96 protein-coding genes (2 of these 96 cut by a window edge) are annotated in these 115,343 nt (G+C 56.7%); 44 read left to right on the forward strand and 52 right to left on the reverse strand.

The genetic code is table 11. The features are described 5' to 3' along the window. Both BLT38_RS11995 and BLT38_RS12000 read left to right on the forward strand, forming a co-directional pair. Nucleotides 1-1,512: the 3' portion of a M56 family metallopeptidase gene (locus BLT38_RS11995; protein WP_083345386.1), read on the forward strand. It extends 501 nt beyond the left edge of the window; 1,512 of the gene's 2,013 nt are visible here — the last part of the coding sequence; the start codon falls outside the window, past its left edge; the stop codon is at nucleotides 1,510-1,512. A 134-nt stretch (nucleotides 1,513-1,646) separates the two neighbouring features. Next, nucleotides 1,647-2,429, forward strand: a complete 783-nt coding sequence (locus tag BLT38_RS12000; protein ID WP_083345387.1) for a hypothetical protein — start codon at nucleotides 1,647-1,649, stop codon at nucleotides 2,427-2,429. 423 nt (nucleotides 2,430-2,852) lie between these two features. Here BLT38_RS12000 and BLT38_RS12005 read toward each other — a convergent pair whose 3' ends face one another. Continuing rightward, nucleotides 2,853-3,551, reverse strand: a complete 699-nt coding sequence (locus tag BLT38_RS12005; RefSeq protein ID WP_083345388.1) for a response regulator transcription factor — start codon at nucleotides 3,549-3,551, stop codon at nucleotides 2,853-2,855. 269 nt (nucleotides 3,552-3,820) lie between these two features. Here BLT38_RS12005 and BLT38_RS12010 point away from each other — a divergent pair, with 269 nt between their 5' ends. Further along, nucleotides 3,821-5,257 carry an outer membrane beta-barrel protein gene (locus BLT38_RS12010; RefSeq protein WP_083345389.1) on the forward strand — a complete coding sequence of 479 codons (1,437 nt, stop codon included), beginning with the start codon at nucleotides 3,821-3,823 and terminating at the stop codon, nucleotides 5,255-5,257. 84 nt (nucleotides 5,258-5,341) lie between these two features. Here the strand turns inward: BLT38_RS12010 and BLT38_RS20690 are convergent, their stop codons facing one another. From BLT38_RS20690 to BLT38_RS12040, 7 genes are all read right to left on the reverse strand, one after another. After that, nucleotides 5,342-5,512: a hypothetical protein gene (locus BLT38_RS20690; protein WP_172838257.1), complete on the reverse strand. Its 171-nt coding sequence runs from the start codon at nucleotides 5,510-5,512 to the stop codon at nucleotides 5,342-5,344. Further along, nucleotides 5,512-5,925 carry a DUF6677 family protein gene (locus BLT38_RS12015; protein ID WP_083345390.1) on the reverse strand — a complete coding sequence of 138 codons (414 nt, stop codon included), beginning with the start codon at nucleotides 5,923-5,925 and terminating at the stop codon, nucleotides 5,512-5,514. The genes BLT38_RS20690 and BLT38_RS12015 overlap by 1 nt, the downstream gene beginning before the upstream one ends. Before the next feature lie 19 nt (nucleotides 5,926-5,944). After that, nucleotides 5,945-7,126, reverse strand: coding sequence for a M24 family metallopeptidase (locus BLT38_RS12020; protein WP_083345391.1), 1,182 nt, complete (start codon nucleotides 7,124-7,126; stop codon nucleotides 5,945-5,947). Between the two features lie 79 nt (nucleotides 7,127-7,205). After that, complete coding sequence (locus tag BLT38_RS12025) at nucleotides 7,206-7,769, reverse strand: DUF2911 domain-containing protein (protein WP_083345392.1); 564 nt, start codon at nucleotides 7,767-7,769, stop codon at nucleotides 7,206-7,208. A 65-nt stretch (nucleotides 7,770-7,834) separates the two neighbouring features. Next, a complete protein-coding gene (bla, locus tag BLT38_RS12030) occupies nucleotides 7,835-8,701 on the reverse strand; it encodes a subclass B3 metallo-beta-lactamase (protein WP_083345393.1) in 867 nt (288 codons plus the stop codon). 46 nt (nucleotides 8,702-8,747) lie between these two features. Beyond that, nucleotides 8,748-9,230, reverse strand: a complete 483-nt coding sequence (locus BLT38_RS12035; RefSeq protein WP_083345394.1) for a hypothetical protein — start codon at nucleotides 9,228-9,230, stop codon at nucleotides 8,748-8,750. A 54-nt stretch (nucleotides 9,231-9,284) separates the two neighbouring features. Next, complete coding sequence (locus BLT38_RS12040; protein WP_083345395.1) at nucleotides 9,285-10,547, reverse strand: FAD-dependent oxidoreductase; 1,263 nt, start codon at nucleotides 10,545-10,547, stop codon at nucleotides 9,285-9,287. A gap of 214 nt (nucleotides 10,548-10,761) precedes the next feature. On the opposite strand from BLT38_RS12040, the gene ychF reads away from it, so the two are divergent. From ychF to BLT38_RS12055, 3 genes are all read left to right on the forward strand, one after another. Beyond that, complete coding sequence (ychF, locus tag BLT38_RS12045) at nucleotides 10,762-11,859, forward strand: redox-regulated ATPase YchF (RefSeq protein ID WP_083345396.1); 1,098 nt, start codon at nucleotides 10,762-10,764, stop codon at nucleotides 11,857-11,859. A 139-nt stretch (nucleotides 11,860-11,998) separates the two neighbouring features. Further along, nucleotides 11,999-13,150 carry a sensor domain-containing diguanylate cyclase gene (locus BLT38_RS12050; protein WP_083345397.1) on the forward strand — a complete coding sequence of 384 codons (1,152 nt, stop codon included), beginning with the start codon at nucleotides 11,999-12,001 and terminating at the stop codon, nucleotides 13,148-13,150. Nucleotides 13,151-13,257: 107 nt separating this feature from the next. Further along, nucleotides 13,258-13,992, forward strand: coding sequence for an EAL domain-containing protein (locus BLT38_RS12055; RefSeq protein ID WP_172838258.1), 735 nt, complete (start codon nucleotides 13,258-13,260; stop codon nucleotides 13,990-13,992). Between the two features lie 54 nt (nucleotides 13,993-14,046). Here the strand turns inward: BLT38_RS12055 and infB are convergent, their stop codons facing one another. The 4 genes from infB to BLT38_RS12075 form a co-directional block, all read right to left on the reverse strand. Beyond that, nucleotides 14,047-17,277 carry a translation initiation factor IF-2 gene (gene infB / locus BLT38_RS12060; RefSeq protein ID WP_083345399.1) on the reverse strand — a complete coding sequence of 1,077 codons (3,231 nt, stop codon included), beginning with the start codon at nucleotides 17,275-17,277 and terminating at the stop codon, nucleotides 14,047-14,049. A 174-nt stretch (nucleotides 17,278-17,451) separates the two neighbouring features. Next, the gene (gene nusA, locus BLT38_RS12065) at nucleotides 17,452-19,143 is read right to left on the reverse strand and encodes a transcription termination factor NusA (RefSeq protein WP_083345400.1); all 1,692 of its coding nucleotides are present in this window, start codon (nucleotides 19,141-19,143) and stop codon (nucleotides 17,452-17,454) included. A gap of 152 nt (nucleotides 19,144-19,295) precedes the next feature. Continuing rightward, nucleotides 19,296-19,901, reverse strand: a complete 606-nt coding sequence (rimP, locus tag BLT38_RS12070; protein ID WP_083345401.1) for a ribosome maturation factor RimP — start codon at nucleotides 19,899-19,901, stop codon at nucleotides 19,296-19,298. Between the two features lie 175 nt (nucleotides 19,902-20,076). Next, nucleotides 20,077-21,750 carry a hypothetical protein gene (locus BLT38_RS12075; RefSeq protein ID WP_083345402.1) on the reverse strand — a complete coding sequence of 558 codons (1,674 nt, stop codon included), beginning with the start codon at nucleotides 21,748-21,750 and terminating at the stop codon, nucleotides 20,077-20,079. Between the two features lie 189 nt (nucleotides 21,751-21,939). Here BLT38_RS12075 and guaB point away from each other — a divergent pair, with 189 nt between their 5' ends. Next, the gene (gene guaB, locus BLT38_RS12080) at nucleotides 21,940-23,457 is read left to right on the forward strand and encodes an IMP dehydrogenase (RefSeq protein WP_083345403.1); all 1,518 of its coding nucleotides are present in this window, start codon (nucleotides 21,940-21,942) and stop codon (nucleotides 23,455-23,457) included. 298 nt (nucleotides 23,458-23,755) lie between these two features. On the opposite strand, the gene BLT38_RS12085 is transcribed toward guaB, so the two are convergent. The 6 genes from BLT38_RS12085 to BLT38_RS12105 form a co-directional block, all read right to left on the reverse strand. Then, complete coding sequence (locus tag BLT38_RS12085; RefSeq protein ID WP_083345404.1) at nucleotides 23,756-24,481, reverse strand: molecular chaperone Hsp31; 726 nt, start codon at nucleotides 24,479-24,481, stop codon at nucleotides 23,756-23,758. 268 nt (nucleotides 24,482-24,749) lie between these two features. Then, the gene (locus BLT38_RS12090) at nucleotides 24,750-25,403 is read right to left on the reverse strand and encodes a 2'-5' RNA ligase family protein (RefSeq protein ID WP_172838259.1); all 654 of its coding nucleotides are present in this window, start codon (nucleotides 25,401-25,403) and stop codon (nucleotides 24,750-24,752) included. A gap of 329 nt (nucleotides 25,404-25,732) precedes the next feature. Further along, on the reverse strand, nucleotides 25,733-27,778 hold the full coding sequence (locus BLT38_RS12095; RefSeq protein ID WP_172838260.1) for a B12-binding domain-containing radical SAM protein: 2,046 nt from the start codon (nucleotides 27,776-27,778) through the stop codon (nucleotides 25,733-25,735). A 25-nt stretch (nucleotides 27,779-27,803) separates the two neighbouring features. Further along, a complete protein-coding gene (locus BLT38_RS20695) occupies nucleotides 27,804-28,184 on the reverse strand; it encodes a hypothetical protein (RefSeq protein ID WP_172838261.1) in 381 nt (126 codons plus the stop codon). Between the two features lie 67 nt (nucleotides 28,185-28,251). Then, nucleotides 28,252-31,113 carry a protein kinase domain-containing protein gene (locus BLT38_RS12100; RefSeq protein WP_083345407.1) on the reverse strand — a complete coding sequence of 954 codons (2,862 nt, stop codon included), beginning with the start codon at nucleotides 31,111-31,113 and terminating at the stop codon, nucleotides 28,252-28,254. Next, a complete protein-coding gene (locus tag BLT38_RS12105; RefSeq protein WP_083345408.1) occupies nucleotides 31,103-31,705 on the reverse strand; it encodes a sigma-70 family RNA polymerase sigma factor in 603 nt (200 codons plus the stop codon). The genes BLT38_RS12100 and BLT38_RS12105 overlap by 11 nt, the downstream gene beginning before the upstream one ends. 172 nt (nucleotides 31,706-31,877) lie before the next feature. Between BLT38_RS12105 and BLT38_RS12110 the strand changes: the two genes are divergently transcribed. The 3 genes from BLT38_RS12110 (at nucleotide 31,878) to BLT38_RS12120 (ending at nucleotide 34,159) form a co-directional block, all read left to right on the forward strand. Next, nucleotides 31,878-32,108 (forward strand): hypothetical protein, encoded by a 231-nt coding sequence (locus tag BLT38_RS12110; protein ID WP_083345409.1) that lies wholly within the window; start codon nucleotides 31,878-31,880, stop codon nucleotides 32,106-32,108. Between the two features lie 126 nt (nucleotides 32,109-32,234). Further along, nucleotides 32,235-33,710: a sigma-54 interaction domain-containing protein gene (locus BLT38_RS12115; RefSeq protein ID WP_083345410.1), complete on the forward strand. Its 1,476-nt coding sequence runs from the start codon at nucleotides 32,235-32,237 to the stop codon at nucleotides 33,708-33,710. A gap of 23 nt (nucleotides 33,711-33,733) precedes the next feature. Then, complete coding sequence (locus BLT38_RS12120) at nucleotides 33,734-34,159, forward strand: hypothetical protein (RefSeq protein WP_083345411.1); 426 nt, start codon at nucleotides 33,734-33,736, stop codon at nucleotides 34,157-34,159. Here the strand turns inward: BLT38_RS12120 and BLT38_RS12125 are convergent. After that, nucleotides 34,152-35,084, reverse strand: a complete 933-nt coding sequence (locus BLT38_RS12125; protein WP_172838262.1) for a LysR family transcriptional regulator — start codon at nucleotides 35,082-35,084, stop codon at nucleotides 34,152-34,154. The two genes, BLT38_RS12120 and BLT38_RS12125, sit on opposite strands and share 8 nt — an antisense overlap. 70 nt (nucleotides 35,085-35,154) lie before the next feature. On the opposite strand from BLT38_RS12125, the gene BLT38_RS12130 reads away from it, so the two are divergent. Next, a complete protein-coding gene (locus BLT38_RS12130; RefSeq protein ID WP_172838263.1) occupies nucleotides 35,155-36,048 on the forward strand; it encodes a DMT family transporter in 894 nt (297 codons plus the stop codon). A 25-nt stretch (nucleotides 36,049-36,073) separates the two neighbouring features. Here the strand turns inward: BLT38_RS12130 and BLT38_RS12135 are convergent, their stop codons facing one another. Continuing rightward, on the reverse strand, nucleotides 36,074-37,012 hold the full coding sequence (locus BLT38_RS12135; protein WP_083345414.1) for a VWA domain-containing protein: 939 nt from the start codon (nucleotides 37,010-37,012) through the stop codon (nucleotides 36,074-36,076). Between the two features lie 84 nt (nucleotides 37,013-37,096). Here BLT38_RS12135 and BLT38_RS12140 point away from each other — a divergent pair, with 84 nt between their 5' ends. Both BLT38_RS12140 and BLT38_RS12145 read left to right on the forward strand, forming a co-directional pair. Continuing rightward, nucleotides 37,097-38,368 (forward strand): EAL and HDOD domain-containing protein, encoded by a 1,272-nt coding sequence (locus BLT38_RS12140; RefSeq protein ID WP_083345415.1) that lies wholly within the window; start codon nucleotides 37,097-37,099, stop codon nucleotides 38,366-38,368. Nucleotides 38,369-38,408: 40 nt separating this feature from the next. Then, the gene (locus BLT38_RS12145) at nucleotides 38,409-39,437 is read left to right on the forward strand and encodes an Atu2307/SP_0267 family LLM class monooxygenase (RefSeq protein WP_083347067.1); all 1,029 of its coding nucleotides are present in this window, start codon (nucleotides 38,409-38,411) and stop codon (nucleotides 39,435-39,437) included. A 3-nt stretch (nucleotides 39,438-39,440) separates the two neighbouring features. Here the strand turns inward: BLT38_RS12145 and BLT38_RS12150 are convergent, their stop codons facing one another. After that, on the reverse strand, nucleotides 39,441-40,568 hold the full coding sequence (locus tag BLT38_RS12150) for an SPL family radical SAM protein (RefSeq protein WP_083345416.1): 1,128 nt from the start codon (nucleotides 40,566-40,568) through the stop codon (nucleotides 39,441-39,443). A gap of 129 nt (nucleotides 40,569-40,697) precedes the next feature. Here BLT38_RS12150 and BLT38_RS12155 point away from each other — a divergent pair, with 129 nt between their 5' ends. Next, nucleotides 40,698-40,967, forward strand: a complete 270-nt coding sequence (locus tag BLT38_RS12155; protein WP_083345417.1) for a hypothetical protein — start codon at nucleotides 40,698-40,700, stop codon at nucleotides 40,965-40,967. Between the two features lie 33 nt (nucleotides 40,968-41,000). Here BLT38_RS12155 and BLT38_RS12160 read toward each other — a convergent pair whose 3' ends face one another. The 3 genes from BLT38_RS12160 to murC all read right to left on the reverse strand — a co-directional run bounded on the left by BLT38_RS12160 (nucleotide 41,001) and on the right by murC (nucleotide 45,131). Further along, a complete protein-coding gene (locus BLT38_RS12160) occupies nucleotides 41,001-41,423 on the reverse strand; it encodes a hypothetical protein (protein ID WP_156785115.1) in 423 nt (140 codons plus the stop codon). Then, nucleotides 41,393-43,651 carry a GH92 family glycosyl hydrolase gene (locus tag BLT38_RS12165; protein WP_083345419.1) on the reverse strand — a complete coding sequence of 753 codons (2,259 nt, stop codon included), beginning with the start codon at nucleotides 43,649-43,651 and terminating at the stop codon, nucleotides 41,393-41,395. Before BLT38_RS12165 ends, BLT38_RS12160 begins: the two co-directional genes overlap by 31 nt. Nucleotides 43,652-43,760: 109 nt before the next feature. Next, nucleotides 43,761-45,131 (reverse strand): UDP-N-acetylmuramate--L-alanine ligase, encoded by a 1,371-nt coding sequence (gene murC / locus BLT38_RS12170; protein WP_083347068.1) that lies wholly within the window; start codon nucleotides 45,129-45,131, stop codon nucleotides 43,761-43,763. Between the two features lie 202 nt (nucleotides 45,132-45,333). Here murC and BLT38_RS12175 point away from each other — a divergent pair, with 202 nt between their 5' ends. Together BLT38_RS12175 and BLT38_RS12180 are read left to right on the forward strand one after the other, a co-directional pair. Beyond that, on the forward strand, nucleotides 45,334-46,485 hold the full coding sequence (locus BLT38_RS12175) for a YXWGXW repeat-containing protein (RefSeq protein ID WP_083345420.1): 1,152 nt from the start codon (nucleotides 45,334-45,336) through the stop codon (nucleotides 46,483-46,485). A gap of 205 nt (nucleotides 46,486-46,690) precedes the next feature. Continuing rightward, nucleotides 46,691-47,701 (forward strand): YXWGXW repeat-containing protein, encoded by a 1,011-nt coding sequence (locus BLT38_RS12180; RefSeq protein ID WP_083345421.1) that lies wholly within the window; start codon nucleotides 46,691-46,693, stop codon nucleotides 47,699-47,701. A 70-nt stretch (nucleotides 47,702-47,771) separates the two neighbouring features. Here BLT38_RS12180 and murG read toward each other — a convergent pair whose 3' ends face one another. The 12 genes from murG to BLT38_RS12240 form a co-directional block, all read right to left on the reverse strand. Next, nucleotides 47,772-48,854: an undecaprenyldiphospho-muramoylpentapeptide beta-N-acetylglucosaminyltransferase gene (gene murG, locus BLT38_RS12185; RefSeq protein ID WP_331711377.1), complete on the reverse strand. Its 1,083-nt coding sequence runs from the start codon at nucleotides 48,852-48,854 to the stop codon at nucleotides 47,772-47,774. A gap of 1 nt (nucleotide 48,855) precedes the next feature. Continuing rightward, on the reverse strand, nucleotides 48,856-49,947 hold the full coding sequence (gene ftsW / locus BLT38_RS12190) for a putative lipid II flippase FtsW (protein WP_083345422.1): 1,092 nt from the start codon (nucleotides 49,945-49,947) through the stop codon (nucleotides 48,856-48,858). 82 nt (nucleotides 49,948-50,029) lie between these two features. Then, nucleotides 50,030-51,388 (reverse strand): UDP-N-acetylmuramoyl-L-alanine--D-glutamate ligase, encoded by a 1,359-nt coding sequence (gene murD, locus BLT38_RS12195; protein ID WP_083345423.1) that lies wholly within the window; start codon nucleotides 51,386-51,388, stop codon nucleotides 50,030-50,032. Between the two features lie 248 nt (nucleotides 51,389-51,636). Beyond that, the gene (gene mraY / locus BLT38_RS12200) at nucleotides 51,637-52,746 is read right to left on the reverse strand and encodes a phospho-N-acetylmuramoyl-pentapeptide-transferase (RefSeq protein ID WP_419865775.1); all 1,110 of its coding nucleotides are present in this window, start codon (nucleotides 52,744-52,746) and stop codon (nucleotides 51,637-51,639) included. A gap of 123 nt (nucleotides 52,747-52,869) precedes the next feature. After that, complete coding sequence (locus BLT38_RS12205) at nucleotides 52,870-54,258, reverse strand: UDP-N-acetylmuramoyl-tripeptide--D-alanyl-D-alanine ligase (RefSeq protein ID WP_083345425.1); 1,389 nt, start codon at nucleotides 54,256-54,258, stop codon at nucleotides 52,870-52,872. Then, entirely contained in the window at nucleotides 54,255-55,751 is a 1,497-nt protein-coding gene (locus BLT38_RS12210) for a UDP-N-acetylmuramoyl-L-alanyl-D-glutamate--2,6-diaminopimelate ligase (RefSeq protein WP_083345426.1), read from the reverse strand. Before BLT38_RS12210 ends, BLT38_RS12205 begins: the two co-directional genes overlap by 4 nt. A 12-nt stretch (nucleotides 55,752-55,763) precedes the next feature. Next, nucleotides 55,764-56,129: a sulfite exporter TauE/SafE family protein gene (locus tag BLT38_RS12215; protein WP_083345427.1), complete on the reverse strand. Its 366-nt coding sequence runs from the start codon at nucleotides 56,127-56,129 to the stop codon at nucleotides 55,764-55,766. Beyond that, complete coding sequence (locus BLT38_RS12220) at nucleotides 56,126-58,444, reverse strand: penicillin-binding transpeptidase domain-containing protein (RefSeq protein WP_083345428.1); 2,319 nt, start codon at nucleotides 58,442-58,444, stop codon at nucleotides 56,126-56,128. Before BLT38_RS12220 ends, BLT38_RS12215 begins: the two co-directional genes overlap by 4 nt. Before the next feature lie 97 nt (nucleotides 58,445-58,541). Next, nucleotides 58,542-59,057, reverse strand: coding sequence for a septum formation initiator family protein (locus BLT38_RS12225; protein WP_083345429.1), 516 nt, complete (start codon nucleotides 59,055-59,057; stop codon nucleotides 58,542-58,544). Nucleotides 59,058-59,356: 299 nt separating this feature from the next. Further along, nucleotides 59,357-60,325, reverse strand: a complete 969-nt coding sequence (gene rsmH, locus BLT38_RS12230; RefSeq protein ID WP_083345430.1) for a 16S rRNA (cytosine(1402)-N(4))-methyltransferase RsmH — start codon at nucleotides 60,323-60,325, stop codon at nucleotides 59,357-59,359. Nucleotides 60,326-60,364: 39 nt separating this feature from the next. Next, nucleotides 60,365-60,805 (reverse strand): division/cell wall cluster transcriptional repressor MraZ, encoded by a 441-nt coding sequence (locus BLT38_RS12235; RefSeq protein ID WP_083345431.1) that lies wholly within the window; start codon nucleotides 60,803-60,805, stop codon nucleotides 60,365-60,367. 447 nt (nucleotides 60,806-61,252) lie between these two features. Continuing rightward, complete coding sequence (locus tag BLT38_RS12240; RefSeq protein WP_231966451.1) at nucleotides 61,253-61,783, reverse strand: DUF2127 domain-containing protein; 531 nt, start codon at nucleotides 61,781-61,783, stop codon at nucleotides 61,253-61,255. 153 nt (nucleotides 61,784-61,936) lie between these two features. On the opposite strand from BLT38_RS12240, the gene BLT38_RS12245 reads away from it, so the two are divergent. After that, on the forward strand, nucleotides 61,937-62,488 hold the full coding sequence (locus tag BLT38_RS12245) for a fasciclin domain-containing protein (protein WP_083345433.1): 552 nt from the start codon (nucleotides 61,937-61,939) through the stop codon (nucleotides 62,486-62,488). Between the two features lie 98 nt (nucleotides 62,489-62,586). Here BLT38_RS12245 and BLT38_RS12250 read toward each other — a convergent pair whose 3' ends face one another. From BLT38_RS12250 to BLT38_RS12260, 3 genes are read right to left on the reverse strand one after another with little or no spacing between them, the layout of a single operon-like run. After that, nucleotides 62,587-63,267 (reverse strand): Fe2+-dependent dioxygenase, encoded by a 681-nt coding sequence (locus BLT38_RS12250; RefSeq protein ID WP_083345434.1) that lies wholly within the window; start codon nucleotides 63,265-63,267, stop codon nucleotides 62,587-62,589. Nucleotides 63,268-63,301: 34 nt separating this feature from the next. Next, a complete protein-coding gene (locus BLT38_RS12255) occupies nucleotides 63,302-63,991 on the reverse strand; it encodes a tetratricopeptide repeat protein (protein WP_231966453.1) in 690 nt (229 codons plus the stop codon). Nucleotides 63,992-63,997: 6 nt separating this feature from the next. Next, complete coding sequence (locus BLT38_RS12260) at nucleotides 63,998-66,703, reverse strand: TonB-dependent receptor (RefSeq protein ID WP_083345435.1); 2,706 nt, start codon at nucleotides 66,701-66,703, stop codon at nucleotides 63,998-64,000. Between the two features lie 302 nt (nucleotides 66,704-67,005). On the opposite strand from BLT38_RS12260, the gene BLT38_RS12265 reads away from it, so the two are divergent. Next, on the forward strand, nucleotides 67,006-67,515 hold the full coding sequence (locus tag BLT38_RS12265) for an SRPBCC family protein (RefSeq protein WP_083345436.1): 510 nt from the start codon (nucleotides 67,006-67,008) through the stop codon (nucleotides 67,513-67,515). Between the two features lie 36 nt (nucleotides 67,516-67,551). Here BLT38_RS12265 and dxs read toward each other — a convergent pair whose 3' ends face one another. Both dxs and BLT38_RS12275 read right to left on the reverse strand, forming a co-directional pair. Further along, the gene (dxs, locus tag BLT38_RS12270; RefSeq protein ID WP_083345437.1) at nucleotides 67,552-69,441 is read right to left on the reverse strand and encodes a 1-deoxy-D-xylulose-5-phosphate synthase; all 1,890 of its coding nucleotides are present in this window, start codon (nucleotides 69,439-69,441) and stop codon (nucleotides 67,552-67,554) included. 81 nt (nucleotides 69,442-69,522) lie between these two features. Next, nucleotides 69,523-71,001, reverse strand: a complete 1,479-nt coding sequence (locus BLT38_RS12275; protein WP_231966454.1) for a dicarboxylate/amino acid:cation symporter — start codon at nucleotides 70,999-71,001, stop codon at nucleotides 69,523-69,525. Between BLT38_RS12275 and BLT38_RS12280 the strand changes: the two genes are divergently transcribed. Together BLT38_RS12280 and BLT38_RS12285 are read left to right on the forward strand one after the other, a co-directional pair. Further along, on the forward strand, nucleotides 71,000-71,533 hold the full coding sequence (locus BLT38_RS12280) for a YybH family protein (RefSeq protein WP_083345438.1): 534 nt from the start codon (nucleotides 71,000-71,002) through the stop codon (nucleotides 71,531-71,533). The two genes, BLT38_RS12275 and BLT38_RS12280, sit on opposite strands and share 2 nt — an antisense overlap. A gap of 9 nt (nucleotides 71,534-71,542) precedes the next feature. Continuing rightward, complete coding sequence (locus BLT38_RS12285) at nucleotides 71,543-73,960, forward strand: PAS domain S-box protein (protein WP_083345439.1); 2,418 nt, start codon at nucleotides 71,543-71,545, stop codon at nucleotides 73,958-73,960. A gap of 21 nt (nucleotides 73,961-73,981) precedes the next feature. Here BLT38_RS12285 and acs read toward each other — a convergent pair whose 3' ends face one another. Further along, on the reverse strand, nucleotides 73,982-75,952 hold the full coding sequence (acs, locus tag BLT38_RS12290) for an acetate--CoA ligase (RefSeq protein ID WP_083347072.1): 1,971 nt from the start codon (nucleotides 75,950-75,952) through the stop codon (nucleotides 73,982-73,984). Nucleotides 75,953-76,040: 88 nt separating this feature from the next. On the opposite strand from acs, the gene BLT38_RS12295 reads away from it, so the two are divergent. Beyond that, entirely contained in the window at nucleotides 76,041-76,238 is a 198-nt protein-coding gene (locus BLT38_RS12295; protein WP_083345440.1) for a hypothetical protein, read from the forward strand. Here BLT38_RS12295 and BLT38_RS12300 read toward each other — a convergent pair whose 3' ends face one another. Beyond that, nucleotides 76,239-76,799 carry a DUF421 domain-containing protein gene (locus BLT38_RS12300; RefSeq protein ID WP_083345441.1) on the reverse strand — a complete coding sequence of 187 codons (561 nt, stop codon included), beginning with the start codon at nucleotides 76,797-76,799 and terminating at the stop codon, nucleotides 76,239-76,241. It lies immediately after the preceding gene. Between the two features lie 29 nt (nucleotides 76,800-76,828). After that, a complete protein-coding gene (galE, locus tag BLT38_RS12305; protein WP_083345442.1) occupies nucleotides 76,829-77,800 on the reverse strand; it encodes a UDP-glucose 4-epimerase GalE in 972 nt (323 codons plus the stop codon). Nucleotides 77,801-78,295: 495 nt separating this feature from the next. On the opposite strand from galE, the gene BLT38_RS21050 reads away from it, so the two are divergent. From BLT38_RS21050 to BLT38_RS12320, 3 genes are all read left to right on the forward strand, one after another. Continuing rightward, nucleotides 78,296-79,312, forward strand: a complete 1,017-nt coding sequence (locus tag BLT38_RS21050; RefSeq protein ID WP_269456817.1) for a TonB family protein — start codon at nucleotides 78,296-78,298, stop codon at nucleotides 79,310-79,312. 102 nt (nucleotides 79,313-79,414) lie between these two features. Then, nucleotides 79,415-81,352 carry a hypothetical protein gene (locus tag BLT38_RS12315; RefSeq protein WP_083345444.1) on the forward strand — a complete coding sequence of 646 codons (1,938 nt, stop codon included), beginning with the start codon at nucleotides 79,415-79,417 and terminating at the stop codon, nucleotides 81,350-81,352. 157 nt (nucleotides 81,353-81,509) lie between these two features. Next, nucleotides 81,510-82,097, forward strand: coding sequence for an outer membrane beta-barrel protein (locus BLT38_RS12320; RefSeq protein ID WP_172838264.1), 588 nt, complete (start codon nucleotides 81,510-81,512; stop codon nucleotides 82,095-82,097). Nucleotides 82,098-82,167: 70 nt separating this feature from the next. Here BLT38_RS12320 and BLT38_RS12325 read toward each other — a convergent pair whose 3' ends face one another. Both BLT38_RS12325 and BLT38_RS12330 read right to left on the reverse strand, forming a co-directional pair. Then, the gene (locus BLT38_RS12325) at nucleotides 82,168-82,770 is read right to left on the reverse strand and encodes an outer membrane protein (protein WP_083345446.1); all 603 of its coding nucleotides are present in this window, start codon (nucleotides 82,768-82,770) and stop codon (nucleotides 82,168-82,170) included. A gap of 152 nt (nucleotides 82,771-82,922) precedes the next feature. After that, a complete protein-coding gene (locus BLT38_RS12330; RefSeq protein ID WP_083345447.1) occupies nucleotides 82,923-83,846 on the reverse strand; it encodes a LysR substrate-binding domain-containing protein in 924 nt (307 codons plus the stop codon). Nucleotides 83,847-83,965: 119 nt separating this feature from the next. On the opposite strand from BLT38_RS12330, the gene BLT38_RS12335 reads away from it, so the two are divergent. The 6 genes from BLT38_RS12335 (at nucleotide 83,966) to ilvB (ending at nucleotide 92,111) form a co-directional block, all read left to right on the forward strand. Further along, nucleotides 83,966-85,132: a 2-isopropylmalate synthase gene (locus BLT38_RS12335; protein ID WP_083345448.1), complete on the forward strand. Its 1,167-nt coding sequence runs from the start codon at nucleotides 83,966-83,968 to the stop codon at nucleotides 85,130-85,132. Between the two features lie 78 nt (nucleotides 85,133-85,210). After that, the gene (leuB, locus tag BLT38_RS12340) at nucleotides 85,211-86,311 is read left to right on the forward strand and encodes a 3-isopropylmalate dehydrogenase (RefSeq protein WP_083345449.1); all 1,101 of its coding nucleotides are present in this window, start codon (nucleotides 85,211-85,213) and stop codon (nucleotides 86,309-86,311) included. A gap of 49 nt (nucleotides 86,312-86,360) precedes the next feature. Further along, a complete protein-coding gene (gene leuC / locus BLT38_RS12345) occupies nucleotides 86,361-87,866 on the forward strand; it encodes a 3-isopropylmalate dehydratase large subunit (protein WP_083345450.1) in 1,506 nt (501 codons plus the stop codon). Further along, nucleotides 87,866-88,498 carry a 3-isopropylmalate dehydratase small subunit gene (leuD, locus tag BLT38_RS12350; RefSeq protein ID WP_083345451.1) on the forward strand — a complete coding sequence of 211 codons (633 nt, stop codon included), beginning with the start codon at nucleotides 87,866-87,868 and terminating at the stop codon, nucleotides 88,496-88,498. The genes leuC and leuD overlap by 1 nt, the downstream gene beginning before the upstream one ends. Nucleotides 88,499-88,516: 18 nt before the next feature. Then, nucleotides 88,517-90,244 (forward strand): dihydroxy-acid dehydratase, encoded by a 1,728-nt coding sequence (gene ilvD, locus BLT38_RS12355; RefSeq protein ID WP_083345452.1) that lies wholly within the window; start codon nucleotides 88,517-88,519, stop codon nucleotides 90,242-90,244. An 88-nt stretch (nucleotides 90,245-90,332) separates the two neighbouring features. Then, nucleotides 90,333-92,111 (forward strand): biosynthetic-type acetolactate synthase large subunit, encoded by a 1,779-nt coding sequence (ilvB, locus tag BLT38_RS12360; RefSeq protein WP_083345453.1) that lies wholly within the window; start codon nucleotides 90,333-90,335, stop codon nucleotides 92,109-92,111. A 10-nt stretch (nucleotides 92,112-92,121) separates the two neighbouring features. Here ilvB and BLT38_RS12365 read toward each other — a convergent pair whose 3' ends face one another. Further along, complete coding sequence (locus BLT38_RS12365; protein WP_231966458.1) at nucleotides 92,122-92,574, reverse strand: transposase; 453 nt, start codon at nucleotides 92,572-92,574, stop codon at nucleotides 92,122-92,124. Between the two features lie 35 nt (nucleotides 92,575-92,609). Here BLT38_RS12365 and BLT38_RS12370 point away from each other — a divergent pair, with 35 nt between their 5' ends. The 5 genes from BLT38_RS12370 (at nucleotide 92,610) to BLT38_RS12390 (ending at nucleotide 96,817) form a co-directional block, all read left to right on the forward strand. Further along, entirely contained in the window at nucleotides 92,610-93,185 is a 576-nt protein-coding gene (locus BLT38_RS12370) for a GNAT family N-acetyltransferase (protein ID WP_083345454.1), read from the forward strand. A 6-nt stretch (nucleotides 93,186-93,191) separates the two neighbouring features. After that, nucleotides 93,192-93,815, forward strand: coding sequence for an acetolactate synthase small subunit (gene ilvN / locus BLT38_RS12375; protein ID WP_047489280.1), 624 nt, complete (start codon nucleotides 93,192-93,194; stop codon nucleotides 93,813-93,815). Nucleotides 93,816-93,903: 88 nt separating this feature from the next. Further along, entirely contained in the window at nucleotides 93,904-94,926 is a 1,023-nt protein-coding gene (ilvC, locus tag BLT38_RS12380) for a ketol-acid reductoisomerase (protein ID WP_083345455.1), read from the forward strand. 151 nt (nucleotides 94,927-95,077) lie between these two features. Beyond that, nucleotides 95,078-95,716, forward strand: coding sequence for an NAD(P)-dependent oxidoreductase (locus BLT38_RS12385; protein ID WP_083345456.1), 639 nt, complete (start codon nucleotides 95,078-95,080; stop codon nucleotides 95,714-95,716). 78 nt (nucleotides 95,717-95,794) lie between these two features. Next, nucleotides 95,795-96,817, forward strand: coding sequence for a zinc-dependent alcohol dehydrogenase family protein (locus BLT38_RS12390; protein WP_083345457.1), 1,023 nt, complete (start codon nucleotides 95,795-95,797; stop codon nucleotides 96,815-96,817). On the opposite strand, the gene BLT38_RS12395 is transcribed toward BLT38_RS12390, so the two are convergent. After that, nucleotides 96,814-98,433, reverse strand: a complete 1,620-nt coding sequence (locus tag BLT38_RS12395; RefSeq protein ID WP_083345458.1) for a DHA2 family efflux MFS transporter permease subunit — start codon at nucleotides 98,431-98,433, stop codon at nucleotides 96,814-96,816. The genes BLT38_RS12390 and BLT38_RS12395 overlap by 4 nt on opposite strands. Before the next feature lie 102 nt (nucleotides 98,434-98,535). Between BLT38_RS12395 and BLT38_RS12400 the strand changes: the two genes are divergently transcribed. The 6 genes from BLT38_RS12400 to BLT38_RS12425 all read left to right on the forward strand — a co-directional run bounded on the left by BLT38_RS12400 (nucleotide 98,536) and on the right by BLT38_RS12425 (nucleotide 104,604). Next, nucleotides 98,536-99,120 (forward strand): TetR/AcrR family transcriptional regulator, encoded by a 585-nt coding sequence (locus BLT38_RS12400; protein ID WP_083345459.1) that lies wholly within the window; start codon nucleotides 98,536-98,538, stop codon nucleotides 99,118-99,120. Between the two features lie 142 nt (nucleotides 99,121-99,262). Then, on the forward strand, nucleotides 99,263-100,774 hold the full coding sequence (locus tag BLT38_RS12405; protein ID WP_083345460.1) for a sensor histidine kinase: 1,512 nt from the start codon (nucleotides 99,263-99,265) through the stop codon (nucleotides 100,772-100,774). A 97-nt stretch (nucleotides 100,775-100,871) separates the two neighbouring features. Continuing rightward, nucleotides 100,872-101,786, forward strand: coding sequence for an alpha/beta hydrolase (locus BLT38_RS12410; protein ID WP_083345461.1), 915 nt, complete (start codon nucleotides 100,872-100,874; stop codon nucleotides 101,784-101,786). Nucleotides 101,787-101,849: 63 nt separating this feature from the next. Next, nucleotides 101,850-102,242: a GntR family transcriptional regulator gene (locus BLT38_RS12415; protein WP_083345462.1), complete on the forward strand. Its 393-nt coding sequence runs from the start codon at nucleotides 101,850-101,852 to the stop codon at nucleotides 102,240-102,242. Next, the gene (locus tag BLT38_RS12420) at nucleotides 102,239-103,150 is read left to right on the forward strand and encodes an ABC transporter ATP-binding protein (protein ID WP_083345463.1); all 912 of its coding nucleotides are present in this window, start codon (nucleotides 102,239-102,241) and stop codon (nucleotides 103,148-103,150) included. Before BLT38_RS12415 ends, BLT38_RS12420 begins: the two co-directional genes overlap by 4 nt. Then, nucleotides 103,147-104,604, forward strand: coding sequence for a hypothetical protein (locus BLT38_RS12425; RefSeq protein ID WP_083345464.1), 1,458 nt, complete (start codon nucleotides 103,147-103,149; stop codon nucleotides 104,602-104,604). The genes BLT38_RS12420 and BLT38_RS12425 overlap by 4 nt, the downstream gene beginning before the upstream one ends. Nucleotides 104,605-104,641: 37 nt before the next feature. On the opposite strand, the gene BLT38_RS12430 is transcribed toward BLT38_RS12425, so the two are convergent. Both BLT38_RS12430 and BLT38_RS12435 read right to left on the reverse strand, forming a co-directional pair. Continuing rightward, on the reverse strand, nucleotides 104,642-105,337 hold the full coding sequence (locus BLT38_RS12430) for a CDGSH iron-sulfur domain-containing protein (protein WP_083345465.1): 696 nt from the start codon (nucleotides 105,335-105,337) through the stop codon (nucleotides 104,642-104,644). Nucleotides 105,338-105,470: 133 nt separating this feature from the next. Further along, entirely contained in the window at nucleotides 105,471-105,755 is a 285-nt protein-coding gene (locus BLT38_RS12435) for a DUF427 domain-containing protein (RefSeq protein WP_047489308.1), read from the reverse strand. A gap of 663 nt (nucleotides 105,756-106,418) precedes the next feature. Here BLT38_RS12435 and BLT38_RS12440 point away from each other — a divergent pair. Next, the gene (locus BLT38_RS12440; RefSeq protein WP_083345466.1) at nucleotides 106,419-108,026 is read left to right on the forward strand and encodes an ankyrin repeat domain-containing protein; all 1,608 of its coding nucleotides are present in this window, start codon (nucleotides 106,419-106,421) and stop codon (nucleotides 108,024-108,026) included. 78 nt (nucleotides 108,027-108,104) lie between these two features. On the opposite strand, the gene topA is transcribed toward BLT38_RS12440, so the two are convergent. Then, entirely contained in the window at nucleotides 108,105-110,942 is a 2,838-nt protein-coding gene (topA, locus tag BLT38_RS12445; protein ID WP_083345467.1) for a type I DNA topoisomerase, read from the reverse strand. A gap of 218 nt (nucleotides 110,943-111,160) precedes the next feature. Further along, nucleotides 111,161-112,264, reverse strand: a complete 1,104-nt coding sequence (gene dprA / locus BLT38_RS12450; protein ID WP_156785294.1) for a DNA-processing protein DprA — start codon at nucleotides 112,262-112,264, stop codon at nucleotides 111,161-111,163. A gap of 228 nt (nucleotides 112,265-112,492) precedes the next feature. Between dprA and BLT38_RS12455 the strand changes: the two genes are divergently transcribed. After that, nucleotides 112,493-112,849, forward strand: coding sequence for a PadR family transcriptional regulator (locus BLT38_RS12455; protein ID WP_083345468.1), 357 nt, complete (start codon nucleotides 112,493-112,495; stop codon nucleotides 112,847-112,849). Nucleotide 112,850: 1 nt separating this feature from the next. Beyond that, nucleotides 112,851-115,343, forward strand: the 5' portion of a protein-coding gene (locus BLT38_RS12460; protein ID WP_083345469.1) for an ABC transporter permease. Its footprint extends 123 nt past the window's final position; 2,493 of the gene's 2,616 nt are visible here — the first part of the coding sequence; the start codon lies at nucleotides 112,851-112,853; the stop codon falls past the right edge of the window.

The following is a 115,343-nucleotide window of genomic DNA, read 5'->3' on the forward strand; positions in this document are numbered from 1 at the left end:
CCACCGGAAATTCAGATCGCGTTTGAGCGATTGAAGCGTCGATATGAGCTAAGCCGTGGCGTTCTACTGCGCATGTCTGATGAAGTGATCTCTCCCATGGTGTTTGGTGTGTGGCGCACCGTTGTTCTTGTGCCGATGAGTGCAGTCGCACAGTTGACTCCTGAGCAGATGGAAGCAGTGTTGGCGCATGAACTGGCCCATGTGCGGCGTTGGGATTACCTGGTCAACCTGATGCAAACGGTGACAGAGTGTCTGTTCTTCTTCCATCCAGCAGTGTGGTGGATTAGCCATCGCGTTAGAGATTTTCGCGAAGTGTGTTGCGACGAAGCAGCAACACAAACCTGCGCAGATCCTGCGATCTATGCAGCAGCTCTGCTGCAGATGGAAGAACAGCGCTTCCGCCAGCCGCAACTGGCGATGGCCCTGAACGGCAATGGTGGAACGCTTTTGCAACGAGTACGACAAGTTATGGGAGAGAAAGCAATGGAGCAAAGACAGATGAGCGGAATTCGAATGATGACGGCAGGCCTGGCGCTGGTTGGACTGTATGCGGTACCTCACGTAGCGCACAGCATGAAGATGGAAATAACACCCAAGCCCGCGGTTGCCCCGTTAGCAGAAGTCGCTCCACGCGTAACCGCACAACCAACACCGGAAGTTGTTATCGCGGTGAAACCGAAGGTTGACGTTGCAACAGTTCAATCGACGAACATTGACATTGCCGATGCAAATCCAGAGCTCAACCCTGCACCTGCTCCACGTGCAGTCAATGAGAGCTCCTCGCAAGAAGTGAAGCAGAACGGCATGCAGTATCTCGACGGCATGAAAGCAGCCGGCTATCCGTTGGATCTCAATAACGATCTCGATGAAATCATCCGTCTTCGGTCAATTGGTGTAACACCCGAATATGCGAGTGCCATGTCGCAGGCTGGCATGGGCAAACCCACACTAAAAGAATTGACCACGCTGAAAGCTGTCGGTGTGACACCGGACTATGTGAAGTCGCTGAAGTCTTCCTCTTCTGCGCCAGCGAACTTTCGCGACGTGATTTCGTTCAAGACTCTCGGTGTAACGCCGGAATATGCACAGCAAATGGAGTCGTTAGGACTTGGTAAACCAACCATGCATGACCTCACCAGCATGAAGGCTGTTGGCGTCACTCCTGAATACGCTGCCGGATTGAAGAGCGCCGGTTTCACACCGAAAGACTTCCATGAACTGGTCAGCATGCGCGCTGTGGGCGTTACTCCGGAATATGCGAGTGCCATGGCTGCTGCGGGCTTCTCCGCGAACTCTTCACATGACCTGGTCAGCATGAAAGCACAGGGCATGACACCGGAGTATGCGAAGTGGCTGAAAGCAAACTTCCCTAACGCAGACCTGCACGCCATGCGCCAGGCAATCACATTCCACATTGACGAAAAATTCGTCGCCGATGCCAAGGCCCATGGCTTCAACGGGACTGACCTGGATAAGTTGACGAAGCTGAAGATGTCGGGCTTGCTGAACTAAAGTTCAGCAGCACCGAGCAAACACCCAAGACATTGCAAACGGTTTGTCGTTGCGGCACAACCGCGGCAACGACGGAGCCATGCCGCTTCCGGCGTGCACGACAGAGCACGCTCTAAGAACAAAGGAGACACCTGATGAAACGTACGTGGATCGCGTTGATAATGATCGCCACTTCAGCACCATGCATTGCGCAAACCATGTCGGGAGTCTGCATGATCTCAGAAGGGCTGCACAAAGATGGAGCGCCGGTAGCCAGAGTCATGCTTTCGGAAAACAATTGTGCAACTGACGGCCGCAACTGCATGGAGATGTCGAATACATCTACAGAGTGGCGTCAATGGACTGGCGTCTCCCCGGAGATACTGCATCGCGACACCTCAACAATAGATGCAAAGCTCGTCGGCGATGCAGGCTCGCTCACTTGTAACGGCGTGGTGCATGATGGCATTCTCTCTGGCCGTTTCGGCTTCGATGCGAATCCTGCCTTCGTTACGGACATGGCTGCACTTGGCTTTGATGGCATTCTCCCGCGTAAACAGTTAAGCATGCTCATGCTGGACATCACTCCCGCCTGGGCGAAGCAGATACAATCGCTCGGCATCACCGAACTCAATACCAACCGACTGCAAGGGCTACGCGCATTGCACGTAGATGCGGACTACATCCACGCGATGGCTGCCGCCGGCTATCCCGAATTGCGTGCGGGCAAATTAACGGAGATGAAAGCCGTCGGGGTCACGCCGGAGAAGGTGCAAGAGGCAAAGTCACTCGGCTTTCAACCTTCAGAGCAAGATCTGATTCAGATGGCTGTATTCAAAATCGATCGGCCCTTCGTGGAGCGTATGCGCGCGCGTGGGCTGACAGACCTCACGCTCAAGAAGCTAATCCAGATCAAGATCTTCAAGCTGGACGACTAGAACCTGAGACCGCCTATAAGGAGCGCACCAATGACACACAAGATGCTGTTTGCGGTACTTCTAAGCCAAGGAGTTTGCTCGCTGGCTGTGGCAGCGCCCGCCGATTCTGTTGCGCACAATGTAAGACCAACGGACCTCGCCGCCAGACCAGAACGGACGCCAATTCAGAATATGCAAGGACTACACCTAATGATTCGCGGTGGAACATCGCAGTGGGCCTTTCAATTTGTGTGTGTCGACGCTCACTGTGAGTTTCGTCACACACACGCATCGCATCATGGGGAAGCACCAGAGCACATTGACTTGTCCGTTCGACTCACATGCTCGACAGGATGCACCAGCCGTCAGAATCCATCGCTCCAGTCAGCTTCCCTCTCCAAGAAAGACGGACATTAATCCATCCATAGATTCTTATCGGTGAGATCACTCTGTTGGAACCACAAACCTATATCCGAAGTAGTTTTCAGTAAGCAGATACCTCGGGTCTGCAGGATCATCTTCAATCTTGCGGCGTAATTGACTTATGTAAGTTCGTAGATACTCTCTCTCATCACCAAACTCTGCCCCCCAAACTTCTACAAGAAGCCTGTGATGTGCAATGGGGTTTCCCGTACTTTTCATAAGGGCCAAGAGCAACTCAAACTCTTTTGGAGTGAGGTGAATCTCTACACCTCTGCGCATCAGCCGATGTGCGAGCGGGTCAATTTTCAGATCGCCAACCTCTATGATCTGGTTTGGATCTTCATCGCTTTGCCGCATCCTGCGAATCCCAGCTCGGATGCGCGCAGCCAACTCAGGCAATAGAAACGGTTTCGTCACATAGTCGTCCGCGCCAGCATCCAGAGCCGATACCTTATCTTCAACGTGATCTCTTACAGTGAGAACGATGATCGGTAGACGAGGATAGGCTGCTCGTATCTTCTTGCATGCAGCAATACCACCCATGCCAGGCATGTTGAGATCCAACAAAACCAATTCCATCTTGTGGTTTCGTAGTTCTGCGAGACCAAGTTCACCGGATTGCGCCTCAAACGTTTCGAAGCCCAATACCCTCAACATGGTTGAGAGGCTATGGCGAAGAGCAGTGTCATCCTCAACGATCAGAATCGTCCCCTGATTCATAACAATTCGCCCCGTCGAAGATGAACACGCATCCTTCCGAAGCCCATGTCGTGCGAAACCCGAAGCTCCATCGCAATTACAGACTACAGATGAGCGCATAAAGAAGTTGTAAGAAACGTTAGTAAGTGTTGCTCGGATAAAAGCGAGTGAAGTAGCGGAAATCTTTACGAAGATCCCGCACAATCCTTATGGGTTCCTGATGGGTCGCCACATAGCATCGCCCATGGTGCACGTGGATATCGCAAGTGCGCGCACCAGGATGGAGAACCATGATCTCGTTTCGTAGCAAAGGCTGCGCACTCTTAACCGGCCTTCTTCTCGCCAGCGCAACCACACTTCATGCACAGACCTCTGAAGCCGCACCAGCAGACGCCCCAGTACAAAACAGTGATCTGACACAGGGTAATTTCTTTCAACGGCTTGGCCACTTTTACGTTCATGACTGGAACGGAACTCTGCCGTCGACACCTACACCGCAGCGCCGAGCTTTGGATGCGCCTCTCGATTCGCCGCCATATCCCAGCAGTGATTGGGGCTATGGAGGATCCAGTGCGATTGGCATTCCAGATGGAAATACTTATCCGTTGATGTCAGCACTCAAGCTACAGAACAGCAGAACAAAAATTTACGGATGGGTTGCTCCAAGCTTTAACTACAGCACCTCGGACAAGAACAGCTTCCCTGTCTCCTACGACGTGTTTCCCAACAGCGTTGTTCTGAATCAGGCTGTCGTGTACATCGAACGTCTTCCTGACACGGTGCAAAACAAGCATTTCGATTGGGGATTTCACGTCACCGGATTCTTCGGCAACGACTACCGCTTCACGACAGCGAAGGATTATCTCAGTCAACAGCTGCTTCAAAAGAATCGTCGTTATGGATTCGATCCAGTGCTTGAATATGCTGACCTCTACTTCCCAGTGAAAGAAGGTCTGAACATCCGCGTCGGACGCTTTCTTTCCGTGCCTGGCATCGAAGCGCAGTTGGCTCCCAATAACTACAACATGACTCACTCACTGCTATACACAATCGATCCGTTTACTGACACCGGCATCCTTGGCTCTCTGAAGTTGTCAAAGCAATGGATGGTGCAGCTTGGGCTCTCTGCCGGACACGATGTCGCTCCCTGGTCCGACGATCGGAAACCCTCAGTCATTGCATGCGTGAATTACTCGACGACTTCCAACCGTAATAACTTCTATGCCTGCGCAAATGGCATCAACGACGGCAAATACGCGTACAACAATCTGCAACATTACGATGCCACCTGGTATCACAAGTTCAACGCGAAGTGGCACATGGCAACGGAAGCCTGGTACATGTACGAACGCGAAGTTCCAAACGTCGCCGGCAATGTGGCCAACCCTGTCCCCACGGAAACGGGAGCCAATGGCGCGTACTGCGCTCCGGGACAGGTCCGCTGCACAGCACCCGAATACGCGATCGTGAACTACATCAATCGCGAAGTTAACCCTCACCTTACGGTTGGTTTCAGGTCTGATCTGTTGAATGACAAGAAGGGACAGCGAACAGGCATTGCAACCAAATACACCGAGAACACGCTGTATGCGACGAAATATTTTGGGACAACGGTCATGCTGCGGCCAGAGATTCGCTTCGACCATTCATGGGATCGTCCGGGATACAACAATGGCACCGCAAGAAACCAGTTCTTTGTCGGTGCCGATCTGATCTATAAGTTCTAGCTGCTTTGCTGATCGCTTCAGCGTCGTCGATACATCAACCCGGCGCCGCTGAGGCAATTGCACAGATAAAGTGACCGAAGCTGACTAGTGCTTCAGGAGGAACATGCCCCAACTCACTAAGATTGCGGCAACCACAAAGCCGCCAAAGCAAAGCGCGCCGAACCGGATCATGTTCTTAGGTTCCGAACGCTGAGTGATTCCGAACACAATCGAAGCAAAGAAGGCATACACCACAAGGGCTGCAAAGTGCGACATTACAAACCCTCCTTGCGGCCGTTCGCCAACGACTGCGCATCAACTGCAGCCATTACATTTAGCAGTCCCGCAACCACGGCAAACTTGCTGCCGTAGTCAGAAACCGTATCCGTCAGCGCCTGGCCGCCAAGGCTGGCCGCATGGGCGATCACATAAAGCAACGGCGACCCCATCTGTCCCACGAAGCCCAGCAAATCCAACACATCGCCATTCGTAGCGGAATAGACCTTGCCGTGCATCATCATGCCCAGGAAGAACATGCTGACGATGGAAACAAACAGCAGCGCCGCGCGGATTGGCTTCTTCACCAGCACATGGCCAAGCCCTGGTACCAGCCAGCCAGCCAGCAACACCAGCGTAGGAGACACTGCACTCTGCCGTACCGGCACATTCGTTGTTTGGGTCACTGCCATTCGTTGTCGATCATATCAGCTAGATTCGAACCAGTTCCCGTTGAATCTTCCCGGTAACAACGGCGCTCCCCGGCTTCGTGATCATGTCGATCTCGCTCCGCACCCCAAAGCACTCCGGACCGGGCGGCAGATAGATGCCCGGCTCCACGGAAAAGCAGGTCATCGGCAGAATCAGGCGCTCGTCATGCGTCTCAAAGTTGTCCAGATGCGCACCTGCGCCGTGTAGTTCTGTACCGATATTGTGCCCGGTACGATGCGTGAACCACTGGCCGAAGCCCGCGTTGACGATCACCTGACGAGCCGCGGCATCCGGTTCCCAACCCGCAATCGGCTTCCCTGCTGCAAATCGCTGCTGAACCAATGCAATGGCTGCATCACGAGCGTCCACAACGGTGCGGAAGACGCGTCCTTCGAGCTCCGTAGGATCGCGGTCCACAACGCCGGTCCACGTAATGTCGTACCAGACCGCCGAAGGATCGTCCTTCAGCTTGCCCCAGATGTCGATCAACACGAACGATCCGCGCTCAATCCGTGATGACTTCCCTGCCACCGGCTCGTAGTGCGAGTCCGCTGCATTCGGTCCGACGCTGACATTTGGCCCGTGTTCCCACACGAGGCCCTCCTTCACCAACTCAGCCTGCAGCCACTCCACCATGGCGAACTCATCCGTGCCTGCACCGCGGACCCGCGAACCCATTTCACGCCAGCCATCTTCGAGAATGCGATCGATCTTTCGCTGTGCGACGTAGTGCGTCTCTACCTGGTGTTCCGTGAGCACCGCCTCGAACCGGCTGACGAGGTTGGCGGAGGACACAATCTCCTTGCCCATGCCGTTGAGCACCTCAATGGTGCCCGCATCCACCATCGCCACATACATCACGGCATTGCGCGGCGAATACTGCATGGCAATGCGCGTCGCGCCCTTGAGCATCTGCTCCAGCGCCGACTCCATCTCCTGCCACGTGGAATACAGCACGCGCTCACCCGGCAGCGTATCCAGCTTGCCTGCCTCAATCCGGTGGTTCAGCTTGCGCGGCTCACCCTTCGCAGGAATGAAGTAGAACCAACGACGCGTGACGTGCATGGACGGATCCAACCCCAGGATGCGGTACGCCAACGGATCGCGCACATGGTGGTCATAGAACAACCATCCATCCACGCCCGCCTGCTTGAGAGCCTCCTGCACCTTCACGACATCCATCACACCACCTCGAACTTCATGCTACGCGCAAAAGCAAAAACGCAGCACCCACGGCGGGTGCTGCGTTCGTTTGCGCTAATTACTTCATAAAGGTAACGGGAACCCACACATCCGTCGTCTCCCACTTCACATGCATCTCCGTACCTTTCGCAGTGGTGTTCCCGAATTCAATGGACATCATCTCCTGCGGCGAAGCCAACGATGCCTTCGTCATGGGAACCTTGCCAAGATCATCCGCCTCGAAGCGATCAGTTCCCCACTGTCCAAGATGCTTGCAAAACACCAACTGCCATTCGCCTTCAGAAGGCAGCGTAACCAGCGTGTATTTTCCTGCAGGAACATGCAGAGAGCCCACCATCAGATCGGTATTCGTTTCGAAGAGCGTGGCCTCATTCGCACCCGTACGCCACCAGGTGGTGTACGGCACCACCTCGCCCATGATCTTTCGTCCGCGCATGCTGGGAGCGCCATAGTCCACCTTTACAGCGGCGCCATTGATGCTGGCCTCCGCCTGCTTCCGTGGGCTCGCGAGTGGAGCGCCCGGCTTCTGGGGAGCCATCTCCATGCCACCCTGCGCCATTGCCGAAAGACTCAAACCACAACACAGCAGTGCAGCGGCAACGACCAGCTTCTTGATCTTCATAGCGAACTCCTTTTGCGCCTCACACGTTATACGAAACGAAGTATCGGAAGACAGCAAACATTATGCTATTTTTCAGACTTTTCCTTTGCGACCTCTGCTTCAAAGGCAGCCTTCTTCTCGTTTACGGCCTGGTGGTAACCAGCGGGATCAATCCAGACTGCATCGCCTTGCTGCGGCCAGCGCGCCATCTTCCCCAAGAGATCGAAATACACACCATGCGCACCAAGAAATATGTCCACGGGAAGTGCGTTCAACGTTGCAAATGTCTTTTGAAAATCCTGTTCAATGCCCGGATACGATGCCGGCTTACCCGGCGTGGAAACCAGTCGTACCGCAGGGTTCCATGACATGCCGCCCACGATCACCACATGCAATGTGCGTCCATTGTCATGCGTATCCATCGTCCAAGTGGTACATCCCTGCGTATGGCCAGCGGTCTTATGCGCAACGATAGTCGTGCCGCCTAGTTGCACCTTGTCCATGTTATGTAGAACACGATCGACATGAACCGGAGGGAAGTGATCCAGCGTGTGGTCATAGTCGGACACGCCTCCATCTTCCATCACCTTCACATCGCCATCCATCACCATCATCTTGGCGCCTGTCTCTTTCAACACCTCGGCAGAACCCGCGGCGTGATCGTAATGTGACTGGCTGCTGAGAAGAATCTTCGTGTCGCTCCATTTGAAGCCCAGCTTTTCAATACTGGCGCGTATCTGCGGGGGCGACGTTACCAGATTCGCATTGATCAGGATGTTGCCTTTGGGTGTCGTGATCAGGTAAGCCGCAAGATCGCGCGATCCGACATAGTACAAATTGCCCGAGATTCGAAACGGCGCAGTGGGCGCAACCCAGTCAGCTTTGTTCTGAGCCATTGCAGGCAGTTGCAGTACGGTCGCAACCAGTACGGAACAGAGAACGCGGAAAGTCATGCGCCAAGATTAACGGCGACCGACGTATCAGTACAAAACAAAATGGTCACGCCCCAGCCACATGACGCTGAAATTGCTGAAGAAGCTGCGTCACCATGGAAGGCCACGGAAGGTCTTGCTGGCCGGTAAGTGTCTCCACCCACACAAGGCCCCTTTCACCCTGGCCGCGCGATGGGTCATAAATATTTAGGCAGGCAACGGCTACATCTCCCGGGCCAAAGTCGATACGCCCGCTGCGATCAATCCATGCCAATTCGAAGACCAGGTCCGGACGTTGCTCCGGAGCAACAAGCTTCTTGCCCAAATCGCCAACCAGCTTCACCATCTGTCTGCGTCCAAAAGAGTCCATGCGTCCTGTATCGACACGGATATTCTTTGACACCGCAAGCAGATGGTGAAACGCATCGCCGTTGCACTGGTAGTAGTCCGTCTTCTCAAGCGTGCAGCCGGGCTCCGGCGCTTTCTGCGCGTAGAGCGGCAACACGATAAAAGCAAACAACGTGGCGATAAGCAGACGGCAGCAGCGCATTCTTGTCCTCACTAAGGCATTAGATGCGCTTTGCTTCTGAATCAACACATCGCCCTAAGCTGTCACCTTCGTGCCGCGCTTCGCGATGATGGGCTCCATGCGACTGTATAGCTCCTGCAAAATCTTCACGCCCGCTTCGGCAGCCGCATGATCCGGTGTTTCATTCGAGTCGTTCCAACCCTCTTCTTCACCACCGATATTCGGCTGCACCACAATTCCATCGCGCCGAGCAAGCAGGTTCAACCCCTTGTATCCGATGCCATAGTTCACGCCTTCCTGCGGAATGAGCCACGCAATCTGGCCACGCACGGGAACAATGCTTTGATCACTCCACAACGCCTTGGAATCATAGCCCGTGCAGCAGAACACAACGCTCTCTTTCAGTGATGCAAATTCATTGGGCGAATGGAACTCGCGCATCTCAAGCCGTCCGCCTGCCAGATAGAACTCCTGCATCAGCAACTTCGCATATCCGGCCACATTGAACGTCAGTGACGAGTTCCGACGCACATACTTGGTGGGGAACGGTGTCGAGCCGGGCGGCATGTCTTTCGATTTTGGCGTGATGTCCGCAATGCTTTGGCTATAGCGCGCGAACTCGTGCACCTGTTTTGTTCTGTCAGCAGGATCAGCCGCGGTATTGGGATCAACAGGACGATTGCGATCACGCGGCGGATCATCCGAGAGCTGATAACGATCGGTCCATTCAATCGGGGATCCGGCTACGCCAAGATAGCTGTTGTACATCGTCCACGAGGTGCGCGCCATGCGCTCCCACAACGCAGCGAAATCGGCAGGCGCATCCGTACTAAGAGCCACGCGTGAATCCGGTGTCCACGAACCGGTGGCACGTACGCTGCGGATGTATGGCGCCGTCTCTTTCGCATAGATCGTTACTTTATAACCCATGCGCTGCGCTGTCAGTGCCGTCGTCAGCCCAAGCGCTCCTGCGCCGATTACAGCGCATTCCTTCACGCCCGGCGCAGCTTCCATAGCCTTGCGCACGACCACATCCGCTGAGCCCCACGAGAGCGACCACCCGCTGCCGCCATGACCGTAATTAGTCACTACGGTCTTATCACCCACCTTGACGACATCCATGCGAGGCCCCACCGCACGAAACGGCCGCAGGCATACCGTGATACGGAAGATGCGGTCCACATCTGCACGAATCGGAAGGATATTTCCCGGCAAATCATAAAAAGGCAGTGCTGAAGCTGTTGCAAGAGCAGGCGCTGCGACGTGCTTCGCACATCCTTGCAGCAGGCTTAAACCGGTAAGTGCTGCCGATCCATGGAGAAATGAACGACGGTCCATCGAAATCTCTCTCCCTTCGTGGTTGAAAGAAAACCATGCAAAAAGCCATGCAAATGCAGGGCTATGAAAGAAAATGTCTGCGGAATGAGCGAGGGTGTACTCCCTCACTTATAACCGACATGACCCGTTTTTCACATGCGCAAGTGCTCATTTTGGTGGAATCTCCCGCCGGAGTAGCGCATCTTCCCCGCATCGCGAGACAATAGAAGCAGTCATGGCATTGAACGTAGGCATCGTCGGTCTTCCCAACGTGGGCAAGAGCACCATCTTCAGCGCACTCACCGCAATTGAGGCTGTCGCTGCGAATTATCCCTTCTGCACCATCGATCCGAATGTAGGCATCGTAACGGTTCCGGATACTCGATTGAACCGCATCGTCGAGCTGGTGAAGCCGAAGAGCATCGTCCCCACCACAATCGAATTTGTGGACATCGCCGGCCTCGTTGCGGGCGCCAGCAAGGGTGAAGGCCTGGGCAATCAGTTCCTGGCGAACATTCGTTCGACGGACGCCACGCTGCACATCGTGCGCTGTTTCGAAGATCCTGAAGTGATCCACGTCGCAGGCAAGGTCGACCCGCTGGCCGACATCGACGTCATCAATACGGAACTCCTGCTCGCCGACCTCGACACCGTCGAACGCCGTTACGAGAAGGCACAGAAGCTTGCCCGCACTTCGCAGGACAGCAAGATCAAGAACGAGTTCAGCGCTCTGGGCAAACTACGCGAGGCGATGAATGCAGGCCAACCAGCTCGTGCAGTAGAGCTAACGGAAGAAGAGAAGCCTCTGGTGCGTGACCTCTTCCTCATCACCATGAAGCCGACGCTTTACGTTGCCAATGTGGACGAAGCCTCTCTGGCAGAGGGCAACGAACACACGCGTGCCGTGGAAGCTCGCGCAGCCAGCGAAGGCAGCGACGTCGTCCGCATCTGCGGATCGATGGAAGCTGAAATCTCACAGCTTGATCCCGAAGAGCGCAACGAATTTCTTGCCAGCATGGGCATGGAAGAACCTGGATTGGATCGTCTGATTCACGCTGCGTACCGTCTGCTCGGCCTGATCACATACTTCACTGCCGGCGTGCAGGAAGTGCGTGCATGGACCATCCGTAAGGGCACAAAAGCGCCCGGAGCCGCAGGTGTAATCCATTCAGATTTTGAACGTGGCTTTATCCGCGCGGACGCTTACAACTGCGAAGATCTTTTCAGACTTGGCAGCGAACAGGCAGTAAAAGAAAAGGGACTGCTGCGCAGTGAAGGCAAGGAATACATCGTCAAGGATGGCGACATTCTTTTCTTCAAGTTCAACGTCTAATGCGTCTCTGAGATTTTGATTTGAGCGATGTCGTGCCCGTGTCATCAGAAACCCCTGACACCGCGCATGACATCGCTTTTCCACTCTTATGTTCAGCGTCGAAACACATAGAAGCGACAACGCGTTAGGATGATTCTGCATGGAAGCAATCATCCATTATGTGGAAGACCTTCAATTCGCTTGCTTCGCGTTCGTCTTCAGCATCATGGCGCTGCAGTCCCGTCGCGACCGCACGATTCGTTTTGTCTGCTGTAGCTATCTTCTGGCGACGTTGGTGTCCGTCATCGATGTCACGTTGCCACATCCCTACAGCCCGTTAACCAATGCTGGCATCCTCACCGTACTAAGTTTGCGTTATGCAGTATTGGCTGCGGGACTGGTGTACTTCACTCGCAACTCCGAGTGGGCATCGAAGATTTCGTTCGTGCTCGCGGGAGTTGCCTTGCTGCTAACGGGCCTATCGTTTACAGCACTGGCAGGGCCGCGGCAACTTGCAATCTATTACTTTGTCCTTGCGTGGCAGCAGGCGCTTCTCGTTGTCGTCGTGATGCGTTCCAGCGAATCATCGACACGTATTCCTCGTGTATTGCTCGCCTTCCTGTTTCTGCTTTCCGTGGGATACCGTCTGAACCAACTGCACTTTGTGTTGTCGGCAAAAACCGCCCACGACATCTGGCTGCGTAACCTTGGATTGTTCGTTAACGGTACTGTGTTGAGCGGCGTGCTTCCCTTCACCGTTGTGTGGATGATGAATGCCCGCGATCACGCCAATCTGTTACAGCAGAGCCTCCTGGATCCATTGACTGGCCTTCTGAATCGTCGCGGGCTGAATGAAGCGGCGGACCGCGAACTGAAGCGCTACTCCCGCTCTCAGCAGGAGTTCGCTTTAGCAGTAGCAGACATTGATCACTTCAAGAAGTTGAATGACCAGCATGGCCACGCCTTTGGCGATGAGGTCCTGGTCGATTTTTCAGTGATCTGTCAGACAGAACTGCGTAGCTACGATGTTTCCGCTCGCAGTGGCGGCGAGGAGTTTATGCTGCTGTTTCCTCTCACCTCGCTGGATGCGGCCACGACGGTATTGGAACGCATTCGCAAACGCTTTGAAGCAAACACACCGTTGGGGAGCGATCCCAACACGGTAAGCATCGGTGTTACGTCCACTCGCGGACGCTCCGGCGTCACATGGGCCCAACTGCAAAAAGAAGCTGACAAAGCGATGTACCAGGCGAAGCATCTGGGACGGAATCAGACCATCGTCTATGACGCTGCGAGCGAAACAGCCTTATAACGGATCGCGAAAGCGGACTGATCAACCCCGATACTCATCCCTCCTGCAATTTTGCCGATGTAGTTGGCATGGAACTGGCATTCCCCGCCTCCGCAGAAGAACTCCGGATGAGCTTTCCTTTCAGCATGGCGTTCCAACCCATGGTGAACGTCACGACAGGAGATATCTATGCGTATGAGGCTCTTGTCCGCGGCCCTCAGGGACAAAGTGCGGCCAGCATCCTCGGACGCCTGAAAGAGAGTGAGCAGTTTCTCTTTCATCAGAATTGTCGTAACTATGCGATGAGGTTGGCGACAAATCTTGGCATTACAAAATCAAATGCCGCACTGTCCATCAACTTTCTTCCACGAGCCATCCGCACGCCCGAAGCATGCTGCGCCATGACACTCACCGCCGCAAAATCACTGAACTTTCCGTATGAACGGATGATCTTCGAGATGACGGACGCAGGCCGACTTCTCAATACAGAGCAGGTGAGAACAGTCGCCCGTGAGTATCAGCGCAACGGCTTCCGCATCGCCCTTTCCATTGATGATCTGCAATCGGCCCTCTCAGAAAAAGCCATATGCAGACAGATCAGAGCCGACATCCTGAAACTGAATATGGCAATCACACGCAACCTGCATCTGCATCCACACTCACAAGCAGCCATCGCTTCCCTGCAAAGCATTTGCCATGCAGAAGAAATGGACCTGATTGCAGAAGGAGTAGAAAGCCCTGAAGAGTATGTCGCCTTACTCCAATGCGGCATTGAGCATATGCAGGGTTATCTGTTCGCTATGCCCGGTTTCGAATCTCTTCCGAACTTCACGTTACCCACTCCAGTTGAGATGGATGCGTGAAATGCAAAAGGCCGGGCTTTCGCCCGGCCTTTCTATTTGTGATCTGGAAATCAATTACACAGTAGCGGGTTCCGAAGACTTGGCCTCGGCAGCACGCTTCTCCGCAAGGTTCTCGCCCAGTTCTGCAGCGATCTTCTCCGTGGAGAACGCTTCGATCAGATCGCCAACACGAATGTCGCGCAGGCTGAGATCGATACCGCATTCCATGCCGTTGGTCACTTCGCGGACATCGTCCTTGAAGCGCTTCAGGTTGGTGATCTTGCCCTTCCAGACTTCGGCACCATCGCGCATCACGCGTACCTGCGAGTTGCGGGTGATTGTGCCATCGCGAACCACGCAGCCGGCAATCTGGCCAACCTTCGTGATCTTGAAGACGTTGAGCACTTCTGCACGGCCCAGGTAGTTCTCGCGGAAGACCGGATCCAGCAGTCCAAGCATGGCCTTCTGAATCTCGTCCTGCAGCTCGTAAATGATGGAGTGCAGACGAATTTCCACGTTGTCCTGGTCGGCCAGTTCCTGAGCCTTGCGCTCCGGACGCACGTTGAAGCCGATGATGACGGCGTTCGACGCGGTGGCCAGCAGCACATCGCTTTCGGTAATGGCGCCCACGCCGGAGTGTAGTACGCGAACACGCACCTTCTCCGTCGTCATGCGCTGCAGGCTGTCGATCAGTACCTGTACCGAACCCTGCACATCGCCCTTGAGAACAAGGTTGAGATCCTTGACGCCAGCCTGCTTGATCTGTTCTGCAAGGCCTTCCAGCGACACACGGCTGCTCTTCGCAAGCTGCGCTTCGCGTTCCTTGAGCGTACGGTAGCGTGCAATTTCCTTGGCACGGTCACGATCGCTCATCACGATGAACGTATCGCCTGCATCTGGAATGCTCTCCAGACCCAGGATTTCAACCGGTGTCGAAGGTCCTGCAGCTTCGATGGAACGGCCGCGATCATCGAACATGGCGCGGATCTTACCGAAGGTGTTGCCAACGATATAGCTATCACCAACCTTCAACGTTCCGTTCTGCACCAGGATCGACGCAACCGCACCACGGCCACGATCCAGCTTGGCTTCGATAACGGTACCCACTGCCGGACGCTCAGGAATTGCCTTCTGTGCGTTTGTATCGGCAACCAGGCAGATCATCTCTTCCAAGCCATCAAGGTTGATGCGCTGCTTCGCGGAAACTTCAACGAATTCCACGTCGCCGCCCCAACCCACAAGCTGCAGACCACGCTCAGCAAGCTGGCCCTTCACCTTGTTGCTGTCCGCACCGGGCTTGTCAATCTTGTTGATCGCCACGATGATCGGCACCTTCGCCGCCTTCGCGTGATCGATGGCTTCAATCGTCTGAGGCATCACGCCGTCATCCGCTGCAACCACCACAACGACGATGTCCGTAACCTTAGCGCCGCGTGCACGCATGCGGGTGAAGGCTTCGTGACCCGGGGTATCCAGGAACACGATTTCACGGCCAAAGGCAGGCGAATCTTCCTTGGTGACGTGAACCTTGTACGCACCGATGTGCTGCGTGATACCACCGGCTTCGCCGCTGGCCACGTCGGTAGAACGAATCGCATCAAGCAACGAAGTCTTACCGTGATCGACGTGGCCCATGACCGTAACAACCGGCGGACGGACGATTTCCGTCATGCCGCTGGTATCCGTCAGGACGCCTTCGATCGCTTCGTTCTCAAGCTGCTCTTCCACGGTCTGGATCTGTGCATCCGCGCCATAAGCAGCGGAGACAGACTTCACCAGCTCGTTATCGAGTGACTGATTGACGGTGACCAGAACACCACGCATCAGCAGCGTAGCGATCAAATCCTTACCGCGAAGACCAAGCGCTTCCGCCAGGTCCTTTACGGTAACGCCTTCCGTCACAGTAATCGTGCGTGTAATGGGCTGTTCGCCCATGGCAATCTGCGCTCCGCCAAACCGCGACGGTGGCGCAAAGCCCTTCATTGGGCCTTCTTTGCTCTTTTCGTAACGCTTCTTGTTCGCTGCGCCCTTCTTGGCCGCAGGACGCATACCGGGCTTCTGAGCTCCGGGTGTGCCTTCGGCAATCAGGCCACCGCCACCAGGACGCGGGCCACCAAAGCCGGGGCGAGGTCCACCAAAGCCGGGACGCTGACCAAAGCCAGGACGTCCACCAGGGCCGGACGGAGGTCCGCCGGGGAACGTACGCGTCGGATGCATCGGACGACGGCCAGCAGGGCCGCCACCAGGACCACCGGGGCCGCCATAAGGCGGACGGGGACCACCCGGTCCAGCACCCGGGCCACCGGGACGCTGGAAGATCGGACGACGAGCCGGCACGTTAGCAGCTTGAGGCGGCGCGGTGTACGACGGACGCGGACCGGTCTGCGGCATGATGACGCGACGCTTCGGCTCTTCCGGAGCTGCGGGAACTGGTGCTGCCGCTTCAGGAGCGGGCGGCGGAGTTGCCGGAGCAGAAGTCGCAGCAGGTGCTGATGCGGCGGCCGGAGGACGCGCAACAACTACGCCCTGCGGCGGAGGCGTGCTACCGGCAATTGCCGGACGCTCTCCTGCGGGGTGTCCCGGACGGACCACCACGCCTTGCGGCGGACGCGAGGCAATCGCCGGACCAGTCTTCGGTGCGGGATGCACGATGACCGGAGATTGGCGGGCCTGCGGAACGATTGTGCGACGCGGCGCTTCGGGTGCGGCAGACTCAGTGCGCGGCTGTGCGATCTTCAGCGTCGGCATCACAGGGCGTGTGATGGGAGGACGCGAAGGCGCTGCCGGAGGGGCAGCGGGCACAGGAGGTGCAACTGGAGCGGGCGGGCGAACCACCACGGGCTTCTCAACCACAGGAGCAGCAGCAACTTCCACTACGGGAGCGGGGGCAACGGCAACTGGAGCGGGAGTAGGAGCAGGTGTTGGAGCGGGTACAACCGGCTTAGGCGGCGCCACAACGGCGACGACTGGCTGCTTCGGAGGAGCCGCGACAACGGCTGGCTTTGCCGGAACAGGTGCCTGGGCAGCTTGCTGCTCGGCCTGACGGCGTTCTGCCAGCATCCGTTGGATGTCACCAGGCTTACGAGCGCTCGACAAATCAATCTTTTTGGGTTCGGCAACGGACGACGTACGTGCAGGCGCACGGCCACCTGTCAGGTGCCTGCGAACCTTGTCCGCTTCGTCATCCTCGATGGAACTCGAGTGGGTCTTCTTTTCTGTGACTCCGACTGCTGTAAGCGCGTCAAGAATTTCTTTGCTCTTGACCTCAAGCTCACGCGCCAGATCGTTGATGCGTACTTTACTCATCCGCCCTCGTCTTACTTCGTTGCCCTCTGCTAGCTGTTCATGGCAGCTCCACTCCAGAAGGAATCAAGTCCAATACATTCATTATCGCTCAGGAGGGTACAATTCGCGCCTCCAAAGCACTTCAAAGCGCCGTGAAAGTCGGCGACACGGTATTCCGTGCCGCCGTTCTTCACGCTAACCACGGGTGTTCTCGTCCGGGTCGATGGTTTCGTTGCTGAATTCACCGGCCTGTTCGGCCAGATCCTCAAGGGTCTGGTTGTCGTTTTCGATCATGGCCTCACGCACGTCCGCGTCGCTGCCAAAACCGTCAAATTGGCCTTCAGCCTCTTCGCGCTCCAGCAAATCGTCCGCTGATTCGCTTACTTCAATCGGTTCCACGCCGTCCAGGCCGCGCTCCGCGATGATTGCTTCCGGTGTCTTACCCATTAGCCCCTCCTCGTCTTCGTCACTGTCGGCGTCAACCACGTCCTTGGACGGCTTACCGTCCGCCTCTGTGGGTTTTTCGTGCGACACAGACGATTCAGATGCGCCGTTGTCGCCCAACGACTCCGCTACGGCACTGGTTACAGCGGGACGCTCCTCACCCTCTTCGTACTGACCGAAATAGTGGCGAACCGCAACTGCAATCTTCTCGACAGACTTTTCACCGATTCCCGGAACTTCGCCCAGTTCCTCGGCAGTCATATCGGCAAGGTGCTCAACCGTTGTGATGCCAGCAGCGATCAACTTCTCCAGCACGCTCTCACCAATTTCGGTGACCTGCTCGATCGGAGTGGAAGGTCCGCCGCCCAACGCAGCCATGGCCTGCTCCACTTCCTGGCGCTTCTCTTCTTCGCTCTTTATGTCGATCTTCCAGCCCAGAAGCTTCGCCGCCAAACGCACATTCTGGCCCTTCTTGCCGATGGCTAGCGAGAGCTGCGTGTCATCCACGATCACCTCAAGCTGCTTCTCGCCAAGATCGGTAATGGAAACACGCGATACTTTTGCCGGCTGCAAAGCCTTCTCCGCAAACGTCGTGATCTCGTCGGAGTACTCAATGATGTCAATCTTTTCGCCACGCAGCTCGCGGATGATGGACTGCACACGCATGCCCTTCATGCCGACGCATGCGCCAACCGGATCAACATCCTTATCGCGCGAAACCACTGCGATCTTCGTACGCTCACCGGCCTCACGCGCAATAGCGCGGATCATCACGGTGCCGTCGTAGATTTCTGGAACTTCGCTCTGGAAAAGGGTCTGCACCAGTGCCGGAGCAGCGCGGCTCACAATCACCTGCGGTCCCTTAGCGGCGCGGTCCACACGCAGCAGCGCCACACGGATGCGCTCACCCACGGTGAACTGCTCCAGACGGGACTGTTCACGCTTCGGCATACGAGCCTCGGCCTTGCCCAGATCAAAGATCACATCCATGGGCTCAATACGCTTCACCGTGGCGTTCAGAATTTCGCCCACGCGGTGGTTGTACTCGTTGAAGACCGTGTCGCGCTCTGCTTCGCGCACCTTCTGGAAGATCACCTGCTTTGCCATCTGTGCGGCAATACGACCCAGCGGCGAGGTGTCCTTGTAAAAGCGCAACTCCGCGCCCACTTCCACGCCCGGCGCCATCTCCTGCGCTTCAGTCAGCGTGATGTAGTTCTCGGGGTCTTCCTCAATTTCAGTGTCGTCTTCGATGACGGTCTTGTAGACATAGGCGCGGATCTCGCCCGTTTCCTTGTCGAACTCACCGCGCATGTTTTCCTGCGTCTTGTAATACTTGCGTGTTGCAAGTGCGATAGCGTCCTCAACGGCGGTGACGACGATCTCGGGCTCGATGCCCTTGTCGCGGCTCATGGTTTCAATTGCCTGATACAGTGCGCTTGCCATTGTTGTGTTACTCCTGCGTATTCAGTTGTGTTGTTGCAATGTTGTTTTGATGCAGTTCCGAGGAAAGCCTAAGAACTCAGCAACTCCCGCCCGAGCGAAGCAACCTTCGCACGACGCAGCAGGAATCTGCCGGGGGCTTTCGGACGAAGGACCTAGAACTCGGCCACCAGGTTGGCCTTCTCAATATCCCGCAGCGGAATAGTAACGGTCTGCGGTGGAGGCTCGGTGCCTTTCTTTTTCTTGCCCTTCTGCTTCACTGCAGAAAGGTCCAGCGTCACAGCATCGTCTGCAAAGGTCATGCGCCCGGTCAGCGTCTTCATGCTGTTGATTGGCGTGAACAGCTTCACAGCAACGAGAAAACCCTGGAATCGCTGGTAGTCCGCTGGCTTATACAGCCTGCGCTCAATACCTGGCGACGAAACTTCCAGCACGTACTCCTGAGTGCCGGGAACGAGCTCTTCCACGTCCAGTACAGTACCGAAATCCTGCGCAAACACGGCGCAGTCTTCATGCGTTACACCAGACAGTGCTTCTATGGGAACACCGCTGGGCAAACCGAGGGATTCGGCATCCGGATCATTCGCGGCTTCAGTTGCCTTCGCCTTCAGAGCGTCACGGCCAGCAGCATCCTTCTCCACAAACACGCGGAGAGCACGCGCCTTACCCGCGCCAGTGAAATCGACTTCGACCACTTCAAGCCCGTGGCTCGCCGCAACGCGTTCTGCCGCAGCGCGGATTGCATCCATGGAAACTGCCATTGCGAAAAGCCCTCCTTCACGGCGAAGCGCCGCAGAAATCTCAAACAAACCAAAGAAAATGGCGGGCTCTCGCCCACCAGTCGTTTCGCCGAGGGTTGGATCGCCTGGCGGACTCTGATTTCTTTATAAGAATACAGTACTTCCGTAATCAGTTCAACGTCCCTATCCGGAATGCTCAGTGGACCTTGGGGATGGTGGCTTGCCGATCCCAGGAGACAGTCAAGGCCTGATGCTGCTCCGGTTTCGTTCCGGGATAGAGTCCGGGCCATGCTGCAGCCAGCTGCTGCGACAGAACGTCGTGATACGGACCGTCCTTACGAATAGCGATGCCATAGATGTAGGCACCAGGATAAAAGTCGTACTCCTTCAGGAACTTGGGAGCAGTAATCAGAATGCCTCGTTGCCACGTGTAATCGTCGTGTGGGAGCCAGATGAGATCCGCTTTGCGATCCAGAAACTGGTCAGGATGAAATCCATCCAGCGCGATCTCAGTATCGTTCAGTCCGGCAACGTCAATCACGTTCTTGTTCAGCGCCATGTATCCCAACTGTCCTACTTCACTGGATGCCAGCGTGCCTCCCATGGGCATTGCATCGGCCAACGCAGCCACGCCTTCGATAGCAACCCAGTAATTCAGTTGTGGCAGAGTTTTCCCATCCGCCGTCGTTGCCTGCACAGCTGAATAACGCAGAACAGGTTCCGCATACCATTCCAGCCAATCCATCACTTGCCGCGGTGTGACAATCGCCAGGATGAATATCAATGCCGCGCCTGCGACTTGCGGTGTGCGGAAGATGGATCGGAACGTCTCGCCTTTGTGCAATCTCTCATCCGTAAGCAACAGGGCAGGAATCACACAAAGAGGAAAGTACGGAATGAAGTAGCGGACAGAGCCGCCCATAATCTGCGTCACCGTACACAGATAAGACATGATTACGGCCAAGGCACCGAGCATGGCTACCACCATGCGTCGATCGCTTCGCCGACAGAAAATCACCATGGCAAACAGAAACGGCCAGAACATTTGTAGGAACTGGAATGCCATGGTCACCGGATACCAGCGCGACGCATAGCCTTGATAGGCGTGTTGCGATTTGAGATAGAAGCTGAGCGGCACATAGCTTCCGAAGTACAGCTTGCAGCAAACTGCTGTAACGGTCGCGATACCAAACAAGGTACCCAACGCACGGAATGCAGATATCCGCTGTTCACGATTGCGCCAACGCGTGAACAGGATCACCATCGTTACGATTGGCAGCGCACTCTCTGGCCGTGTGAGATAGGCAAGCGCTGCAGCAACGCCAGTTAACCAACCGCTTCCCTTCACTCCATGAAGACCACGTGACTGGGCCACCGCGAGTCCTGCTGTTGCTGCGATGAGAGCCGCAGCCAACATGGTTTCCATACCATTCAGGCTGTTGAACTGAAAGACAGAGTTATCAACTAACGGCAATGCGGTAAAGAGGAAGGCGTAGGGCGTGAAGCGTAGGGGGCCACGGGCGTTGCGGCTCACCGCGAATGCGACTGTTACCAGTGCGACCCCGGAGAACAGGTAGGAGAGGGTGTACAGCAGATGGCCCGGTTGCATCGGCAGGAAGCTACCGACAAACACGACCAACTGCCATAGCAGGCTGGTCATGCCGTAGGTGTGGATGCCATCCAGATTCCAGCTCAGGCCCAGGCCCTCTCTCACACGGGCTGAGTACCGCAGGAACATCCATGCATCATCAAACCGGAGGGGCTGTGGTGCGATACGCCACATGACTGCCCACAGGATGACCACTCCGGCTGTAAGTGCAAGCGCTACAGTGCGTAAACCGCCAGACCGAGTCTGCCAATGCTTGATCATCCGTGGTGCAACTCCGTAAGAAGGGGGATCGTTACGTTCTGCACTGAGACGCAAACTGGCCGTTCATGGGTTGACTTGGCGATGGTTTCAGGAGAGGCGATCGGCAGAGGATTGCGCGATACTCGGCTTCTTCTGAGAGTGTGTGACAGTTGCGCAGCCACGCAATAGGACTACAATCTATGGAACTTTATGCTACTGAGCGCGATTCCCGAAGCCCTGACGTTTGACGACGTCCTCCTGGTACCTGCCTTTTCGGATGTGGTGCCGACCCAGGTAAACACCTCCACCCGCCTTACCTCCCGTATCACCCTGAACACACCTCTGCTCTCCGCCGCCATGGACACGGTTACCGAGTCGCGGCTGGCGATTGCCATGGCCCAGGCCGGTGGCATGGGCGTGGTGCACCGCAACCTCTCCATTGAGCAGCAAGCCTCCGAGATCGACAAGGTGAAGCGCAGTGAGAGCGGCATGATTGTCGATCCCGTGACCATCGAGCCGGAAGCACCCGTCGCTGCTGCACTGGAAGTTATGCGCAAGTACAAGATCAGCGGTGTTCCGGTGACCAAGAACAAGAAGCTGGTTGGCATTCTGACCAATCGCGATCTCCGCTTCGTCTCGCGCACCGACATTCCGGTCAGCGACGTGATGACGAAGGAGAAGCTGATCACCGTTCCTGTAGGAACCACGCTGGAAGATGCGGAGCACATTCTGCATCAGCATCGCGTAGAGAAGCTGCTTGTCGTCAACGACGCCTATGAACTCAAGGGTTTGATCACTGTTAAAGACATTCAGAAGAAGTTGAAATATCCGAATGCTTGCAAGGATGAGCAGGGACGGTTGCGGGTGGCAGGGGCGATTGGCGCTACCGGCGACTTCCTGGAGCGCGCCGCCGCACTGGTGGAGGAGAACGTGGACGCTCTCGCCATCGACTCGGCTCATGGTCACTCCAGCCGCGTTCTGGAGGCAGTGCGTGAGTGCAAGAAGCGCTTCCCCAATGTGGACCTGCTGGCGGGCAACATTGCCACCTATGACGGCTGCCTGGCCCTGATCGATGCGGGCGCGGATGCCGTGAAGGTGGGCATTGGACCGGGTTCCATCTGCACCACACGCATGGTGACCGGCGCAGGTATGCCGCAGATCACCGCGATCAGCGAGGCCTATCGTGCGGCCAAGGAACGCGGCATCACCGTGATTGCCGATGGCGGTATCAAGTACTCCGGCGACATCACCAAGGCGATTGCCGCTGGTGCTGGCTGCATCATGATCGGCTCACTCTTTGCAGGCGTGGACGAATCGCCGGGCGAGACGATTCTGTACCAGGGCCGCAGCTTCAAGGCGTATCGCGGCATGGGATCGCTTTCCGCCATGGCGCAAGGCTCCGGCGAACGCTACTTCCAGGGCAAGGACGACCTCAGCGGAGGACCGAAGCCTTCTCTCACCGCCCCGGAACCGACGGCGAATAACCGGCTCAATAAGTTCGTGCCGGAAGGCATTGAGGGTCGTGTTCCGTACCGTGGACTGCTGGGCGACATGGTGTATCAGCTTGTGGGCGGTCTGCGTTCGGGCATGGGCTATCTGGGTTGCGGATCGATTCCGGAGCTGCAGGAGAATGCGCGGTTTGTGCGGATTTCCGGCGCTGGTTTGCGTGAGTCCCACGTACACGACGTGGTGATTACACGCGAAGCTCCGAACTATCACGCAGAGTAACGGGAGAGGGAGGGGTACCCCTCCCCCCTGTTTTTCTAAAATCGTCTTTCTATTGGGTTTACGTTTTGGTTTCCGCTAAAATCGTCTTCCCATTGGAGTTAGAGCCAAAATCGTCTTTCTAAAAGAGTTAGGGCCGCGCAAAGCGCGGCCCTTTCCCTGTCCTAATTCCATTTTAGTGACTTCGAGGAAATAACATGCCAACTCTATTTCTTTTGATTTGTTAGAGTTGGCTATCCATGGGGCTTGACAGCTTGCACCGATCGCGTGGAAAGGCTGGCGGTCGGATGCCCTGCCGGTTCTACATGCTGTCGAACAATCTGACGATTCGTTCCGCTGTATTTCTGCCACTCTCGGGATTTGTTCCGGAGATCAGACGCCCCGAGGTTACGGAGTAGTCGTCAAATGCGTTCATCGCAGTGCTGTAGTAGCCCCCCGCTGCCTCAACTGCCTCAACGATTGGAACTACTTTGTCATGCCTCATCTTGTCCAAGATATTGAAGATGAGTTCCCCTTCGATCATGAATCCGGTTACTGTCCTGCCTGCAACAATGGATTTCCCGGTCTTGGCATCGATGACACCGGGCAAGATCGCTGGCCCGTGGCAGACAGTGCCGACGATGCCTTCGCGATTCCAGACATCCGCAGCGAGAGTCTGCAGATTCTTCGCAGTTGGATAGTCGTACAGTGCAGCGTGGCCGGCTGAAGCGAAGAAGACACCGTATTCTCCGAGTTTCAGATCTTCCGCTTTATTCAGCTTTGCCAGCTTTTGCATGAACGGGTGTTTGGGATTGTTGAAGACGGCCTTATCGCTACCCGAGAGAAACGGCGGCTGGAGAGAGTTGTAGTCAAGACCATGTGTGCCGGTTTCCGATGCAAGGTCGACTTCAAAGCCAGCCGAAGTGAGAACCTCGAATGGGTGGAGGGCCTCTACAAAGAACAAGCCTGTCTTGTGCCCCTGGGGATAGATGGCACCCTCATAACTTGAGATTGCGATGACTGCCTTGCGCTGAAGCTTCTTTGACATAACCGATCCTCACCTTGACTGTGGTTGAAAACTATCGAGGCGTTGACCTGGATACAGTCAACATCCTCATCTGCCACAGTGATGTTCGGCCTTTCGGGGAGGCTGGCCAATTCCATCTTCATGGAACGGAAGTCATCGCGCTCGTATTCGAGACGTACTGTTTACTGTTGTCGCCCACGTCTTTGCTCGTTCACCCGTTACCACTTATCGTGTCAGATTTGCTGATAAGGGGTTCTGCTGTGATTGCCTGGATGCAACGCCTAGAGATCTATAGCTGTTTAAGTTTCTTCGCAGCGGTTCCAAATGGACCTATTTGATAGACAGCAGCACTTACAGGTGAGAACGTGAACGGCTGAAAGCGCTCCGTAATCATTTTGTCGAGATACACCCGCTTAGCAACGCCTGTGCTGACATGCGGGCTGTAATACTTGCCTGTTTGTTTCGGAACAAAGGTTGTCACGTAGCTGATCAGCGCTGCGTCGCTATCAGGATCGCTTGGACCGGTAAACGCCGCGACTGTTCCGGTCTCAAACGTGAACGGGCTAACTGCGGCGATCAGCGCTTGCTGTAGCTGGAGCAACTCCGGTGTGGGTCTTATAACGATGCCAGCCACCCCAACATCTTTGCCTGGTGTGTAGTAGTACTTGAACGCCTCCAGCCTCATGCTGCTTATCTGGTGGGTGGAAAGCACCTTCGCCGCCGCGGCATAAACCTTTTCCAACTCATCTGTACGAACAAAACGCTGAAGCAACGTTATGTGGGGACGATGCTGCTCATCAAGAGCGAATCCCCCCGGAAAGACCTTGAGCAGTCGAGCGTTGTTCTCTTGTGCGTGGCTCAACATCGTGGCATCGGGTTCCAGCAAAATATCAATGGCGGTGACCGATCCCGCTGTGATGCTTTGCGGCGTCGCATTCGGCATCAGTGCCCCTCCCAGGAAAGAAACCAATACAATCAAAGCCCTCAGACTTATTGACATAGGATTCTCCCGTTTGTTCTGTTCGCAACTTCCACTCTTCGTCAGTTGCTGGGAAGTAGCCACGCAAGGATATTGAGCCGCCTGTTCTGGCTGACCGCGTGACCGTTCCAATCGATTTCAGCTTAGGAAGCAATCCGGGGCGAATCTACCGGTAGAAATACCAGTCTTGATTGCCCCGCTATGTGGTTTCGTGGAGTGTCGATAAGTTGGCTTATTGTCTGTAACACTGACGGGACGCTAACGGCTCCTTGCGGGCTTGCAAAGAGGTAGTTTCAGCCAATGGCCGCAGTGGTTACTATCCACCGATCCTGGAGCAAAGAACTCTTCAGTGCCTGTGTTGCGCCTTCAACGGCTTCTTCATCTGAGATTGCGAAGGCGCTTGCGACGTAGCGTTGTAAATCGGAATGGCTGCCCGCTATGCCCACACGGAGAGCATCGGAAAGAAATGGAGATATCCGCACTAAGGTAGCGGCGCCTGCGGGATTCATTTTGGTTGCGTAGTACGAGTCGTTTGATTCGAGGTGCGAGGAAGAACCTTCTCTAAGACTACGAATGAGTGCATCGAGATCGAAGTCGAGGTCAAGCAACGTGACTCCTGGTGCGAGATAGGCGGCTTCAGGCTCTTTGTGGAGTGATGATGGAGCGAATGGCTTGGCTGCTACTGTGTCACTCTCGGTGGTGCTTGAGAGATTGAGTGCTTGCTGCACCTGCACCAGCGCCATGATCACATCGTTGCGGCCTGCTATGGATGTACTTACGAATTCGAGAAAGTCGGACCGGCAGTTGTGGCTGGCGTAGTAACGACGCAGGTCAGACTTTGTCATGGAGCCACAATGTTGCAATCTCCACGCTTGCCATGATTCGTGGAACTTCAAGATGTCTTCCACCTGTGCGATTGCGCATAACAGCCAACGGAAATGCTCGACGGCCATTCCCAGAAACTCTCGCAGTTCGAACAGGATTTCCCTATCAAGAGCGGGACTGGGAATCATATAAAAATTCGGGAAGATATCTGGGTAATTCCGGATCAGTTCGAGGTCGTGCTCGGAGCTTCCGAGTCCCTGATGGGACATGTCTGAACAGTGATCTTCGAGCACGAGTTCGTGTGCGTGGTTTGTATGAAGCGGTGTGCCTGCGAGTGGGGCGAGTAAGTTGATTTGCGGATGCGATAGAGAACAACGCGCGGACTGCATGTAAATCTTCAGCGTGTCTCGAACGTCGCTCCATTGTTCTTCGGGAAAGCCGGTGATGAGTGAGGCAGTTGTACGAATGCCAAGTTGTTCGCTAACACGGAGCATCTCCTGCGCGCGTGCGGGATCAAGATCCTTGTCGATAATGCGCTGCATCCGTACTGAGCCAGATTCGATGCCGAAGAAGAGACCGCGGCATCCACTGGCACTCATCTGTTGGAGTAACTCTTCATCGATGCAATCGGTGCGCGCGCTGCAATCCCAGGTGAAGTCTTCTCCGGACGACTGCATGGCTTCGCAGAATGCGACGACGCGTTTGCGATCCACGGTGAACATGTCGTGGACGAGTTCGAAGTGGCGGATGCCGTATGTCGTGGCGATGGAACGCATCTCTGCGAGGACGCGGTCTGGGGATCGGAGACGAAAGCGTCGGCGAAAGAAATCGTTCGTGGAGCAGAATGTGCAGGAGAAGGGGCATCCACGACCGAGTTCAATCGATGCGGATTTGGCGCCGTGCAGATAACTGCTGAGGTGATAGGACGGCGACGCCAGAGAGTCGAGGTCCTCAATCACAGGTGCGTTGGGAGTTCGGCGCACTAGCTGACGATCGCGGAATGTTAGCCCGGGGACTTGTGCGAATTGATAGTCGCCTTGTAACTCACGGAGCAAGATGGGCAGGGATTTTTCCGCTTCGCCGCGAAGGATGAAGTCGACGAAGGGAAAGTTGCCGATCACCTTTTCATCGACAACAGAGGCCTGTGGGCCGCCGAAGAGGATGGTCGCGTAGGGGCGAATCTCTTTGATGGCGCGCGCTACTCTGAGGCTGAGCGGAAATGTGCTGCAGATGGAGCTGAAGCCGTACACATCGGCGTTGGCGCGCACGATTGTGGACGCAAGATGATGCGCGAAGTCATCGATCTGGTCTGTACCTGCTGCGGCGGCGAAGCGGAGGTATTCTGCGTTGACGTCAAAGACGTGCGGGCAGTCTCCCTCTGCTTCAAGAACCGCTGCGACACTCAGGATGCCAAGTTGCGGCTGCAGCGCAGCTTGCTGCACTGCCCTGCTCGCAATCTCTTCCTGTGTTCGGAACTCAGTGATCGTTGGTGCCGTGACGAGCGCGAAGTGCATCTCCACTCCTCGAATGGGAGCCGCGTTAAAACGGCGGCCAGCCCTCTTGCTCGAGACGCATATCGAGTGCGTACGTGGTGCCACCAGCCTCCGTGCTCTTTGCAGCAATACCCTTCGGAGCAACGGCCTTCTGGCTAGGAGAGCAGATCTGCTTGAACGGCAGTTGGCTCGTTTGCAGCAGTTCATGAAGCTTGGCGAGAAACAGCTTGCCCTCTTCTGTATGAGGGATCTTCACCTGCAGGGATTCCTGCTGCACTACCGTGGGCGATGGCCCACGCGTTCCGGTGGGTTTCGGCTTAGAGATTTTCACTGACTTCGAAGCAGTCTTCTTCGAAGCTACTGAAGCGGTCTTTTTTGCCTTGGTAGCTTTTTTCGCAGCGGGGGAAGAACCAGGAACACGTGCCATGTGACCTCGTTGTATCTTCTCGACCTATGCTCGGAGCTGCTGTTGAAGATAGCGTAGGCGAGATCGATTAAGGATGATTTACTAGCTTTCCGAGTTGGATTGTAGAACTCTGTTCGCCGAGGTTCAAATAAATTGTGTCGCCAGAAACCGACAAATTGAAGGCTCGGGGTAAGACGTTGTCGATGGATGCTCTTTGTTTATGAAAGTGAGCTACGTCGAAAGGTGCACCAAATGCTCTCGTCTTTGCGTTGAAGGGCAGGCCATAGATACAAGAAAAGCCGTCACCGTTGGAGACGTAATAGATCGTCTTACCGTCTCCTGACCAGCGTGGATGCCAGGGAGTACCGCTGCCAACAGGAATCGCAAGCCAGTTTGTTTCAGCCTCGCCTGTCTGCGGATTCAGACGGACGGCATACATGAGTTTGCGGTCTTCTTTCTCTTCGATGAAAAGCAGGAACCCATTTTCGGGGGACCAGCTTACATCGCCTAGCGACAGGCCGGGTGCTCCTAAGATGACCTTCTGACTGCCGTCGCCACGGTTCATCAGGTTGACCGTGCGGTGCTTCTCATCGCGGAAGAAGAATGCCTTGTCGTGCTGGAACCATCCCATGGGTTCCAAGCAGTTGGCACAGGCCCGCTTCATCGTGCCGCCGCGTTGACCGTCGTAAATGGCATAGGATCCGTCATTCTCCATTTGCGTATATGCGATCCACTGGCCCGTTTCATCAATGATTGGCGAAAGGACCGGTGTGCCTGCCTGGATGAGTATGGATTCCTGCCCGGTGCTTGTGTCGCGCATGAGGATCTGCCGTTCTCTCCTGCGCCCTCTTGCGTACACAACCATGCGTCCGCCTTCCGCCGCGAACGGTGTACCGTCAATATCTGCGTCCTGTGTCAGCTTCTCGAAGTCATGCCTTTGTCCTTTGAGAGCATGTGTGATCTGCCAGATATGCAGAGCCCCTGAGGTGCGCGTAAAGGCAATATCTCCCTTAGAAGAAATGGATGGATCGAGATCTGCCGCATTCTCGTTGAGAAGCCATTTCATCTGGTCCGTCGCTTCGAGTGTGTTTGGATCCAACGCGAGAGAGAGAAGACTTGAACGGCGTGAGTCGCCAGAGGCGCTGAAGATAAGGCTGTCTGAAATCCAGTTGACGGAATTCAACCTACTGGGAAGAAGTTTGCCCGCTCGTAACTTTGCAAAAGCATTCGTGGGGTGAGGCACACCATCGGCAATCTTCATGGTCCACCAGTCGAAGCAGCCCTGTGGGGACTGGTCGTGTGCTGCGCAACCACCGAATAGGACAGAAGTACCGTCCGTACTCCATACGGGGAAGCGTGCGTCGAGAAACGTGGAAACAAGCTGCCGTGGTGTGCCCCCGGCGAGCGACATGATGTACAGCTTTCCGGACAGATTGCTCTGGTCCGGATCCCCAGTCCAATACAACATTTTTTGACCATCGGGTGAGATGGATGGATTCCTGCCGCGCGGTACGAGCAGCGTGGCTTCGTCAGGGTTCTGCACGCTTGTGACGTAAATGCCTCCTCCATTCCGTTCGGAGCGGTAGGCAACTACGGTGCCGTCTGGAGAGATGCTGGGATCACCCTCACGCGAGCGATCATGGGTGATGCGTCGTAACGTCCCGGAGGGCAACGGCTGGACGAAGATGTCGAGGTTACCGCTCTCCGCCTGATCGGATGAATAAGCCAGATACTTCCCATCGCGGGAGAGCGACGGGCTTTCGGATTCATCCGTGTCGGGAGTGAGCTGGCGCATGTCGCAGATTTGGCAGGGTTCTACCTTCGGTGTGCGAGCCGTACGCAACAGCAATGCACCACCGGCCGCAACCAGCACAATTGCGGCAGTTGCAAGCAAGCGCGGATGCTTTCTCCAGGTGGGTAACAGGAGTGCCTTCCGAACCTCAGCTATGTTTTCAAACCGATCTTCCGGATTGCGTTGCGTACAACGCCGAATGACTCCGTCCCAACGGGAGGGGTAACCCTGCTTCGCAGCTTTGCTTCGCGCAGTTCCTCCGGCCGATGTTGGCTTAGGACGGGAACCGGTCATCATCTCGTGCAGGACAACGCCCAAGGCATATTGATCGGCAAGAGGGCTGACCCGTCCCTGCTCTTCCTGTTCCGGAGCCATGTAGCCGGGGGTTCCCATACCGCTCACCGAGTCCACCGCGGCTTCTCCGTGAGGGACGCGGATGGAGAGCCCGAAGTCCGTGATCACGGCACGGGTGTGCCCGTTTCCTAAACCAACCAGAATCACGTTACCGCTCTTGAAATCCCGGTGGGTGACCCCCTGCGTGTGCGCCGCTTCGATTCCCGAGAGAAGCTGGGATGCGACGAGGAGACCCAGCTGCGGGGAAAGCTTTCCATCCTGACGGATTTTCTCGAGCAGCGTGGGACCCAGGAGAAGTTCCATGCTCAGGAACCAGGTCGGCCCTTCCTCGGACCCGTCGTGCAGAAAGAGTTCGTGAACACGGCAGATGTTGGGATGGGAGATTTCGCGTGTGAGCCGCACTTCCTGCTTGAACCGCTCAATAACCTCCGCATGGACGGCGATATGGGGCAGGATGGTTTTTACGGCGACTTCTTGAGTCAGCTCCCTGTCCCAGGCCTCATACACTTCGCCCATGCCGCCGGCGTTGATGAATCGCTTGATCTCAAATCGCCGCGCCAGGACATCCCCCTGGTGGAAGCGCGGGAGACGATCCTCAGGTTGCAGGTAGGCATGGAGATCACCCGCGGCGGTTTCAAGAAAATCGCCGGCGGAGGCGTCCGACTCCAGCAGACGCAGGACTTCGGCTACAAGCTCCGGGTCCTCAGAACATGACGTTTCGACGATGGCACGCTGCTCCGCTTCAGGAGCGTCTACCGCGAGATCAAAGACCTGCTTTACTCTTGCCCACCGTTCAGCATTCATGAGGTGTGCTGCGTCTTGGCACGAGTTCTCCGTGCAACCACGCTCTTGCCATGGACCAATCGCGTTTCGCGGTCCGAACAGAGATATCGAGGATCTCTGCGATCTCTTCAAACGACAGGCCTGCGAAGAAACGCATCTCGACGACCTGTGCCTGCCGCTTATCAAAGGCCGCCAGGGAATCCAAGGCACTGTTCAGTGCAAGGATGTCTACGGGCTGCGTTGACACCTGCATTTGCGAACTAAATTCGACCTGCTGGTGGGCGCCTGGACGTTTTGCTGCTTTTGCAGACCGTGCGTGATCGACCAGCACCCGTCGCATGATGGTGGATGCCAACGCGAAGAAGTGGGCCTTGTTCTGGAAATCGAGATTGTCCAGATTCAGAAGCTGTAGATAGGCCTCGTTGACCAGAACCGTGGGCTGCAGCGTGTGATTGGGACGCTCATATCGCATCTTGCGCTCTGCAAGCGCATGGAGCTCACGATAGACAAGCGGCATCAAAACGGAAGCAGCTTCCGAGTCGCCCGCCCGAGCGCGCCGCAATAACTGCGTGACGTGCTGTGGCCCTGAGATCGAATTGAGTGAATCCAACATGCGTAGCCCCGGGAAAGTAACTGCAGTGTCGAATGGCCCGAGTATACCCGTATTGCTATACGCCTTTCACCTGATATCTGACATCGTGAAAAAAAATGGCACGATCTGTGAACGATTCGCGCATTAGGAAGTGAGGGCGGAAAAAGGTCCTCAAGTGCTCGAGGAGTCAGCCATGATCTTGCAGCCCCTTACCCGCAATCTTCGCCGAAAGACAGTGCTCAAGGCGGGCTTTTTGATAGTGAAGGTCCTGATATTTCTGCCGCTTTCTCTTCTTGCGCAGACACGGGCTACCGAAGTTACTACGGATCCGATTGCTTTTTCTGCCGATGTTTCAATGCAAACCTTCGGCCAAGACCATGCTGACTTTGCGGTTGTTACGAATGACCGCCTTGATCACGAATAACCGGTTTATCTGCATAACGTTCTCTCTGCTTTTGCTGTCCTGATTTACCTGTTCTGCCGGTTACGAACCTCCCAGGTCTTATTTGTTCGTTCCCGGATACGAGTCAAGAAAAGACAAGGATTCCATATGCCGAAGTCACGTACAGTTGCGATCGTTAGCTCCTCCACTCCCTTTCTGCACACTTTGGTAGCTGCTTTGACCTTTGAAGGCCATGAAGCGGTTACCTTCGGAGCCCTCCCCCACGCAGTGAAGTACGCCGTGAATGAAACGCCCGACGCAGTTGTGGTCGACGTTTCTTCACGGCCACCCTGCGACGAGGCTTCGCTCTCGAAACTGGTTCGTACTGTTGGAAGAGACAGGGTATGGATGGCTTTGCCCATGGGCATGAGCCCCTGGAAGGAAGACGCTGAGCGGTTAGGCATCGACCAATTCCTGAAAACCCCGATTCAGCCCTCGGAAGTGGAAGAGATTCTTACCGATCTTCAGGGATTACCCCAAGTACTCACTTCAGCTCGAGGCGAGATGCCCTGCGGGGCTAAGTCGCGATACTTCCATATCGAAGACATGCCGAACAATCGGTACTTCCTGACGGCCAGTCCTGCGATGTGGCGTATCTATGAGAACGTCTGCCTTCTGGCTGCGGTGAATGTGCCTGTACTGATCCTGGGTGAAAGTGGTGTGGGCAAGGACGTGATCGCCAACCTGCTACATAAGCGTTCACGGCGGGCAGCCCACCCGTTCTGCTCAGTTAACTGTGCGGCTTTGCCGTCAGACTTGCTGGAGAGCGAGCTGTTTGGCTATGAAGCGGGAGCGTTTACCGGTGCAGTGAAGGCTAAGCCTGGAAAGTTTGAACAGGCAGACAAGGGCACGATCCTGCTGGACGAGATTGGCGAGATGAGCGCACCGATGCAGGCAAAGCTGTTGCATGTGCTGCAGGATGGCCGGTACTCCCGTCTCGGCGCCAGAAGCGTTTCCCAGGCCGATGTGCGTGTGATTGCAGCTACGAACGTCAACATTGAAGATGCGATCGCAGACAAGCTTTTCCGTGAAGATTTGTACTACCGCATCAACGCTTTCACGATTGAGGTGCCACCGCTCCGTGAGCGTCGCGAAGAGATCCCATACCTGGTGGAAGAGATGATGAAGCGGCAGTCGGCCGTATTAAATCAAGAGCCGGTCTATATCTCGCCGCGCATGATGACTGTGTTGCAGGAGTATCAATGGCCGGGCAATCTGCGCGAACTTGGAAACGCCGTGACTCGTATGCAGGTGTTAAAGGGACATGAATCGTCGCTTGCAGATATCGAAAGCAAGATGGTCGGCAGAACCTCAGGCGTTCATGCATGTGCTGTCGACACGCAGGAACGAACAAACAATGTGAATGAGATGCGGTCTATCGTTCGGAACTTCAGGGATCAGACAGAGAGTCGTTTGATTCAACAGGCTTTGGAAGAAGCACGGTGGAATCGTCGCCAGGCGGCAGTCGCCTTGCGCATTAGCTATCGCGCTCTGCTCTACAAGATTGACCAATATCGGCTGAAAGACACGCGCATTTCCGTACGCGTCGGCGCAACGCAGAATCGTTTGACGGCACAGGCATAAGATCGTGAGCGAGACTCTTCCGCATGGTCGAACGTAGACTGCGCATTTTGATCCTTGTTTATCTTTGGGGCGCGTTGATTGAAGACACGCTGCTGTTCGTGATCGCGTGGGTTGCGCCTGACTTGTGGTTTCGCGTGTTTCACCACGCTTTTCCCATAGGGTTCGAGGTCGCCTTTTTGCGTCGCTCCGCTGGGCAATGGGCTGCGTTCGCGCTGGCTCAAGCGATCACTCTGTGGCGTTGGAAAAAGCAGCCCGTGTGGCTTGCGGTTGAGGCAGGGATTCGATTCTCTGACCTGTTTACCGATGTTTCTTACATCATCGTCACTGCGCACTCGCTGACCACGGTGGGGTGGTTTCTGCTTTTGCCTCCGCCGCTACTGAACCTGGTTGGCGTGGTTATTATGCTGCGGGCTTACAACCAGATGCAGGGTGCCAAACCTGCTATTTGATTTTTAGAGCTGGTTCTTTGCGAGGCTTGGCTGGATTTTCGATCAACTGTTTCGCCATATTCCAGAATGCCTGCATGACTGGCGAGAACCACTTATCGCGGTGGCGTACTAACTGCGTGTAGACATAGACCGGCTTTTGGGGCCATGCGAGTGCTACCAACGAACCGCGTTGCAGTTCTGATGCGACGACGAGTTCCGGAAGAATGGCTACGCCTATGCGAGCGATGGCGCATTGCTTCAGGGCCTCAACACTGGCAAATTCAAGCAGGCGATTTACGCGGCCGCCCTCCTGAGTCATGGTGCGCTCGAAGACAGCGCGATAGCTGCAGGCATGGTCGGTAAGCAGAATCTGTTGCTCCGCTACGTCGGAGGCGGATAGCTTTTTCTGCTTTGCCAGCGGATGCTCTGCGGCAACCAGCGCGAGCACGCGTTCCTTGCGAAGACTTTGCGCGAGCAGCGACGGCACCTGGATGGGAGTGTCGATCGAGATGGCGAGATCGACGCCGGGTTCCTGCACGGCGGCTGAACAGGAGGCATCTGCACGAAGAGTTAGCCGGACGTCGGGATAAGTGGCCTGAAATACTCGCAGCAGTTCCGGCATGCGATACGTTAGAAGGCTTTCCGCTGCACTTACTACCAGCGGGCCGACGATGCGATCGTCTTTCTGGACGGAGAGGCGCGCCTGTTCTGCCGTGCAGATGAGCTTTTCCGCGTGAGTGAGGAACTGGCGGCCCGCGTCGGTTAACTCAACCTGGCGCCCCAAGCGATTGAACAGAGGTAGACCAAGATCTGATTCGAGCGCCTGCACCTGCGCCGTTACACTGGATTGCGCATAGTGAAGTTGAGACGCCGCACGGGTGAAACTGCGGGCGTGCGCCACTTCTACAAAGGTGCGAACCTGCCGAAGATCAAGAAGTTGTTCCATCGCCATTTCCGATGGGAACGATCATATCAATTCATTGGACACGATGGTTGGAGGAGGCGAAGCTTTTGTCATGAAGACGCGCTATGTGGCCCAACTGTTGCTGCTTTCCGCTGTGTGGGGAATTTCGTTTCTGATGATTCGCATTGCGGACGTTGCCTTTCCGCCGGTGTGGGTGGGTTTGTTGCGCAGTGCGACGGGCGCTGCGTTCTTATGGATTGTGCTGCTGATGGGGCGTAAGAAGCTGCCGCCACGCCGTTTGTTTTTCTGGCTGTTCCTGGTGGCGCTGACGAACAATGCACTTCCCTTCTTCTGCTTTGCGTGGGGCGAACGCATTGTTCCGAGCAGTGTGGCCGCGGTGATTAACGGCACCACGCCTATCTGGACACTGTTGTTGTCGTTAGCGATTACGAAGACGCGTGCGCAGGTACATACCATCCTGGGTGTTCTGCTTGGGTTTGCGGGTGTGGCTGTCGTCGTGACATCGCAACAATCTGATAATGCTGGCGGTACGGGACACCAACAATTGTTGGGCGCTGCGGTAATTGCTGTGGGTGCGTTGGGATATGCAATTGCAACCGTGCTGGCCAAGGCAAAGCTGCAAGGGCTTGATCCGATTGGGTTGGCGACGACGCAGCTTTCGCTCTCAGCATTGATGCTTACGCCAGTTGCGCTGATTGGACCACATCCGTCGCAGATTCCTCTGCCATCGGTGCTGGCGGTTCTGGTGCTTGGTCTGGCAGGAAGCGGCATTGCCTACCTGCTGTACTACAACCTGCTGGTGCATGTGTCCGCAACGCAGGTGGCAGCGGTGACGTATCTGTTACCGCTGTGGGGCATGGTGTGGGGATCAGTGGCGCATGAAACGATTGCCCCGATTGCCTATGTTGGCGCGGCTGTTGTGGTGTTTGGGTTGGTGTTGTTGAATCGACGGCCTGCACCGAAACCTGCTTTGCAGGAAGCGTGACGGAGATTGTTAACTTTCCTCACCGTTAATGCGAAGGCGCGATGTAACCGGAGCGTGCGCGTGGCTTGAGACCTTCACCATCGACCGTGATTACGACTTTGCGAAACGTGCCGTCGTGTTCCGTGTTGGTGGAGTAATAGCCTAGTTCATAAAGAGAACGCAGATCCGCAGCCATGCTGGTGAAGATGGCTGCGGGTTTCTGTTCGCGCACATCGAAGGAACGGCCTCCAGTGGACTCTGTAAGGTGATTGAGCAGGCGCATGCCGTAGCGGTCTCGCGCGGTTTCCTTCGACGGTTTGTTCTCTGTGGTGCGCAGCGCGTAGACCAGCGTGTCTGCCGATTGTGCCTGAGCGATGGCGTCGGACTCGTCGTGTTCGGATGAGTTCTCTTCTCCATCGGAGAAGATGACGAGCACTTTGCGGCGGCCGGTCTCTTCTTTCATCTTGTCGGCGATGGAGAACCAGACGGCATCGTTGAGAGCTGTGCCGAGTGCACGATCTTCGTGCGGGCCAATCTCCGGTGAGTTTCTGTCGCCTTTATGAAAGCGATGCACGCCGTCGAGGATGGCGTGGGGATCGGCACTCCAGTCGCTGCAGAGACGCAGGTGATTGCCGAAGCAGACGGCGAAGGCGTGGTCACGTGGTTCCATGACGTTGGCGAGGAAGGATTCGATTTCCTTTTCGTGTTCTTTGACGAACTTATCCTGGCTACCGCTGGCGTCAATGAGGAGGCCGATGCTGAGTGGGAGTTGGCGTTCGGTTGCGAAGTAGCGAATGGTTTGCGGGATGCCGTCTTCACGAAGATGGAATGCAGTTTGCGGTAACGAGGTGACGAGGTTCCCGGAACTGTCGCGGACGGTGAGGGTGATCTGTACAAGGCGGCTGTCGACACGCAATTGGTACGGGGTGGACTGCGCCATGGCCGAGCTGACCACCAGCCCACATGCAAACAACAACTTCTTCATGCAGATTGATACTCCGGTTGCGGCTGGTTTGTTCCGTGGATTTCTCAGTAAAGCCATCACCGATAGCTGCCGATAAGGACGTTGATGGCACTTCATTCACATTGGGTTAGGGAGAAGCAACAGGCACCGCTGCCCGCAGGCGCGTTTTGCCGATTTGTTGCGCGCCAACCCATTGTGGATCGGTTGCGGCGTACGTTTGGCTATGAGTTGCTGTTTCGTTCTGGGTGGGAGAACAGCTTTTGCGCAGATGGCGAGGCAGCTTCGCGACAGATTCTGGATAACGCGGTGAGCTTTGGGTTGGATTCGATTGTGGGTGAGTCCATTCCTTTTGTGAACTGCACGCGATCGCTCATGCTGAACCGCATGCCTGCCGTGTTGCCGCCGGGGACAGTGCTGGAAGTACTGGAAGATTCTGAAGTGGATTACGATCTGATCTATGCGTGCCGTGAACTGAGCACGATGGGCTATGGTATTGCGCTGGATGACTTCGACTTCACAGAAAAGTGGGAACACCTGATTCCATTTGCGAATTACATCAAGCTGGACTTTCGCACGAGCACTGCGAGAGAACGCATCCGATTGATGTATCGGCTGAAGTTTCACAACATCCGTTTTGTTGCTGAGAAGGTGGAGACCGAAGCAGAAGTGCAGCAGGCGATGGATGAAGGATTCCATCTGTTCCAGGGTTACTTCTTTATGCGCCCCGTGGTGATGGCTCGGCCTTCGTTGACGGCGGTGGTGAACAAGCTGCGCTTCCTTGCGGAGTTGAGTTATACGGAGATGGATCGGACGAGGGTTCTGCGGCTGTTGAAAGAAGAGCCGTCCATTTCGTATCGCGTGTTGAGAGTGGCGAACTCTGCGGCGCTGGGTTTGCGGCAGCCGGTGAAGAGCCTGGAGAGTGCGCTGGCCATGATTGGCGATGAGCAATTCCGTCGGCTGGCGACGCTGGCTTTAGCAACGGAGTTCTCTGGTGGAACCTCGCTGGAACCGATTCGCTTCATCCTGCAGCGGGCGCGGCTGTGCGAACTGTTGGGTGTTGCCATGGGGATGGAAGCGGGTGAGATGTATCTGTTTGGCATGATGAGCGTGGTGCGAAAGACACTGCAGGTGACTGGCGAAGAGGCCGACCAGGTGTTGCGTATGAGCGCGGATATGTCTGCCGGCCTGGATGGTGCGGACAACCACTACCGCTGGTTGTTGGAGTTGGCGGAGAGTTGCGAACGAGGCATGTGGGAGCAGATGGAGCGGTCTGCTGCGATGCTGCATGTGGCGGAATCAAAGGCGGCTGAGCTTCTGCTGGAGGCGCAGGCTTGGGCTGCGGCGATCCTACAACATGCGCATGACGCATTTGTTTGATATCGAATCTTTTTCCTGATGCGTGCATCCTATGGGTGTTATGCAAATCGGAATCGATAGTTTCGCGGCACTGGTAGAAGATCCCATCACCCATGAAAAGCCCACGGCGGCAGTACGCATGACGCGGTTGCTGGAAGAGATTGAACTGGCTGATAAGGCTGGCTTGGATTTCTTTGGGCTTGGCGAACATCATCGCGAGGAATATCTGGATGCCGCTCCGGCTGTGATCCTGGCTGCGGCTGCTACGCGGACGAAGAACATTCGTCTTGGCAGCGCTGTCACCGTGCTGAGCGCGGCTGATCCGGTGCGTGTGCATCAGGAGTTTGCCACGCTGGATCTGATCAGCGGTGGACGCGCGGAGATTGTGGTTGGGCGCGGGTCGTTCATTGAGTCGTTCCCGCTGTTTGGTTTGAAGCTGGAAGACTATGACGACCTGTTCATTGAGAAGCTTGATCTGTTGTTGAAGCTGCGCGATGAGACTTACGTGAACTGGAGTGGCAAGCATCGTCCGGCGTTGACGGGGCAGGGTGTGTTTCCTCGTCCGTTGCAGAAGAAGCTGCCGGTGTGGCTTGGAGTGGGTGGGACGCCTGCTTCGTTTGCTCGCGCTGGTGCGCTGGGGTTGCCGCTGATGGTGGCGATCATTGGTGGTGAGCCACATCGTTTTCGTCCGTTGATTGACCTGTATCGCGAGGCTGGTAAGCGCGCTGGTTATGGCGACGATGTACTCAAAGTTGGCGTGCATGTACTGGGGCTTGTGGGCGATACCGATCAGGCTGCGGCGGATGCGTTCTTCCCTGGCTATGCTGCTGCGTTTACGAAGATTGGCAAGGAACGCGGATGGCCTGCGGTGACTCGTGGGCAGTTTGAGGCGCTGCGCAGGCCGAAGGGCGCGCTGATGGTGGGTGAGCCTTCGTTTGTTGCTGATAAGGTGGCGCAGATGAGCGAGGATCTGGGTGGGTTAGAGCGTGTGACCTTCCAGATGAGTGTTGCTGCCCTGCGGCATGAGCCGATGATGCGTGGCATTGAGTTGCTGGGAGAGAAAGTGGCTCCCGTGTTGCGTTCGAAGTAATTCCTAAGCGAAGAGACGCCCTTGCGCTTCTGCGAATGTTGCAGAGTGTGAGGGCTTCTTTGTTTCTGCCACCTCTCTGCTGACGAGGGTGTCCATTTGGCGTTGGCCCACTTTGTGGCGGATGCAGCTTGCTTTGACGAGTGCGCGAAGTCGCTCGCGATAGGGGCGGGAGGCGAAGTCCATGTCGCGGAAGCGTTCCATGTAGAGCACCTGCAGATGCGGGAAGTGTTCGCGGATGAACTCAAAGTATGTGGGGCGTGAGCAGGGTTTGAGGAAGAGTGGATTGGCGCCGAGGAAGCTGGCGCCGACACTCTTTGCTAGGGCAGCCATGCGGTCGATGGCTTCGGCCGTATCTGTGATGCCGGGTAACAACGGGCAGTTGAGGATGCCGGTGCGAATGCCTGCTTCGCGCAGTTTGCGCACGGTTTCGAAACGCAGATCGGGGCGTGGGGCGCGGGGTTCGAGCTTACGTGCGAGTTCGACGTCGGGTGTTGTGATGGTGATGTGGACGACGAGCGTGCTGCGTTCGTTGATCTGCTGGAGCAGGTCGATGTCTCGCTCAATCAGCGTGGCCTTGGTGACCATGCCGATCTTCAGGCCTTCGTGACGTGCGAGGACTTCGAGGAGGCTACGCGTGATCTTCATGCGGCGTTCGATGGGCTGCCAGGGATCGGTGGCGGTGCCGAGGGCGATCTCTTCGTGAAGCTTGTGTTGCTTTGCCATGCGGCGGAGGTCCTGTTCGAGGAGCCATGCTGCGTTTTGTTTGGCAAAGATGCGACGTTCGAAGGCTTCGGGATCGCGGAGGTTCATCTCCTCGGTTGGTTTTGTGAAGGCTTCTGCGTCGGCGAGAGTGCCTCGGATGGGTTCGGTGGCGGCGGGGGCCAGGAACTCGTGGGTGTAGCGGGCGTAGCAGTAGCGGCAGCCGAATTCGCAGCCTCGGTAGGGGTTGATGGACCATGCCATCCAGTGCAGGCGTTTGGAGACGGATTTGTTCAGGATGGAGCGGACGGCGAGCGAACGGAAGTCGACGTCGTGGCCTGCGTCGAGGTGTTCGCTTTCCTGTGCCATGCGGCCGAGGCCGTTGACGCGGGGCAGGGGGAGGATGGGAAAGAGGTCTGTCGTATTCGCCATTTGTTCGCCTTTTCTGACGTGAGATTAGGCGTTGTTTTGGGCTGGGTCAAGGGGATTGTTGTGGAAAGCTGATCGAGCTATAACACGCTCGGATGCGAGATATACTTCGGTGCAGCTGGAGCAAGTTTCTTGAGCAACCTTCTGTTTTGTATCGCAGGGATAGCAATTGGACTGATTTTCTTTGTTGCAGGAATCTTTCAGGCATTCGCGCCGGCCGTCTGGGCCGATTTACCAATCCATGGCAAAGGGTTGATCGTCGACCGACAGAAGACACGCAGAGAGATGATGCGCCCGACAGCTCGTGTCCTCGGTGGTGGACTATTCATGTTGTTCGGACTCTTCATTACTGTTGAGTGCGGCATCCAAGCTGTTCACTGGCTAGTGGTCTTCAGGAAATAGCATTCTCCCCGAAGCGCGAATATCAGGTTCGCTTTATGAATCCAAGGAACCAGAGTTGCGGTCAAGGGTGCGGCTCAGCCACAGGATAAGACTTGTTTCTAAACTCACTATGATGAACCACACCACTACTGGAACTTGCTTATCGATCGGAAAGAAAATGGCGAAGATTAATGTATTGATCGCCAGTAGCGATGCCATGGGCAACCAGTAGGAGCGTTTGCGCCAAGAGTCTCTGTTATTCATGACGAACTGTCCCAACAAGAAAGCCATGCATAAGAAGAATCCGAACCAGTGCATGAAAGGCGTCCATGGCCAGTCCAGAAATAGCGCGCACAGTGGAAATGAAATAACGACGAGACTGATCAGGACATAGAGACCGATGTCCTTGAGGCGGCTCGTCTTTTGATTCCCACTGTGCTTCATGACTAACGAGGTAGAGCCATATCGGATGGCCATTGCTTGTTGGGTTGGGGGCCCATCTTGAAGGTGAGTTCGCCGCCGTTGATGATGTCGTTATGCTTGATCCAGAAGTTGTTTAGGGGTTTGCCGTTGAGTGTGGCGGACTGGATATAGATGTTTTGCGGGCTGACGCCTTCTGCGTGAATGTGGAAGGTTTTGCCGTTGGTGAGATGGATCTTTGCGTCGGGCAGCAGGGGTGTGCCGATTTCGTATGCCGGGATGCCGGGAGTTACGGGATAGAAGCCTAGAGCGCTAAGGAGATACCACGCGGACATCTGGCCCGCGTCGTCGTTGCCTGCGAGGCCGCTGGGGCGATCCTGATACCAATTCTTGCGGGTTACGGCGACTTCCTGCTGTGTCTTCCACGCTTCGCCTGCGTAGTCGTAGAGGTAGGTGATGGCGTGCGAGGGTTCGTTGCCGTGGTCGTAGAGCTTACGCGCGAAGAGTTCGTCGAGCTTCTTTGTGAAGCCTGCGTTGCCGCCTTCCAACTTGATCAAGCCCGGGACGTTCTGCGGGACGAAGAAGGTGTACTGAAAGGGCAGGCCTTCGGTGATGTACTTATACGGCTTTGATGGATCGAAGGGCGAGTCCCACGTGCCGTCGGCGTGGCGGCCGCGCGCGAAGCCGGTTTGTGGGTCGATGACGTTGCGGTAGTTCTGCGCGCGCTTCATGAGCGCGGCTGCGTCTTCGGTCTTACCGAGTGACTTCGCTACTTGTGCGACGACGAAATCGTCATAGGCGTATTCGAGTGTGCGGGAGACCTGTTCCTGCTGGTGGAAGGCGTCGAGCACCTTGTTTTCGAGTGGAACGTAGCCGAGCTTCAGGTAGTCGTCGAGAGCGCGGCGGCCTTTGCCGTCTTTGTATTCCTCGATGGTCTTCGGCTCTTCAAAAGCATTGCGGCGCATGAGCGGGTAGGCGCGGTTGATGTCGAAGCCGCGGATGCCCTTTAGGTATGCGTCGGCGATGATGACAGCGGCGTGGTCGCCGACCATGGCGGAGGTGTAGCTGTTCCACATGGGGAAGATGGGCAGGAAGCCACCTTCTTCGCCTTTGCTGATGAGCGAGCGAACCATTGCGGCGTCGCGGTCAGGATCGATGATGGTGAGCAGCGGATGCAGTGCGCGGAAGGTGTCCCAGGCGGAGAAGTCTTCGTAGTAGTCGCCGGTTCCCTTCACTGTTCCACCGACTGCGAATTTGGGCCGTGTGCCGCTGACGTCGCTGAAGGTGCGAGGCACGAGGATGGCGTGATACATGGCCGTGTAGAAAACGCGGCGATCAGATTCTGGTCCGGTGATTTCGATCTTGCCTAAAGCGCGATCCCATGTGGCGTGTGACTTGGCTTCAACTGCTGCTGCGTCAAACGTAGAGATTTCTGCTTCGAGGTTTTTTCTGGCTTCGTCGATGGAGACGAATGAGGTGCCGATGCGTGCGCGTACCGTTTCACCCTGCTTCACGTTGAAGGTGATGGCGGTGCCGGCGGGTTGGAAATCGGCAGCGAGGTGGATTGCCGTTTGCGTTGCCTGTTCCTCATCCGGTGTGCCTGATGCAGGAGCGTTGTTGGCCTTCCATGATGGGCCGGTCTTGAAGTCGTGATCGAAACGGATGACGACGTAGCCTGCGAAGCCTGCAGATTTTCCGGTGCCGCGATAGAAACGTCGAACGGGATTGATGCCGGTGATCTCGCGATGTGCGGCGTCAACGGTGAGGGTGGCGTCGCCGCCGGGTGCGAGGTTTTCTACCTGCAGCCATGCGGGGCCGGACTGCTGGAAGGTAAACGACAGCAGGCCGCTACGCGAGAGCGCCGTTACGCTGGCTTTGACGTGCAGGTCAGGCAAGGCAACGTCATAGCGGTAGGGCGTGGAGTGTTCGTCGCTGTGCGGAAAGCTTGAAGCGCGCTTCGATGCGTCTGCGGGGAAGATGCCGGTGCCTGCGAGAAATTGGAAGCTGCCGTAGTCCTGCACCGCGGAGCCGGAGAGGAAGTGTGTGGCGCGGATGCCGTAGAGCTTCGGCGCGTCGTACAGGTAGGCTACTGTGCCCTTTTTCTCTGTGCGCGTGATCGCGGGTGTCCATGACGTCATGCCGTAAGGCACGCCTACTCCGGGGAAGGTGTTGCCTTCTGCGGAGGTGCCTACGAGCGGATTAACGTCGTCGGCGAGCGTGTGTTTTTGAGCGGCGGCAGAGAGCGTAACGGCACAGAGAGCGAGCGAAAGAGCCTTGCGAAGCATGGCAACACTTTACCTTGCGTCGGCTCACGAACGTCACTCTGACATGCGGATCAGATTCGCGTTTCGCAGGGCGAAATAGCGAATCGCTTCATCACTACCTGTCGTTCTGCTATTTCCGCAGTGCTTCGAGGATCATGGGGCCGGCTTGCGAGATGCTGCCTGCGCCGAGTGTGAGGATGGCTTCGCCCTTGGCAGCGGATTCTGCTACGCGTTGCGCGCCAGCTTCAAGGCTGGGTGCGTAGTTGGCGTCGATGCCTGCGTTGCGCATCGCGCGAACGAGTGCGCCGGAGGAGATGCCTTCGATGGGCTGCTCGCTGGCGGCGTAGATGTCCACGACTTCGACACGGTCTGCGTTTGCGAATGCGAGGACGAAGTCTTCAAAGAGATCGCGGGTACGCGTGTAACGATGCGGCTGGAAGAGAACGTGGACGCGGCGGTAGCCCACATCGCGCGCGGCCTGCAACGTGGCGCGGATCTCTGTGGGGTGATGGCCGTAGTCGTCGATGACCGTGACTCCGCGTGCTTCTCCCTTGGTTTGGAAACGGCGATCGACACCGCGGAAACGCGAGAGGCCTGCGGCAATCTGCTTGGGTGGAACGCCGAGTTCTACGCCGATGGCAACGGCTGCGGTTGCGTTCAGGACGTTGTGTTTGCCGGGTACGTGCAGCTTGAATGGGCCGAGCACGATGCCGCGTGCATTCACTTCAAAGGTGGAATAGCTTTCCGCTTCCGCAGGCAACATGACGAGTTGGAAATCTGCCTCAGAGCTTTCGCCGTAGGTCATCACGCGCTTGGTGACGCGTGGAAGGATGGAGCGCAGCAATGGATCGTCAATGCAGGCGGTGGTGGCTCCGTAAAACGGCACCTTGTTCATGAAGTCGACGAAGCACTGCTCCACGTCTTCCATGTCGCGATAGTTTTCCATGTGTTCGCGATCAAGGTTGGTGACGACGGCAAGAATGGGCGAGAGTTTGAGGAAGCTGCGGTCGCTTTCGTCGGCTTCTGCAACGAGATATTGCGACTGGCCGGGACGCGCGTTGGAACCGAACATGTCTACGCGACCACCTACGACTACGGTGGGGTCAAGGCCGCCTGTTTCCAACACCGCCGCGATCATGCTGGTGGTGGTGGTTTTGCCGTGCATGCCCGCGATGGCAACGCCGTACTTCAGACGCATGAGTTCCGCGAGCATTTCTGCGCGAGGGATGACGGGGATGTGGCGGGCCTGGGCTTCGAGAACTTCAGGGTTGTCCTTGGCGACTGCGGAGCTGATGACGACGACGTCTGCTGGGCGCACCTGTTCCGCTGCGTGGCCAACAAAGATGGCCGCTCCGAGCTTTTTGAGCCGATCTGTGGTGGGCGAGGTACGGAGGTCGGATCCGCTGACAGGGAATCCCATGGAAAGCAGGATCTCGGCGATGCCGCTCATGCCGATGCCGCCAATCCCGATAAAGTGTACTCGCTGCGCCGCTGCGAACAAGGCGAACTGTTCTCCCGTTTCTGAATCAGAAATCAATGTAGCAGTGTGAACGCCGCCCTGCGGAGCATTTCCACGCGAAACGTTTATTTTCAGGGCGATGCGGTGCCGGGATGCGCAACTTTTGTCGCAAAACTGCGTTTGAGTGAATGTAAGCCAGCCTCACCCGCGAAGCGCGGGGCGGCATGGCGGAAGGAGCAGCACCATGTACGTTCCCACCTCAGTTCGGACCTCCGTGACAACTCTTGCCATCGCCGCAGCCAGCCTGATGGCAGCGCCCATGCTGCACGCGCAGTGGGGCATTGCAGTGAATGTTGGCGTGGCACGGACAGCACCTCCTCCGTTGCCGGTGATGGAACAGCCAATGGCTCCTGGCGACGGCTATATCTGGACGCCCGGCTACTGGGCATGGGATGACCAGGTGCAGGACTACTACTGGGTGGATGGCGAATGGGTGATGGCGCCAGAAACCGGCCTGCTATGGACGCCCGGATATTGGGCTTACGGCAATGGCGGCTACATGTGGAACGCCGGATATTGGGGCCCGGAGGTGGGCTTTTATGGCGGCGTGAACTATGGCTTTGGCTATTTCGGCACCGGCTATGAGGGCGGCTACTGGAACGGCAACCGCTTCTTCTACAACACGGCCGTAAACCGCGTGGATATGCGGTTTGTTCACAACACGTTTGTGCGTCCTGTGGGCGGTGACTGGAACCGTGGCGGTGCTCGCGTGTCTTTCAACGGTGGCCCCGGCGGACTGCGTATGCAACCTAACCGCGATGAGCAACGGGCAATACAGGATCGTCGCTTTGGACCGACCATGACGCAGCGCGCCCGTGGATTTGATCGCGGAGCGGCTTCTGGTCCGTCAAATAACGGTTTCCGTGGACAGAATCCACAGGACTTCCATGGAAACGATGGGCGTGGCAATGATGGACGCGGAAACGATAGCCGTGGAAACGGGTTTGTTGGCAACGGGCAGCAGCCTGTGCCCAATGGAGGCAACAATGGCATGCGCTGGTCCGGTGGTAACGACAACCAGAATCGGCCTCCGCAGGTGAACACGCCGAATCCTCCCCAGCATGCGTTTCCCCAGGGGCAGGTGAATGCGCCGAATCCTCCTCGCCGGGATTTCCCGACGGATGGTGGACGAGGAAACAACGTTCAACAGAACACCCCTGCGCCTCGGAACTTCGATCGTCCGGTCCAGAACACGCAGCCGAACGATTTCCGCGGCGGTGGTGCACAGGCTCCGCAGGGCGGTAATCGGTTTGGTGGTGGGGATCGCCCGAACTTCAGCGCTCCTCAGGGCAATCACAATGCGCCTTCCGGAATGCGCGGATTTGGCAGATTCTAAGATGTTTGTGCCTGAAGCTGGCAGCCCACGCCGGGCTGCCAGTTTTGTTTTTGGGCGCCTTGCTATCGCGCATTCTTTCGACCGCAACCTGAACTGAATTTCTGTGTTCTAACAAGTGACGTTAATTCCGGGTTTTTCCCGGAAGACAGACCGGGCTTCGATCGAACCCCGCCGCAAGGGGACGGACAGGCGAAGGAGATCCGGCATGGTGATGGAAATGACGAAGTTTGGAAAAATTGGAGCGATTGCTGCCCTGTCTGTTGCACCCGTGGTCGCGTTGATGATGCCCAACAACGCAGAGGCACAGGTGGCGGTTGCGGCCAGCTTTGGTGCTCCCCCGGCGATTCCCGAATATGACCAGCCGCCAGCCCCTGGCGACGGCTATATCTGGACCCCTGGCTACTGGGCCTGGGATGGCGGTGCGAATGACTACTACTGGGTTGCCGGTACATGGGTCATGCCTCCATACACTGGCGCCCTGTGGACGCCCGGTTGGTGGGGTCCTGGCTACGGCGGCGGATGGCTGTGGAATGCCGGCTATTGGGGTCCGACCATTGGCTACTACGGTGGTGTGAACTACGGCTGGGGCTACTTCGGCGTTGGCTTCTACGGTGGCTACTGGAACGGTGGACGCTTCTGGTACAACCGCACCTACTGCCGCTTTGGACCGGGCTTTGGTGGACGTTGGTACAACGGCAGCTACGGCGGCTTCCATGGCAATATCCGCGGCGGTGGACCGGCGTTCAACTCGCATCCTCCGGCTAACTTCCGCAGTGCAAGCTTTAATGGCGGACGCGGCGGCTTCAACGGATCGAACGGATTCCGTAGCGGCACAAACGGTGGCAACTTCAACCGTGGCGGACAGCCTGGCGGATCGTTTAACCGTGGCAATGGCTTTGCCGGTCAACCCGGCGGCAATTTCAACCGCGGTGGCCAGAACTTTGGCGGACAAACCCGCAGCTTCTCGCAGCCGGGTGGCAACTTTAACGGCGGCGCACGGAGTTTCTCACAACCGGGCGGTAACTTCGGCGGTGGAGCACACAGCTTCTCGGCACCTTCGGGTGGCGGCAACTTCGGTGGCGGCGGTCGTAGCTTCTCTGCTCCGTCTGGCGGAGGCTTCCACGGTGGTGGTGGCTTCAGCGGTGGCGGTGGTGGTGGTGGATTCCACGGCGGCGGGGGCGGAGGTTCCCGTGGCGGTGGCGGCGGTCACCGGTAAGAATCAACTTCCCTCCCCCAGAGGGATCAAGGCCCGGCTCAATGCCGGGCCTTTCTTCTTTGCTGTTTAGTTAACGCGCGAGAGAGGCGATGCGGTTGCCAATGTTCTGCAGGGCATTCGGTCTGGCTGCCGATCTGGCTGCTGCGGACATCTGCTGCAGATGTTGTGGTGCCGTGAGCAGAGTGGTGAGACGCGTGCTCAGTGTGTCCGGCGTTAATTCTGCCTGCGGCAGCATCTCTGCTGCGCCGACGCGCACCATGGCGAGCGCGTTCTTTGTCTGATGATCATCTGCTGCCTGAGGGAATGGGACGAGTAACGCAGGACGGCCTGCCGCGGCGAGTTCTGCGACGGTGCTGCCGGACCGTGCGAGTACCAGCGTGGCCTGTTCTAGCTGCTGCGGCATGTCCTTTAGGAATGACAGTACGGTTACTCGCTCCGTGGAGATACCGGCGTTGCGATAAGCCGTTTCTGTTGCGGCGAATGCACGCTCGCCTGTCTGGTGGACGATGGTGAGATTGGGAATCGTTGCGAGCAGATCAGCCGCGATCAGAGGCAATGTTTCATTGAAAACCTTCGCGCCGTTGCTACCTGCGGTGATGAGTAGACGCGGTGGCTGAGTAATCAATGGGCCAATGCGAAAGATTTCTGTACGAACAGGGACGCCGGTGACTTCGGCGTTGCGGAAGTAAGTTTTGGTTTCTTCAAATGCAACGGCTGCGGCGCTGACTCGTTTTCCAAGGACTCGATTCACCATGCCGGGTACGGCGTTGGGCTCGTACGCGAGTGTCGGAATGCGCAAGAGTGTGGCCGCGATCATCGCGGGGCCGCTGGCGTAGCCACCAACTCCAACCACAACTTGCGGATGAAAGCTGCGGAGCAGACGCATGCAATGAAGAATGCCTAGCGGGAGATCAGCAAGTGTTTTCACGCGCGTCCATAACGAGACGTTTGCGAGTTGGCCCACCTGCATCAGCTCCAGCGGAAAACCTGCTTCTGGAACGAGATTTGTTTCGATGCCGCGTGGTGTTCCAAGGAGACGGACCTCTGCGGCGTGATGATCACGCAGTTCGCGAGCGATGGCAAGCGCGGGAATGACATGACCGCCGGTGCCGCCGCCTGCGATGAGAACACGCAGGTTGTTATTCAAAGCCACGTCAGTCAATCTCGCGTGTGATGTTGAGCAACACGCCCATGCTGGCCAGCGTGATGAAGACGCTGGTTCCACCGCTGGAGATGAACGGCAGCGGGATGCCTTTGGTGGGCAGCAACGCGATGACCACGCTCATGTTGAAGAAGGCCTGGATGAGAATGGCCGACGTCATACCGAACGCGAGGAAGCGTGCGAAGGGATCGGTGGAGAGGTACGCTGCACGTAGGCCGCGATAGCCAAGGAATGCGAATGCTGCCAGCACACACAATGCGCCGATAAGGCCTAGCTCTTCGCAGACCGTTGCGTAGATGAAGTCAGTCTGTGGCTCGGGGAGATAGAAGAGCTTCTGCATGCCCTCCGTGAGTCCCTTACCGAAGAAGCCGCCAGAGCCAACTGCGATGAGTGACTGCAGGATGTGGAAGCCTGCGCCGCGCGGGTCAGCCTCGGGATTCATGAAAGCGAGCATGCGGGCGCGGCGGAAGGCCACGTGAAAGAGCATGTAATACAGGGGCGGCATGGCGACGAGAGCAGCAATGCCGATCCAACGAAGACGGATGCCAGCGAGCGCGAGCATCAATCCTGTCACGCCTGCGCATACCAATGCGGTGCCAAGGTCAGGCTCTTTGACGATGAGCAGGATGAAGAGGACCGGCACGGCAGCAGCGCGAATGAGCGTGCCCTTGATGTCGTCCATCTGATGGATGCGGCTTTGCAGGAAGTACGCGAGGAAGAGGACGATGAGCGGTTTGGCTAATTCCGAGGGCTGCAGCGTGAGGCCACCCACGCGAATCCAGCGGTGTGCGCCATTCATACCACCCATGAAGAAGACACCAAGCAGCAACAACGCTGTAATTGCAATGGCCGGGAAGACAACTTTGGGGTTGTTGTATTTGCGGTAGTCCACGCGCATGAGGACGAAGAGCGCAATGATGCCGAGGACAGCAAATATCAGCTGACTAATAACAAAGTGATACGGCGAACCGAACTGTGCCTTGGCCAGGATGGCCGAGGTAGAAAAGATCATCACGAGGCCGAAGAGCACCAGTGCCAGCACTGTGCCAAACAACCATTTGTCCGCGCCGACACGCTTCGCCATATCTCGAAGCTTAGTTTCTTTGCGTGAGAATTTCTGCAACGCCGATGAGGCAGAGTATCTAACTTGGTTCGGCTGGTGTAGGTTACTCGGGTAAGTTCTGGACTAACTCTACGAACACGCGTCCGCGATGTTCGTAACTGGTGAACTGGTCGAAGCTGGCGCACGCTGGGGCGAGGAGCACGGTTTCTCCCGGTTGCGCGGATTCTGACGCGAGACGTACTGCCTCAGACAGCGTTCCGGCAGGGGTGAGCTTCACCTGATCGCCAATCTGCTTTGCGATGATGTCTGCTGCCATGCCGATGGTGTACACGGCCACGGTGCGCTCTTTTAGCAGTGGGAGGAGTTGCGTGTAGTCCGATGCTTTGTCTTTGCCGCCGAGGATGATTCGGATGCCGGAGGGGAAGGACTCAAGCGCCTTGATGGTGGCGTCGACGTTGGTGGCTTTTGAGTCGTTGTAATACTCCACGCCACGCTTCTTTGCCACGAATTGCAGGCGATGATCGACTGCGGTGAAGGAGGCGACGGCTTCGCGGATTTCGTCTGTCGCAATGCCCGCGAGTTTTGCCATGGCAATGGCAGCCAGGACGTTCTCGACGTTGTGCGCGCCGCGTAGAGGTATCTCAGCGAGCGGCATGATGGGTTCTGGTGTGCCGCCCTCTTTTGTAATGAAGTAGATACCGTCATTGTGTGCGAATGCGCCTTGCTTCACGCGGCGAACGCCACTGAACCAGAAGATCTGTGCCTTCGTTTTCGCGGCAACCATCTGCGTGGGTTTGTCTTCCGCGTTCAGGACCAAGAAGTCTTCCGGCGTTTGGTTTTCCGTAATGCGTGCTTTTGCTGCGGCGTAATTTTCGAATGATCCGTGACGATCGAGATGGTCCGGCGTGATGTTCAGCACGGCTGCAATATGCGGTCGGAAGGTCTCGATGGTTTCAAGCTGGAAGCTCGATACTTCGAGAACGCTCCATGTTTTTTCGGTTGAGCCTTCCACCATCTCCACGACGGGCAAACCGATGTTGCCGCCAATCTTTGTCTCGTAATTGGCGTGTAGCAAAATGTGTCCGACGAGTGAAGTCGTGGTGGTCTTGCCGTTGGAGCCGGTGATGGCGATGATCTTACCTTGCAGCGCGAGGGATGCGAGTTCGACTTCACCAATGATCGGTACACCGAAACGCTGCGACTGTTGGACTTCAGGCGTGGACAGTGGCACGCCGGGCGAGAGGACGATGAGGTCCTGGCGGCGGAAGGTGAGCACCCCGTGGCCACCGCTTTCTACCATCACACCTGCGTCAAGTAATGCGGGGATTTCTTTGGCAAGGGCTTCGCCGGGGCGACTGTCGCTGACAGTGACGCGTGCGCCGAGTTTGCGCAGATACAGCGCGGCGGAGACACCGCTTTTGCCGAGTCCAACGACGAGAACGCGTTTGCCTTTGAAATCCATGGATTGTTAGCTTACCGCCTTTTCATTTCACGCGCCCAACATCCAAAGAAACCGAATTGCAGAGATGGAAAGAATAGCGGTCAGCCCAAACCAGAAACGAGATCCTCGTACGCCAGCAAAAGCGGAAAGTAAAAGTCCCACTGCAAAGACTGCTACAAACCAAGAATCCGCTCGCCAATTGAAATGCCACGCGGCGAAACAGAGAATTCCAAGCAATACAGACGCCATGCCACAGGAGTTAGCAGTCTTCATCTCAGCTTGAGCGTCGTAAGTGCGAACAGCGCGAAGATGAGCGCCATGATCCAGAAGCGGGTGATGACTTTGCTTTCGCTCCATCCGCTGAGTTCAAAGTGGTGATGCAGTGGTGCCATTTTGAAGATGCGCTTGCCGCCACGCAGTTTGTAACTGCCGACCTGCAGCATGACGCTGACTGCTTCGAGGATGAAGACACCACCGATGAACGGCAGCAGCAACTCCTGCTTGATGAGTACAGCAACGGTGGAGATGGCACCGCCGAGTGCGAGCGAACCGACGTCGCCCATGAAGACTTCTGCTGGATGTGCGTTGTACCAGAGGAAGCCGATGGAAGCGCCAACCATGGCGCCGCAGAAGATGGTGAGTTCACCCGCGAGCGGCATGCGCTGCAGTTCGAGGTAGTCGCTGAAGACCATGTGACCACTGACGTAGGTCAATACCGTGAGCGCTGCAGCAGCAATGATGGTGCAGCCAATGGCGAGGCCGTCCAGACCGTCGGTGAGATTGACCGCGTTCGAACTGAAGGTAATGACCAGCATCACGAACGCAACAAAGAACACGAAGCTAAACCAGTACAAACCGTGGATATGCTGAATGCTGCCGATGATGAGGTCTGGCCGGAAGTGCTTGAGGAAGGGCACGACCAGGCGCGTGGAGTACAGGCCGCGCGTTTGCAGAAAGACAAGCGATGCAGCAACGCCAAAGCTTGCGATGAATTGCAGAAGCAGTTTCTGACGACTGGTGAGTCCGAGATTTCGCTTGTGGACGACCTTGATGTAATCGTCGGCAAAGCCAATGGCGCCGAAGGCCGTGGTGGAAAGAATTGTTATCCAAACTAACGGGTTGGAGAGGTCGCTCCAGAGAAGCGTGGGCACAAGGATGGAGATGCAGATGAGCACGCCGCCCATGGTGGGTGTGCCAGTCTTCTTCTTATGGCTCTCCGGGCCTTCGTCGCGGATGTATTGACCGATCTGAAATTCGCGCAAGCGCCGGATTACAAACGGGCCGATGAGCATGCCGATGGCAAGCGCTGTGAGGCTGGCGAAAACACAGCGGAAGGTGAGGTAGCGGAAGATGCGGAAGACCCTGAAAATAGGGTACATCTTCTGATAAAGCAGCCAGTAGAGCAACGTTCCCCTCCGATGGGTGTGCGCGAAAAGTACGCCTTCAGCTTACGCGTGGATGGCCTGCGGAAACATGCTGGTGTTCCACAGCAGTTACAAAAATTAATGCCCGGTTGTCTGGATGCCGAGGGCTGTCAGTGCGCGTTCCAGCTGGACGCCTCGCGATGCCTTCAACAAAACCGCGTCGCCTTCGCGAAGATTTTCCAGCATCCACTGGCCCGCTCTTTCCGGCGTGTCAACAAAGAGCGCGATATCGCCTGCGCCACGAACAAGTTCCGCTCCGTGGCCGCGAACACCGATGACCACATCCACACCGCGTGTCTTCATGTATTCACCGGATTGTGCATGCAGGGTTCCTGCTTCGGGGCCAAGTTCCAACATCTCTCCTGCGATGACGATGTGGCGGGTGGCGTCGATGGCCATGAGTGCATCGACCATAGCGTTGAGTGCACGTGGGTTGCTGTTGTAAGAGTCATTGATGATGCGCACGCCACGGAAGAGAATCTGTTCGCCACGCTTGTCAGCGGGATGCAGTTGCTGCATCGCAGTGATGCATTCACTAAGCTGCATGCCGCTTTCCAGGCCAACCGATATACCTGCGAGAGCGTTGTAGACGTTGTGCTCGCCGAGCAGCGCAATGTGTGCGGGTTGGGATTCTTTGCCTGCCTGTACGGTGAAGCTCATACCGTTGGCACCTTCGCTTCGCATGCTGATGGCGCGTACGTTTGCGGATGCGGTTTGCAGTCCGAAGTAGCGCGCGTAACCATCGCGGTCACGACCGAAGGTGGAGACGTATGGATCGTCTGCGTTCAGAAATGCGATGCCGTCTTTTGGAAGTGACTGCACAAGCTCGTACTTTGCGTTTGCGATACCAGCGATGCCGTCTGCGAAATGCTCCAGATGAACAGGTGCGACGTTGCTGACGACGGCCCAGTTCGGTTCCGCAATCTTTGCCAACGCAGCGATTTCACCCGCGTGATTCATGCCCATTTCAATCACGGCGACTTCGTGTTCCGGTTCAAGCTTCAGTAGTTGCAGCGGTACACCGAAGCCGTTATTCAGATTCCCCGCGGATTTGAGCACGCGGAACCTTGCGGACAGCACGGCGGCCACGCATTCCTTGGTAGTGGTCTTGCCTGCCGATCCGGTGATGCCGATGACTCGCTTTCCCCAATGGCGACGTACCGCGCGTGCTAGTCCTTGCAGCGCTTTCAATACGCAGTCTTCGCTCTCAGGGACACGTAACAGCTTGGTATTGTCGACTTCGGATGGGATAACCCAACGCGTGCTAACTACCGCAGCTGCGGCACCGTTTTTCAATGCGGTAGCGACGAAGTCGTGTCCGTCGAAGCGTTCGCCTTGCACAGCGAAGAAGAGTTCTCCAGCGCCCACGGTGCGGGAGTCGATGGAGTATCCGTAGACCTGTGTTCGCAGATCGAAGTCGCCTTCTGCGTGAATCCAGTCGGCCACCTGGCCCAGTGTCAATGTCATGCTTGTGCTTCCCTTTTGCGCAGTGCGGCGGCGGCCACGGCAACATCATCAAAGGGCAGTGACACTCCCTTTGCGGTCTGCGTTTTTTCGTGGCCTTTGCCTGCGATCAGTACGATGTCGCCCGGCTGCGCTTCGTTAACTGCTAGTGTGATGGCTTCTGCGCGGTCGAGTACTATACGGACATTTTTGTTACCGCTTGCTTCGACTCCCGCGAGAGCTTCGTGCGCTATGACGGCCGGATCTTCGCTGCGTGGATTGTCGCTGGTGATGATGACGACATCGCTTCCCTCACCTGCCGCACGGCCCATCTTTGGACGCTTGGTTCTATCTCGATCACCACCGCATCCGAAGAGAGTAATCACGCGCGCGTTGCCTGCGAGTTCACGCGCCAGCGTGATGAGGTTGCGTAACGCATCGTCAGTGTGTGCGTAATCGACGACGACGCTGAAGCCGAGTGTGTTGGCTACTGTTTCAAAGCGGCCGGGAACGGGTTTCAACGTGGCAGCGAATTCAATCGCATCTTCGAGTTTGACGCCTCGTCCTACGGCTGCGGCTATGGCGGCAAGGAGGTTGTAGACATTGACGCGACCGGTGAGTTGCGAAACGACTTCTGCACTACCGAAAGGTGTGGAAAGCGCGAAGCTGGTTTCACCTGCGCGAAGCACTACACCTGTTGCCTGAAAATCTGCCGCTGCATCGATACCGTACGTCCATACAGTTTCGCTCTTTGACGCGGCTTGCTGCATCGTAGCGGCGTAAGAATCGTCGGCGTTGACGACAGCAATGCGTGGTGCGGGTGCGCCGACTCCCTGAAATAGCCGAGCCTTCGCTTGCGCATAGGCGTCCATGGTGCCGTGGAAGTCGAGGTGATCCTGTGTGAGGTTCGTGAAGATGGCCACGTCAACGGGAATGCCAAAGACTCGTTCCTGCGCGAGTGCGTGGGAACTCATCTCCATTACGGCTTCTGTTGCGCCTGCAGTTACGGCGTCTGCAAAGATGGCGAGCACGTCGCGACTCTCGGGTGTGGTGTGGGGGCTGGGACGGACTTCATCGACAACATGCGTTTCGATGGTGCCAAGCAATGCGGAGTTTCTTCCAGCGCTGCGCAGCAGCCCTTCGACCAGAAATGCAGTGGTTGTCTTGCCGTTGGTTCCCGTGATGCCGGTGAGTTTGAGCGTACGCTCGGGGTGCTGATAGAAGTTGGCGCTGACAATGGCGAGCGCCTGACGGCCATGTTCGATCAGTGCTGCTGGCACATGACGCGCGTCAGCGAAGGCAAAGCTCTCGCGTGAGTCCGTGACGACGGCAGATGCGCCTGCGTCCAAGGCGGCACGCACGTAGCGATTGCCGTCTGTGGATTCGCCACGCATGGCGACAAAGAGAGTGCCGGGGCGAACTTCACGCGAGTCATACGTAACTGCGTGGATGTCCGCATGTTCCGTGTCGCCGAGAGTAAGCGTTGGGAGTCCGTAAATGACTTCAGACCATTGCATGCTGGGCCGATTTTACCGCTGAAAGAACATGCGGATGGCGACCGCGGCGAGTGCGACCGCAAAGCAACGGCGCAGTGCAAACGTGGACATAGTCTGTGCGATCTGGCCGCCGAAGTATCCGCCGATGCCAATACCGGCAGCGATGAGTAAACCGAATCGCCAATCCACATTTCCCGCGCGAGCATAGGGCAGCAGCGGAGCAATCCAGATGGGCAATGCTGCAATGAACAGCGATGTTCCTTGTGCGCGGACCTGTGTCAGTCCGAAGAGATAGACGAGCACTGGAATGGTGATGGCGCCACTGGTGCCCAGCGTGCCAACGAGAATGCCCATGCCTGCTCCACCGAGAACGATGAGCGACCAGTGCGCTGTACTCATCGAGTGAACCGCACCACAACTTCTGTGCCGATGGGCACCATGGTGCCTGCGGCGGGAACCTGTTCACGCGCGAGGCCGCTGCCGACAGGTTGCACACGCAAGCCTGCAGCAGATGCCTTCTGAATCACAGTGCGGAGGCCGCCATCCAGCACAGGCACTGCAACCTTTGCACTGGCATCCACTACGACTGCGCCATCTGGGCGCGAGGCGCTTTGCGGTTGCGGGGCGGCCTTTGGCAAAGGCTTGTTGTCCGCTTCGTCAGTCATGAGAGACGAGCCGCCGTGTTCGCGGAAGGCCTTCATGATCTTGTCAGGCAGTGCAGCGAAGACGCCTTTCTTCTCTGACGTGGAGGCTTGCATCGGTGCTGCTTTCGCCGTCGCCGTCGCAACTGCTGCATCATTCTTCTGCTTTAGCGGATCATCGGCGGGCAGAGTATTCAGCTCTTCGTACAGCGCATTCAGATCGCCAGGATCTTCGTTCGGGGTTTCCGTCGACGCGAGTTCCATCTTCGGTGCAGATGCGTCTTTCTTCGCGGGCTTCAGCGGCTGATCGTGCGGAACACCGAGGTATTCCAGCACCTGCTGCGCTACTTCTGCGAACACAGGAGCGCTGGTGGTACCACCGTAACGCGTGCCTACCTGTGGGTCGTCAATGACTACCGCGACTGAGATGGCAGGGTTGTTTACAGGCGCAAAACCAGCAAAGCTAGCGACGGTTCTGGAATGCGAATAGGTGTGTGTAACTGGATCAATCTTCTGTGCGGTACCGGTCTTGCCGCCGGCGCTGTATCCGTTCAGAGCAGCTTCTGAGCCGGTGCCTTCCGTGATGGTGCCGTGCATCATCATCCGCATCTTTGCCGCAGTGAGCTCCGTCACGACACGGTGTGCACCATCCGGCATCTTCTCTGGAATAGCGCTGGAAGGATGATATGCGGCGGGTTGAAGCTGGCCGTCGCCTTTGGCGTGTTCTGTTTCATTCAGCAGGATGTGCGGCGGAAGGTAGGTTCCACCATTGGCGATGGACGAGACCATCGTCACAAGCTGAATGGGGGTCACAGCGACTTCATGGCCGATGGCGATGGAGAGGATGCTGGTGGCTTCCCACTTACGAGGAGCGCGGAGAAGTCCACGCGTTTCGCTCGGTAGTTCTACACCGCTACGATCACCGAAGCCGAAGCCGCGAATATAGTCATAGAACTTTTGATTGCCGAGCTTCAGCGCCATCTTTGCGGCACCTACGTCGCTTGAATGCTCTAGCGCAAACTGGACCGTGACGCGGCCGAAGTGGTCTGACTTATCATCGTGCAGCGTACGTCCGAACATGGTCATCGCGCCGCCTTGGCAATCGACGATATCTGTGGGCTGTACACCTGCTCCGTCCAATGCAGCGGCATAGGTTACGAGCTTGAAGGTGGAGCCCGGTTCGTAGACGTCGCTTACAGCGAGGTTCTTGAGGATCGCTGGATCCTGGTGCTTCAGATCGTTCGGGTTGTAACGCGGCGAGATAGCAAGTGCTAGAATCTGGCCGGTGTGTGGATCCTGCACCACGACGGTGCCGTGGGCGGCCTTCATCTTTTCCATCTGCGCATCCAGCGCGCGTTCGGCGATGTACTGGATGTTGGTGTCGATGGAGAGCACAAGGTTCTGACCGGGCAGAGGCTCACGCTCGTCGCTGGTCAGTGCGTGGCGCTTCGCGTCGACCGCGGTGAGTACGTGGCCGGGTGTGCCGTGCAGATCATCCTCGAACTCACGCTCCATGCCGCCGAGACCGATGTCGTCAATGCCTACGTAACCCAATGTCTGCGCGGCTAGATCGGTGTTGGGATAGAAGCGCTTGAATTCCTTCTGGAAATAGACGCCCTTCAGGTTGAGTTCGCGAATGCGCTGCTCCTGCTCCGGCGAGAGCTTACGCGCTATCCACGCAAAGTTACGTGAGGCATTGAGCCGCGCGAGGATCGCAGGCCGCGATGTAAACGTATCCGTCGGATCGACATGAACGATTCCGGAGACCAGTTCCGCGACGTTCGCACGATTATCACCGAGTTCGCTCGGCACCGCATATACCGACTGTGCGAGAACAGTCACAGCAAGTTCGCGGAGATTACGGTCGTAAAGAACGCCACGGCGCGGAGCTACTTCAAAGGTGCGCTGCTGTTGTTTGGCGGCACGCTCTGTCCAGTCGTGATGACGGATGACCTGCAACCACACCAGACGTAATCCGATTACACCTGTCCAAGCCATGAAAAAAATCGCCATCCAGACGAACCGGATGCGACGGATGGGAGCGGTCAATGGCTGGCGTGAGGAGGAATTCATCGTTGCTTCCGGCCTTGGTGGTTCAGGGGAGTAAGTTGCAATAACTACTCCCCTCAACTATGTCAGCGAAAGCCCTGAATCCGTGCGGCTTTCTTAGTTACTGGAGAATCGCGGGAGATACCTGCGCTTCTGCAAGTACCGGCGCGTTGTTTGAGAACGAACCATCCGGACGAATGACCTGACCTGGCTGCGGAGTATCCAGACCAAGTTGACGCGCGATGCGGTCAATGCGATCCGGATCCGAAAGCTGTGCTTCGGTGAGGTGAAGCTGGCGGTTCTCTTCGCGGAGCTTTTCTACCTGGACCTTCTTCGCTTCGATGTTGTAACCCACTTCAATGGACGAGAAGTGCTGCCACACATACGTCATGACCAGCAGAAACAATACGCTCATGGCGACGGTGAACGAGCGCATTTCCTTACGACGCTCTGGGTCATCCGCCTTCACAATGCGGCTGTTATCCAGATGCTTGGTGAAGAAGATTTCAGGCGTGGGACCGCGACGCGCGCGGCGCTGCTGTTCGAAGACCGAGCGATTGTGGTCGCGAAACGACTCGGCGCGTTCGCGCTGTGCGCGGCCTGCAACCATTCCCGGTGCTGTCATCGTTCCTTCCATCGCTGCCCTCTCCATCTCCGGATTCCCTAAGTCAGGGAAGGAATCCAGCTTGATTCCCACTTACTTATCTCTGGACGAAGACCGCTTCCTTCCGCTATGGAGGGCGTCTTATTACCAGAGCTGATTCGGTAACTTGTACTTACCGGATCGGTGTTGTATCGCGCACTCTTTCGTCCTTGTCCCCTGAGCGAAATCTGCTCTAACGACAGGGGCGGAAGAGTGTTACTTACTTCCTAAGTGGATTTCCGATGGAGTTATTCACATTGTCCACAGGTTTATCCACATTTTCCTCAAACCACTTATCTGCTAGGACGATATCCCCGACTACTTCCACCTTGCGGAGGTATCTTCCTTGTAACTTCTGAACGCTCAGGCTTGACTCGTTCAGCAACTCGTAACTTCGCACTGCGCGACCTTGGATTGCGTCGCTCTTCTTCTTCACTCGCAACCACAGGCTTACGAGTGATTACGTTCCAAATACCCTGCTGCGCACCTTCACGCAGCGCATCTTTTGCAATGCGATCTTCCAGCGAATGAAAGCTGATGACCGCGAGTCTTCCACCGAACTTAAGAAGAGATGGCGCGCTTTCGAGCAGCGACCGGATCTCTCCGAGTTCGTCATTCACGCGAATCCGGATAGCTTGAAAGGTTCTTGTCGCAGGATGAATCTTGTCGGATTTCATTGCTGGGGCAGCGGCAGATATTACTTTGGCTAATTCCGCCGTAGTAAGTATCGGCCGCGCCCTCACAATGGCTCTGGCGATTCTCCGCGACCTCCTTTCCTCTCCGAATTCGTAAATCAGATTGGCGAGTTCTTCTTCGTCCGCCTGATTTACCACTTGCCCGGCAGTTTCACCGCTGCGCGTATCCATACGCATATCCAGCGGTGCGTCCTGCCGAAAACTGAATCCTCTGTGCGCCTGATCAAGCTGAAGGCTGCTTACGCCGAAGTCTGCAAGCAAACCATCGAGCGATGCACGCTCAATCTCTTCCGCTGCCGATGAGAATGCCCGCGGGATCAACCGCAGCTGCGGCATCTCCGGTCCAAGCTCCTCACGCAACGCTTCAAGATTGGCTTTCGCAATCTCCATGGCCTGCGGGTCGCGATCGAATGCGATCAGCGTTCCCTGCGGCCCCAGCCTGCGCGCAATCGCGCTGGAGTGGCCCGCCAGGCCCAGCGTGGCATCCGCATACGTTCCACCGCGGCGCACATTGAGAAGGTCTAAAACTTCTTCGAAAAGAACCGGCACATGTTGCGGATCGCTCATTTCTCCGCCTCCATGCGCGCCCACTCGGGGCGAAAACTTCTACAGGCCCAAGCCTGCCAGGACCGTCAAATCGTCCTCGTTCAATGGCTCGGCATCCAGCTTTTCCTTGAAGTCTTCGTGGTTCACGACTTCGAGGTACGTCTGCGCTCCGAGGACCACCACTTCCGCAGTCACTTTTGCGCTTTCACGCAAAATCTGCGGCAGGAGAAGGCGCCCTGCGGCGTCGAGCTCTGCCATCTGGCCGTAATAGTTCGTTACGTCCAGAAATTTCTTGCGGGCCGGGTTCATGCTGGGGATAGCCGCCAGCTTTTCCTCGACCTTTTCCCACTCGCGGATGGGGTAGATTTCCGCGCGCTTGCCATCTTTGCTGGTGATGTAGAACTGCGGTCCGTAGGTCTCATCCACACGACGCTTGAACTCGGCGGGCAGCTTGAGCCGCCCCTTCTCGTCCACGCGTGCTGTGTGATTTCCCCGGAACATCGGTTCGTTTCACCCTTCTGTCGTACCGCCTGTGGTTCCAAAGACTGTCTTTTGGTCCACAGGAAGCCTAGAATTACTTCTAGGTGAAGAAAGATTGGACACTTTGATCCACTTTTTCCCACCACAGCCCACATCGTCTCTCTTACCGAGGCGAAACACAAGAGAGAAATTCGAGGATTTTTCCTCTTCCTTTGCGCCTTTGTGGAAAATCAAACCTGTAGATGGGTTTTCAAAAACACCACAATCAGTAGTAGTGATTTCGGTGGTTCCGTACGCCGGAAGCTACTTGTGGAGATGCTCGCTGGCATAGTAACGACCAGTTTTGGTGCATTTCCGACATGCTCATCGGCAGGAATGAAACAGTTTCGGATGCTTTTGGGGCGTTCCGAGGGCTGTTTTTGCCCCTTCAGTGGGAGGTAGTGGGAGCTTTCAGCTCTGCACGACTGGTTAAGCAGTTCCCTTGCGGCGCTTCTTGCGCTGCAGCATCCAGACCAGGTACGCCACGACGGCGAGGTTTACCAGCAGGATGGAGAAGTGCCAGAGGCTGGGCGCGCGATAGATCTCGAAGCTCTCCCAAGGCAGGAATGAGACCGACAGCCATAGCGTGACGAACTCTGCCCAGACGCGGCGGCGCAGAAGGCCGTAGGCTTCCGTGCAGCACAACCCAGCATAAAGAACGCTGCCCAGGCTGATGAGACGTAGCTTGTGATGCGTGACGAGCGCCACCTTGTCTGTGATGAAATCGACAACGCGGCTTTCCGGATCGAAATGCAGTTCGCGGAAGACCCGATCCACGGTGTCAGTCAGATCGTGATGGATGAAGTGCAGCGCACCGAGGCTGACGCCGAGAAAGAAGATGGCCTTGGCCAGCTTGAACAGGCCAATGAGGTACAGGCCAGAGTCGCGCGCCTCCAAATGATGGGAGGGATGCGGTGCTTTTTGGGTCTCCTGCTGCACCGTCGTCCGCTGTAAATTCACGTCCACTCCTATAGTTGAAAGTTCGCGTCGGGCATTGTCAATGTCCGGAACGAGAATGCATTTGCATGGGTATACGCATTGGAACGAAGTTTCGCATTAAAAGCAGATGACACGACGACGATGAGATACATCTGAAGTAGAGCGGAGACAGGAATGAAGACATTCAAAGGCGTGGCCGTGGTGCTGGTCTGCATGAGTTGCAGTGTGTACGCAGCCAGACAAAAGAGTACGGAGGTGGGTGGTGTTCAGATGCCGGCGAAGAATTCGATTGCGGAGAACTCTGCAGCGTCGCCGGTTCTGACGACCTTCGCTACGGATATGAAAAGCACCGGGCTGGAAGAGAAGCTGAACGACAAAGGTCCCTACACAGTATTCGCGCCGACCGACGATGCGTTTAAGAAGCTGCCTGCAGGGACCGCGGATGGTCTGCGGAAGCCGGAGAACAGCGCGGACCTGACAAAGGTGCTGAGCTATCTTGTGGTGCCCGGAAAGATCACTTCCGCGAAGCTGAAGAAGATGGTGAAGAAAGGACATGGCACAGCGACACTGACGAGCATTGAAGGTGAAACCATCACCGTAAAGAATGCCGACGACGTGATCACGCTGACCGACGACAAAGGAAACTCTGCCGTGATTCTGACTGCGGATGTACCGCAGAAGAATGGCCTGATTCACATTGTGGACGGAGTATTGCTACCGAACTAGTCAGAAAGAGCGAGGAGCCGGTGCCGTGAGGGCGGCATCCCGGCTCCTCGCTCTTTGTTCACGCAGAGGCTAGTCGGCGCGAACAAATGCGGATGTGACTACAGCTCAACCCACTGGCGCAGCAGGTTGTGATACACCCCTGTCAGTTCCACTACAGACTCGTGATCGGGCCCGTCGCGGTTGAGCTTTTGAATGGCCACATCAAGGCTCAGCAAGAGCGAACGCTGATCGTCGCTGCGCACCATGCTCTGCATCCAGAAGAACGAACAGACGCGCGCGCCACGCGTGACAGGACGTACATGATGCAGGCTGGTGGAGGGATAGAGGATCGCATCACCCGCAGGTAGCTTCACGCTCTTGCTACCGTATGTGTCTTCAATGACCAGCTCGCCACCGTCGTACTCATCGGGCTCGCTAAAGAAAAGCGTCATGGAGAGATCGGTACGAACGTATTCGCCAGTGCTGTTAATGCGGCGCACGGAGTTGTCTACGTGATTGCCAAAGGACTGGCCACCTGTATAGCGATTGAAGAGTGGCGGGAAGATCTTCTTCGGTAATGCTGCCGATACAAAAACAGGATTCCGATTGAGCGCTGTAAGGATCTCCTTGCCGATCTCAATCGCAACAGGATTCGTCTCGGACAACTGCATGTTGTCTTTCACCTGCGCGGATTGATATCCGGCGGTGACTTTGCCATCGACCCAATCGGTGGAGTCGAGCATGGCGCGGAAACGCTTGACCTGTTCTGCGGTGAGAACTTCAGGAACCTGTATCAGCACAGCTTGGACCTCAATTCAGCGGAGCAGAAAACGCTTATGCGTTTTGCGGCTCCGGGAGTGTACTGGCGAATGCATGCAGAGCAGGCACAGGCCATTGCAAAAGAAAGTGCTTCATCTTTGCGATGAAAGCGGGTGTTGCGGTTTCAGGAACTTTGCGGAGCCACTGAATGGCACCGGCGATATCGCCATCGGTGATGAGCATGCGCGCGTGGTTGAACTGACCGCGGAAATCGCCACCTTCAGCAGCACGCAGATAGTGCTCGCGAGCAATGGCCATATCTTTCTTGACCACCCAGCCGTCTTCATAAAAGCCACCAAGGATGTTGATGGACTTCACGTGATTTAACGCAGCAGCTTTGCGGAACCAGTGGATCGCTTCCACCTTGTCTTCCGGCACTCCACTGCCAAGCGTGAGCAACGTAGCCAGGTTGTACATGCCCCAGTCGAGGCCCTTCTCCGCTGCTTTGCGAAACCATGGAGCAGCGAGAGTGGCACTGGGAGCGATGCCCCATCCTTGATCAAGGCAACGACCGACCATGTTCATGGCCATTACATCGCCACCACGGGCTGCACGTTCAAACCAATGAAGTGCTGCCGTGGCGTTATGCGGGACGAGCTTGCCGTCCAGCAGCATCTGGCCATAGATAAGCTGGGCCTCGCACACACCGCGTTCTGCTGCGGCGCGTACGAGGTTCAGATCGTCTTGTGTTGCCTGTTTCTGCACTGTTGTCTACCAGTGAACGTTGAAAGCCACGCGGCCCGTACGGCCCGGCGCCAACAGTGCGAAGTGAGTGGTGTAAGCCTGCAGGAAGTACGCCTTGTCGCCCACGTTGAGCAGGTTGCCCTGCAACTCGATGTGGGAGTTGAAGCGGTAGGCTGCGAACAGATCCACACGCGTGTAACCAGGAACCCACTTGGTGGAGTAGATCGTGGTTGGGTTATCGGCACCAAAGATCTTGCCTGCACCGTACAGACCACCACCAACGTTCAGCTTGCGCGTCAGGCTGTAGTAGCTGCTGATGCTGTAGCTGTTCTCTGGCGTATTCGGGTAACGACGTCCGTTCTGGAGACCAGCTGCCACACCCGCACCACCTGCATTCGTCAGGATGGCGTTCATGAACGTGTAGCCAGCGAATACCTGCCACTTGCGGTTGAGATAGCCGGTGATACCGAAGTCAGCACCGCGGTTGCGGCGTGTACCAACTGCTGCAATGGTGCTGTCCGCGAGAGTGATACGCACGTTCTGTGTGTCGGACTGGAACCATGCACCGGTTGCGAGTGCCTTGCCGCCGAACAGTTCATACTTCACGCCCACTTCTTCCATGCGGGTCTTTTCGGGTGGCAGAGTGTTGTTGCCTGCGGTGTTCAGGCCAGATGGATCCTGTCCCTGTCCCAGAGAATTACCAGGAGGCGTCGCGGAGCTGCTCACCGTGCCGTAGATCGTCGCCTTCTGCGTCGGCTTGTAAGCGACAGCGGCCTGGTAGTTGACCAAATCAAACAGCGCGGGGGTGATGGTGGGAGCAACCGTGATGCTACGCATCCCAAGAATCGGTGTGCGGTAGGTCGTGTTGTAGTGGTCGTAGCGGATGCCGCCCGTCAACTGGAACTTTCCGAGACGCGCCGAGTCGAAGCCATAGACCGAACGCGTGCCGATGACCTGGCGGCTGGGGATGTTGTTCCGCAGGATGGAGTTCGTCATCACAGCGCCGGACGTGCCACCGTCTTTACGCGAGGTCACACCAGCCCATGCGTCATCCCCGGTGGGATTCAGCAGGTCCGTGCAATAGTTACCGCCTGCCGCGCCCAGCACTGCGCAACGGGTTTCGCTAAGAGCTACGGTCGCTCCGGTCACCGAGTTCTTCACATTGAAGGTCGGAACCACAGGAATATCCGGGCCGGTGGTGGCAGTGATTGCCTGCGTCGGATCAAGAGCACCAACCGAGTAGGTCGAGTTCCAGCTGCGCTCGCGAGAGAATTCTGCACCAACCGCATAGGTGTGCTGGATGGAACCGATCTTGCCAGAGCCAGCGATGTCAGTCTGGTTGATGTTGGTGTCTACCCACGCAAGGCGCTGCTGGGCGCGACGATAGACCAAGCCGTAATAGATGTTGCCCTGGCTGTCGTCGGCCATGGAATAGACGTAGTTCTGGTTCGACTTGCCATAACGATAGGAATTGCGGATGACCGAAGTTTCCGTCAGCTTGTATTCCGCACGGCCAAACGCGGTATTCACGTTAGAGTCGCTAAAGTCACGCGAATTGAAACCGTAGAACGCCTTGCGATTCACCAACAGCGGTTGGCCATCGCCCGTTTGATAGACCTGCGCGCGACCGTCGATACGGGCAAAGAAGGTGGGGTTGTTGTACGGGATGCCGGGGTCTGGACGATCGTGCGATTTGATCCAGTAGTAGTTGGTATCAAAATGCAGGCGCTTGGTGGCAGAGAACGAAAGCGACGGTGCGAGACCGTAGCGGCCATTGTGTACAAAGTCGCGCCCGGCAACGTCTGCGTCCGTCCACATACCAGCCAGGCGGCCAGAGGCCCAGCTTGTCAGCTTTGCATTGCCATCGATCGTGCCACGGAAGAAGTTGCTGGTGCCGGGGCTGAACGTTCCATTGAGGAAGTTTTCGCGGCGAGCCATCTTCGAGTTGAGATTGATGCTGCCACCGCCTGCGGAACGACCGGCGAACGTACCGCTAGGTCCCTTCGAGACTTCCACCGACTCCACGTCAAACACTTCACGCGATTGCGCACCGATGTCGCGCATGCCGTCGACGAATGTGCTGCTTTGCGCGTCCACGCCGCGGATGTACGGGCGGTCGCCGATGGGGTTGCCGCCTTCTCCGGCACCGAATGCGATGCCCGGCACTGTACGCAGCGCTTCCACCAGGGTGGTGGAGGCAGTGTTGGAGATGATCGTCTCTGGGATAACTGTGAGCGTCTGCGGCAGATCGCGCAGCGGCGCGGTGTACTTCAGAGACATCATCTCTGCGCTTGCCGTAACAGTCACGTCCTGGCCCGTGGCGTGCAATGCAATCTGCACACGGTCTGCAGAGACGAAATCCGCAGACATGTTGGTGCCCTGCAGTGCAGCGGTCAACGCCTCTTGAGCGGTAAGCACTCCGTGCACACCGGGCGAAGGCATGGATGTGTACTTCTCGGGAACGGACACCTTAATACCGAGTGCCGTTTCGAGCGATGCAGCGACCTGGCCCAGAGTACCGGCCGGAATGTCGAACTTGTGAACCTGCTGGCTGGGCCGCGCCTGTTCGTCGGTGGGAACCGTGTCGGTCGATGGCTTTGCCTTGTTACCTTCTTTATCTTTGTCAGCAGTCGTGGCAGCCTCTGACTGCAGTGTGCCCATGGCAAACATGGCAAGGGTGCCGGTCAGCATCAGCTTTCCGCGCAGGCGAGTAGAATCTTCGTTCTTCTTCATTTTCAGTAACGCTCCGGGGCTTGGGCTCGCGCGTGAGACGTGCGTGCCCTAAATCATTCACGTGCGAAGTCCCTCAACTACGCGCTCAAACGAACCGGCTGCAGGACGCGGGAAAAGCCACCACCCAGAAGGCGGGAACCACATCTACGACCGCAGCAGTCCGATATGAAAAAAGATTACACGAACAAGGACCGATTGAGTCCATTATTTTTCGGACTTTATTGGTCCTTGATCGATTACCGGCAACGGAATGCTCGTAGCGCGCCTCTACACTGCTAACTGGAACGGAGAAATAACGAACGATGGTCCATATCCTGGAGTCGGAACAGTGGCTTCCCTTCTCTGTCCCGATGGTGTTCGCCTTCCTGGCGAACCCGCAGAATCTGCCGCCGCTGATGCCTGCGTGGCAGCAGGCGCGGATTGAGGAGTTGAGGCTGATTGCACCGCCTGCACCTCCGGCTGGATCACCAAGCCGACTGGGAACGGGCGTTGGGACGACCATGATCCTCAGCTTCCGGATGTTGCCAGGGCTTCCCATGCGGATGAACTGGCATGCCGCGATTTCAGAGTTTGAGTGGAACGATCACTTTGTCGATCGGCAGACCGCCGGGCCTTTTGCGTTCTGGCGGCACCGTCACAGTGTGAAGGAAGAGATGCGGGATGGCGTGCCAGGCACGCTGGCGAAAGACCGCGTGGAGTACAAACTGCCGCTGGGGCCGGTGGGCGATCTGCTGCATACGATCACTGTTAGAGCTCAGATGGAGCGGATATTCGCCTATCGGAAGAAACGGATGGCGGAGCTGATGCCATAGTTCGTGGAACGTGTGACATCACGCGCGCGCTGACGTTTAGTGGGCTGCGAGGCGACTCTGCAGAAGTGCGTGGAGGAACGGCTGCGCTTGTTGCAGGGCGCCGTTGACGCTGATGCCGTATTTCTCGCGCAGAGCGTCCACTTTGCCGTGCTCGATGAACTGATCGGGCCAGCCGATACGGACTACGGGTGTGTTGATCTCCGCTGCGTTCAGTGTTTCCAAAACTGCGGAACCATAGCCGCCGGACAGTACGTGATCTTCAAAGGTGATCAGCAAACCGCAGGAGCGACCGTAACGCTCGACGCATTCGCGATCGATGGGCTTCACAAAACGCGGATTGATGACAGCAACGCTGAGGCCAAGGCCACGTAGTTGCGCGGCCATCTCTTTTGCCATGGGGAGGAGTGCTCCCAGGCCAAAGATGGCAACGTCAGAACCCTCTTCGATGACTTCAGCCTTGCCGATTTCAAGTACCGCTGGCTGCACTTTCACGGTGGTACCCGGGCCGGTGCCGCGTGGGTAGCGGATGGCGGAAGGACCGTTGTGCAGCAGCGCTGTCTGCATCATGTCGGCGAGTTCGTCTTCGTCTTTCGGCACCATATGCACAAGGTTCGGAATGCAGCGCAGGTAGCTGATGTCGAAGAGGCCGTGGTGCGTTGGGCCGTCGTCGCCGCTGAGGCCGCCGCGATCCATGCAGAAGACTACGGGGAGTTCCTGCAATGCGACGTCGTGCACGATGGGATCGAAGGCGCGCTGGAGGAACGTGGAGTAGATGGCGCAGAAGGGCTTGTATCCCTTGGTGGCCATACCTGCAGCGAAGATTACCGCGTGCTCTTCTGCGATACCCACGTCGAAATAGCGGCCGGGATGATACGGACGGAAGAGGTCGAGCGCAGTGCCGTTGGGCATGGCTGCGGTGATGGCAACAACCTTGGGGTCGTTGTTGGCGAGTTTGACCAGTGTCTCCGCGAAGATTTCGGAGTAGGTCTTCTGCCCTGTGGCGCTTGTTTCGCCGGTTTCGGGATCGTACGGGCCAAGGCCGTGGAACTTCTTCTGCTTGTCCATGGCGGGCTGGAATCCGCGGCCCTTCTGCGTAAGCGCGTGCAGCACTACTGGCTTGTTCTGCGCCTTGAGGAACTGGAAGGTGGCGACGAGCAGCGGAAGATCGTGGCCGTCGATGGGACCGTAGTAGTCCAGACCAAATTCTTCAAAGAGCATGGACGGGCCGAGCAGGCCTTTGACGCTCTCCTCTGCCTTGCGCTGCAAGTGCTTCGCGGTCTTGCCGCCGAAGCGTTCGATCAACTCTGACGCTCGGTCATGCAGATACGTAAAGCGTGGGTGCGTGACAATCTTGTGGAAGTAGCCTGCGATGGCGCCCACGTTCTTGTCGATAGACCACTCGTTATCGTTCAGCACGATGATGAGGCGCTTGGTCTGCGCTGCCACGTTGTTCAGAGCTTCATAGCTGATACCGCAGGTAAATGCCGCATCGCCCGCGAGCGCGACGATGTGTTCACTGCCACCGTTGAGATCGCGCGCGACAGCCATGCCGAGTGCAGCACTGAGCGCAGTGCCTGCGTGGCCTGCCCCGAAGCTGTCGTGCTCACTCTCGGTACGGAGCATGAAACCGTTCAGGCCGCCGGGTTGGCGGATGGTGTCGAAACGGTCTTCGCGGCCGGTAAGCAGTTTATGCACGTATGCCTGGTGGCTGACGTCGAAGACGAACGAGTCCTTTGGTGTGTCGAAAACATAGTGCATGGCTATGGTGAGTTCCACCACGCCGAGGTTGGGGCCAATATGGCCGCCGGTGCGCGCTACGCTTTGGATGAGACGTTCACGAATCTCCTGCGCCAGCTCCGTCAGTTGCGGAATGGTCAGTTTCTTTACGTCGGCCGGAGATTTGATCGTCGAGAGGTGGTCGCTCATGTTTCCTTGCGGATAGGACGCTGCCGCGCGGGACGGGGTATCCGCCGGGGGCAGCGAATATTTCCGCCTTACTGATTGTAATTATTCCTGCATCGCAGCGATAACGGCAGGGGTTACAGGTTCCTCGAACAGGGCTCCCTCCCAGCGGGCGACCACAGCGGAGGCGAGGCAGTTGCCGATCACGTTCGTCGCGGTTCGGCCCATATCCATGAGGGCGTCAATGCCCAGCAGCACGAGAATGGGCTCGCTGGGAAGGCGCAGGGTTCCAGCCGTGGCCAGCAGGACGACCAGCACCGCACGCGGCACACCTGCCACGCCTTTGGACGCGAGCATGAGCGTGCCCATCATGAAGAGCTGCGTGCCGATGCCAAGAGGGACGTTCGCCACCTGAGCGACGAACACCATCGCCATGGCGAGGTACAGCGTGGAACCATCGAGATTGAACGAGTATCCCGCCGGAATGACGAAGGACAAGATGCGGCGCGGAACGCCAAATGCCTCCATCTCTTCCATGGCACGAGGTAGAGCGGCCTCACTGGCGGCTGTGGCAAATGCGATAGCAGCGGGGCCGGAGATGTGTTGCATAAGGCGTCGCAATGGCAGCTTTGCCAGCAACGCTACGGGGACGAGTACAAAGAGGATGAAGAACAGCGCTGCGCCGTAAAAAACCAACAGCAGTTTGCCGAGATGAACCAGAACGCCGGGACCCATCTTGGCGATGGTGAATGCCATGGCCGACATGACACCTACTGGCGCGACATACATGACGATGTTTGTGAAACGAAACATCGTTTCACTGAGACCCTCAGTTAACCGAAGTACAGGCTCGGCCTTGTCACGCGGTGTCATGGCAAGCGCCATGCCAAAGATGGCCGCGAAGACCGCCACCTGCAACACCTGTCCGTCTGCGATGGACTTCGCAATATTCTCTGGGAAGACGTGTTCCAGAAATTCCTGCCAGTGCATGGGCGCAGCGGATGGAACCGATCCTACAAGTTCCGCAGGCATTGCGAGACCGACGCCGGCCTTTGAAATGTTCGCCGCGGCTAGTCCCACCACGAGCGCAATCGTGGTGAGCACTTCAAAGTAAAGCAGGCTCTTCCACCCCATGCGGCCAACGCTCTTCAGGTCGCCGTGGCCTGCGATACCGCTGATGAGCGTGGCGAGAATCAGCGGGGCAACAACTGTCTTCACCAGTCGCAGGAAGATGTTGGAAAGAAAGTGCGATCCGATGGCGACGGACGGTGCGTCGAGTCCCAGTTCCACGCCAGCGACCATCCCCACAACGATCCATGGCGTGAGTCGCGGACGGATGAAGGCAGCCCATCCGGCCAGCAACAGAACACCGCCGATGCGGAGCACCAGGCCAACAGAATGCGCCGTGCCCTGGGCAGGTGCGAGCGCAAAACCTACGGGAAGAGCCAACGCGGCAAGCACCCACAGTGCGATTTCTCTGCGGATGGAACCGAGGGAGGTATTCAGGCTGTTATCGGAGGGCATCCACCACACTCTACCTGTTTCCGGCGGCTGCGGGTAAAGTGAAACATTGAGGAATTCCATGCTGAAGACGTTTTCTGCATTCGCACTGCTTCTTCTATTGCCTTTAACGGCAGCGGCTCAGCTTGATCCTTTGTCGAAGAAGGCGCAGACGAACAATCCTGTAACGCAGCCGACGCTGTCACCGGGAACCATTGAATTGCTGGTACTGGACTCGAAATTCAGCGAGGAGACGGTGAAGGGCGGCGGCAAGGTGTTCTCAAGCTGGTTTGCGGACGATGCGCTGACACTGAACAATGGCAAGCAGCCGACCTATGGCAAAGCGAGCATTGCAGCAGCAGCCAACTGGAACCCTAGCGAGTATGAATTGAAGTGGCAACCCCTGGGCGCGCAGATGGGTCCGAGCGGCGATATGGGATTCACCTGGGGCCACTATGATGGTCGCGGCAAGGACAAGAACGGATCGGAGGTTGTACTCTCCGGCCGATACATCACTGTTTGGAAGAAGGTCAACGGCCAATGGAAGGTAGCATTGGATGCCAGCGCAAATGAGCCCGCGGATGCGGGAGAATGCTGCAGACTGCCCAAGCCATAAGACCTGCTGATGCCAACGACCCGATTTCAACGCGATTCCATAGCCCGCCCCACGGTTCTACCGGAGGAGCGTCGTCTACAGTCGCTGGAACGGCTGGAGATCAACAGTCTGCCCGAACCCGCGCTGGATGAGATGACTCAGCTTGTCGCGCAGATTTGCGATACGAGCGCGGCCGCCATTTCGTTTGTGGAACGCGATCGTGTGTGGTTCAAGTCGCGTGTGGGTCTTCCGTCGCGCACCATGCCCAGGACGGAAGCGCCTTGCGATGAAACAGTATTGGGCGACGACATCTTTCAGATTCCCGATGCTGCAAACGATGGACATTATCCGAACGGATATATCCCAGTCGGCAGTGAAGCCTATCGCTTCTATGCAGGCGCGCCATTGCGTACTGCGGATGGCCAGGTGGTGGGTACCCTCTGCGTGTTTGATGAGGAGCCACGTCGGCTAAATGAGATGGAGGCCGCCACGCTGCGTCTGATGGCTCGGCAGGTGATGACACGGCTGGAGCTGAATCTGACCACGCGGATGGCGGATCGCGATGCACGTTCGCGCCAGCGCGTGGAGGCAGCACTGACGGTGGAACGCAACTTCGTATCCGCAGTACTGGACACCGTGGGAGCGTTGGTTGTGGTGTTGGATACAGCCGGACGTATTGTGCGTTTCAATCGCATCTGCGAGACGATCTCAGGCCTTTCGTTGAGCGACGTTGTTGGGCGTGCCGAGTGGGACACGCTCGTGCCACCAGAAGATCGCGAAACGAATATCGCAACGTATCAACAATTGCGCGATGGCCACTTCCCTTTCGCATATGAGAATCGCTGGCTTACGCGTGACGGTTCCATTCGCCGTATTCAATGGACAGCGACTGCTCTGCCGGATGCACAGGGTGAAGTCGCGTTCCTGATTGCAACGGGCATTGACGTCACGCTTCAACGCGAAGCAGAGCTGACGCTGCGCGAGAGTGAAGCACGTTACCGCACGCTGATTGAAGGCTCATTGGGTGCGGTGTTCACGCACGCGCTGGACGGCACACTGATCTCCATTAACACCTACGGTGCGGAGCATCTGGGATACGCAATCGAAGAGATGACAGACCGTCCGCTGACGGAGTTCATGCCTCGGCCACAGCAGAGAGCTTTTGATGACTATCTGCATGTTCTGGCTGAAACGGGTGAGGCCCAGGGAACCTTCGAATTCAGTCATCGTGATGGCGAAGTGCGCGTACTGGCCTATCGAAATCGTCTGATCGAAGCCACCACGCGGGAGCATTATGCCCTGTGCTTCGCCGTGGACATCACTGAAAAGGTGCATGCAGAAGAACGACTTTCTGCGTTGACGCGACAATCCAATTCGATTCTGGATTCTGTGGGAGACGGCATCTTCGGCACGGACCTGAATGGCATTGCCACAGTGTGCAATCCTGCTGCAGCGCAGATGTTGGGATATCGAACGGATGAGATTGAAACCGTGATCCTGGGGCAGAACCTGCACGCGCTCACTCATCACACGCATGCGGATGGATCGTCTTATGCAGAGAGCGATTGCCCCATCATCAACTCCGTGCATGATTCGAAAACTGTGCGCGTGAGCACAGATGTTTTCTGGCGTAAGAACGGCACAAGCTTTCCGGTGGAGTATGTTGCCTGCCCGATGGTCGACAACGGTAGTCCGACGGGCATTGTGGTGGCGTTCACAGATACAACCGAACGGCGCGCGCTTGATCGCATGAAGGATGAGTTCGTCTCTACCGTGTCGCATGAGTTGCGTACGCCGTTGACGAGTATGCGGGCATCACTTGGATTGATTGCTTCCGGTGCGCTGAAGTCTCGCCCTGAAAAGGCCGAGCAGATGTTGGGCATCGCAATTGGGAACACGGATCGATTAGTGAACCTGGTGAACGATATTTTGGAACTGGAACGGATTGGTTCCGGCAAAGCCCAGCTGCACTCTGGCGATGTTCATATGTATGCCCTGATGCATCGTGCGACCGATCTTTTGAGCGGTACAGCGGCGAAGCAAAACATCCGCTTCACCTACGGCGAACCGGGCGTGCATGTGTGGGCTGACAGCGATCGCATTCTGCAGATGCTGACGAACCTGCTCTCAAATGCAATCAAGTTTTCGCCCAATGGCGGCGAGATCCACATGGAAGCGTATTACAGCGCTCCGGGCGAAGCCACGATTGAAGTACGCGACCACGGCCGCGGCATTCCCAGCGACAAACTGGAATTGATCTTTGGACGTTTTCAGCAGGTGGATGCTTCGGATGCGCGCGTGATGGGCGGCACGGGGTTGGGGCTGGCTATCTGCCGCAGCATCGTTACGCAACATGGTGGACGCATCTGGGCTGAGAGCGAGCTGGGCAGCGGCGCTCGGTTCCTGTTCACACTACCTACGGAACCGAGCAGCCATCTGCACAAGTAAATGAAGCGTCGCGAGGAGTGATTACTCCTCGTCCTTCTCCTTCAGCTTTGCCACCACGCTGAAATCTTCGAGAGTGGTGGTGTCGCCCTTCACGTCGCCCGTGGCAGCCAGTTCGCGAAGTAGACGACGCATGATCTTTCCGGAACGCGTTTTCGGCAACGCCTGTGTGAAACGAATTTCATCAGGACGAGCCAGCGCTCCGATTTCCTTTGCGACAAACTTCTTCAATTCGTCAGCCAGGGACTTGTCTACTTCCGTGCCGTCTACAACGGACACAAACGCGACGATGCCTTCACCCTTCAGATCATCGGGACGACCAACGATTGCAGCCTCTGTAACCTTCGTGTGCGCAACGAGAGCCGATTCGATTTCCATGGTTCCCAGGCGATGTCCGCTGACGTTCAACACGTCATCGACGCGTCCCATCAGCCAGAAGTAGCCATCTTCATCACGACGTGCGCCGTCGCCAGTGAAGTAGCTGCCAGGAATCTCACTCCAATAAGCGGCCTGATAGCGATCTGGATTGCCGTAGATGGTTCGCGCCATCGCGGGCCAGGGCTTACGGATGACCAGCAGTCCACCGTGTCCCGGCGGTACAGGTTCGCCTTCCTTCGTGACAATCTCCGGTAGGACACCAAAGAACGGAAGCGTTGCTGAACCAGGCTTCGTGGCGACTGCGCCGGGGATGGGCGCGATCATGATGGAGCCTGTTTCCGTTTGCCACCACGTGTCCACAATGGGGCAACGCTCGTGGCCGATTTCACGGTGGTACCACATCCACGCTTCAGGATTGATGGGCTCGCCCACCGTTCCAAGCAGACGCAGCGTGGAAAGAGAATGCTTGCGTACATGCTCCGCGCCCCACTTCATGAAGGCGCGAATGGCTGTGGGTGCTGTGTAGAAGATAGAAACCTTGTGTCGATCGACGATGTCCCAGAAACGATCGACCTCAGGCCAGTTCGGCGCGCCCTCATAAAGGAGAGCGGTGGCGCCATTGAGAAGCGGGCCATAAACAACGTAGCTGTGGCCCGTAATCCAACCCACGTCTGCCGTGCACCAGTACACGTCCTGCTCCTGCAGGTCGAAGATGTACTTTGAGGTCAGCATGGTGCCAAGGCCGTATCCGGCAGTGGTGTGAACCAACCCCTTGGGCTTGCCTGTGGTGCCGCTGGTGTACAGAATGAAGAGCGGATCTTCAGAATCCATGGGCTCCGCAGGGCATTCACTGCTGACCTTGGCAAGCTCTTCGTGAAGCCAGTGATCGCGACCTTCCTTCATGGGAACTTCGCGTCCGCAGCGACGATAGACCAGCACGTGCTCGACACCCGGAGTACGTTCGACAGCTTCGTCTGCGATGGACTTCAGAGGAACTTCCTGTCCGCGACGGAAGCCAGCATCCTGTGTGATGAGCACGCGGCATTCTGAATCTGCCATGCGGTCCGCGAGAGCATGAGCAGCGAATCCACCAAAGACGACATTGTGCACCGCACCGAGTCGCGCGCAGGCCAGCACCGCCAGAACAATCTCTGGTGAGACGCCCATGTAGATGGCGACGCGATCGCCCTTCTTCACACCGAGATTCTTCAGCACATTGGCGAAGCGCTGCACCTCGATATGCAGCTCTTCATAGGTGAGCGAACGAACTTCACCTGGCTCACCTTCCCAGATCAATGCTGTCTTGGAAGCGCGTGCGCCTTTTGCGTGACGATCGACTGCGTTGTAGCAAAGGTTCAGCGTGCCACCGGTGAACCATTTTGCATGGGGAACATTCCATTCCAGCACCGTGTGGAAGGGCTGGAACCAGTCGAGTAGCTGGGCCTGTTCCGCCCAGAAGGCATCACTGTCTTCAATAGAGCGACGATACAGCGCATCGTATTGCTCACGGGAACGGATGCTGGCCTGCGATGCAAACTCGGCCGGTGGCGGAAAGATGCGGTCTTCGCGAAGGGACGACGTGAAGGAAGAGGGAACACTGGTTGTCTCTGCAGCCATGCGCGACATTCTACTTTGCCGACAATACGACTGGCCATGTCTGCAGCCGAATCGTCTCAAAGTGTCCGGCACTTGTTAGGCTTTTTGCATGTACGGATTTGCCATTTCCACGCTGATCGGTGTCGCACTTGGGTTCATGTTTGGCGTGGGATGCGCACTGGCCGTGATGTATTCCATCTACATGGGCGGCTATCGCGAGGCGCTGCGTGACATGGCTTTGAGCACTAAACCCAAGCGCTGGCACGAAGAACTGGCAAAAGTGAAGAAGATGGATGCGAAGAAGTAATCACGCCTGCTTCAGCGTCTTCACTTCTTCCATCAATGCATCCAGTTTCTTCAGAATTTCCTGGTGACGTGAGCTAGGAAAGCTTTCTGCACGGGTCTCCACGTAGAATGTGCCGCCTGGCTCCAGCGTGCATTCCTTCACATCCGCAAATCCACGTACACTCTGCTTGTGAAGGACTTCGACCAGTTCTTCATGGGTGAGAATTTCATCACGCATGGCGGCTTCATCCACCTTGCCGTTGCGGATGAGAGTTCTGCTGCTTCCCTGCAGAGCCTTGTTGAGCTTTGGCATTGCGAAGAGAACACGGTTCAGAGACCAATTGGCAGCGAGCAATGCCACAGCACCAATCAGGCCGCCCATCAGCGAATTATCCTCACCAATGATGGCGTTCTGCACTGTGTTGGACAGTGACAGCAGAACAACCAGATCAAAGGGATTCAATTGCGCTAGCTCGCGTTTGCCGAAGACTCGGAGCAAGATGATCAGCGTGAAGTACACGATGATAGGGCGAAGAATCTTCTCGAGGATGGGCAGGGGCACGTGCAACATGTTATGCAACATGCCGCCAGCCTACATCCTTTGCGCTGCTTCTAAACAGCGCGGAGTTTCTGGTGCCACTCCCATGCGGTGGCGAGGATCGCATCAAGCTGATCAAACTTTGGCGCCCAGCCCAGTTCACGCTGAATCTTCGCGGAACTAGCGACCAGAACCGCAGGATCGCCTGGGCGACGCGCTTCCACAATGACGGGAATCTCGCGGCCTGTGACACGGCGCGCGCTATCAATCACCTCGCGGACGGTGAATCCCTGACCATTGCCAATGTTGTAGATGGCACTCTCTTGCGTTGCCAAGGAATCCATCGCCAGCAGATGGGCCTCAGCAAGATCTGCCACGTGGACATAATCGCGGACGCAGGTGCCGTCCTTTGTGGGGTAGTCCTCGCCGTAGATGCGGATGTTGTCACGCAGGCCAAGAGCAGTATCGAGAATGAGCGGAATCAGGTGGCTCTCGGGCTCGTGTGCTTCGCCATATCCGGGAATGGCTCCCGCCACATTGAAATAACGCAGCGCCGCGTAACGAAGGCCCATACGCTCAGCGAACCAACGCATCATGTACTCGCTAAGTAGCTTGCTTTCGCCGTAGGCGTTGGTTGGCCGCAACTCGTCCGTCTCTTCAATGGGAGCGCGCTTCGGCTCGCCGTAACAGGCTGCGGTGGAGGAGAAGACGAGGCGCTGTGTGCCGGTCTGTTGCATGCATTCCAGCAGTGTGAGAGTACCTGCTGTGTTATTGCGGAAGTAGATATCCGGGCGTTTCATGCTTTCGCCCGCTTCGATGAGAGCGGCAAAATGCAGTACGCCATCAAACTTGCCATTGCGGAGGGTTCTGCTCAGAAGATCTGCGTCGGCAATATCGCCCTCCACAAAAGTTGCAGACGAAGGAAGTGCATCCTTCTTGCTGTGGCAAAGATTGTCATAAACCGTCACGCGATGGCCGCGCTCCAGCAGCAGGCGGCTGACAGTGCCACCGATATATCCGGCACCGCCGGTCACTAAATAATTCATGGGTTTATCGTCACTCGCCGATGGGGATACAACGTTGCCTACGATTCTTGCATATGCATGTGTACGTTTTTCTCATTTCGACCGTCTCATCCCCTGTTGGAGTTATGGAGGTCTGTCTCAAATTGAATTTGCGTGAAAGTGAAACGGATTTCGATCAGATTGGGGTCCGGCTCGCTTATCATTGGTGATAAGTTCCGGCGCAATCCTGCCTTACACTCAATCAATCCTCCCGGATGAATTACGTGGAAGCGCCATTTGTAGAACGAACGCGACCGTAAGAACGGCGCACACAACGAACCTGTTCCAACCGGGTCCGAGGCGGACCGAGGACTCTGGTCATCGCCTACTGAAACTGAACTTTTGAGGATTGCACCAAATATGGCAAACCAAGTGCCTGATCACGAGCGGAACCGTGTGCCCGGGAGCCAGAATGCATCTCCGGCGCAAGCACCGTTTCCTTCGCAAAGGGATTTAGCCTTTAAGACGTTTGGCGTGATGGAAGATTCAGAGAAGCGGAAGAACCGCTTCCTGGCTGCATTCTTCATCAACACCTCTCTTGCGGCGCTCCTCATCTGGATCAGCGTTCTTACGGCGAGACGAGTCGTAGAACAACACGTTGAGAAGACCATCACCTTCAACAACGTGAAACCGCCTGAACCCCCTAAGCCGGTTCCGCCGCCCAAGCTCCCCAAGCCTCCGATCGTGAAGGTTGAGCCGCCAAAGATTTTGCCGAACGTTCCTAAGATCGAGGTACCTGAGCCACCCAAGGTTCAGCCGCAGCCCGTTCTGAAGGCTCAGCCCATCATTACGCCCGCTCCGCCGAAGGCCGTAACGCCGCCGCCCGCGCCGAAGCCGGTGGCCATCAGCATTGCGCAGGCAGCCTCTGTACCGAACCACGATGCGCATCCCTCTGCCGTTCGCCTCGGTAGCATGACCAATCCGATCAACAACACCACCGGTCCGGCAGTTTCGCCTGTGAATCTGGGCCACAGTGGCGCACCGGGTATGCCAGCAGGTAATACCGGGTTTGGTCCTCCGTCGCAGATTGCGATTGCTGGTTCAGGATCACCGAATGGACAGATGGGTGGCCACGACCGGGCTGCACAGCCGATCAAGGGCATCAATACCGGCGTTCCGGGAGGCACTGGCCCTCTCACTGCAAAACCTGTAGGCGCGATTGCGATTGCTAAAGGACCGACTCCCCCCGCAATTCCGCAAACGCAGGTGAGCACCACCCCGGCAAAGAGCGCACCGAAGGTCATATTCAAACCGAAGCCTGAGTACACCGAAGAAGCGCGGAGCCTCCATTTAGAGGGCACCGTTTACATCAAAATTCACGTCTCAGCATCGGGAGCTGTATCCGTGCTGGGAGTCCAGAGCGGTCTTGGCCATGGCCTGGATCAAGCTGCGGTGAGAGCCGTACAGGGCATGCGTTTCCAACCCGCAATGGCCAATGGTCAACCGACCGATTGGGATGGCGTGGTCAACATTAACTTCCAACTCGCCGGTTAAACAGTCAGGATCTCTTATCCAGAGATTCTGACCCAATTCCCGGCCAGATTTTGTACGCTGAAACAGTTCCCTACCCGGGACTTCATAGGAGCCATCCAAAACATGAGGAACCTTCGCAGGTCTTGCATCGCGGGTGTTGCCGCCACACTTCTTACCGCATCGACGGTACCGGCGCTGGCCTTTCCAATCCTAGGCAAGAAGAAAAAGGATGATCTACCCGCACGCAAGCTAACTCCAGCACAGACCGCTCTGCTGGACAAAGCCATCGCTCGTGAGCAGGAAGTCATTAAAGTCATTCAGGAGCGCGCGCCGCTCGTTGAGACTTATATCCAGAACATGAAGCCCGATCCGGCGCTTCTGCAAGTTCCTGTCTCTGACCAGCACTTCCTGGGCCGTGTGGAGTTCAAGAAGGTTCTCAACGGAGAGAACTACGACACCGTTGACAATCACAAGGCAAAGGGCAAGATGGGATTCTTCAAGAATTCCGTTTCCTTCATCACGGGCATCAACAAATCGTTCCACCTGCAGTTCAATGAAGTGGGCTTTGTCCAGATGATCCTGGTGGATGCCCACGGGTTCGACAAGACGAATTACAACTTCGGCTTTGTTCGCAATGACTTTCTCGGTTCCGTTCCCACCATGGTGTTCGACGTGGAACCCGCTAAGGGCAGCAGCCGCGGACGCTTCTTTGGCCGCATCTGGGTAGAGCGCCGGAACGGAAACATCGTTCGCTTCAACGGCTCCTTTGCTGGCAGCGAGAAGGACTTCCGCGAGTTCTATCACTTCGATTCCTGGCGCACCAACGTGCAGGAGAACCTGTGGCTGCCCACGTCGTTCTACGTGGAAGAGAGCGATCCAAAGAGCACAGAAAACACTGTGAAGTTTAAGGCAGTAAACCACGTGTGGGGATACGCTCTGAAGGTTCCTACGAGCGATGCCGAAAACGTGGATGTAGAAGTACAGGGTGCAACGGACGTCTCGAATGATGCGCAGGATGTTTCGCCTCTCGGCGCACAGCGCGCATGGGTTCAGCAGGCAGAGGATAACGTTGTTAATCGTCTGTTCCAGGCTGGATTGCTGGATGCTCCTTCAGACTTCGACAAGATTCTGGAGCAGGTTGCCGGAAACATTCTGGCCTACAACAACATTCAGGTTGCGCGCCCCATTCGTGTGCGTACCCTGTTGACCGAGCCACTGGAATCGTTGGCCATTGGCAACACGATTGTGCTGTCAAAAGGTCTGATCGATACCACTGCTGTTCCGGGCAATAACAACGAACAGGTGAACAACCTGTACGCGATTATCGCGTTCCAGGTGGCGCACATCATCCAGGGACATCGTCTGGATACGAAGTATGCGTTTAATGATCGTCTCCTCTTCCCCGATACTTCGACCTTCGAGAAGATTCCGATGCATCACACCGACAAGGACAACGAAGAGGCAGCGAAGAAGGCTCTGGAATTGCTCCAGCCGAAGGAGCTGAACGATGCTGCAAGCCAGTTTGGTCTCTATCTGGCAGAACTGCAGACTCGCTCGAAGGCGCTTACGGCGCTGAACGACCCAATGGTTGGCGATTCGCTAGTCAAGGACGTAAAGACGAACACCTTCTGGCTGCAGCCGCTGATCGGCAAGGGTCCGAAGCTGGATCCGAATGACCTGAAGCAGAACGCAGCAATGCCACTGTCGTCGTTCCTGCGCTTCGATCCATGGACGGATCAAGTGGTACAGATGCACGCTTCCTACGAGCCTCTTCTGTCATCCCGCGACAAGATGCCGTTTGAAGTTACTCCGGTCTATCTGAAGCTTAGCTACTACAAGCCTGCGGCAGATGGAGCGGCAGCAGCAGCAGCGGGCGCCAACGCGACGACCGATGCCAACGGCAATGCCATTAGCGCACCGCCGGCAGGAACCGGAACACCGGCAGCAGCTCCCGCGCAGGCTCAACCGTCTGCAGGAGCTCCTCCCGCAGATACAACACTGACGCCCGCTCCAGCGGCTGGCACAACTGGAACGGCGAACCCGCCGGCACCACGACAGTAAAAGGGTTAAGCCGGACGGGCGCGTACCCGTCCGGCTTAGAACGACCTCAAGATCGTCGACCCAACGCGAACTGTTCCTCTGTAAGCTCCCTCGGTATGTGCAAGGGCTGAAGTAAAAAGCCCAGACGGAATTGAGCTACAGGCATAAAGGAGTCCTCTTGCCGCTACGAATCCAAAAAGCCAAATTTGCTGCGGTGGTCACCGCTGCACTCTTATTCTCACAATTTTCAGCTCGCGCGAACGGCCAGGCCACCACTGCCACCGCTTATCGCAACTCCGATCTTCAAGTCGGCGGATATTTTTCAGTCGTGCGGCCGGACTACGGACCACATCTTCTGGGTTACGGCGCATATGCCGCTTACGATTTCAAGCCTCATTGGGGCGCGGAGTTTAATTTCCGTCAGGGGAACGCCAGGAACACTGATATTTACGAGCGCACCTATGAACTTGGAGCACGCTACGTAATCACACGCAAAAACCATTTCAATCCCTATGCGCGTGCTTCCTACGGTCGAGGCGTATTCAACTTCCCTCCGGGCATCAACGGGTTTCCGTTCGGCGCGAACCTCGCCTACAACCTGATGGCCTTCGGCGGTGGTGTAGATTACAACCTCACCCGCTCGATCAATGTCCGAGGTGATTATGACTACCAACACTGGTTTGGTTTTCCGGCTTACCCGTCTGGAGGAACCAGTTCCATCTCTCCACAGGCCTTCAGCGTAGGTGTGGCGTATCACTTCCACTAGTCGTTCTTTCAAACGAGCAAAGAAAAGCCTCGGACGAATCCGGGGCTTTTCTTATGCAAATTGTGAAGCCTTAGAAGTGGTATGCGACACCGAGCGTCGGCATGGAGATCACTTCGTAGCGACCCGTGTTGTAAGCGTCCGAAGGCAGCTTGAAGCTGGGCGTCTTTACCACAGCGCCACGATAGCCGATGCGAATGTCATAGCTGGGGCTGATCTCATACGCAACACCGGCTCCGAAGAAGCCACCCAGGCTCAACTGCCGTTTAGCGTCCAGCGACTGCGTGTCGAAATCGCGAATCGGCGAAAAAACATACGCACCAACACCGACTTCCGCGAACGGATTGTAGTTACGGTAGTTGCGGCTGTACACGTAGCCGAAGGAGACTTCCTGCTGGCGTGTGTGAATCTGGTAGGTGTTGAAGCTCGTATTCTTCAGCTGCGTCATGTACTGCGAGAAGCTGTAGTTGGCTTCCAGAGCGCTACGCGGCGTGAGCATAAAACGGTAGCTTGCCAGTGCGCCCAATGCCATATCTGCATTGACCTGAATACCGCGTCCGTTGACCTGGGGAGGAATATTCCCCAAAGCGCTGATGCTTACATCCTGCCGGCTCTCTTGACCATGAGCCGCTAACGCGCCAGCGAGCAGGGCGCACATCCACATCGATTTCTTCATTCGTATGACCAACCTCAACGTCGTTCGGTGTGGCGCCTGTCCGGCGCGCGCAGAGGACGTACAGCTTCTGATTGTACCTGTTAGGACTGCGGCGCTGCCATTCGGTGAGCAGCGAATCTTATAGAAATGAAACTTTCCTTCCTCTCGGAGGCTCAATCTCCTCGTTCCGGCAGGAAACAATACGACCCTCCGGTCGCTTCCGCGTACTCCCGAACGCCGCGAAGAAACTCAATCGCGGCATGAGAGAGGTTCGCTTCACGACGATGGACCAGCCTTAGTTTACGTTCCATCTGCAGTTCTTTGACCCGAACGCGGGTGAGAGCGCCCGATTTCAGCTCGCGTTCCACCGTCAGCGCGGGAACCAACGCCACTCCATTCCCCAACTCCACAAAACGGCGTACCGCTTCCAGGCTCGGCAATTCCACATCGATCCGGAGATTCGTGCGGTGCCGGCGAAATGCTTCGAACACTTTGTCGCGCTGCGGTGAGGGAACATTGTGCGCAACGAAGTGCTGGCCGCCCAGGTCACGGATGGACACCTCTTCCGTTTTCGCCATGGGATGTCGCGGATTCACAACGAACGCGAGCTCGTCCCGATAGACCACGATGGATTTTAGTGCTCGGTCCTCAGGCTTGAAACTGAGTACGCCAATCTCCACCGAATGCAGAAGCACATCGTCGGGAATTCGACTGGCCAGGCTGCGTTGCACGCTGACCTTGACCCGGGGATGCACACGGCGGAAGCGGTCCAGCACGGGCAACAGATAGAGGCAGGTGTACTCGTTTGCAGCGAGATTCAGACTTCCACGGTGCAGGCTCCGCAGTTCACCCAGGGCATGTCGAGCCTCCACACGCAAATTCAGTAACTTCTGCGCGTATTCACGGAGCACTTCCCCCGCATCCGTGAGCGAAGCTTCACGCGCCGCCCTGTCAAAAAGCGCCTCGCCGAGCTCTCCTTCCAGCTTTGAAATAGCCTGGCTTACGGCGGGCTGCGTGCGGTGTAGACGGACGGCAGCGCGGGAAAAACTGCGCTCTTCCGCTACTGCTAGAAAGGTTTCCAAGGCAAACAGGTCCACGGCGCATCTCCCGAAGAAGCCGACGGAAGGCCGGCCACTGCATTCACTATAAGCACTTCTGATGACGCTATCACTGCATATAAGGATTCCTTATCGCTATACTGTGTTTGAGGAAAACCATGAGCACTGCTTCGGATCGCGTGTATTTCTTCGACACAACGCTGCGTGACGGTGAACAATCACCGGGCTGCACCATGCACCATGCGGAGAAGCTCCGCTTCGCACATCAGCTTGCATCGCTTGGCGTGGACATTATTGAAGCCGGCTTCCCTATCGCGTCCGACGGCGACTTTGAGTCCGTCCGCGCGATTGCAAGCGAAGTAAAAGGCCCACGCATTGCCGCGTTGGCTCGCTGCAAGACCATTGACATTGAACGCGCGGGAAAAGCCGTTGAGTCGGCCGCTTCGAACCGCATCCATACATTCATTGCATCCAGTGATCTTCACCTGGAAGCAAAACTTCGTATCACACGCCAGCAGGCATTAGATCAGGCGGCGGAATGCGTACGCCTGGCCAGAACGTACACCGATGACGTGGAGTTTTCCGCCGAAGATGCCACGCGTTCTGACCCGGATTTTCTGATTCAGATTGTGCAGGCAGCGATTGATGCAGGCGCGACCACTATCAACCTACCGGATACCGTGGGCTACTCTACCCCGGCGGAATACCGTGCCATGTTTGAGATGGTTCGCGGTCGTATTCCCAATGCAGACAAGATCATCTTTTCTACGCACTGCCATGACGATCTGGGCCTTGCAGTAATCAACACTGTGGCTGGTCTGCAGGGCGGCGCGCGCCAGGTGGAAGTGGCCATGCACGGCATTGGCGAACGCGCGGGTAACGCGTCGCTGGAAGAAGTTGCAGCCATCCTGAAGATTCGGAATGACGTCTTCCCGTACACGAACAATCTAGTACTCGATCAGATTGGGCCGACGAGCCGCATGTTGGACGAGATCATCTCATTCACTCCTTCGCCCAATAAGGCAATCGTGGGTAAGAATGCGTTTGCACATGCGAGCGGTATTCATCAGCACGGCGTGCTGGCCAACCCGCTGACCTATGAAATCATGTCCGCCGCGCACTTTGGTGTGGAGGCCAACACGATTGTGCTGGGCAAGCACAGCGGTCGCCGCGCACTGGAACATCGCCTGAAGGAACTTGGCTTCAACCTGACCAAGGAAGAGATTGATCAGGTTTACACGCGCTTTACTGCCCTGGCTGATCGCAAGAAGGATATCTACGACCAGGACATTGCAGCGCTTGTGCCGCAGCCTGCAACTGTTTAGTTCCTACTCCTAGAACTTCATCACGCGCAGATGTTCTGCGCTGACTCGCAACCATTTGCAAGGAAAGTTTCGACCACGATGAATCTGAAAATTGCACTCCTCGCCGGTGACGGCATCGGCCCGGAAGTTACGAACGAAGCAGTAAACGTGCTGAACACTGTTGCAGCCGCAGGTGGACACACGTTTACCTACACCTCGCTGCTCATCGGCGGCGCGGCAATTGATGCGCACGGAACTCCACTGCCGGAAGAAACGCTGAAGGAAACTCTCGCCAGCGACGCTGCGTTCCTTGGCGCCGTAGGCGATAACAAGTTCAATTCCCTTCCGCCCAGCGAGCGTCCCGAAGCTGGCCTGCTGAAGATTCGTGCAGAGCTTGGTGGCTTTGCAAATCTTCGCCCTGCGACGGCGTACAAGGCACTTGCGGATAACTCGCCGCTGCGCCCCGAAATCACCGAAGGCGTGGACATTCTGTTTGTCCGCGAACTGTTGGGTGGACTTTATTTTGGCCAACCACGCGCATGGGACAAAACAACTGACCGTGCTCACAACACGATGGTGTACACGCGCCATGAAGTAGAGCGCGTTGCCAAGATCGCATTCGATATCGCAGCGAAGCGCGATAAGAAGAAGGTCACCAGCGTAGACAAGGCGAACGTGCTGGAATGCTCGCAGTTGTGGCGCGCAGTTGTCACAGAAGTTGCTAAGGATTATCCCACCGTAACGCTGGAGCATCAGTTGGTGGATTCGATGGCAATCCATCTGATGAATCGTCCGCGTGATTTTGATGTGGTGCTTACGGAGAATCTGTTTGGCGACATCCTCTCAGACGAGAGTGGCGTTATCACTGGATCGCTTGGCATGCTTCCTTCTGCGACGCTGGGCGGCAAGGTGAATCTGTACGAGCCCGTGCATGGTTCCGCACCAGATATTGCAGGACAGGGCAAGGCAAATCCCATTGGCGCCATCCTCACCGCTGCACTTGTTCTGCGTCATTCCGCCGGACTGAATGCCGAAGCAAAGATCATCGAGGACGCTGTGGTGAAGGTATTGGAAGCGGGTTACCGCACCACCGATATTGCACGCGGCGACATTGCCGGCCAGCAGACCGTCAGCACGTCGAAGATGGGCCAACTCGTCCTTGACCAGGTCACTGCTGAGTTGGGCGCTGCTGCGTCCTAAACATTTTCTGTTGAGCAACACCGGGCTTTTGCCCCAGAGGTAAGCCACAATGTCCGCACCAAAGACACTGTTTGAAAAAGTCTGGCAGCAGCATCTGGTTGCAGAACCAGAAGGCGAGCCTTCCATTCTGTATATCGATCTGCAGCTTGTGCATGAAGTAACTTCGCCGCAGGCCTTTGATGGTCTGCGCATGACAGGCCGCAAACTGCGCCGTCCGGATCGTCATATTGCAACGGTAGATCACAATGTTCCCACCACCAGCGCAGCAGATCGCCTTGTGATTGCAGATCAGATCAGTGCTGCGCAGGTAAACGCGCTTCGCAAGAACTGCAAAGAGTTCGGCATTGAGTTTTTCGATGTGCAGGATTCGTCTCAGGGCATTGTGCACATGATTGGACCGGAGCTTGGCGCAACCAAGCCGGGCATGACGATTGTCTGCGGCGACTCGCACACATCGACGCATGGCGCTTTCGGTGCGCTCGCCTTTGGTATTGGCACCAGCGAAGTGGAACACGTAATGGCAACGCAGACGCTGCCTCAATCGAAGCCGAAGACCTTCCGCATCACCGTGGATGGCGAGCTTCCCTTCGGCGTTACAGCGAAGGACATCATCCTGGACATCATCGGCCGCATTGGCACAGATGGTGCGACGGGCTATGCGATTGAGTATGCCGGTTCAGCCATCCGCGCGCTCAGCATGGAAGGCCGCATGACGGTGTGCAACATGAGCATTGAAGCTGGTGCGCGCGCCGGCATGATTGCTCCGGATGAAACAACCTTTGCATATCTGAAGGGTCGCCGCTTTTCTCCGGGAACGCGTCCTACGAATCTGGATGCACGCCCTCCGCGCTCTGTGCCCGATGGACAACAGCTTGGATCTGCAACAGACGCCTACGACAATCAGTGGGAAGAAGCCGTTGCGCACTGGAAGACATTGCCTACAGATGAAGGCGCTGTCTTTGATCGCGAACTTTTTATTGATGCTGCGACGCTGGCTCCTGCCGTCACGTGGGGAACATCGCCCGGTATGCACGCCACCATTGATGGCAAAGTGCCGACGCTGGACGATGCGCCCACAGAGGCTGATCGCAAGAGCTTTGCCAAGGCCTATGAGTACATGGATCTGAAGCCCGGCACACCGATGGAAGAGATCAAGATTGACACCGTCTTTCTTGGCTCATGCACGAACGGCCGCATTGAAGATCTGCGCGCTGCTGCTGAAGTGATCAAGGGGCACCACATTGCCACGAAGGTACGTGCGATGGTCGTTCCCGGCTCGCAGCATGTGAAGAAGCAGGCTGAAGAAGAAGGTCTGGATGCCATCTTCAAGGAAGCAGGCTTTGAGTGGCGTGAACCCGGCTGCTCTATGTGCCTGGGTATGAACCCGGACATCCTACAGCCCGGCGAACGTTGCGCTTCCACATCGAACCGCAACTTTGAAGGTCGTCAGGGACGCGGTGGACGCACGCATCTTGTTTCGCCGGAGATGGCTGCGGTTGCCGCAATCACTGGACACTTCACCGACATTCGTAAGTGGAAGAAGGAGGCGCGCTAATGGAACCGATTAACGTTCTTACATCGAAAGCAATGCCGCTGCCGCTGCCGAACATCGACACCGACCAGATCATTCCGAAGCAGTTCCTCAAGCGCATTGAGCGCACAGGCTATGGCGACTTTCTGTTCTACGACTGGCGCTACAACCTGGATGTTCCGGATGATGTTTCGCCGAACAGAGACTTCGTGCTAAACAAGCCGGAGTATCAAGGCGCAGAGATTCTTATTGCAGAGAAGAATTTCGGCTGCGGTTCGTCGCGTGAACATGCGGCATGGGCCATCTTCCAGTACGGGTTCCGCGTGGTGATTGCACCAACGTTTGCAGACATCTTCTTTTCCAACGCAGGCAAGAACGGCATCATCCTTGTCCGCCTTTCGGAAGAAGACGTTACCGCTCTCATGACGCATTGCACGGAAGATACAAACAACAAAGTCACGGTGAATCTAGAAGCACAGACTGTGACAGACGAACATGGTTTCTCAGCACATTTCGACATTGATCCCTTCCGCAAGTACTGCTTGCTGAATGGACTGGATGACATCGGCCTGACGCTTCGCCATGTGGATGCGTTGAACGATTTTGAAGCGAAGCACGATAACGAATTCTGGTCCGCACCGAAAACGGCTGCATAACTACAGAAAGAGAACGAAGTGAGCAACGAACTCGATCCCGGCAAACGTAATTCCATCGTCCTTACTGAAGGGCCCAATCGTGCAGCTGCACGCGCCATGCTGCGTAGCGTCGGCTTTACCAAGGATGATCTGCACAAGCCCATCATCGGCATTGCAAATACGTGGACAGAGATTGGTCCCTGCAACTATCACCTGCGCGACATTGCAGAGGCTGTGAAAGAAGGCATCCGCGCTGCAGGCGGCACGCCGATGGAGTTCAACACCATCACGATCTCCGACGGCATCACGATGGGCACAGAAGGCATGAAGGCATCGCTGATTTCACGCGATATGATTGCCGACTCCATCGAACTGGTCTCGCGTGGCAACAGCTTTGATGGACTGGTTTGCATTGCGGGATGCGACAAGAATATGCCCGGCGCGATCATGGCGCTGGCTCGCCTGGATATCCCCGGCATGATGCTGTACGGCGGTTCGATTGCCCCGGGTCACATGCATGTGGGTGCAGATGGAAAAACGCCACAGCCTGGTAGCGACAAGACCATCGACATCACGATTCAGCAAGTGTTTGAAGCTATTGGCGCGCACGCAGCGGGCAAGATTGACGATGCGCAACTGGAAGAAGCCGAAGGTACTGCATGCCCCGGACCTGGCGCATGCGGCGGCCAGTTTACGGCGAACACCATGGCCATGGCGGGTGAGTTCCTCGGCATCAGCCCGATGGAGATCACTGGTGTTCCTGCCATGAGCAAGGACAAGCACGCTGCAAGCCGTGAGGCTGGCAAGCTGGTGATGGATCTGGTGCGCAAGAACATTAAGCCTTCAGACATCCTCACGCGCCAGTCAATGGAAGATGCCATTGCTGCAGTGTGCGCCAGTGGCGGCAGCACCAACGCTGTGCTTCACCTTATCGCCGTTGCGCATGAACTGAAGATGCCGCTCACGATGGATGACTTCGACATCATCAGCGAGAAGACTCCGTTCATCTGTGATCTGCAGCCTGGTGGCAAGCGTGTCGCACGCGATTATCAGGATGCTGGTGGATCGCGTGTGTTGGCAGCGCGCCTGGTGGAAAAGGGCTTGCTCCATGGCAACACCCCCACTGTGAGCGGGAAGACAGTTCGCGAAGAAGCAAAGGCTGCGCAGGAGACACCGGGACAGGATGTGATCCTGCCGTGGTCGAATCCGCTGAAGCCTACTGGCGGACTTGTGATTCTGAAGGGCAATCTTGCACCGGATGGTTGCGTGGTGAAGGTTGCGGGACATGAACGCGTTCTCCACACTGGACCGGCGCGTGTGTTTGATTCGGAAGACCTTTGCTTCAAGGCTGTGGAAGCTGGCGAGATCAAGCCGAACGATGTCTGCGTGATTCGCTATGAAGGGCCGAAGGGTGGTCCTGGCATGCGCGAAATGCTGGCTGTTACCGCTGCGATCAAGGGCATCCCTGAGTTGAGCGAGACGGTTGCACTACTGACCGATGGGCGTTTCTCCGGCGCAACGCGTGGACTGATGGCTGGTCACGTGGCACCGGAAGCGTTTGACGGTGGACCGATCGCGTTTGTGCACGAAGGCGACACCATCACCTTTGACATCAAGGCGCGCGAACTCCGAGTGAACATCAGCGACGAAGAGCTTGCCAAGCGCAAGGCGAACTTCAAGAAGCCGGAACCTCGCTACAAGCGTGGCGTGTTTGCGAAGTATGCCAACACGGTTAGCTCGGCCAGCCTTGGCGCAGTAACCAGTTAACTTTCTTATCAAACGTACGAACCAACGGCCTGCCTGAATTAAACGCAGGCAGGCCACAAAGTAAGGAACAGCAGCAGGAGCCGCACGCATGAGCGACACAGCGAACACTGCCCATCACGCCCCCACTCTCACCGGATCGGAAATTCTGTGGGCCACACTTGCGGGTGAGGGCGTCACCACGGTCTTTGGCTATCCCGGCGGAGCCATCCTTCCCATCTATGACGCGCTGCGTAAGTTTCCCAGCATCCACCATGTGCTGGTGCGGCATGAGCAGTCCGCAGCGCACATGGCCGATGGATACGCGCGCGCCAGCGGCAAGGTAGGCGTCTGCATGGCCACCAGTGGTCCCGGCGCAACAAACCTCGTTACGGGCCTTGCAACTGCCATGCTCGATAGCATTCCCATGGTTGCCATCACGGGCCAGGTTGCTTCCAAGGTGCTGGGCAGCGATGCGTTTCAAGAAGTGGACATCACCGGCATCACGCTGCCGATTACGAAGCATAACTTCGTAGTCACCAAGGCAGAGGATATTGCCTCGGTTGTGCGCGAGGCTTTCCAAATTGCACGCAGTGGACGCCCCGGTCCTGTGCTGGTCGACATTACCAAGGATGCGCAGCAGGCCGCGTGCTCGTTTGACTTTGAGACGTCGAAGCCGCGCGCCTATCGTCCGCACCCCATGTTGAAGGCCGAGTCGGAAGAGATGCAGGCTGCGATTGAGCTGATGCGCGCTTCTTCTCGCCCTGTGATTCTTGCTGGCCATGGCATCATTCATTCCGAAGCAGAGGCCGAAGTACTTGCCTTTGCAGAACGCCACAAGATTCCTGTCGCAACCACGCTGCTTGGCCTTGGCGCCTTCCCTGCTTCGCATCCGCTGGCACTGGGCATGATGGGCATGCACGGCGAGTCGTGGGTAAACAACGCGATTCAAAACGCAGATCTGTTGCTCGCATTTGGTATGCGCTTTGACGATCGAGTGACCGGCAACCTGGCGCATTACGCACCCAACGCGAAGAAGATTCACATTGAGATTGATCCCAGCGAGATCAATAAGAATGTGCGAGTTGATGTTGCGCTCATCGGCGATCTGAAGCAGGTGCTGCAGACGATGGCTCCTCTGATCGATGCAACAGGTGCGCCCGCAACGCAGGATGCCACAAAGCAGTGGCGCGAAGAGATCCGTGCGATGAAGGGCGATGCCAGCGTGCGCGACATCATCAACCTGCCCGACAACGGCCATTTGTATGCCGCGCATGTGATCAACGACATCTGGCAGGAGGCGAAGGCTGCAGGACGCCTAAGCAATACCGTCATCGCAACCGATGTAGGCCAGCACCAGATGTGGGAGGCGCAATACTTCAAGCATGAAGACACGCGCTCCCTCGTTACAAGCGGCGGCCTTGGCACCATGGGCTTTGCATTGCCTGCGGCCATCGGCGCGAAGATTGCATGCCCCGAGAAAGATGTATGGATGATCGCCGGTGACGGTGGATTCCAGATGACAGCTGCTGAACTCTCGACCATTCAGCAGGAAGGCCTGCACATCAATATCGCCGTCATTAACAACGGCTTCTTAGGTATGGTGCGTCAGTGGCAGGAAGCGTTCTATGACAAGAACTATTCCTGCTCTCCGATTCTGTCGCCGGACTTTGTAAAGTTGGCAGATGCACATGGCATCCCCGGCGCGCACGTAACCGAGCGCAAGGATGTAGTGCCGACCGTTACGAAGGCTCGCACAGGCAACTCGTCATACCTGATCAACTTCTCCGTTGAGAAGGAAGACGGCGTGTATCCGATGATTGCGCCGGGAGCAGCACTGCACGAGATGGTGCGCCGTCCGAACCCGTTAATTGAGACGAGCGAGGACTAAGTTGTTGCGCTCACTTCCACACAAAACGCTCGTCGAAGCCAACATCGTACTTCGCGAACATGGCCAGCAATTCCTGGTGGAAGGTTCGCGTCCGATGGACCTCTTCCTGCGTTTGCACGTAATGGATGAGCGCATCACGATCTGCAAGGCCGACCGAGAAGACCATGTAACTTTGCTGCCATTTGAAGAAGGCGTTCGGTTCACCGCTCTGACGAACGACGGGCACCGTGACTTTCTTCAGATGATCGACAAGTTTGTGCACAGCCATCTTTCGCGAAAGGAACAGTGCAACGTGAACATGATCGGCAGTTCCTCCAACGGCAAGGCAGATGTTCTCAGAATGACTGAGCTTGTCGCGAATGGCCGCATGCACAGCGGCGCGAAGCGCATCGTCCTTCAGCACAGGCTTTTGCCGCTGCGTGCTGAAGATCACGTGCAACAACACATGATCAATGATCTGCATGGTGGCACGAGTATAGCCGCGAAAAGGGTGGCGGCGTGACCACTACCTTCCAGATTGAAACTGATCGGCTGCTACTCCGCCCATTGGACGAAGCCGACCGCGATGATTTCGCCGCCATGAACGCCGATGCCGACGTGATGACCTACTTCGTTTCACCGATGACACGCGAAGAGAGCGACGCAGCGTTCGCACGCTACACCACTCACTTTCAGCACAACGGATTTGGCTTCCTTGCCGCGCGGACACGTTCCACCGGCGAATTCGCAGGGATCATCGGTATGCAGGTGATGCGCTTTGCCATTCCGAATCTCCCCCAGCCTGCGGTTGAAATCGGATGGCGCCTGAATCGCGCGCAGCAAGGTCGTGGCTTCGCCACTGAGGGAGCACGCTCCATCCTACGCTCGGCATTTCAGGAACATGGTCTCCCTGAAGTCGTCGCGATCACCGCTGTAAGCAACAAACCATCGCGTCACGTTATGGACAAGCTTGGCATGCATCATGACGCATCACTGGACTTCGATCATCCCAACGTGCCAAACGGTCACGCACTTCAGCGGCACGTTCTTTACCGTCTAGCTAATCCGCGCAGCACAACCCGAGAAGAGGTTTAACGCACTATGCTTCACACCTTCATCGCACACGTTGATAACCGGCCCGGCGTCCTCACGCGCGTGGCTTCCCTATTTCGTCGCCTGAACATCAATATTGTTTCGCTTACCGTAGGCGAGACAGAGCGTGAAGATGTTTCGCGCATGACCATCGTCTGCGACGCTCCTGAAAATGCTGCATTCCGCGTCAAGGCATCGCTGTACAAGTTGGAGATTACGCGCGATGTGGATGAAGTAGGCCGCAGCGAAGCTGTCATCCGCGAGCTTTGCCTGGTCAAGGTTGCCGCCGGTCCCAACGCGCCGCACGGCGTACACTCACGCACGCAGATCTTCGAACTGGCACAGGTCTTCCGCGCACGCATTGTCGATCTTGCTCCTGAAAGCGTCATGCTGGAGATGACTGGCAGCGCCAGCAAGATTGAAGGCCTGATCCAGGTGTTGCGTGAGAGCGCGTACGAAATTCTTGAGGTCAGCCGTACCGGTCGCATGGCTATGCGTCGCGGACATCACAGTGGCAAGGTAATGAAGGCGCTTGGCAGCAAGGCGCACCAGACTGTTTTTCAGATCAATGAACCAGGCGAGTTGGATCCCATGGATGCACTGCCAAATCAATTTGCGGAACACGATGTGTAAGCCATCGGAAATTCCGATAACAGGATCATGCACGCGTCGGTAACGACGACTACACTTTTAGATACACGGCAAAGGACAGACAAACATCATGGCAAAGACTTACTACGATCAGGACGCAGACCTTTCCCTTATCCAGGCGAAGAAGGTCGCCATCATTGGTTATGGCTCGCAGGGCCACGCACACGCGCTGAACCTCAAGGACAGCGGCGTAGATGTAAAGATTGGTCTTCGTGCTAGCTCCAAGGGCGCGGAAAAGGCAAAGTCTGCTGGGCTGGAAGTGCTCGCCGTCGCCGACGCAGCAAAGTGGGCTGACGTGATCATGGTTCTGGTTCCGGATCAGACCGCAGCCGCCGTATACAAGGAAATCGAGCCGGGCCTTACCGCAGGCAAGACGCTGATGTTTGCGCACGGATTCAACATCCGTTTCCGCACCATCACTCCTCCCGCAGATGTTGACGTTTCGCTGGTCGCGCCGAAGTCGCCGGGCCATCGCGTACGCGAAGTGTTTACCGAAGGTGGTGGTGTTCCGGGTCTCGTAGCAGTTGAGCAGGATGCCAGCGGCAATGCGCTTGCACTCGCCCTGTCGTATGCCAAGGGCATTGGTTGCACCCGTGCAGGCGTTCTGCAGACCACGTTCACGGAAGAGACCGAAACCGATCTCTTCGGCGAGCAGGCTGTTCTTTGCGGCGGTACTGCTGCACTCGTAAAGGCTGGCTTTGAGACGCTGGTGGAAGCTGGCTATCAGCCGGAATTGGCTTACTTCGAAGTGCTGCACGAGCTGAAGCTCATTGTCGATCTGATGTACCGCGGCGGCCTGGAGTACATGCGTTACTCCATCTCCGATACAGCAGAGTGGGGCGACTACGTAACCGGACCGCGCATTGTCACACCGGACGTAAAGAAGGCCATGAAGTCCGTGCTGGATGACATCCAGTCCGGTGCATTCGCAGAACGCTTCATTGCGGACCAGAACAGCGGTCGTAAGGAGTTCGAAGCGTTCCGTGCACAGGACCGCAATCACCCCATCGAGAAGGTCGGTGCAGAGCTCCGCAAGAGCATGCCCTTCCTGGATCCGGTGAAGGTGGAAAACGGCACAGTCGTAAAGGCTTAAACGTCTTAGGTACGAGGAATAGAATGGTGGGCCGCGGGAGATTTTCTCCGTGGCCTATCTTTTTGGTGCTTGGAATGAATCCTTCGATATCGAAGTACATCTGATTGTCTGTAAGCGCAGAGAATGTGCTGCTGCGAAAAGGAGTTTCGTCATGAAGGTTGTTCTTTACGGTGCTACTGGAAAATCCGGCAAGGTGATTTTGAAAGAGTTGGTGGATCGCGGTCATACAGTTGTTGCTGTTGCGCGCAATCCGCAGAGTGTAGACAAACTGGCGAACGTCAGCGTGGTGCAGGATGACCTGACGAACGTTGCCAAAACCGCACAGATTCTGAAGGATGCGAATGCGGACGCTGTCGTTTCCGCACTTGGCCCGCCGCTGGATAACACGGATGCCCTGCTGCCCATCTCAGCCAATCTGGTGGAAGCAATCAAACAGAACAGCGGACCGCGTCTGGTAGTGGTTGGCGGCGCTGGCGGGTTGTTCGTGGCTCCTGGCGTGACGCTGCGTGACAGCGGCTACCTGCCTGAGTCCTATCTACCGATCGTGGATACACACATCAAGCTGTACAACAGCCTGAAGAACTCCACGGGCATCACGTGGACATACTTTGCACCCGCAGGCTTCTTTGAACCGGGTGAGCGCACCGGCAAGTTCCGTCTGGACACGGACAATCTTGTGGCAGACGCGCAGGGCAACAGCCGCATTTCGTTTGAAGACTATGCCATTGCATTGGTGAATGAGCTGGAAGCACCGAAGCATCTGAACCAGCGCTTCACTATCGGCTACTAAACAGCATTCGCAACGATCCCAAAGACGCCTCATCGATTTCGGTGAGGCGTCTTTCTGTCTTCGAGCATCCAAGTGAACATGACTGCTACTGCACTTCGCCTGAGTGGAGACTTCTCCATTGACGCATTGACCTTTGATGATGTGACGCTGCCCGAACCTGCGCCGCATGAAGTCCTGGTGAAGATACACGCAGTATCGCTGAACTATCGCGACCTGATGCTGGTGCAAGGCCGCTACGATCCGCATGTGCAAAAGCCGCGGATTCCCTGCTCCGATGGCGCAGGGGAAGTTGTTGCGGTTGGCTCTGCTGTCACTGCATTTCGCAAAGGCGATCGCGTGGTAGCGCCGTTCTTTCTGGACTGGCTTGACGGTCCCCCGACTGCTGCGGCGCCAGCCTCTGCATTGGGTGGCGCAATCGACGGCACACTAGCGACGCACCAGATTTTTCCAGAACGTGCGCTTGTCGCGATTCCCGAGAAGTTCAGCTATGCAGAAGCTGCCACCTTCCCATGCGCCGCAACCACCGCATGGCACGCGCTGGTGAGTACGGCAAACATTGGCCCGCAAGATACGGTTCTGTTGCTAGGCACAGGCGGCGTCAGCATCTTTGGTCTTCAAATTGCGAAGTTGCGCGGTGCACGCATCCTTATCACCAGTAGCTCTGACGACAAGCTGGGACGTGCCTTGTCACTTGGCGCAGACCATGGGATCAACTACCGTCGTCATCCTGATTGGGACAAACAGGTGCGTGACATCACGGGTAAGGTTGGCGCAACGCATGTACTCGAAGTGGGAGGCGCAGGTACGCTGCCGCTATCGCTACGTTCCGCAGCCATCGGTGCGCAAGTGAGTGTTATCGGCGTTCTCACAGGCCTCGAAGAGCCGTTGAACATCGGGCAGATCCTGATGAAGACACTGCGTGTCCAGGGCATTTATGTCGGATCGCGAGCAATGCTGGCGGAATCGCTGCAGGCATTTGCAGACAACGATATCCACCCCATCATTGATCGCACGTTTGAATTTGAACGTGCTAAAGAAGCATTTCACGCACTTGAGAAAGCCCATCACTTTGGCAAAACTGTGATCACCTTCCCGGCTTAGTGCGCGCCGCCTCCGCCACCACCCACGCGGAAGTTACGCACCAGGAACAGAAGCGGTACAGCAGCGAGAGTCATGACACCGATCAGGAAGAAGCAATCCATAAAGGCCAACAACTCACTCTGCGCTTGTAGCTGTCCATAGATACGCGCATACGCTGCGGACACCGCATCGGCATGTGAGAATCCGTGCGTCTGTAAGTAGGCCGTCGTTTGTTGCACGGCGTTCTGCAACGCAGCAGAAGATCCATTCAGCCAGGAACCCACATTGCTTTGGTGAAGATCTTCGCGCCTTTCTGCAAGTGCCGTTGCAAAGGCGATTCCGAAGGAGCCGCCCCAGTTACGAAAGAAATTGGTCAGGCTGGAAGCGCGATTATTTTGATCAGGCCGCAACTCCGAATAAGCCAACATGGTCAAAGGCACAAAGAAGAAGGCATATCCCAGCCCCTGCAATGCACGCGCCCAGGCGTAATGCGCGTAATCCGTTTGCAGAGTGAAGCTGCTGTAGTGAAGGAACGATATGCCAACGACAGTGACCGCACCGAACAGGAGTACCCGTGGATGAATGATGCGCCGCTGCACAAGCTGCGCTCCCACTGGAGCGAGAACGGTAATCACAAACGCGCCCGGTCCCAGAACAAGCCCTGCATCAATCGCACGATAGCCATAAAGCGATTGCAGTATCTGCGGTATCAGTGTGGTGGATGCAAACAAGCCGACACCGAACAGGAAATAAAACGCGCATGCGATGGCAAAATTGCGCACCTTCAGTAGGCGAAAGTCGATGACAGGGTCCGCCTGTCGCAACTCCCATATCACTGCAGACCCGAGACAGGTGACTGCAGCGATGGCGATCCACACAATGAACGGTGAGCCGAACCAGTCTTCAATCTGGCCTCGGTCTAACAGCACCTCCAGCGCAGCCGATCCAAGCCCGATGAGAGCGATACCCACGCCATCCACCTTGAGGCGGCCATTCGGCTTATACACCGTTGCGCGTTCTGCAGCGAAGCTCTCCGGATCATGTACAAAGCGGTTGGTGAGAAAAAGCGAAAGAATTCCGATGGGGATGTTGATGAGAAAGACCCAGCGCCAGTCATAGTTGTCTGTGATCCATCCACCCAAAACGGGGCCAATGGCAGGCGCAGTCACGATAGCCACTGTGTAAAGTGCGAAGGCAGATGCACGCTTCGCTGGTGGAAAGGTGTCTACCAGAATGGCTTGTTCCACTGGAGCCAGTCCTCCACCTCCCACACCCTGCAAAATACGCGCCATCAGCATGAACGGCAGAGTGGGAGCAATTCCACACAACAAAGACGTAATGGTGAACAGCGCTACACACGCCATGTAATAGTTCTTGCGGCCAAAGACGCGGCTGAGCCATGCCGACATGGGAAGAACCACGGCATTCGCCACCAGATAGGTGGTCAACACCCAAGTGACTTCGTCGAAGCTGCGCCCCAGGCCGCCTGCAATGTGCGGCAATGACACATTCGCAATCGATGTATCCAGAAGCTCCATAAAGGTCGCCAGGGTGACCGTCAATGCCACCACCCATGGGTTTACGGCTGGCCGCTTTACATTAGGCTGTGAAGGAACGGCCACAGCTTCAGAATTCATCTCAGAGCATCTCCCATAAAAAGACCGTTCGGTCTCTTTCCTGCATCTGATGAAATAGAGAAAGCGACCGATTCGTCTTTTTTGAGGTAGCAGGAGGATTGAATGACAAAGGGTGAGGAGACACGCCAACGAATTGTGGAACTGGCAGCGCCTTTGTTCAATCAACGAGGCTATGCTGGCTGCTCCGTTGCGGACATCATGGAGGCAACGGGGTTGGAAAAAGGCGGCATCTACCGGTACTTCGATTCAAAAGAAGAGCTTGCCGCAGAGGCATTCAAGTTTTCCGTTGCAAAAATCCGAAAGCTGCGCACCGATGATCTTGACAACATTCCAGGAGCAGTGGAAAAACTGCGATACGTCATGGATCGATTCGTGAGTGAACCATCGCCTTTGAAAGGCGGGTGTCCATTGATGAACACCGCCATTGATGCGGACGATGGCAATGCTGCTCTGCGCGACCTTGTACAGCAGGCATTTGCAGATTGGCGACGTCGCATCACCACCATCGTTAGACAGGGCATCCGCGATGGTGAAATCAGCAAATCGTGTGATCCCATGGAACTTGCCGACACTCTCATCGCTTCACTGGAGGGCGCCCTTATGCTCACGCGGCTGGATGGCAATAAGCGTGCCCTGAAGCATGTGCGTCACTCAATGGACCTACTACTGTCCGCCTATACGGGCTGACGAGATGCGCCACGCCCCTCGGATAGGGAACCTTCCTCTCGGTGCAGGCGTTTCACCATTGAATCGAAAAAAGTAGCCGTTCGCCGCAATCTGCTGGTGCAAGGCAGCTTATCCGATATCCTGAAGACTCAGGAGGCGAACCATGGCAACCGCCGCAGTCGCCAATCCGGCAAACGGTGCCCTCTCAGGGGACGACCTGATTTTCGCGCAGCTTGCACCGGAAGAGCCCACCAGCATTCCAGATCGTGTCGCAGCACTCCGTCGTGTAAAGGCTCTGGATACTCTCAGCCACGACGATCTTGTATGGCTTGCCGAACACGGCACCGAACGCAAAGCTCATGATGGCACGCTCATCTTCCACGGTGGCGCTCCGGTCCATCACATGACCATCCTTCTGCAGGGCGAGGTGCACGTGCGCCGCGCTAGCGGACCTGTTGCCTTCTTCATTGGCCGTAGTGGTGCGGTTACCGGCAAGCTTCCGTTCAGCCGTATGAAGAGCTACGGTGGCGACGGTTATGCCGCAGGCGAAGTCTGGACGCTGGATTTTGAAGAGAGCTCTTTCCCGGAGATGCTTCATGCTGTACCCGGACTCACACAGATCATCGTCTCCACATTGCTGGATCGCACACGCGAAGTCACACGCATGGAACAGCAGGCCGAGAAGCTGAACGCGCTCGGCAAGCTGGCTGCGAATCTATCGCATGAATTAAACAATCCAGCTTCCGCGGCTCGTTCTGCTGCAAACAATCTGTGGACGGAGCTGCGCAACTACGGCTATCAGAAGTTCCGGCTAGGCGCACTTTGTATCGGCGGCGACACGAAGGTTGCATACAACGAATGGATCGCCTCCATGCAGCATCTTATGCAGCCGGATGGCAGACCCCACCGCTCAGACGCTGTAGATGTTGCTGCGCGAGAAGATGTTTTGCTTCGCTGGATGGAAGCACATCAGGTAGAGGACGCGTGGCGCATCGCGCCGGTGCTTGCGGAAACAATCGTTGAAACCTCGCATCTGGATTCCCTTGCCAGCGTGCTTCAGGGTGAAGCTCTCACGGTTGCTCTCGCTTCGTTCGCCTCTGGTATGAACGCCGAGCGTATGACCGACGCAGTGATTGATTCCACACGCCGTATCTTCGAGTTGATTACTGCCATTCGCGGTTACTCCTACATGGATCAGGCTCCCATCCAGGAGATTGATCTGCGCGAAGCGCTGGATAACACGCTGGCCATGCTCAACTCGCGTCTGGGTTCCGTGGAAGTGGATCGCAGCTACGGCGACGAGGTTCCGCAGATCCTGGCTTATGGCGGCGAATTGAATCAGGTGTGGACTGCACTGATTGAAAACGCACTGGACGCCATGGGGCAGTGTGAAGATTCCTACTCGCCCAAGCTGACTCTGCGCACATCGCTCAGCGGCAGCACAGTTCTGGTGGAAGTATGCGATAACGGGCCCGGCATTCCCCAGGAGATTGGTTCACGCATCTTCGAACCCTTCTTCACGACCAAGGGCATCGGACAGGCTCTTGGACTGGGACTGGATACGGCAAACCGTGTCGTAACCAAGCACAAGGGACAACTCAGCGTGCTGCATAGTAAGCCAGGCGATACCTGCATCCAGGTACGTTTGCCCATTGAGCAAACCGGCGCATATTAAACACAAACCTCCTTCTAACTTTCCTTTCTCTGCTATACCCTTCCGGTGATCTCGCAGGTGGCTTACCGCCGCTGCGAAAATCGCCGGAGGGTTCGCTATGCGTCTTGCACGTTGGGTTTGCGCTGTTTCGCTGTTTGCGTTTGTACCATGCGCGTCATTTGGCCAACAGCACACGCTGCCGCTCTGGCCCAATGGCAATCCTGAACCTTCGACGCTCACTGGCCCTGAGACTGATCCAACCACCGACGCAAACCGCATTGTCTCTGGCAAGTTGACCGTCCGCATCACCAACGTGAGTAAGCCGACGCTCTCCGTTTACCTGCCGCCGAAAGAGAAGAACACAGGAGCCGCAGCGTTGGTACTTCCAGGCGGAGCCTACATACGGCTGGCATGGAATCTGGAAGGAACTGAGGTATGTGACTGGCTCAATTCCATCGGCATGACGTGCCTGCTTGTGAAGTATCGTGTGCCAGAAACTGGTCATTATCCGGACAATGTGGAAGATCTGGAAGACGCGCAACAAGCCATGCGCATTGCGCGTGCTCATGCTGCAGAATGGGGCATTGATCCGCAACGCATTGGTGCGATTGGATTCTCTGCCGGAGCGCATCTTGCAGCGGCGCTCAGTACGCATTCGGATTTTAAAGGTAAGAATGTTCCATCCTCAACCGCAGACGCCAAACCAAATTGGCAGATGCTGCTCTATCCGGGTTGGTTAAACGGCGCGGATGGCAAGGTGAACCCCACAGTAAAACCCGTGAGCGACACTCCTCCAACGTTTCTAGTGATGGCCGAGGATGACTATACGGCACACGTCGAAAACGCGCTGGTGTATTTCCAGGCACTCAAAGACGTGAAGGTGCCAGCAGAACTACATCTGTTTACACAAGGCGGGCATGGCTTTGGCCTCCGTCCGACGCAACTCCCCATCTCGCGGTGGCCCACACTAGCGGAAGCTTGGCTGCACACCATTCATATCCTCGGGACGCCCGGGCCCGTTCCTCACCCATAACACTGGGTTGGTCAGAAACAATTTTGTTGCTACATCTGGTGTACTAGTTGTATTAATACACCCGTGACACCATTTCGCGTACGCCTGCAACCCGGCCAGCCCATCCATGAGCAAGTGGTCTACGCCGCAACGCGAGCGATTGTGGCGGGACAGCTTCGTCCGGGCGACCTCTTCCCTTCTGTCCGCGCTCTCTCGCGCGATCTTTCAATCAATCCCAACACCGCTCACAAGGTCATCAGCCAGTTGATTGCCGATGGCTTGCTGCAGGCCGTGCCGGGTATCGGCACGGTCGTCGCTGAGCCTCCCCGTGCCACAGCCTCACAACGAACCGAACTGCTAGGCAAGCAGATGGAAGAGCTTGTGGTGGAAGCCAAGCGTCTCTCCATCCCGCTGGAAGATGTAACAGCCGCACTCGAAAAGCACTGGAACCGACTCTTTCCCGGAGATCCCGAATGACATCGGACGCCGTTATTCAGACGCACCAACTCACCATGCGCTTTGGCAAACACACCGCGCTTGCGCCACTGGATCTAACCATTCCACGAGGATCGGTGTATGCGCTGGCAGGCCACAACGGCGCGGGTAAAACCACACTGCTGAAGTTGCTGCTGAACGTACTTCATCCCACAGCGGGTTCCGTGACACTGCTTGGAACGGATTCCACGAAACTCAGCAGCGAGATGTTCACCCGTGTGGGCTATGTCGCGGAGGGGCAGGAGATGCCCGAGTGGATGACCGTGCGCGAGTTCATGGACTATCTCTGCCCGTTCTATTCAACCTGGGAAGAAGGCTCGCTTCTTCGCGACCTTGATCTGCCGGAAGATCGGCACATACGCGACCTCTCACGAGGCATGCGCATGAAACTGGCGTTGGCCAGCGTGCTTGCGTTTCGTCCAGAACTCATTCTCATGGATGAACCCTTCTCCGGACTTGATCCGCTGGTGCGCGATGAGCTGACACGCACACTCATCGATCGCCTCGCTACGGAAGATGGCACACCGCCAACTGTACTTATCTCCACACATGACCTTGCAGAGATTGAGCCCTTTGCAACGCATGCAGCCATGTTGCACAACGGTCACCTGATGTTTGCGGAGCCTCTGGATATGTTGCTGGATCGCTTCCGCGAGATCACGGTAACCCTCACCGAGGCAGCATCTGTAGCGCGTGCATTCCCGAAGGATTGGTTATGTCCTGAAAGCTCTGGCGCAGTCGTGCGATTCGTTCATGCCAATGGAAGTTCTGAGTCACTACCGCAAGAGATTCGCAGCGCATTGCCTTCCATACAGACGATTGAATCCACATCGATCGGACTGCGCGAGATATTTCTGGCTGTAACCCGCACACAACGGAGCGCCGCATGACACAGGCCCTGCACATCTTCCGCAAAGACCTCCGCCATCAGTGGATTGATCTCGTGATCTACGCTGCGCTGCTTGTTCTCTCCGGGTTTCTTGTGCCTACTAAGTGGCCGGGGCGCTGGTCGTCTAACGACATGCTGCCGTGGCTGCTCATCCTGCTACAAGTGGCTGTGCCGCTCTTCTGGCTGGTGATGATTGCGCGGTTGGTACACGAGGAAGCGATCGTGGGCGATCGTCAGTTCTGGACGACTAGGCCTTATCGCTGGAGCAGTCTGCTTGGCGCCAAGCTGCTGTTCCTGGCGATCTGCATTGCACTTCCGTACTTTGTGATGCAGTGGTGCATTGCGCTATACGGTGGCTTATCACCCTTCGTCGCAGGGTTTCCCATGTCTGCGGCGATGCATCTGCTCATCGTGTGGATTCCGATGTTCCTGTTTGCATGCGTGACATCCACGCTTATCTCTACTTTCTTCACCACTCTCGGCAGTGTGGTTCTCTGGGTTGCAACACTGGTCTTCCTGCTGGGCAGCAATGGCCCTGAAGCCGACGCCCCGTTCGCGCGGTTGTACTTCGGCGCTCTGTTCACTGGTATATTCGCATTCCTGCTGGTGTTTCTGTATCGCAAGCGGTCGTTCCGGTTGGGCCGCGTGTTGATGGGCTCTTCCGCGGTGCTTTTCCTATTGCTGATCGTCTTCGTATCGAAGATGTCACCTTCATCGCTGGGCACTCAGTTGCTGAAGGCACGCTATCGCGATGGAGCCGCGCCACAGCTTCATCTGCAGTACGTTCCAGGGCGCTTCTCAGGACATCACGCTCAGGACAGTTCGTGGCTACTCGCCGTTCCCGTTCCAATTGAATTGCTCGGTCTGTCAAATGGACATCGGCTGCATAATGCGGCAATGCAGTATCACCTGGAGGCAGGTGGGTACCGGTATACCTCGCCCTGGAGGCCTACGGCGCTTACGCCGGAGGGCATGACGTTCCGCGTGCCGAGAGCGGTACTGGACCATGCTGAGCATGCGGATGCACATCTCACTGTGTCTCTGGCTGCTGAGGAGATCGCGCCTGACCAGCCACAAACTACGACCCTCCGCGACCGCTTCGCTATCCCCGGAGGCGGAAGCTGCGATGCTGTGAATCCACCTTACGAGCATCGTTCCGCTGCTACGAGTGTTGTGTGTCACTTCGCCTACTCGGTTCCTTACCCGATAGAGATCGATGCCAATATGGAGCCGGGATGCCCTGTTCCCAAGCTGCCTATTCAGGTGCCAACCTATGACGGTGGAACAGGCTTCGACCCGTTAACCCATTGGACGGTTCGCGCTGGTCTGGGCGCACCGGAAGTCCGGGCATGCGTCGTGCAGTCGGTCACCACCACTGTCTATCGTCCGGTGACGCGCTTTCGCACGTCACTGGACATACCATCCATTCGGCTTGCTGACTATGTTGGGCATTGATGCTGAGATCATGCCCTCAGCCCGTGTTTGTATACGTCTAGGAATCGTGGAACTTGATTGCATCATGAGTGCCGTCGCAGAACGGCTTGTTTTTGGACTCTCCGCAACGACAGAGCGTGACGCGATTGCGCACCTCATACTCGAATCCATCTGCTGAGGTGACCTGTATACCTCCGCGCAACCAGAGCGGCCCACTGCATTGCTGCGCCGGGTCTTCCACCAGACCGATTGATATGGGCAACGCGTGTTCAATGGGTTGTCCTGTGGCCTTGTCCCAGGCTACGAGGCGCCCTGAAGGACAGTTGTTCACCTGGTGGATGAACAACTCCTTGATGTGTGGATGATCGGTTCGCTCGACCTGGTTCCAGACCTGACCGTTCGGGTCGCAGAAGCGGGCGAATGCACAGAGCTTTTCTGCGTCGGTGAGCTGAAGCACTGGACCATCCAGCACCTGCGCCTGATTGACGTAGGGTTCACGGCTGGCTGTTTCAGCTCCCTTGAATCCAACCTTCGCGTGTGTGCCATCACAGAAGGGTTTCGATCCGGAGTGCCCGCAGCGGCAGAGCGCGTAGGTCTCCTTGTGGGGGATGGCCTCGCCTTCCCGCCATTCCTCAGAGCCGCCTTTAGCATCCGTGATGATGGTCTGCTTGCTGAGGGGTATGCCACCTGTGACGATGTACGGACCGTTCTCAGAGACAGTGACGCTTACCTTACTCTTCGTCGGCGAAGTCATGGATCAGCTCCCTGTGATGAACCTTGCTGCAGCGTTGGCGCACAGCTTTCGGTGGCATCAATATATCCCGAGCCGCCTAAAAGCACAGAGGCGGCCCTTAGGCCGCCTCTGTCAATACTGAGTCGTCGGATAACTACTTAGAGACTTCTACGCCGCGCCAGAAGGCGATGTGGTGCTTTACCTGTCGCGCTGCCGGCTTGGGATCGGGATAGTACCAGGCAGCGTCGGGATTCTCCTGGCCATCGACCAGCAGAGTAAAGTAGCGCGCCTGACCCTTCCACGGGCAGGACGAGGAGGTGGAACTGGGGCGCAGAAACTCGCGCTTCACCGTCTCCTCGGGGAAGTAAACATTGCCTTCAACGGTTTCGAAGCTTTCGCTTTCGGCCACCGTCTGGCCATTCCAGATTGCCTTTGCCATTGCTGACTTTTTCTCCAAAGAAATCGACCGGGCAAAACTCTACAGGAACCCGTCGGGATGCGCAGCACAGCCCAAAGTTCGGGCTTTGTACTAGGGTACCAGCCCTGTGGATTAGATGGAAGATGGTCCGGGTCGGATTCAGACCTTGGTACCCTCCCCCTCCCCCTGTTTTCCTAAAATCGTCTTTCTATTGGGTTTACGGCGCTAGTGACTGTAAAATCGTCTGCCCATTGGAGTTAGAGGCAAAATCGTCTTTCTAAAGGAGTTAGCCGCGACGTCTCCAGAGCGGCAAAGCCCTGCGAATCAGTGCTTTCTCTATTTTAGAAGTTCGGAAAAAATACCATGCCGACTCTATTTCTTTTGGTTTGTTGGGGTTGAGTGGCATCAGGACTTGACAGGTTTCTCCGGTGCTTTCAAAAGGCAGCCAGTCTTAGCGGCCTGATATATGCGGATGTGACTTGCGCCGTAAGACTCAGATTTTCTTTGGAACGCCGGGCCTTTCTTTTGACAGCGGATCACCCAACCGATAGCTTGTGAGCAAGCGCGAAGGGCGCATCCAGTCCGCGGAAAGGGCCGTGCCCACCTTACGAATTGATGCTGTAGCGAAACTTCTTTCCTGCCTGATGAGAGCGGACTCCAGGCGAACCGTGAAAGGAGCTTCGTATGACCGCTAAACAATCCTCTTCGCTTTCCAGCCTGCCTTCCCGTCCAGATCTGGACCAGTACAAAAAGCAGGCGAAAGAACTCCTCAAACAATTGAAGACCGGTGATGCTGTCGCAGTCTCGCGCCTTCATGCGCATGTCGCAGAGTCTTCACCCGACGGGATAAGCCTGAGCAACGCCCAGTTTGTGATTGCCCGCGAACATGGTTTCGCAAGCTGGCCAAAGTTTGCGCAGGAGATCGAGCGACGCAGATTACAGTTGCTGGTCGAAACGCGGGGACCGGTTGCGGCCTTCCTGATCGCCGCCAGCGTGCCGGTGGGCGGGGCTGGTCACACATCAGGAAACCTGATTGGCGCTGATGAGCTGCTTGCGGCGCATCCGGAGATACGTCACGCGAGCATCTATGTGGCAGCGGTGCTCGGTGACGCCACCGAAGTTCGGCGATGGCTGAGTGAGGATGCTTCCCTGGCGACCGCCAAGGGTGGTCCGCATGGGTGGGATGCTTTGACCTACCTTTGCTTCTCGCACTATTTGCGACTCGACAAGACGAAGAGCGAGGACCTGGTGGAGGCCGCGCGGCTTCTTCTGGAAGCGGGTGCCGATGCCAAGACCGGATGGTGGGAGACGGAGACTGGCGAGGAGCGCAATTTTTGGGAGAGCGCTATCTACGGCGCGGCTGGCATTGCACAACATGCCGAGTTGACGCGGCTTTTGCTGGAATACGGTGCCGACCCGAACGATGAAGAGACGCCTTACCACGTGCCCGAAAGCTATGACCTGAGCGTGCTGCGTGTGTTGCTGGAGAGCGGCGCTTTGCAGCCGGAGAGCCTGACGACGATGCTGCTGCGAAAGGCCGACTGGCATGACCATGACGGCATGAAGCTGCTGCTGGAACATGGCGCAGATCCGAGCCGCTCAACGCTATGGGGCTATACAGCGCTGCATCAGGCGATCCGACGTGACAATGCGCTGGCCAACATCCGACTGATGCTGGATCACGGTGGCGATATGTCACTTGCCGATAGGGATGGTCACACCGGATTTGCGTTGGCTGCGCAGCGTGGGCGCAGCGATGTTCTGGCGTTGTTGAAAGAGCGTGGCATTGCGATTGAGGTTACGGGTGTGGATGGGTTGCTGGCGGCTTGTGCCTTAGGGGATAAGGCCACGGCGCACTCGATTGCAAGGGAAGATGCGGTAGCATCGCACCTGCTGAAGGCGCATGAAGGAACGTTCCTTGCGGAGTTCGCGGGAACCGGATGCCGTGATGGAGTGGAGCTTCTGCTGGATTTGGGAGTGGATGTGGTGGCGCGGTATGAAGGCGATGGCTACTACCAGATTGCAAGGGACAGTACCGCTCTGCATGTAGCCGCATGGAAGGCATGGCCGCAAACCGCAAAGCTGCTGATTGAACGCGGCTGCCCTGTACATACGCTGGATGGCTGGGGGCGGACCGCACTGCAACTGGCGGTGAAGGCGTGCGTGGATTCGTACTGGATGAACCGCCGCACGCCGGAGATTGTGAAGATGCTGCTGGAGGCAGGAGCCTCAAAGGAAGGCATCTCGTTGCCAACTGGCTATGACGAGATTGACGTGTTGCTGGGCGGATGACCTGCCCTGATAACGACGAAGCCCCGAATCCGTTTGGAGAATTCGGGGCTTCGATCTTTTTGGCTAACTGCTAGATGCTTACGCTACCGATTCCACGATGGGCCGCGTTGCGTTCGGGTCCGGGCGCTGGAGAGTTGGAATCTCTACTGGCGCTTTGGACTCGATCTTGCGGTTGGTCTTGTGATCGTAGTCGCAGGTGATGGGATCTTCCACCGGCTCCTCAACCTTCGCGCCCTTCTTGGGGCGGCGCTTGGGTAGAGCATCGTGGTTGTGCGGGCAAACCTCGTGGATGTAGCCGTCCTGCTTGTTGGGCACTTCGATGAGGTATGACGAGTTGCCCTTGGGGCATGGCTTGGCGATCAGCTTCTGGTTGCTGCTGAAGTCGCACTTGGGATAGTTTGTGCAGCCGTAGAAGACGTTGCCCATTTTCGATTTGCGTTCGGCGATGGGCGCTCCGTCCTTCGGGCATGGGACGTCAAGCAGTACCTGTTTCACGTACTTGCACTTGGGGTAGCCGGAGCAGGAGGTGAACTCGCCGTAAGCACCCTGACGCTTGACCAGTTCCATGCCGCACTGCGGGCAGGGTTCGCCGGTGGGTTCTGGCGGTTTCTGCTGGACCTTCTGGTTCAGGCGACGCACCGTTTTGCAGGGCGGGTCGGCGCTGTAGTCCGGGCAGGACATGAAGGGACCCCAGGGGCCATTCTTCAGGACCATCTGCTTGCCGCAGTTTTCGCAGAACTCCTCTTCCTCGGTGTCGCCTGCTTCCATGGCGGCGAGGTCGGGCTTGTCTGCGAAGTTTTCCTTGGTGAAGTCGCAGCTTACCGGATCGATGAGGATGCTCTTGCCGCGTTCCGAAGCGATCTTGAGTGCGGAGAGCAGTTGCTTATCGTCATGGACTTCCTCGCTGGAGGCCTCTGCGTCGTCCACCATGCCCTTGACGGTGACGGGATAGGTAAAGGCATCCTTCACGCGCTTGACGACCGCCTTGGAGTCTTTCTTGAAGGCAGAGACGGCAATGGTCTTCGGCTTGGTCTTCGTGAAATTGCTACACGAATAGAACGAGCCGAACTTGCCCCACTTGAGGACGAGCGGTGAGCCGCACTTTTCACAGAGTTCCTCTGTGGGGTGCTCCATCCGCTTGATGTCTTCCATCTTCTTTTCGGCAACCTTGATTTCGTCGGTCAGGTGACCGTAGAAGCCGCCGAGCAGATCGGTCCACTTTTCGTTGCCCGCTTCGATCTCGTCGAGCTCGTCTTCGAGTTTGCGGGTGTAGTCCATGTCGAAGATGTACGGGAAGTTCTTCACCAGCAACGTGGTGACGACCATGCCGATTTCCGTGGGCACGAACTTGCGCGCGAGCTTCTTGACGTAGTCGCGGTCCTGAATGGTGTTGATGATGGACGCGTAAGTGGACGGGCGACCGATGCCGCGCTCTTCCAGCTCCTTGACCAGTGACGCTTCGTTGAAGCGCGGCGGCGGTTCGGTGAACTTCTGCTCCGTGACGACGCTGAGGAGGTCGAGCGCGTCGCCCTGCTTCATGCCGGGGAGCGAGACGCCTTCGTCGGAGTCTTCCTGTGCGGCCTTTGCCTCTGCAACGCTGCTCTGGTTGGGGTTGTTGATGCGCAGGAAGCCATCAAACTTCAAAACGGAACCGGAGACGCGCACCTGGTAGTTGCGGTCGCTCTTGCCGGTGATTTCGACCGTGGTCTGGTCGTAAACAGCGGGCGTCATCTGGCTGGCGACAAAGCGCGACCAGATGAGGTTATAGAGGCGGTACTGCTCGTCGCTGAGGTACTTGCGGATGCTGTCCGGCGTGTACGCGACGTTGGTGGGACGGATGGCTTCGTGGGCGTCCTGCGCGTCCTTCTTGCCCTTGAACTGGTTGGGCTTTTCGGGCAGGTAGTCCTTGCCGAGCGTCTTAATGTAGTCACGCGCCATGTCGATGGCGACGGGAGCGACGCGCGTGCTGTCGGTACGCATGTAGGTGATGAGGCCGACGGTGCCTTCGTTGCCGATCTCAATGCCTTCGTAGAGGCGCTGGGCGACACCCATGGTGCGCTTCACGTTGAAGCCGAGACGGTTGGAGGCCTGCTGCTGGAGCTGGCTGGTCGAGAACGGAGCGGGAGCGTAGCGGCGGCGTTCCTTCGCTTCTACCGATGCGACGGACCACTTGGCCTTCTCCATGCCAGCCTTGACCGTGGCGGCGGTTGCGCCGTCGGGCAGGGCTGGAGGGCTTACCGTGTCGACGCTGATCTTGGTGCCGTCGATGGCGTAGAGGCGAGCGAGGAACTCCTGCTTCTTGCCAGCGGGGGTCAGCTTCGCGTCTACCGGCCAGTATTCGACGGGGTTGAATGCCTTGATTTCGTTTTCGCGGTCGACGATGAGGCGGAGCGCCACCGTCTGTACGCGTCCGGCGGAGAGGCCGCGGCGGACCTTATCCCAGAGCAGGGGCGAGATTTCGTAGCCCACCAGGCGGTCGAGGACGCGGCGCGTCTGCTGCGCGAGCATCAGGTTCTGGTCGACGTCACGGGCGCGCTTGAAGGCATCGGTCACGGCTGCCTTGGTGATTTCGTTGAACGTGACGCGCTGGATCTTGCCCGAGTTCTTCAGGGACGGCTTGAGCTGCCACTGCAGATGCGCGGCGATGGCTTCGCCTTCGCGGTCAGGATCGGGCGCCAGATAGACGGCATCAGCCTTGGAGGCGAGCTTCTTCAGGCGGTCAACGAGCTTTTCCTTGCCAGGCGAGATGATGAGCTTGGGCTCAAAGGTGCGCTTCTTTAGTTCGACGCCAATGTCGTTCTTCGGCAGATCCATGATGTGGCCCAGCGAGGCCTCCACCGTGAAATCGTTGCCGAGATATTTGTTGATCGTCTTCGCCTTTGCCGGCGACTCCACGATCACGAGATTCTTTGCCATAACACTTCCTGAACTTCCTGGAGCGTTCTTCGCGCTCCCTTGCAGGCCGAAACCGCCCGCCCGGCAGCCCTGCCCTTTTCAACGTCACTACTCAGTGTGAGAACCTAACACGGTTTTTGACGAACGTCACGCATGACCAACCTTCCCTTCGACTCTTACGAACGGAAAAAGTCGCATGTTCCGTTATTTGGGAGAGGTTTTCCACAGAGGTTCGACGGCTAGAACGTCCTCACATAATTCTTGCCGGGGAGCTGGCGAACGCGGCCTGCAAGTTCGAGTTCGAAGAGCGCCGTGAAGATCTCCGGCGACTGCAACTTCCCTTCCAGTCGTTCAATAAGATCATCAAGTTGCACGCTTTCGTCGGCTCGAAGCTGCTCGAAGACAACACGCTCGACCGGCGGCAGCTTCCGCTCGTCGAATAGAGATGCCGTGACCGCCGCTGCGGATTCAGACTTGCCCTCGCGCTTCTCCAGCTTCTCTTCCAGGTGGAGGCGGACCTGGGTGGGCAAATCTTCCCAAACGTCTTCCCAGGTGGCGGTGAGGCGGGCGCCCTGCTTGATGAGGGTGTTGGGTGTCCAGGAACCCTTGTTCGTCACGTTCCCGGGTACGGCGTAGACGTCGCGGTTCTGCTCCATGGCGCAGCGCGCGGTGATGCGGGTGCCGCTGTGTTCCGCTGCCTCGATGACGAGGACTCCGACGCTCATTCCAGAGAGGATACGGTTGCGGACGGGGAAGTTCTGCGGCGCCGGGAAGGTGCCCAGCGGGTACTCCGACAGGATGCAGCCGCCGTACATGAGGATCTGCTCGGCGAGGCGTTTGTTTTCTTTGGGATAGATGACGTCGATGCCAGTGCCCCAGACCGCGACGGTTTTGCCTCGGCCATCGAGCGCGCCCTTATGGGCTTCGGTGTCCACGCCGCGGGCCATGCCGCTGAGGATGACCATGCCGCGCGCGGCGAGTTCGCGGGAGAGCATCTGGGCCATTCCTGCTCCGTAGACCGAGGGATGGCGCGTGCCAACGACGGCGATGCCGGGTTCGGCAAGGATGCTGACGTCGCCTCGGTACCAGAGGACGGCGGGCGGATCGTAAATTTCGCGGAGGCGGTCCGGGTACTCCGGGCAGCCATGAGTAATGTAGTTAGCGTTCTGCTCTTCGAGTCGCTGGACTTCTTCCAGCGCAGTGGCTTTGGCCTTGCCTTCGAAGATGAAGCGCGCAGAAGCTGCGGGCATCTGGAGGGCTTCCAGCTCCGTGAGCGACATGGAAAAGATCGCCGCAGGCGACGAGGCCAGGGACATGGCGCGGAGGGTGCGTGTGGCACCCATGCCGGGCGTAAGCACCAGCGCGAGCCAGGCCAGTCGATTCAGATCGTGCTCTGCGCTTTCCAGACGAGGCGCAGCCTCTCCCACTACAGTTGTCGCCAAAACCCAATGTCTCCGGTGCGATGGTTATACAACACCGCCCTGTGGAGTCGAAATTGGGCAAAAGAATCTGTTGACAGCTGATAGTCGGATGTCTACCCTCAGTACAAATTCGAGGGTAGACATTCGACTATGGCGAAAGAGACCACACAACGATCCAGCCTGTTGCAGGGCACGCTGGACATGCTGATTCTGCGCACACTGCTGTACGGCCCGGCGCATGGCCACCAGATTGGCAAACACATTCAAGCCACAACGAATGACTTTCTGCAGATGCAGCATGGATCGCTGTATCCGGCGTTGCACCGCATGGAGAAGAAGGGCTGGATCACTGCGAAGTGGGAGACGGCGCCCGATCGCAATCGTGAATTCAAGTACTACCGCCTGACGGCTGAAGGAAAGAAGCAGCTTGTGGTGGAAGAGTCGCAGTGGAAGCAGATGGCTGAGGCCGTGGCGCGTGTGATGTGGCCCGCGGCAGAGGAGAACTGACATGAAATGGCCCACGAGCAAACAGAATGCTGACCTGGAGCGCGAACTTCGCGCAGACCTTGAACTGGAAGAGGAAGAGCAGCGTGAGAGCGGACTGGATGCAGAAGCCGCGAAGCATGCGGCTTTGCGCGCCTTTGGCAATCCTCTTCTGATTCGTGAGCAGACTCGTTCGACGTGGGGCTGGGATTGGCTGGATTCGCTGTGGCGCAATGTTCGCTACGGCGTGCGCACGTTAATGCGCGCACCAGCATTTGCGCTGGTTGCAATTGCAGTGATGACGCTGGGCATCAGCACGAATGTGGCGATGTTTACTGTAGTTCGCAATGTTCTGCTGAAGCCGCTTCCGTTTCAAGAACCTGAGAGGCTCATCCAGTTGTATGAGCAATTAGGTAACGGTGCGCGACCGTTCAGCTATGTTGCAGGCGGCATGTATGCCGCGTGGAAGAGCGATATGCCCAGCGTGGAACAGATGGGCGTTTATGGCACGGACAGCAACAATCTTTCCGATGACGGCGGACAGTTACCGGAGCGCATCCGGTCTGCGTATGGATCGTGGGACCTGTTCACCACGCTGGGCGTGCAGCCGGAGTTAGGACGCTCATTCACAAAGGATGAAGATAAACACGATGCGCCTGGAACGGTAATGCTGACGCATAGTTTGTGGATGCGACGGTATGCAGGCGACCGCAACATTGTTGGCAAGATCATCCAATTGAACTCGCAACCTTACACCGTGGTGGGCGTGCTGCCTGCGTGGTTCATGTATCCCGATACCGAGACGCAGTTGTGGACTCCGATCTATCACGAGCAAGATCCGAAGGCGATGGCGAGCCCTGAGATTCACAACTACTTTGTGATTGCACGACTCAAGCCCGGCGCTACGTTATCGCAGGCTTTGAGCGAAGTGGATACCGTAACGAAGCGCGTGCAACAGAGCAGCTCCTCACGCTTTGTAAGTAAGAACGCCAATGCACGAAGCATGTTGGAAGGTGTGGTGCATGGAGCGCGAACGCAGCTCTATGTGTTGTTTGGCGCGACAGGATGTGTGTTGCTGATTGCCTGCTTGAATGTGGCAAATCTGCTGGTGGCGCGGTCCGCATCACGGCGCAAAGAAATTTCGATTCGCGCATCGCTGGGCGGCAGCAGATGGACGTTGCTTGGAGAACAGGTGACCGAAAGCGTGCTGCTTGCGCTGGCTGCAGGTGCAATTGGTATTCCGCTGGCGTGGGCGGAGGTGCGATGGCTGATGGTGGCAAAGCCGGATATGGCGCGCATTCACTCAGCGCAGATGGACGGCACCGTCATTCTGTTTGCCGTGGGCATTGTGATTCTGTGTGCTGTGCTTGCAGGCATCATTCCCAGCATGACGTTGCTGCGCGGGCCATTGCTGGAGAATCTGCAGGAGGCATCGCGCGGCAGCAGCAAAGGATTATCTGCAGCTCGTTTGCGTAAAGCTCTGCTGGTGACGGAAGTGGCTGTGACGATGGTGTTGCTGGTAAGCGCGGGTTTGTTATTGAAGAGCTATCGTCAGATGCGCTCCGTCGATATTGGCTGCACGACACAGAACGTGTTGACCATGCGAGTGGGTTTGCCGGATGCAATCTACAAGACGGATCAGCAGATTACTGCGTTTTACTCGCAGTTGATTGAACGCATCCGCGTGCTGCCCGGTGTTACTGCGGCTGGCATTTCTACCGCAATGCCGGGGCAGGGCTATGGTGGTGATACTCCTTTCAGCATCCCTGAAAATCCATCATTGGGACAGAATCAGCATGTGGCAATGCTGCGTGGCGTGGACCCCGGATACTTCAAGTCGGTACAGATTCCGCTGAAGCAGGGCCGCTTCTTTGAAGATCGTGAACGGCTGAAGAACGCACGCAGTGTGATTGTCAGCGAGTCGTTCGCACGGCAGTTTTTTCCTAATGGCGATGCGTTAGGAAAGCACATTCAATCAGGAGAATTTGGAAATTTTCCAGAAGGCGGATTTGAGGTTGTCGGTATTGTGGGCAACACGCTTTGGCACCTGGATGAGCAGGAAGGCCCAACGATGTACTTGCCGCTGTACTACGGCGGATGGAACAGCGCGACCATTGCAGTGCGCGCTGACCACAACGTGGAAAGCCTTGCGCTGCCAGTGCAGAAACTGATTGCGCAGATCGATCCGAACTTGCCAGTAGCCGATGTGCTGACGATGGAACAGTCACTGGGCAAAGCAACGATGGATGCCAATGTGACGTCGATGCTGGTGCTGGCGTTTGCAGTGATTTCACTGGTGCTTGCAGCAGTTGGTTTGTATGGTGTGTTGTCCTATCTCGTTACGCAACGCACTGGCGAGATTGGTATTCGCATGGCGCTGGGCGCGCAGCGACAGGATGTGTTGCGGCAGATGTTGGTGGATGGGCTGCGGCCTGCCCTGTTGGGTGTTGTGGTTGGACTGGGAGCGAGCGCAGCGTGTGTGCAATTGATCCGTTCCATGCTGTACGGGACCAAGCCG

It is taken from the genome of Terriglobus roseus, from assembly GCF_900102185.1.
Classification (GTDB): domain Bacteria; phylum Acidobacteriota; class Terriglobia; order Terriglobales; family Acidobacteriaceae; genus Terriglobus; species Terriglobus roseus_A.

What these genes read in the sequence shown, in the direction of transcription:
- BLT38_RS12000 (WP_083345387.1), top strand. Translation starts at nt 1,647, where the DNA reads ATGAAACGTACGTGGATCGCGTTGATAATGATCGCCACTTCAGCACCA.
- BLT38_RS12005 (WP_083345388.1), bottom strand. Translation starts at nt 3,551, where the DNA reads ATGAATCAGGGGACGATTCTGATCGTTGAGGATGACACTGCTCTTCGC.
- BLT38_RS12010 (WP_083345389.1), top strand. Translation starts at nt 3,821, where the DNA reads ATGATCTCGTTTCGTAGCAAAGGCTGCGCACTCTTAACCGGCCTTCTT.
- BLT38_RS20690 (WP_172838257.1), bottom strand. Translation starts at nt 5,512, where the DNA reads ATGTCGCACTTTGCAGCCCTTGTGGTGTATGCCTTCTTTGCTTCGATT.
- BLT38_RS12015 (WP_083345390.1), bottom strand. Translation starts at nt 5,925, where the DNA reads ATGGCAGTGACCCAAACAACGAATGTGCCGGTACGGCAGAGTGCAGTG.
- BLT38_RS12020 (WP_083345391.1), bottom strand. Translation starts at nt 7,126, where the DNA reads ATGGATGTCGTGAAGGTGCAGGAGGCTCTCAAGCAGGCGGGCGTGGAT.
- BLT38_RS12025 (WP_083345392.1), bottom strand. Translation starts at nt 7,769, where the DNA reads ATGAAGATCAAGAAGCTGGTCGTTGCCGCTGCACTGCTGTGTTGTGGT.
- bla (WP_083345393.1), bottom strand. Translation starts at nt 8,701, where the DNA reads ATGACTTTCCGCGTTCTCTGTTCCGTACTGGTTGCGACCGTACTGCAA.
- BLT38_RS12035 (WP_083345394.1), bottom strand. Translation starts at nt 9,230, where the DNA reads ATGCGCTGCTGCCGTCTGCTTATCGCCACGTTGTTTGCTTTTATCGTG.
- BLT38_RS12040 (WP_083345395.1), bottom strand. Translation starts at nt 10,547, where the DNA reads ATGGACCGTCGTTCATTTCTCCATGGATCGGCAGCACTTACCGGTTTA.
- ychF (WP_083345396.1), top strand. Translation starts at nt 10,762, where the DNA reads ATGGCATTGAACGTAGGCATCGTCGGTCTTCCCAACGTGGGCAAGAGC.
- BLT38_RS12050 (WP_083345397.1), top strand. Translation starts at nt 11,999, where the DNA reads ATGGAAGCAATCATCCATTATGTGGAAGACCTTCAATTCGCTTGCTTC.
- BLT38_RS12055 (WP_172838258.1), top strand. Translation starts at nt 13,258, where the DNA reads ATGAGCTTTCCTTTCAGCATGGCGTTCCAACCCATGGTGAACGTCACG.
- infB (WP_083345399.1), bottom strand. Translation starts at nt 17,277, where the DNA reads ATGAGTAAAGTACGCATCAACGATCTGGCGCGTGAGCTTGAGGTCAAG.
- nusA (WP_083345400.1), bottom strand. Translation starts at nt 19,143, where the DNA reads ATGGCAAGCGCACTGTATCAGGCAATTGAAACCATGAGCCGCGACAAG.
- rimP (WP_083345401.1), bottom strand. Translation starts at nt 19,901, where the DNA reads ATGGCAGTTTCCATGGATGCAATCCGCGCTGCGGCAGAACGCGTTGCG.
- BLT38_RS12075 (WP_083345402.1), bottom strand. Translation starts at nt 21,750, where the DNA reads ATGATCAAGCATTGGCAGACTCGGTCTGGCGGTTTACGCACTGTAGCG.
- guaB (WP_083345403.1), top strand. Translation starts at nt 21,940, where the DNA reads ATGCTACTGAGCGCGATTCCCGAAGCCCTGACGTTTGACGACGTCCTC.
- BLT38_RS12085 (WP_083345404.1), bottom strand. Translation starts at nt 24,481, where the DNA reads ATGTCAAAGAAGCTTCAGCGCAAGGCAGTCATCGCAATCTCAAGTTAT.
- BLT38_RS12090 (WP_172838259.1), bottom strand. Translation starts at nt 25,403, where the DNA reads ATGCCGAATGCGACGCCGCAAAGCATCACAGCGGGATCGGTCACCGCC.
- BLT38_RS12095 (WP_172838260.1), bottom strand. Translation starts at nt 27,778, where the DNA reads ATGCACTTCGCGCTCGTCACGGCACCAACGATCACTGAGTTCCGAACA.
- BLT38_RS20695 (WP_172838261.1), bottom strand. Translation starts at nt 28,184, where the DNA reads ATGGCACGTGTTCCTGGTTCTTCCCCCGCTGCGAAAAAAGCTACCAAG.
- BLT38_RS12100 (WP_083345407.1), bottom strand. Translation starts at nt 31,113, where the DNA reads ATGAATGCTGAACGGTGGGCAAGAGTAAAGCAGGTCTTTGATCTCGCG.
- BLT38_RS12105 (WP_083345408.1), bottom strand. Translation starts at nt 31,705, where the DNA reads ATGTTGGATTCACTCAATTCGATCTCAGGGCCACAGCACGTCACGCAG.
- BLT38_RS12110 (WP_083345409.1), top strand. Translation starts at nt 31,878, where the DNA reads ATGATCTTGCAGCCCCTTACCCGCAATCTTCGCCGAAAGACAGTGCTC.
- BLT38_RS12115 (WP_083345410.1), top strand. Translation starts at nt 32,235, where the DNA reads ATGCCGAAGTCACGTACAGTTGCGATCGTTAGCTCCTCCACTCCCTTT.
- BLT38_RS12120 (WP_083345411.1), top strand. Translation starts at nt 33,734, where the DNA reads ATGGTCGAACGTAGACTGCGCATTTTGATCCTTGTTTATCTTTGGGGC.
- BLT38_RS12125 (WP_172838262.1), bottom strand. Translation starts at nt 35,084, where the DNA reads ATGGAACAACTTCTTGATCTTCGGCAGGTTCGCACCTTTGTAGAAGTG.
- BLT38_RS12130 (WP_172838263.1), top strand. Translation starts at nt 35,155, where the DNA reads ATGAAGACGCGCTATGTGGCCCAACTGTTGCTGCTTTCCGCTGTGTGG.
- BLT38_RS12135 (WP_083345414.1), bottom strand. Translation starts at nt 37,012, where the DNA reads ATGAAGAAGTTGTTGTTTGCATGTGGGCTGGTGGTCAGCTCGGCCATG.
- BLT38_RS12140 (WP_083345415.1), top strand. Translation starts at nt 37,097, where the DNA reads ATGGCACTTCATTCACATTGGGTTAGGGAGAAGCAACAGGCACCGCTG.
- BLT38_RS12145 (WP_083347067.1), top strand. Translation starts at nt 38,409, where the DNA reads ATGCAAATCGGAATCGATAGTTTCGCGGCACTGGTAGAAGATCCCATC.
- BLT38_RS12150 (WP_083345416.1), bottom strand. Translation starts at nt 40,568, where the DNA reads ATGGCGAATACGACAGACCTCTTTCCCATCCTCCCCCTGCCCCGCGTC.
- BLT38_RS12160 (WP_156785115.1), bottom strand. Translation starts at nt 41,423, where the DNA reads ATGGCCATCCGATATGGCTCTACCTCGTTAGTCATGAAGCACAGTGGG.
- BLT38_RS12165 (WP_083345419.1), bottom strand. Translation starts at nt 43,651, where the DNA reads ATGCTTCGCAAGGCTCTTTCGCTCGCTCTCTGTGCCGTTACGCTCTCT.
- BLT38_RS12175 (WP_083345420.1), top strand. Translation starts at nt 45,334, where the DNA reads ATGTACGTTCCCACCTCAGTTCGGACCTCCGTGACAACTCTTGCCATC.
- BLT38_RS12180 (WP_083345421.1), top strand. Translation starts at nt 46,691, where the DNA reads ATGGTGATGGAAATGACGAAGTTTGGAAAAATTGGAGCGATTGCTGCC.
- ftsW (WP_083345422.1), bottom strand. Translation starts at nt 49,947, where the DNA reads ATGGCGAAGCGTGTCGGCGCGGACAAATGGTTGTTTGGCACAGTGCTG.
- murD (WP_083345423.1), bottom strand. Translation starts at nt 51,388, where the DNA reads ATGGATTTCAAAGGCAAACGCGTTCTCGTCGTTGGACTCGGCAAAAGC.
- mraY (WP_419865775.1), bottom strand. Translation starts at nt 52,746, where the DNA reads ATGTACCCTATTTTCAGGGTCTTCCGCATCTTCCGCTACCTCACCTTC.
- BLT38_RS12205 (WP_083345425.1), bottom strand. Translation starts at nt 54,258, where the DNA reads ATGACATTGACACTGGGCCAGGTGGCCGACTGGATTCACGCAGAAGGC.
- BLT38_RS12210 (WP_083345426.1), bottom strand. Translation starts at nt 55,751, where the DNA reads ATGCAATGGTCTGAAGTCATTTACGGACTCCCAACGCTTACTCTCGGC.
- BLT38_RS12215 (WP_083345427.1), bottom strand. Translation starts at nt 56,129, where the DNA reads ATGAGTACAGCGCACTGGTCGCTCATCGTTCTCGGTGGAGCAGGCATG.
- BLT38_RS12220 (WP_083345428.1), bottom strand. Translation starts at nt 58,444, where the DNA reads ATGAATTCCTCCTCACGCCAGCCATTGACCGCTCCCATCCGTCGCATC.
- BLT38_RS12225 (WP_083345429.1), bottom strand. Translation starts at nt 59,057, where the DNA reads ATGGAAGGAACGATGACAGCACCGGGAATGGTTGCAGGCCGCGCACAG.
- rsmH (WP_083345430.1), bottom strand. Translation starts at nt 60,325, where the DNA reads ATGAGCGATCCGCAACATGTGCCGGTTCTTTTCGAAGAAGTTTTAGAC.
- BLT38_RS12235 (WP_083345431.1), bottom strand. Translation starts at nt 60,805, where the DNA reads ATGTTCCGGGGAAATCACACAGCACGCGTGGACGAGAAGGGGCGGCTC.
- BLT38_RS12245 (WP_083345433.1), top strand. Translation starts at nt 61,937, where the DNA reads ATGAAGACATTCAAAGGCGTGGCCGTGGTGCTGGTCTGCATGAGTTGC.
- BLT38_RS12260 (WP_083345435.1), bottom strand. Translation starts at nt 66,703, where the DNA reads ATGAAGAAGAACGAAGATTCTACTCGCCTGCGCGGAAAGCTGATGCTG.
- BLT38_RS12265 (WP_083345436.1), top strand. Translation starts at nt 67,006, where the DNA reads ATGGTCCATATCCTGGAGTCGGAACAGTGGCTTCCCTTCTCTGTCCCG.
- dxs (WP_083345437.1), bottom strand. Translation starts at nt 69,441, where the DNA reads ATGAGCGACCACCTCTCGACGATCAAATCTCCGGCCGACGTAAAGAAA.
- BLT38_RS12280 (WP_083345438.1), top strand. Translation starts at nt 71,000, where the DNA reads ATGCTGAAGACGTTTTCTGCATTCGCACTGCTTCTTCTATTGCCTTTA.
- BLT38_RS12275 (WP_231966454.1), bottom strand. Translation starts at nt 71,001, where the DNA reads ATGGAATTCCTCAATGTTTCACTTTACCCGCAGCCGCCGGAAACAGGT.
- BLT38_RS12285 (WP_083345439.1), top strand. Translation starts at nt 71,543, where the DNA reads ATGCCAACGACCCGATTTCAACGCGATTCCATAGCCCGCCCCACGGTT.
- acs (WP_083347072.1), bottom strand. Translation starts at nt 75,952, where the DNA reads ATGGCTGCAGAGACAACCAGTGTTCCCTCTTCCTTCACGTCGTCCCTT.
- BLT38_RS12295 (WP_083345440.1), top strand. Translation starts at nt 76,041, where the DNA reads ATGTACGGATTTGCCATTTCCACGCTGATCGGTGTCGCACTTGGGTTC.
- BLT38_RS12300 (WP_083345441.1), bottom strand. Translation starts at nt 76,799, where the DNA reads ATGTTGCATAACATGTTGCACGTGCCCCTGCCCATCCTCGAGAAGATT.
- galE (WP_083345442.1), bottom strand. Translation starts at nt 77,800, where the DNA reads ATGAATTATTTAGTGACCGGCGGTGCCGGATATATCGGTGGCACTGTC.
- BLT38_RS21050 (WP_269456817.1), top strand. Translation starts at nt 78,296, where the DNA reads ATGGAAGATTCAGAGAAGCGGAAGAACCGCTTCCTGGCTGCATTCTTC.
- BLT38_RS12315 (WP_083345444.1), top strand. Translation starts at nt 79,415, where the DNA reads ATGAGGAACCTTCGCAGGTCTTGCATCGCGGGTGTTGCCGCCACACTT.
- BLT38_RS12325 (WP_083345446.1), bottom strand. Translation starts at nt 82,770, where the DNA reads ATGAAGAAATCGATGTGGATGTGCGCCCTGCTCGCTGGCGCGTTAGCG.
- BLT38_RS12335 (WP_083345448.1), top strand. Translation starts at nt 83,966, where the DNA reads ATGAGCACTGCTTCGGATCGCGTGTATTTCTTCGACACAACGCTGCGT.
- leuB (WP_083345449.1), top strand. Translation starts at nt 85,211, where the DNA reads ATGAATCTGAAAATTGCACTCCTCGCCGGTGACGGCATCGGCCCGGAA.
- leuC (WP_083345450.1), top strand. Translation starts at nt 86,361, where the DNA reads ATGTCCGCACCAAAGACACTGTTTGAAAAAGTCTGGCAGCAGCATCTG.
- leuD (WP_083345451.1), top strand. Translation starts at nt 87,866, where the DNA reads ATGGAACCGATTAACGTTCTTACATCGAAAGCAATGCCGCTGCCGCTG.
- ilvB (WP_083345453.1), top strand. Translation starts at nt 90,333, where the DNA reads ATGAGCGACACAGCGAACACTGCCCATCACGCCCCCACTCTCACCGGA.
- BLT38_RS12365 (WP_231966458.1), bottom strand. Translation starts at nt 92,574, where the DNA reads ATGCAGATCATTGATCATGTGTTGTTGCACGTGATCTTCAGCACGCAG.
- ilvN (WP_047489280.1), top strand. Translation starts at nt 93,192, where the DNA reads ATGCTTCACACCTTCATCGCACACGTTGATAACCGGCCCGGCGTCCTC.
- ilvC (WP_083345455.1), top strand. Translation starts at nt 93,904, where the DNA reads ATGGCAAAGACTTACTACGATCAGGACGCAGACCTTTCCCTTATCCAG.
- BLT38_RS12385 (WP_083345456.1), top strand. Translation starts at nt 95,078, where the DNA reads ATGAAGGTTGTTCTTTACGGTGCTACTGGAAAATCCGGCAAGGTGATT.
- BLT38_RS12390 (WP_083345457.1), top strand. Translation starts at nt 95,795, where the DNA reads ATGACTGCTACTGCACTTCGCCTGAGTGGAGACTTCTCCATTGACGCA.
- BLT38_RS12395 (WP_083345458.1), bottom strand. Translation starts at nt 98,433, where the DNA reads ATGAATTCTGAAGCTGTGGCCGTTCCTTCACAGCCTAATGTAAAGCGG.
- BLT38_RS12400 (WP_083345459.1), top strand. Translation starts at nt 98,536, where the DNA reads ATGACAAAGGGTGAGGAGACACGCCAACGAATTGTGGAACTGGCAGCG.
- BLT38_RS12405 (WP_083345460.1), top strand. Translation starts at nt 99,263, where the DNA reads ATGGCAACCGCCGCAGTCGCCAATCCGGCAAACGGTGCCCTCTCAGGG.
- BLT38_RS12410 (WP_083345461.1), top strand. Translation starts at nt 100,872, where the DNA reads ATGCGTCTTGCACGTTGGGTTTGCGCTGTTTCGCTGTTTGCGTTTGTA.
- BLT38_RS12420 (WP_083345463.1), top strand. Translation starts at nt 102,239, where the DNA reads ATGACATCGGACGCCGTTATTCAGACGCACCAACTCACCATGCGCTTT.
- BLT38_RS12425 (WP_083345464.1), top strand. Translation starts at nt 103,147, where the DNA reads ATGACACAGGCCCTGCACATCTTCCGCAAAGACCTCCGCCATCAGTGG.
- BLT38_RS12430 (WP_083345465.1), bottom strand. Translation starts at nt 105,337, where the DNA reads ATGACTTCGCCGACGAAGAGTAAGGTAAGCGTCACTGTCTCTGAGAAC.
- BLT38_RS12435 (WP_047489308.1), bottom strand. Translation starts at nt 105,755, where the DNA reads ATGGCAAAGGCAATCTGGAATGGCCAGACGGTGGCCGAAAGCGAAAGC.
- BLT38_RS12440 (WP_083345466.1), top strand. Translation starts at nt 106,419, where the DNA reads ATGACCGCTAAACAATCCTCTTCGCTTTCCAGCCTGCCTTCCCGTCCA.
- topA (WP_083345467.1), bottom strand. Translation starts at nt 110,942, where the DNA reads ATGGCAAAGAATCTCGTGATCGTGGAGTCGCCGGCAAAGGCGAAGACG.
- dprA (WP_156785294.1), bottom strand. Translation starts at nt 112,264, where the DNA reads ATGGGTGCCACACGCACCCTCCGCGCCATGTCCCTGGCCTCGTCGCCT.
- BLT38_RS12455 (WP_083345468.1), top strand. Translation starts at nt 112,493, where the DNA reads ATGGCGAAAGAGACCACACAACGATCCAGCCTGTTGCAGGGCACGCTG.